This is a genomic window from Marivita sp. S0852, from assembly GCF_046591575.1.
Classification (GTDB): Bacteria; Pseudomonadota; Alphaproteobacteria; order Rhodobacterales; family Rhodobacteraceae; genus Marivita.
Map to the genome: position 1 here is coordinate 338,411 of NZ_JBIQWA010000001.1, position 113,913 is coordinate 452,323.

Genomic DNA, 113,913 nt, shown 5'->3' on the forward strand with positions numbered 1-113,913 from the left:
CCTGGCGCGGAACCGCGTTCGGCGGCGCGCGCGGGCGCACGGATGTTCCGAAAATCGTCGATTGGTACATGGATGGGAAAATCGAAATCGACCCGATGATCACCCACACCATGCCACTCGAAGACATTAATAAAGGCTTTGACCTAATGCATGCTGGGGAAAGCATTCGGTCTGTGGTACTATATTAAGGCGAACTAAGCACAGGCCGTCGGCGAGGGCGGCCTGCAAAAATTGGGTGATTGTGTGTTTGATCGTAATCGGTGTTATGGCGCTGCCCTTTGGGCGGGGCCTAGCTGTGCCTTGAAAACCAAGGACAAAAGACCGGTTTCGGGGCTGGCATTCCCATGATGTCATTCGACTTACCCCACCCGGTCCGGGCCACAGACGACGCGGGACACGGTCAGGATCACCATCCGAGAAACGGCGATCTGCTGGTGCTTGCCGAAGACGTGATCGACCGCCTGTCACATATCGCCGAGCACAGTTCGCTTGTCCCGCACGGTCTGGAGGTCGAAGGCTTCTGTATCGCCTTGCTCGAACCTTCGGCAGAAGAAGCAAAACTGATCCTTCTGCGCGCCCGTGAAAACGGGGCCACATATCACGATCTGTGCATCAACCACATCGGCACAGCCGCCCGTCTGCTTGGTGATTGGTGGGACCACGACATCGTCACCTTTCAGGAATTGACGGTTGCAGCCGGGCGCTTGCTTCATTTCCTGCGGGATCTGCGCGATATTCTTCCCGAAAGCCCTTATCGCAATGAACGTCATATCCTGATCGCAACCGCACCGAACGAGCAGCACACCATCGGGGCTACGATTGCAACGGACCTGCTTCGACAGAAGGGATGGGAGGTTGATTTACAGATCGGCCGCAGCGAAGAAGACATCTGCCGCATGGCCCATCGCGGGGCCTATCCCATTGTTGCGATATCAGCCTCGGGGCCCAGACGGCTTTCTGATCTGACGCGCACAGTGGTCGGCTTGCGGATTGCGGCACCTCGGGCGCGGATTTTCGTCAGCGGCCATATCGTTGAAACAAATCCCGATATTGCGCAAAAGGTCGGTGCCGATATCTCTGCCACGGATTACGATAGCGGATACAAGGCCTTGGAACAGTTGGCGAAAAGCCTTCAGGTCGTGGTGCCGTTTCGCGCCTGACAGGTCCGCTTAATCCGGGTACCAATAAGCGATTGTATACCGTCGCAAACAGACAGGGTTGTTTAAAATAGTCAGCCGTGCATACTCAGCCCTGCGAGGGGTTCAGACCATAGCGTCAGGAGCCCATTATGTTTCCGGTGAATATACCCAAAGCACCCCGGTCGATCGACGATGATGGCCACGGCCAGGATCGAAGCCTGACGGACGACAATTTATTGGAACTGGCTCAGGAAGTGATCCAGCGCCTGTCGGCGCTATCACGTCAGGATGCATCGTATGTTCCCGTCGACGTCGAGGGGTTCTGCATCGCTTTGATGGAGCCGATGTCGCAAGAAGCCAAGCTCATGCTTTTGCGCGCTCATGACGCCGGAATGAGCCATCAAGACCTGTGTGTCAGCTATATCGCAGCCGCCGCACGTCAGCTGGGCGAATGGTGGAACGATGATGTCGTCTCGTTTGGCGAAATGTCCATTGCCGCGGGACGCATGCTGAACTTTCTGCGCGATCTGCGCGATCTGTCACCCCCCGTCAAACAACGCGGCAGCCGCGAAGCCATGTTTACAACGGTGCCGGGCGAACAGCACATTCTGGGCGTGACCATGGCCACGGATCTGATGCGGGGCCAAGGGTGGAAAATCGATCTGAAAATCGGCGAAACCATAGAGTCTTTGTGCAAGGCGGCGCGCGACCAGAATTACATGATCATCGGTATCTCTGCCACAAACGCAGAACGCCTCCGTACGCTGACCGCAACAATCCTGGAACTGCGCCTTGCCGCCCCGCAGGCGCGCATTTTCATCGGCGGCCATGTTGTCGATGTTGAACCGGACATCGCCGCACATACAGGGGCTGATGCCGCAGCCAGCGGCATGGACCACTGTATCGAGACATTGGAACAGCTATATCTTGGCCTGCAAGCCGAACCAGACTGACCTACACAGCCCTTGTGAAAATTCAACTGTGGGAATTCAAATAGACGGCGCGACGCTCTGGTGCATCGCCACCTAACACCCATAACGTGCAAGAAACGTCTCGACCGCGCCGGTGATGACGCGCTCTTTCTCCTCGGGTGCGACAGATTGGATAATCCCGAACACCAGCTTCGGCCATAAATCCGCCTTGCACAATTCGGCGAACTGGTCTGCCGCAAGGTCAAAATCCACGATGTTCAGTTCTTTGCGATCAACCGCACCCTGCAAGTAATCAACCATCGCCGCGCGCATGATCATTGGTCCTGAATGGTAAAACTCCTGCCCCAGTTGCGGAAACCGGTCGGATTCAGCCACACAGATCCGAAAGATACGCTGCCCCATATCCGAATAGATGAACCCCAGAAATTGATGCGCCACCAGCGTCAGCACCTCGCGCGGGGGTTTGGTCGGGTCGATCTGGTCAATCGACGTTTTCGCCTGCCGTTCGCATTGCGCGGTAGCAACCTCCATGAAAAGCAGGCGTTTGTCGGGGAAATAACTATATAACGTGGCTTTGGACACGCCGGCGGCCCGGGCAATATCATCCACGCTGGCACCTTCAAACCCATCGCGCAAAAACACCTCGCGTGCGCCTTCGACCACTTGGTCAAATTTCCGGCCCCGCGTGATTTGCGCATCTGTTGTTGTCACCCAATCCTCCCCGCGACACTGATCTTAAAGCTAAACCGCTCGGTTCACTTAATCAACGCATTCCGGTCATGGCATAGGAAAAACCCGGGCGCACACGCCCGGGCCATTGATCACATCAGATCACTCAAACAGCCGTCAGCCCTTTGAGAATTCAGGGTAGGCCTCCATGCCCAACTCGGCCAGGTCCAGACCGTTGATCTCTTCTTCCTCGCTCACCCGGATGCCAAAGGTCGATTTGAGGATGGTCCACAGGATCATCGCCCCGACAAAGGTAAACGCGCCATAGGCCGCAATACCAACCAACTGGGTCGTAAGGCTGGCCTCGCCATAAAAGATCACCGCAATCGTGCCCCAGATACCCGCGAACAGGTGAACCGGGATTGCGCCGACAACATCGTCGATCCTGAGCTTATCCAGAAACGGAACCGCAAAGACCACGATCAGCCCGCCCACGGCACCAATCCAAAGCGCGCCGAACAATGTCGGGGCAAGGGGTTCGGCGGTGATGGACACCAGACCCGCCAACGCACCGTTCAGCACAAAGGTCAGATCGACTTTCTTGTAAAGCACTTGCGTCATGATCAATGCGGCACTTGCACCGGCGGCGGCCGCCATGTTGGTGTTGGCAAAGATCCGGCTCACATCAGACACATCCCCAACGGTGCCCATGGCAAGCTGCGATCCGCCGTTAAAGCCAAACCACCCCAGCCACAGGATAAATGTGCCCAAAGTCGCAAGCGCAAGGTTGGACCCCGGGATCGGAGTGACCTTGCCGTCTTTATACTTGCCAATGCGCGGCCCAAGCACGATCACCCCAGCCAAAGCCGCCCAGCCGCCAACAGAATGAACAACGGTCGATCCTGCAAAGTCGGAAAAGCCCATCTCTGACAACCATCCGCCGCCCCACTGCCAGGACCCGGAAATCGGGTACAGTACCCCCGTCAGCAGCACCACAAACGCAAGAAACGGCCACAGCTTAATGCGCTCTGCCACCGCGCCGGACACGATCGAGGCCGTAGCCGCGACAAACACCAACTGGAAAAAGAAATCAGAACCGACAGAGGCATAGCCCAGATCGGCATCGGCCGCAGCAACCCCAACCGGGTCAAGCACGGTTTGGCTGAAGAACGGACCAACCCAACCGCCAATGATCCAGCTGTCGCCGGGATACATCAGGTTAAAGCCGATCAACCAATACATAATCGCGGCAAAGGAAAACAGCGCGATGTTCTTGGTCAATTGCATGGCCACGTTTTTCGATCGCACCAGTCCCGCCTCAAGCATGGCAAAACCGGCAGCCATGAAGAAAACCAGAAATCCGGCCATCAGGAACAGCAACGTGGTCAGGATATAGGGCCCGACCTCGTCCATCGTCGGCGCGGCGGTCTCTTGCGCCATGCCCATCATCGGAAATGCGCACAACGCCGCAGCGGGCAAAAGTGTCTTGTGTAGTGTCATTGGTTTGTTTCCCCTAATCTTTGTCACCGCGCCGATGTCAAAGCGCGTCCCCATTGGTTTCGCCGGTGCGCACGCGAATGGCCTGCTGCGCCTCAAGCACGAAAATCTTGCCGTCTCCGATTTTGCCGGTCCGGGCTGTTTTGGTGATGGTCTCGACAACCTGGTCGGCCATCTCAGTGGCAACCGCGAGTTCGAGCTTTACTTTCGGAACAAAATTCACCGCGTATTCCGCGCCGCGATAGATCTCTGTATGGCCCGATTGCGCCCCGAAGCCTTTGATTTCGGTAACCATCATGCCGCGCACACCAATGTCGGTAAGCGCCTCGCGGACCTCTTCAAGCTTGAATGGCTTGATCGTTGCTATGATGAACTTCACACTGGTTCCTTTCTCATGCAGATCGATCTTCTTGCATCTGCAGAAAACGGCGCGGAACCGGGTCAATGAAAGGCAAGAGCCTGTGCGCAACGCGAGACAGCATAGAAAATTGCACAAATTTTGCACAATTCTTGATGTTTGGTTACTTTTTGCGCAGATAAAAAACGGGTATGGCGCTCAGACACTGGTGCACATCTGCGGGGAAACCCACTAAATTAACCCAAAAGAGCAGCAACACAGGCGGTCGGTATGGCTGATTCACGACGCGGCAAAGGCCGACTGGTAGCGGATCGTCGTTATCCCAAGAAACCTGCGAAAAAGCCAAAGCCCCGCAAGGCGGCTCCGGTCAAACGCAAGGCGACCCGGGCCAAAGCACCGCGGCGCGGCGTGGTGGGCTTTTTGGGGCGCATTGTCGGCTGGATCTTCCGCTTTTTCTTTCGGCTCTTTGTCAGAGCGGGCATTGTCGTTGCGCTGATCCTCGGCTTGTTTGTCGGATACACCTACACAACCCTGCCCGACGTCTCTGCCGCCTCTGACGGGCGCGCCCGCGGATCGGTGCAGCTGCGCGATCGCGATGGCGTGGCCTTTGCCTGGCGCGGTGACCAGTTTGGTGGAATTGTCAGCGCCGATACCGTGTCGCCCCACCTGAAAAACGCGGTGGTCGCGACAGAAGACAAACGCTTTTATCGGCACTTTGGCATCTCGCCGCGTGGCGTTGCCTCGGCGGTTCGCATCAACCTCTCCGAAGGCCGTGGCCCCCTGTCCGGGCACGGCGGATCAACAATCACCCAGCAAACAGCAAAGCTACTGTGTCTGGGTGTCGCGTATGATCCGAACAAATGGAAAAGCGAATCCGAATATGTGGCTGATTGCCGGCGCGGGTCGCTGTCTCGCAAAATCAAAGAGGCCGTGTACGCGCTGGCGATGGAGGTGAAATACACCAAGGATGAAATCCTCTCGATCTATCTGAACCGCGCCTATATGGGCGGCGGTGCCTATGGGGCGGCAGCGGCGTCAGAGCGGTATTTCTCAAAACCGGCTGCGGCCTTGACCCCACAGGAAGGCGCCATGATAGCCGGGTTGCTGACCGCACCGTCCAGCCTTGCGCCGACATCCAACCTTGAACGATCCCAGGCGCGCGCGGCAACCGTGCTGCGGCTGATGAACGAACAGGGCTACCTGAGCGATGAACAGACCCGCGCAGCACAGGCCAATCCCGCCACCTTGTCCCAAAAGGCACAATCCCAGACGGGCGGGTATTTCGCGGATTGGGTGATGCAATCCGGCCCCGACTTTTTCACCCGGGACACAACCGAAGATGTGATCATTTCAACAACACTCGACCAGCGCATTCAGAAATCCATCGAGGATGCGGTCAAAGCGATTTTCACAACCAAAGTGCGCGAAGGCTCCAAGGCGCAAACCGCCGTGGTTGTGATGTCCGCCGACGGCGCGGTGCGCGGCATGGTGGGCGGGCGAAAAACCAATGTCGCCGGTGTCTTCAATCGCGCGACACAGGCCAAGCGCCAAACCGGTTCGGCGTTCAAACCGTTTGTCTACGCCACGGCGCTTGAACTGGGGTATAGCCCATATGATACGGTGCTGGACGAAAAATTCTGCATGTCTATCCCCGGATCGGGGCAATGGTGCCCGGAAAACTATTCACGCAGCTTTTCCGGCTCTGTGACGCTTGTCGATGCACTGGCGCGCAGTCTGAACGTGCCTGCGGTCAAAGTGTCAGAATCCGTTGGCCGTGATCTCGTGCGGAAGGTGTCCGAGGATTTCGGCATCGACAGCAACCTGACAGACACGCCCGCGCTGGCGCTTGGTGCGTCCGAAGCGTCATTGCTGGAAATGACCGGCGCGTTTGCAGGTATTCTAAACGGCGGATCATCGGTCACCCCATACGGTCTGCGCGAATTGCGTTTGAAAGGCGACGATCAACCCACCATGGGCGCAGGCGGCGGCATTGGCGAGCGGGTGATCAACGAACAGGCCGCGCGGCAACTGATCTGGATGATGGAAAAGGTCGTCTCGCAAGGAACGGGCAGCCGCGCCCAATTGCCAGACCGCGAGGCGGCGGGCAAAACCGGCACGACACAAGCCGCGCGCGATGCATGGTTCATCGGCTTTACCGCCGATTACGTGGCCGGTGTCTGGATGGGTTACGATGACAACACACCCTTGACCGGTGTGACCGGCGGCGGGCTTCCTGCGGAAATTTGGCGCGAAACCATGGTCCGCGTGCATCAGGGCCTGCCGGTGCGCCCTTTGCCGATGATTGTACCAGAGCCACCGCGTCAGGTGGTCCAACCGCAACAACCCCGGCAACAACAGACGCCCCAGCCCGGCACCGGCAACGCGCTTGAAAATGCGCTGAACCAATTGCTGCGCGATATTCTTGGCGGGAACTAGGACAGCCCTTCCCATTTCCGTCACCGCGCAATAGCGTCCGGCCCAGAATACAGGGGAGACATCCATGACAAATGCAATCGACACCCGCCTTGCCGATCTGGGACTGAACCTGCCGGATGCGCCTGCACCGGCTGCCAATTATGTGCCTTTCGTGCGAACCGGCAACCAGATCTACATTTCCGGGCAATTGCCGACCGGGCCAGACGGTCTGATCACCGGAAAGCTGGGGCAGGATCTGGATGTAGAGGCCGGTGCAGAGGCCGCGAAATTCTGTGCGCTGGCCTTGCTCGCACAGGCCCGCAAAGCGGCTGATGGCGATCTGGGTCGGGTGCGTTTGGTGAAACTCGTGGGGTTCGTGAACTCGACCGCCGATTTTGCCGATCAGCCCAAAGTCATCAACGGCGCATCGGATCTCATGGTTGCGGTATTGGGCGATAACGGACGCCACGCGCGCTCGGCGGTGTCTGCGGCCTCGTTGCCCTTTGGTGTCGCGGTTGAAATCGAAGGCATCTTTGAAATCTCATGACCAGATTGGGCCCGGCCTTTTTTGATCGGCCAATCGCACACCGCGGCTACCATGACAAAGCCGAAGGGTGCATCGAAAACAGCCCCTCGGCGTTCGCAGCGGCAATCAAGGCCGGGTACGGGATCGAGCTTGATGTGCAACTGTCCCGCGACGGCGTGCCGATGGTGTTTCACGACACACTTTTGAACCGGCTGACAGATCAAACCGGGCCGGTGCGGGATCGCGATGCACAGACGCTGCAAGGTATCACGCTCAGGGATGCCACAGACACCATTCCGACGCTGACAGAGGTTCTGGCCCAGATTGATGGGGCGGTGCCGGTGTTGATCGAATTGAAAGACCAGCATGGCGAGATGGGGATCACCGATGGCGTTCTGGAAGCCGCCACAGCGCAGGCATTGGACGGCTATACCGGTGATGTTGCGCTGATGTCTTTCAATCCCAATATGATTGCGCCGCTGCAACAGCTTTGCCCGCAGATTCCACGCGGTTTGATCAGTTCGGCCTGGCGCAAGATAGACGAGCCGGATGTCCCGGTCGCAACACGCGCGCGGCTGGCGGCGATTCCGGATTTTGACACGGTCGGCGCGGAATTCCTCAGCCATGACGTGACCAACCTCGATGCGCCGCGTGTCGAACAGCTTAAATCGCAAGGAATACCAATCTTTTGCTGGACCGTCCGCAGCCGCCAACAGGAACATCAGGCCCGCAAGGTGGCTGACAATATCACCTTTGAAGGCTACGCTGCTTGATCCGGGCAGAACGCGACCCAAGTACCAAGGCGTAACCAAGGAACGGCCATGTCGGACCCAGCGGAAAACGCAGCAACACTCGCCATCACCATGCACAGCTCTGTCGCACAGATCGCGGCAGAAGACTGGGATGCGTGCGCCTGTCCCGAGGTCGCCGATGGCGGGCGGGCCTATGATCCGTTCACCACACATCGCTTTCTCAAAGCGTTCGAAGACAGCGGATCTGTCGGGCCGGGCACAGGGTGGGACCCGCGCTATCTGACCGCGGAACTGAACGGTCAGGTGATCGCCTGCGCCCCGCTTTACGCCAAAAGCCATAGCCAGGGTGAATATATCTTTGACCACAACTGGGCACATGCCTGGGAACGCGCGGGCGGACGGTATTACCCGAAACTTCAGATCGCGGTGCCGTTCACGCCCGCCACGGGCCGCCGTTTTTTAACCCGTCCCGGCTACGAAACCGAAGGCCTAAGTGCCTTGATTCAGGGCGCAATCCAAGTTGCGGCTGACAATGATCTGTCGTCACTACACATCACATTCTGCACCGAGGCCGAGGCGATTGCCGGACAACAGGTCGGCCTTTTGCGCCGCCGCACCCAACAATACCACTGGGAAAATCGCGACTATGATAGCTTTGACGCCTTCCTGAACGCGCTAAGTTCGCGCAAACGCAAAACCATCCGCAAGGAACGCCAGCGGGCACATGACTTTGGCGGCCACATTCATCAATTCACCGGCGATCAAATCACCGCCGCGCATTGGGATGCGTTCTGGGATTTTTATCAGGACACCGGGGCCCGAAAATGGGGAACGCCCTATCTCACACGCAAGTTTTTTGACATCGCGCACGAGCGGCTGCGCGATGACATTCTGTTGGTGATGGCCGAACGCGATGGCCGCTGGGTTGCAGGAGCGTTGAACGTGATCGGGCGCGACACGCTTTTCGGGCGCTATTGGGGATGCACCGAGGATCACCCCTGCCTGCATTTTGAACTGTGCTACTATCAGGCCATGGACTATGCCATCGCCAATGGGCAATCGCGGGTCGAGGCCGGCGCGCAGGGCGAACACAAACTGTCGCGCGGATATCTGCCGGTTGTAACTCATTCCTTGCATTGGATCGGCGATCCCGGTTTCTCTGAAGCCGTGGCGCGGTATCTGGAGGCCGAGGCAGACGCGGTTGGACAGGATATCGAAGTGCTGACCCAATACGGACCATTCCGCAAAGGCGATATCGAGGATCACGAATGACTGAATTACTTTCCGACACCGCGCGCAAAACCGTTCTGGACCCGCTGCTTGAAACCGGGTGGGTTCTTGACGAGGAGCGCGACGCGATTTCCAAAACCTTCAAGTTTAAGGACTTTACCGAAGCCTTTGGATGGATGACACGCGCCGCCATGTGGGCGGAAAAGTGGAATCACCATCCCGAATGGTTCAATGTCTACAACCGCGTCGACGTGGTTCTAACCACACATGATGTTGACGGCCTGTCTGCGCTGGATGCCAAGCTGGCGCGCAAGCTCGACAGCCTGTAGGCGCGCATCACAAGGCCGGTCTTTTTGACTTGCTTTGCCGTTCCCATCGCTGCCGGGTTCGCCTAACGTCCGCACAATGCTGCGATATGTTTTCAAACGACTGATCTCTCTTGCGCTGAGCCTTCTGGTGGCGTCGATTGTGATTTTTGTCGTGGTCGAAGTGGCACCCGGCGATCCGGCAAGCTTTATGCTGGGGATCAACGCCCAGCCTGATACCGTTGCCGCCTTGCGCACCGAGCTGGGGCTGGATCAATCCAAAATCGACCGATATCTAAGCTGGGTCGGCGGCATGCTTCGCGGTGATTTTGGTACGTCCTACACCTATCGCACGCCGATCAGCCAAATGATCGCAGACCGTCTTTGGGTGTCGCTCCCGCTTGCGCTTTATGCGCTGACATTGTCCACGCTCATTGCTTTTCCCGCCGGTATTTTCGCCGCCGCGCGCCGTGGCGGGATCGGGGATCTGAGCGTCACAGGTGCTACCCAATTGGGCGTTGCCATCCCGAATTTCTGGTTCGCGATGATGCTGGTGCTGATCTTTGCCATCAACCTGCGCTGGTTCAGTGCCGGCGGGTTTCCCGGCTGGGACACAGGCTTCTGGGCTGGGATAAAGGCGCTGACACTTCCGGCCATCGCGCTGGCCTTGCCGCAAGCCGCGATTCTGACGCGGGTGATGCGGTCCTCTTTGCTGGACATTCTGAGCGAAGACTTCATTCGCACGGCACGCGCCAAAGGTCTGTCGGCGCGTAAGGCCTTGTGGCGGCACGGCGTGCGCAATGCGCTGATCCCGGTGCTGACCATCATCGGCCTGCAATTCGCGTTCCTGCTGGCCGGAGCCATCATCATCGAACAAGTGTTTTTCCTGCCAGGTCTGGGGCGTTTGATTTTTCAGGCCATCACCCAGCGCGATCTGATCGTTGTGGAATCGGTGGTCATGCTTTTGGTCTTTGCCGTGATCATGGTGAATTTTCTGGTCGATCTGGCCTATGCTGCGGCCGATCCACGGCTGAGGTCCAGATCATGAGCCGCAATCTGATCATCGGTGGACTGCTTAGCGCATTGTTTGTCTGTGCGGCCCTTCTGTCGTTTGTCTGGACGCCGGACAGCGTAGAAACGATGGATATCACAAACCGTCTCAAACTGCCCGGTGCAGACCATCTTCTGGGCACGGATCACTTTGGCCGGGACATCCTGTCGATGCTGATGGTGGGCGCGCGCACGTCTATTGCCGTCGCTTTGGTGGCGGTCGGTATCGGAATGGGGCTTGGGGTGCCCTTGGGGCTTGCCGCAGCCGCGCGCAGTGGAGGATTGCTTGACGAAACGATCATGCGCATGAATGATCTCATCTTTGCCTTTCCATCCTTGGTGATTGCCATCCTGATCACCGCGATTTTCGGGCCCAGCGCCACCAATGCGATCATTGCCATCGGTATTTTCAACATCCCGGTCTTTGCGCGCATCACGCGAGGGGCGGCGCTCAGCCTGTGGAAACGGGAATTCATCATGGCCGCCCGCGTTGCGGGCAAAACGCGCACCCGGATCAGCGCAGAGCATATCCTGCCAAACGTGGCCAACCTGCTGATTGTGCAGGGCACGATCCAGTTCAGCCTTGGCATCCTTGCCGAAGCCGGTCTGAGCTATGTGGGCCTTGGCGCGCAGCCGCCGATCCCCAGCTGGGGCCGCATGTTGGCAGACGCGCAAACCATGGTGTCACTGGCCCCGCATGTGGCCCTGATCCCCGGCCTGACCATCATCGCGATGGTGCTTGGGCTGAACCTGCTGGGAGACGGGCTCAGAGACGTGCTGGACCCCCGGCTTAGAGTGGTGCGCGCATGAGCTTGCTGGATATTCGGAACCTGTCGCTGTCGATCCACAACAAACCCATCCTGCAAAACCTGTCATTGTCGATCAAGCCCGGCCAAATCGCCGCGCTGACCGGCGAAAGTGGGTCAGGCAAATCCATGACCGCCTTCGCAACCATCGGTTTGTTGCCCAAAGGCACAAACACGCAGGGCGCAATTGTTTTTGACGGGATCGACCTGACGCAGCAACCAGAGGCAAAGCTCTGCGATCTGCGCGGACGCGAGATTGGCATGGTGTTTCAGGAACCGATGACCGCCCTTAATCCGGTGCAGACCATTGGCGCACAGGTGATGGAAACCATCCTGATCCACCGGGCCATGCCGCGCCGGATGGCACAGGACCGCACGCGCGAGGTTCTTGCCCGTGTGGGCTTGCCGCCAGAAGATGTCCCGCTTGGCAGGTATCCCCACGAACTCAGCGGCGGGCAGCGCCAGCGTGTGGTGATCGCCATGGCCATCGCCCTGCGCCCGCGCCTGCTGATCGCGGATGAACCGACCACGGCGCTGGATGTCACCACGCAGGCGCAAATCCTTGATCTGTTGAAAGGTCTTGTTGTTGAACAAAACATGGCGATGATGATGATCACACATGATCTGGCCGTCGTCAGTGATATGGCCGACACGCTGCATGTCATGCGCTCTGGCCAGATCGTGGAAAGCGGTCCGACCGCGCGTGTCCTGCACGAGATGCGCCATCCCTATACGCGCCACCTGTTCGAAGCGTCCCGCCATCGCGCCAACCTTGGCCAGAGCACCGCGACAGGCGGTCTGTTGTCCGTCAAAAACGTGAGCCGCGACTATCCTCTTCCGCGCTCATCCCTTTTTGGCCCACGTCCGATGTTCCGCGCGGTGAATGATGTGAGCTTTGACATCCAGCGCGGGGAACGCGTTGGTCTGGTTGGCGAATCCGGATGCGGGAAGTCAACACTGACCCGCGCCATCCTGGGTCTTGAGCCGGTTCAACAGGGCAAGATTACGCTGGAGGATGATCCCGTCTGGCAGGATGGACGGCCTGACCTGACCGTGCGCCGCAAAATGCAGGTCGTCTTTCAGGACCCCTATGGCAGCTTCAATCCCCGCCATCGCGTGTCCCGATTGATCACAGAGCCGTTCCATCTTTTGGACACGCCCCCCAAAGGCGCAGACCGCGATGCCGCAATCGCAGATGCGCTGACCGCTGTCGGTTTGAACCCGGGCGATGCCGATAAACACATCCACGCCTTTTCGGGTGGTCAGCGTCAACGCATCGCCATCGCGCGCGCCTTGATCATCCGGCCCGAATTGATCGTGTTTGACGAAGCGGTCTCGGCCCTTGATGTCCGTGTGCGGGCCCAAATCCTCGATCTCATGGCCGATCTAAGCCGGGACTATGGCCTGACCTACCTGTTCATAAGCCACGATCTGAGCGTCGTGCGATCCATCACAGACCGCGTTATGGTCATGCGCGCCGGTCAAATTGTCGAAGATCGTCCAACCGAAGCCCTGTTCAATGCTCCCAACCATCCCTACACCCGCACCTTGATAGATGCCGCCCCTAAGTTACCAACAGTTTCAGAGGCCCAATATGCTGCCCACCCTGCCCTTTGACCCCAGCCATGTCCTGATAAATGGCACCTGGCGTGCCACCGCGGCCACGCTTCCGCTCATCAATCCGTCCGATGGCACAACCCTCTGCCAGATTGCCAACAGCACAGCAGACGATGTCGATGCCGCCGTGACCGCAGCGCACCGCGCGCGCGAGGGCGATTGGGGCAGGATGACCGCGCTTGATCGCGGGCGCTGTCTGACCCGTCTTGGGCAACATGTGCTTGACCACGTCGACCTGCTTGCAAAGCTAGAGGCGCTGGATGTCGGCAAACCGCTGGCGCAGGCGCGGGCGGATGCCATTGCGCTGGCCCGGTATTGCGAATTTTACGGGGGTGCGGCGGATAAGGTGCATGGCGAAACCATCCCCTATCTTGACGGCTATACCGTTTACACGCTGCGCGAACCGCACGGTGTCACCGGCCATATCGTGCCCTGGAACTACCCGATGCAAATCATTGGCCGGTCGGTGGGGGCAGCTCTTGCCATGGGCAATGCCTGCGTGCTGAAACCGGCCGAGGATGCCTGCCTCACGGCATTGATGTTTGCGCATCTGGCACAGAAAGCAGGGTTTCCCGATGGCGCTCTGAACGTGGTGCCGGGCCTGGGTGCGCAAGCCGGAGACGCGCTAGCGCGTCATCCCGGCATTCACCACCTGAGCTTTACCGGTTCGGTGCAAACCGGTCAGGCCGTACAACAGGCCGCCGGGGAAAATGTCGTGCCAGTGACGCTCGAACTGGGCGGAAAATCCCCGCAAATCGTGTTTGACGATGCCGATCTGGATCAGGCGCTGCCGTTTTTGGTGAATGCGGGCTTGCAAAATGCCGGCCAAACTTGCTCAGCCGCGTCACGTATTCTGGTCCAGAGCGCAGTCTTTGATGATGTTGCGTCGCGCATGGCAGAGGCCTATCGCGCCAAGGTCATTGGCCCGGCCACCGAAAACCCCGATATCGGCCCGCTTATTTCCCGCAAACAAAAAGACCGCGTCACGGCATTTCTGGAGGCGGCGGGCACAACACCACTTTTGGCGGAAACACCGCTTCCGGATACGCTGCCGGAACAAGGCGCATATGTGCAGCCAAAGCTGTTTGGCCCGATCGCCCCGGATCACAGCCTGGCCCAGGATGAAATATTCGGACCGGTGCAGGTGCTCATCCCTTTTGACACCGAAGCCGATGCCGTCAGGATCGCCAATGGCACCGCCTACGGGTTGGTTGCCGGTGTGTGGACACAAAACGGAGCCCGCCAGATGCGTTTGGCCAAAGCGTTGCGCTGCGGGCAGGTCTTTATCAACAATTACGGAGCTGGAGGCGGTGTCGAACTTCCGTTTGGCGGGATCGGAAAATCCGGACATGGCCGCGAAAAAGGGTTCGAGGCGCTTTATGGTTTCTCGACGCTCAAAACCGTGGCCGCACGACACGGGTAGCTCCAGGCACACACACTGCACAATTTGACTGCGAAAACAGGAGGCCGCAGATATGAGGCTCAAAGACAAAACCGCCATCGTGACCGGTGCCGCATCCGGTTTCGGCGAAGGCATCGCCCGCAAATTCGCTAACGAGGGCGCAACGGTGATGGTGGTCGATCTGAACATATCGGCGGCCGAGGCGATTGCGACCGAAATCGGCGGCCACGCCGTAATGGCGGATGTCTCGAAGGCAGATCAGGTGGCAAGCATGATCGAAACGGCGATCAAGACGCTGGGGCATGTTGATATTCTGGTCAACAACGCCGGCATCACACATTTGCCAACACCGCTTGAAGATGTCAGCGAAGACGAATTTGACCGGGTCTTTGCCGTGAATTGCAAATCCGTCTACCTGACGGCCCGTGACATTGTTCCGCATTTCAAAACGCGCGGAACAGGGGCGATCCTGAATATTGCGTCAACCGCCGGTGTCTCGCCGCGCCCGAGGCTCAATTGGTATAATGCCTCAAAGGGCTGGATGATCACTGCAACCCGCGCCATGGCGGTGGAACTTGCCCCGGAAGGCATCCGCGTCAACGCATTGAACCCGGTGGCAGGTGAAACCCCTCTGCTCAAAAGTTTCATGGGCGAAGACACACCCGAAACCCGCGCCAAGTTTCTGTCGACAATTCCGCTTGGACGCTTTTCAACACCCGAGGATCTTGGCAATGCCGCCGCCTTCCTGTGCTCGCAAGAGGCCAGTATGCTGACCGGGGTATGTATGGAAGTCGATGGAGGCCGTTGCATTTGACCCTCTCTTCTTTTGAAAAATATGCCGGGGAGTTTGAGGGGCTGGCCCCTCAATGTTTCGGCCCGACAGCCTGCGCTTGGTCATGACGCCCGGACCCCGCAACCAGATCACCGATGTTGCCGGGATCAAGGTCGGCAATGCCCAGGACGAGGCCCTGAAATCCGGAACCACGGTGATACTGGCCGAAGATGGCCCCATGACCACCAGCTATGCCGTCATGGGTGGAGCGCCCGGCACGCGGGACACCGATCTGCTGGAGCCCGACAAAACCGTTCCCGGCGTAGACGCGCTTGTCTTGTCCGGCGGGTCTGCGTTTGGCCTGGCCGCGGCCCAAGGGGTGATGGATGTCCTGGCGCAGCAGGGGCGCGGATTTCAGATTCACAGCGCGCGGGTGCCCATCGTGCCTGCCGCGATTCTGTTCGATCTGCTCAATAACGGTGACAAAACATGGCAGGCCAACCCCTATCCCGCGCTGGGGCGGCAGGCGGTTCTGAACGCGGACCGGGAGTTCAAGATCGGCACGGCGGGTGCGGGAACCGGTGCCACCGATGCGCAACATAAAGGCGGGCTGGGATCGGCCTCTTTGGTGCTGCCAGACGGCACCACCATCGCAGCTTTGGTTGCGGTAAACGCGCTTGGCAGCGCCACGACACCTTCGGGAAAACATTTCTGGGCCGCACCTTTTGAAATCGGAAACGAATTTGGCGGTTTGGGACCGGACCCGCAGCACGGGCTGCAACCGCTTTTGCCAAGCCGGAAAGCCGCCGCAATGGCGCAGCACGGCAATACCACCATCGGCTGTGTGGCAACCGATGCAAAGCTGGACAAGGCCGCGTGCAAGCGATTGGCGACCGCCGCCCATGACGGCTTTGCCCGCGCCTTGGTTCCGGCGCACAGCCCTTATGACGGGGACCTCATTTTTGCCTGCAGCACCGCGCGGCGCGATCCGCCTTCGGATGAGGTGCTGCCGATTTTGGGGCATTTCGCGGCCGTCTGCATGGCCCGCGCCATTGCCCGTGCGATTTGGGAAGCCACCCCGCAAGAGAACGATGCGCTTCCGACATTCCGATCAGTGATAGGCAGGTAGACCGGGCAACGGGGGCACCGAACCATCCGGCCCTTACCGCAAGAGCGGCGGCTTGGCCGGGTCACTTCCCGGTGCAGCCCGTTCGACAGGTGTGACCTGCGCAGGTTCGGGCAAATCAAAGCGCAACCCGACGCGCGCCAGCTGTGCGGTGACAGGATCGCTGTCGCGCAGAAAGACCACGTCCAATGCGGCGGCTTCCAGCCCGGAAAACACCAGCGCCTCCTGAATGGCCTGCGCAAGCGCCGGTTCGGCACCGGGCAGGGTTCCGGTAAAGCCGATCAAATGCCCGCGCACACCGGTGTCGTACAGAACCTCGGCCAGATATCCCCTCCGAGCCAAGCCGGTTGTGACGCGCAATTTGACGTCAATCGCCTCAAGCAGCCCATCCGGCAGCCCCTTCGGCGCATTGAATTGTTCTGGCCGCGCTTCGGCCTCGGCCGGGCTTTGCGATACGGTGTTGGCCAGCCAATCCACCGCCTCGTCGGGCAACAGGATCGACGATGGCGCGACGTCTGCGTTGAGGGCGATGCCAATCCCCTGCCCCGCAAGCATTCCCACGACAGAGCGCCCCGACAGCGCCGCATAGGGCACCGCCCGTCCGGCAAACGCGCTGAGCCGGTCCTCGGTGTCGAACACCAGAACATATCGCGCATCGCCCACATCAAACAATTCAGGCTCTGCCTGATCGCCCTCTGCCTCGCGGGCCAATAACAGGAACAGTTCGGCCTCGACCAGACGGTCGAAAAAGCGCAAGCGCCCGGCACTGTTTTCCGGATCGGCCTCCATTGCGGCATGGGCCTGATCAATCGGCGTGGGTGCGGTCATGCAAGGACCTCCTGAACGCGGTTTCGAAGAACCGGCAACAGCTCCTCCTCAAACCAGGGGTGTTTCTTGAGCCAAGCGGTATTGCGCCAGCTGGGATGCGGCAAGGGAATAAGGTCTGGCCCATAGGTCCGCCACTGGCGCACCACGTCGGTCACGCTGGTTTTGGTGCCCAGATGATACTTTTGCGCATAACCCCCGATCACCAGTTTCAACGGGGCCGGCCCGACATGGGTCAACACCTCGTCATGCCAGGTCTGCCGACAGATCGCCGGTGGGGGCAGGTCAGATCCCGCTGCGTTGTATCCGGGGAAACAAAACCCCATTGGCACAATGGCCACCTTGGTCTGATCATAGAAGGCGGAGCGATCTAGCCCGAGCCACGCGCGCAGCCGGTCGCCGGACGGATCATCAAAGGGGATGCGGCTTTGATGCGCGCGCATGCCCGGAGCCTGGCTGCAAATCAGCAGACGCGCCCGGGGGCGGAACCAGACCACCGGTTTTGGTCGATGTCGCGTTGCGGTCGCGGCAAAGCGGTCGGCGCAGAGGGTACATTCCGAAAGGCGGCTATGCAGTGTCATAGTGGGCGATGTAGGCGCAAAGGCTTCAGTGCAAAGTGGCTGGTACAATCAGCCGCGTTTCATAGCGGATCAGGCGGACGATCTGGGCGAGGTGATCCGCCCGAAAGGCGACGCAGCCTGCGGTTGGAAAGCCGGGGCGACGCCAGCGGTGCAGAAAAATCGCCGAACCACGGCCTTTCCGGGCCTGTGGCCAGTTCCAATCGGTCAGCATGACCAGATCATACAGCGGATCGGCACGGCGCAGCGTTTCGTGACTGTGGTCATAGGGCGCGCGCACCATCAGGTTGTAATCCTCGTGTGTCGGATCATCCGACCACAGATCACCGGGACGGACCGGCACCGCCCAATCGGTGGGCCGCGCCATACGGTCCGGGCGGTACAGCAGCCCCACAATCCGGTGTATGCCCGCCGGCGTCGCGCCGTCGCCCTCGCGTTTATCCCGGCGCACGCCGCCTTTGCCGATGGTACAGGGCCAGTATCGCCCCATGAAACGCACTCCGCGCCGTGTCAGGACCATATCGGCCGGCGTCACAGCAGATGCCCCGATTTGCGTGCCTTGGTCGCCAGATAGGCGGTGTTATGCGGGTTTTCACCCACTTTCAGCGGCACTCGCGCAGCCACGTCAATGCCACAGCGCTGCATCATCTCGATCTTGGCCGGATTGTTCGTCATCAACCGCACCGATGAAAAGCCAAGCTCTCGGAGCAGTTCCGAGCCGATGCGAAAATCCCGTTCGTCATCTTCAAAACCCAGCCTGTGATTGGCCTCGACCGTGTCAAAACCCTGATCCTGCAAGGCATAGGCGCGCATCTTGTTAGCCAGCCCGATCCCGCGCCCTTCTTGGTTCAGGTACAACAGCACACCTTCGCCCTCGGCCCCCATCGCGTTCAGGGCCCCGTTCAATTGCGGGCCGCAGTCGCATTTCAAGCTGCCCAGCAAATCACCGGTGAAACACGCCGAATGCAGCCGCGCCAAAACCGGTTTGCCGCGGTCAGGCCGTCCAATTTCAATCGCGTAATGTTCTTCCGAGCCGTCTTCGGGCCGAAACACATGCAGCCTTGCGGATTGGGCGGCGCGCAGCGGCACACGGGCGGACACCACTTCCTCAAACACAAGCGATGCCCCAAGGCGCGGCTCTGCCGCCTCTGGGTCCAGACAGGTCAGGTTGTGGTCTTTTGCAAAAATCTCCGCGCGGGGCAGAGGCAGGGCAATCACGGCTGGCAAAAGCCGGGCCGATTTCGCCAAAGTCACACCCAAACGGTGCAAGGATGCGGTTCCGTCGCGTCGCGTGGTCAAAGGCCCCTTCATTGGATGGGACAAATCATCCGCAGGATCAGCCACAGCCTGAACCCAACGCACAGTGGCATCCGATGGCAACGCGACGCGCGCCACGTCTCCGTCATAGGCGCGGGCCTTAAGGGTCTCGGCGCGGCGGCCTGTCAAAACCAGATCGGCGTCACCGGGCATGGCCATCACATCGGCCAAACGCTCTGCGCTTAGTGTTTCGACCGCCAGAACAAGGATGCCGGTTCCCTGCCCCAGCACAATCGGAACGCCCATGCGCAAATCCGCGCGCGCGCGCGACAGAAGGTCGGTGATGTCTGGCGTGAGTGTCATGAAACCTTGAAATCCTGCTGGGGTGTTTTGCAATAAACGACCCCGATTTATGAAACAATTGCCCGCTGCATACACGAGACCGTGAGACACTTGCAGCAAATCTTGCCGCCGCGCAACGCCCCAACCATGTCAACGCAAAGCAACGGAGACATGCGACAATGGCACAGCTCAAGAACATTCTTCTTGTCGATGATGACGATGACCTGCGCGAAGCCTTGGCAGAGCAACTGGTCATGACCGAAGACTTCGAAGTGTTTGAGGCGGATTGCGGTACCGCTGCAATGACGCGGGCAAAAGAACAGCTGTTCGATCTGATCATTCTGGATGTTGGTCTGCCCGATACAGATGGGCGGGAATTGTGCCGGCTGATGCGCAAGCAGGGCGTCAAAGCACCGGTACTTATGCTGACGGGGCATGATTCCGATGCCGACACGATCCTGGGGCTGGATGCCGGGGCCAATGATTATGTCACCAAACCTTTCAAATTTCCCGTTCTGCTTGCTCGCATTCGCGCGCAGCTGCGTCAGCACGAACAATCCGAAGATGCGGTTTTTTCGCTTGGGCCGTATACGTTCAAACCGTCAATGAAGCTTCTTGTGACCGAAGATGACAGGAAAGTGCGGCTGACCGAGAAAGAAACAAACATCCTGAAGTTTTTGTACCGTTCCACCGATGGCGTTGTGGCGCGCGACACCTTGTTGCACGAGGTCTGGGGCTATAATGCGGGTGTGACGACGCACACGCTGGAAACCCATATTTATCGTCTGAGGCAAAAAATTGAACCAGATCCGTCCAACGCGCGTTTGCTGGTTACCGAATCAGGCGGCTATCGGTTGGTTTCGTAAAACCATTTACGATTATTGATGCAGATCAAAGCAACATTGCACTGTCATCTTTACACCCTACATAAGAGTTCCCGTTGCATATGCGGGTCATCATATGCACCTCCCTGTTGGACTTGGCCCCGGACATTGATCCGGGGTCTTTTTTTTGCAGCCGGGCTGATGGGTATGTCTGTCGGTTAATACAATGCGATCCGGTCAACCGACACATCCGCGTCGTAATCTGCACCATAGGCGACAATCGCGATGCTATTCACGCGCGATGCCGTGAACGATTGTGGCATGCTGTCATGGGATGGGCTGAACTCTGCAAAGGGCAAGTGCACGGTTTGCCATTGATCTAAAGCGGTGAAAGACGCGCGATACGAATGCCAGACCCGCGACAGACCCGGCGTTTTCAGAAAGACATAATATGTCTCGCCATTGCCTTTGACACGCAGTGATAGGCCTTGCGCGGTGTCAGGCCAGGGTTGGGAAAACCTTTGACGGACCTGAATAAAGCCACCGTTGTTATCGGTGCTGACACGGCCCTGCAACCGAAGGACCGCATCGGCGCCAGCGCCTCGGATATCCGCCCCACCGGACGACACACCGCCCATTACGCCATCGGCGACATAGTCCCAACGCGCGCCCACATCGCCGGAAAAATCGTCGAACACCACGTCGGCCATTGCTTGTCCTGCCACCATCATCATCACTGCTATGCTAAGTATTTTCATACCCGGTGATTTAGCCCAAATCCAAAACGAAAAAAGGTGCCCCCAAAAGGGACACCTTTTCCAGTTCGACCCAAAGCCTTTTACTCTGCGTCTTCTTTCTTGGCCTCTGGTGCCGTTTCTTCGCCGGTCTCTTGATCGACCATCTTCATCGCAAGGCGCACCTTGCCACGGTCGTCAAAGCCCAGAAGTTTGACATACACTTCCTGACCTTCCTTGAGCACATCCGACGGATGGTTCAGGCGGCGGTTTTCAATTTGGCTGACATGCACCAGACCATCGCGCTTGCCAAAGAAGTTCACAAAGGCGCCGAAATCGACGATCTTCACAACCTTGCCTTTATAGACCTGGCCCTCTTCCGGCTCTGCCACGATCGAATGGATCATGTCATAGGCCGTTTTGATGGCCTCGCCATTGGGCGACGCGATCTTGATGATGCCTTCGTCGTTGATGTCGACCTTGGCACCGGACACTTCCACGATCTCGCGGATGACCTTGCCGCCCGAACCAATCACTTCGCGGATCTTATCGGTCGGGATTTGCATCGTCTCGATACGCGGTGCGTGAACAGAGAATTCCGCAGCGCCGGTCAGCGCTTTGTTCATCTCACCCAGAATATGCATCCGGCCTTCTTTGGCCTGTGCGAGAGCCTTTTTCATGATCTCGGGCGTGATGCCCGCGACCTTGATGTCCATCTGAAGCGACGTGATGCCGTTTTCGGTGCCTGCGACTTTGAAGTCCATGTCACCCAGGTGGTCTTCATCACCCAGAATATCGGTCAGAACCGCGTAAGAGCCGTCCTCTTCAAGAATCAGACCCATCGCAACACCGGCCACAGCCGATTTCAGCGGAACGCCCGCGTCCATCATGGACAAGGAGCCACCACAGACCGACGCCATCGAAGACGAGCCGTTGGATTCCGTGATCTCGGATACGACGCGGATGGTGTACGGGAAGTCCGTTGCGGCCGGCAGAACCGCCTGAAGCGCGCGCCACGCGAGTTTACCGTGACCAATTTCACGACGTCCGGGAGGACCCACGCGACCTGCTTCGCCAACCGTATAGGGCGGGAAGTTATAGTGCAGCAGGAAGTTCGACCGGTAGTTTCCATGCAGCGCGTCGATGATCTGTTCATCATCGCCAGTGCCAAGCGTGGTCACAACCAGACCCTGCGTTTCACCACGGGTGAACAGCGCAGACCCGTGCGTCCGGGGCAGCAGACCGGTTTCACAGACGATATCGCGCACTTCGTCCAGCGCACGGCCGTCGATCCGCTTACCGGTTTTGACAACATCACCGCGCAGGATGCTGGCTTCGAGTTTCTTGAGAGCCGAACCAAGGTTCGGATCTTCAAGTTGCTCTTCGGTCATCGCTTCCATGATCGCCGCTTTCGCGTCGGCCACGGCTGTGGTGCGTTCTTGTTTGTCGCTGATCGCATAGGCGGCGCGGATCTTGTCCTCGCCAGCCGCTTTGACCGCTTCATATAGCTCGGTATAGTCTGGCGGCTGGAAATCAAACGGCTCTTTGGCGGACTCTTCGGCCAAATCAATGATCAGATCGATCACCGGCTGGATTTGCTCGTGCGCAAAGGTCACCGCGCCCAGCATTTCTTCTTCGGTCAGCTCATACGCCTCGGACTCGACCATCATCACGGCGTCTTTGGTGCCGGCGACAACCAGATCAAGACGTTGCTCTGGGTTGTTGCGCAGCTGATCCATATCCTCGACCTCGGGGTTCAGGATATAATCGCCATCGGCATAGCCTACGCGGCAAGCTGCAATTGGACCCATGAACGGCGCGCCAGAAATCGTCAACGCGGCAGAGGTTGCGATCATGGCAACCATGTCGGGATCATTGACCAGATCGTGGCTTAGCACGGTACACATCACGAGAACTTCGTGTTTGAAGCCGGGAACAAACAGCGGGCGGATCGGACGGTCGATCAGGCGCGCGGTCAGCGTCTCTTTCTCCGTGGGGCGCGCCTCGCGCTTGAAAAAGCCACCGGGGACTTTACCGGCGGCGTAGTATTTTTCCTGATAGTGGACGGTCAGCGGAAAGAAATCTTGACCGGGTTTCGGCTTTTTGGCGAACGTCACGTTGGCCATAACCGAGGTTTCGCCAAGGGTCGCGATTACGCTGCCATCGGCCTGACGGGCAACCTTGCCCGTTTCCAGTGTGAGCGTTTCCTCGCCCCACTGCATGGTTTTCGTCACTGTATTGAACATCATCGTTTCCTGTAGGGGAGCACTCCCGGCCCTCCGGGTCTCCCGTTTGAATGGCGGCCCCATTGCCGCCGACCCCTCTATCAATCTCATGCGCCGGGGTCAGGGCGTCACGTCTCAGATGCCTCCGCGCATATCTGATCCGCACTCATTTGAAAAGGGAAGATCGCGCGTGTTTACTGCGTCTTAACCGCCCTTGGGCGAGTGTTGTTCCATGCAGATGATTGAACGTGAAGATCCGGACTATTGGATTGAACAGGTTTTTGCCGCCAAGGCGGTTGCCGAAGGCGGCATTGTTCGACGCGCGGTCCCGTGGGTCGAACGCGAAATTGGACGTGATCGATTTTTGAATGAAGTGGCGCGACGTGGTTTTCACCTGTTGGAATGCGCGGGGCAGTTCATCATTATTTGCTCTGACTCGCCGATACGGCGCTGGTTGTGACAAGCAATATGCCCCATCAAAAAACACCCCGAATTTTCGCAGAAAATTCGGGGAAACTGATGAAATTAAAATGAATGAAAGCAATCAATTCACTATAGCATCAAACATCAAAAAGGCCGCAGATAAAGCTGCGGCCTTTCGTCAATTCGATCTACGCAGATAGCGGTGCCGAAATTAGCGGCGAATGCCCAGACGCTTGATCAGGTCCTGATAGCGCGCTTCGTCTTTGGCTTTGGTATAATCCAAAAGCTTACGACGCAGAGCAACCAGTTTGAGCAAGCCACGGCGCGAATGGTTGTCTTTCTTATGCGTCTTGAAGTGTTCGGTCAGGGTGGAAATCCGGCTGGTCAGGATGGCAACTTGCACCTCGGGCGAACCTGTATCGCCTTCTTTGGTGGCAAATTCTTTGATCAGTCGGTTTTTTTCTTCAACGGTGATCGACATCGGGGTCTCCTTTCAGAAGATTTGTGTGAATGGCGCAAGCCGGGATGTCGTCCAGCAGGGCCCATGGAGAATCTCTGCCGTCATGGCAGATGCGGGCGTATAGGCGATTAAAACTCGCTTGAAAAGCCCTGAACCAGATAATGGCGCATGTCACAGAGAGGTCGTCGTTTGTGCCGCATGATGAGCCAGTTCCTTTGTCGGGATGCGCGCGACCACGTCCCCATTCAGCATGACATCCGTCCAGGACGGACCTTCGTCATCGGACAAATGAAGTGCAATTTTCGGGGTCGCTTGGCCCAAAGGATCAACCAATCCCATCAAGAGATTTTGTGCCTCTTCAAAAGACCGCACGCGTTTGGGCGCGCGTGATTTCGGCCTTTGCGGCACCCGGCGGCGGGGCATCGGGGCATTGATACGGCCCTCACGCTGAAACAGCTGCAAAGTTGATACCGGTATATCGGGCCAATCCGCTGGCGGTGAAACATAGGCGGATCGAACCGATGTCGACCTATGACGCGTTCTGGCGAGAATAAAAAGAGAGACAGCCAACAGACACAAAAGGCAGATCGAAATAAGAACCATGACATCCTTCAACGCAAGCGATTGACCGTTAGCTTAGGGCAAAGGAGTAAACATGCTGTTGCCAGAAAACCGCCAAAACGGGGCGCGAAGAGAAAAACCTGGAGTTTAAGGCGTTTCAGTATAGCGGGCGTGTCTCGGCCATGCGTTTGGAGGCGTGTCGAACGAAACATAGAGCGGGTGTCGCGGATGGCCCTGTTTGGTCAGGCCAAGATGGTACAGTTGATCCGGCAACCGCAGCGCCATGCTACGCCCGCGTCCAAGATGGTCTCCATGCGCGCCCCAGGCGGCGATGGTCATCTGTGCCGTCTGCGCGCAATGGGCCAGAATATCATCATTCAACGGCCCATTCGGATCTTTGGCTGCTTTGAGATCAGTTGGCTTCGTGGCGCGGAAGGCAAAGATGTTTGCAATCATCATCGCCCCGTAACCCATCCGCCGGGCGCGTGTTTCACAGCGCGCGACTGTCGGGTCATTGCGGAATTCGTCCGCGGTGGACGGGTTCAACATAATGAACAACACCGACGGCAGGCCGGCATCCCAGATGCGCGACAGGCCATAGCGAAACGTGTCACACGGCGAATACCAGACGCGCGACGCGCAGCCGTCAGCCTCGTGTGACCGCTCCACCAAGCTTTTGTGAAGCCTGGACGGAAGCAACATCATGTCGGCACAAACACCCGCGTCGGGTGGAGTTCGCCAAATTTGTAGCGACCCACCGCGATCGGTTCGCCCTCAAACGACACCCAACATTCCGTTCCGTAGTCTATGGCCGAGGCGACCACCATCGCCGGGTTGCCGTTGCGCAACCGGGCTGCCGCATCTGGTGCACAGGTCAGTTCTGGCAAGTCGGCAAGCCCAACCGCGACGGGCTGCAAATATGTATCCAGCTCTGATGTCCGGGCAATATTTTCGATGTGATCCAGCTGCAATCCGTCTTCTGCATCGAAGGGCCCCGACCATGTGCGCCGGAGCTGCAGAACGTGACCGTAGCACCCCAAAGCTTCGCCCAAATCCCGCGCGATGGACCGGACATAGCCGCCCTTGCCGCAGACGAGTTCCAGAATGGCGTGGTCTTTGTCCGGGCGATCCAGCAACGTCAATTCTTCGACCCACAAGGGCCGGGCCGCCAGGTCCATGTCTTGCCCGTCGCGGGCCCGCTTGTAGGCCCGTTCTCCGTCGATTTTCACGGCGGAAAACTGTGGCGGCACCTGTTGGATGTCACCGACAAACTGGTGCAGGGCTTCTTTGATTTCGTCGTCGGATGGCCGGAGATCCGAGGTCGCAATCACGTCGCCTTCGGCATCGTCGGTGCGTGTCGCTTGTCCCAATCGTACGGTGAATTCGTACGCTTTCAACGCGTCCGTGATATAGGGAACGGTTTTTGTCGCCTCGCCCAACGCCACGGCCAGAACACCGGTTGCCTCGGGGTCAAGCGTGCCAGCGTGACCGGCCTTTTTGGCATCAAACGCCCAGCGCACTTTGTTCACAACGGCGGTTGAGGTCAGGCCCGCAGGTTTGTCGACAACCAGCCAACCCGAAATATCGCGCCCCTTACGTTTGCGTCCCATGATGTCCTCTTTGGCTGTGAAGACCGGCGAGGTATCTCAGGGGGCGGAGCCTGTCAATTCGGGCAAATGCGGATCAATCCAGATCGCGGGCCTCGTCGATGAGCATCACTGGAATACCGTCCCGGATCGGATAGGCCAAATGGGCTGCATGGCTGACCAGTTCCTGCCTTGCAGCGTCATATTCAAGCCGCGCCTGGGTCTGCGGGCAGACCAGAGCTTCGAGCATTTTGCGGTCGAATCCATGGTCGGTTGTCATTGCAGGATATCCTCGGCTTGCCCGCCGCGCAGCGCGTATTCGATCAAGGTGACCAGGGTCTCGCGACGGGTCGACAATGATGGCGCTTCAAGCAGGGCTTGTTTTTCTTCTGGCTCAAAATCCAGCAGCATCGACAGCGAATTGATCAATAATTCATCGTCGGCATCTTTCAGCGTGGCCCAATCCGCCGATAAATCACGAGCGGCAAAATACCGATCAAGAAGATCGAGGAACATGTCGCGGTCAAACCCCCGGTCATGTTCTGGCCCGCCCTGGTCCCGGTCAAACCCGTCCCAGTTTACCTCGAATTTGCGATACGGCGTGAAGCCTTCAACTTCTGTCTCGACGCGAAAACGCGATATTCCGGTCAGGGTGATCATGTAGCGACCATCCTCTGTTTCCGAAAACTGGGTGATCCGCCCGGCGCATCCGATGCGGTGGACAGCAGTCTGATCCCCGTTGGGTCGCACATTGGGTTGGATCATCCCAATCAATCGGGCGGGCGTTTTCATAGCATCTTCAAGCATTTGCAGATAGCGTGGCTCGAACAGGTGCAGCGGCAACCGAGCGCGAGGCAGCAACAGCGCCCCGGGCAACGGAAAGATGGGGATGGACCCCGGCAATTCAGTGACTCGTGTCATGTGAATGAAGGTAGCCCCAAGGTCTGATCAGGCAAATATCATCGAGCTAAGCCGACGACGGCCATTGAGCGCAACCGGATCATTTGGCTTGAGAGCGTCAAATATGGTCATCAATTGGGCCTTCGCAGCGCCATCGTTCCATTCGCGATCACGGCGGAACAATTCAAGCAATTGGTCAACCGCCTCTTGCCCGTTCCCGGCTGAATAAAGCGCCTGTGCAAGATCAAAACGGGCCTGGTGATTGTTCTCATCTGCCGCGACCGCGGCTTCCAGCTCGCTCACCGGACCCGAATTGCTGGCCTGTTTCGCCAATTCCAGCTGGGCATGGGCCGCCTCAAGCTCTGGGCTGGCGGAGATTTCCGCAGGGGCCCCATTCAGGATGGCTTCGGCCTGATCCAGTTCGTCCATTGCGATATGCGCCCGGACAAGACCGCCATAGGCCGCCGCGTGGTTCGGATCTTCCGCAAGCACCGCTGAAAAGGTCTGTGCCGCGTCCACTGCCGCCCCGTCTTCCAGCATCTCTTCGGCGGCGGTGACGGCATCATCAAGACCGCCGCTGGCATCGCCGCCAGCGGCTTTGACCGCGCGTTCTATAAAGCTGGTTATTTCGGATTGCGGAACCGCCCCCTGAAACATGTCGATCGGACGGCCCTGGTAAATGGCAACCACAGTCGGGATCGATTGCAGCGGCAAACCCTGTTGCGACAGGGCGGCAACGATCTGCTGGGCTTCGTCGACATTGACTTTGGCCATTTTCACCGCACCGCGCGCGGCTTTGACCGCGTCTTCGAGCATCGGCCCAAGGGTTTTGCAGGGGCCACACCATGGTGCCCAGAAATCCACGATGACCGGCACGTCATTGCTGGCCTCGATCACATCGACCATGAAACTCTGATCCGAAACGTCTTTGATCAGATCGGTGTCTGCGGGGCCTTGTCCGAGTTCGATCATACCTGTCTCCTGTCACGGGTGCCGTTACTTCACAGCGGTAGATGGCGCACCGATCCGCATGTTGCAAGGGGCTGGAGCCTAGACCCGATCCAGATGCGCTAGGATAGCCGAAGCAACCGGCTGAGGATGAGTGATCGGTGCCATGTGACCGGCCTTGGGGATAACCACGCTTTGTGCCCGGGGACACCGCCGCGCCAGAGTGTGATGAATGGCCGGGATGACCGGGTTTGTCGCCCCGCCCGAAATCAGCAGAGTTGGGCACGCGATGCGTTCCAACCGCCCCGGACGCAGCAGCCCGGCCAGATCGTGCAACAGCGTATCCTCGGTTTCCCGGATAAGGGGCATTTGGCTGGTGAACATCATACGTTCTTTTTCGGTCAAAGAGTCCCAGCTGGGGCCGGCCCCCCAGACCCGCGTGAACTCTTTTGCCGCTGTCTCCCAATCTCCGCGTTTGAGCGCCTGCCCCAGTACCGCCTGTTCCCGCGTGTATTCCTGAAAGACGAGTGGATCGCTTTGTTTTGCGGCGGCAAACAGCACCGGTTCGATCAAGATCAAACTGTACACAGCGTCGGGGTTTTCCATCGCAACACGCAACGCAACCGTGGCCCCAAAACTGTGCCCGATCAGGTGACCGCCGTTTTCAAGGCAATCTTTGGCAATGGCCGTGACCTGATCGTGGATATCACATCTGTGATCCCAGGCCGCACTGCGTCCGTGCCCGGGCATATCGGGGGCCAGCATTGTCAGCCGTTCGGACAAAAGCGCGGCCAATCGCGCCCATGATTTGGAATGCGCCAAAGCGCAATGCAGAAGAACCGCCCGTTCGTCGCCATGGCCAAAGCTTCGCTCATAGACGGGAAACCCGCCCCTTTGGCGGTGTGGCATCAAAATGCGCCGGACAGGTACATATCCAGGTCAGCGATCCTGTCCTGCCCCCAGAACCGTTGGTCGGTGTCGGTGATATAGAACGGCGCACCAAACACCCCGCGTGCGACAGCGTCTTCAAGATTGCGGGCATAGGTTTCAGCACCAGCCAACAACCCACTGTCGGCCAATGCCGGATCGAACCCGGCATCCGCCAATGTCGCGCGCACCACGTCGTCTTGGGCAATGTCCTTGTCTTGTGCCCAGACCGCGGCCAGAAAACCATGGACAAGCTTGCCCAGATCACCACCCCCGGCGGATTGCGCCGCGATGATCGCATAAGAAGACGGGGCCGCGTTGGTCGGCCAAAAGGCGGGCTTTAGATTTAACGGAAGCCCCAGCTTTTTGGATTGGCGGTCGAGCTCCTGCGCGCGCCATTCCTGTCGGCTTGGGTGGCGGTCATTGGGGGCGGTTCCACCGGTGCGGCCAAACAACGTCAGAATGTCCAGAGGTTTGTAGGTGATACTGGCCCCATGTTTCGCGGCCACGTCCTCCATACGGGTTCCGGCAAGATAGGCATATGGCGACAGTGTTGAGAAAAAGTAATCAATGTGGGCCATTTGGCACCCTCTCCGCGTGTTTGCTTTGCGGGACGGTAGGCCCATGCTAAGGCGAGCGCAACATCGCGAATCTGCCATATCTGACCAGCACGGAGCTGCCCTTATGCCGTCCATTGATGAACCCAAACTGATCTCTGGCAACGCGAACATGCCGCTTGCCAAGGGCATTGCCCGGCGGATGACCATGTATCGCGGCACCTCTGTGGGATTGGTGGATGCGCGTGTGGAGCGTTTCAACGATCAGGAAGTCTTTGTCGAGGTGTTCGAGAACGTCCGGGGCGAGGATATGTTCATCATTCAGCCCACCTCGAACCCAGCCAATGACAATCTGATGGAACTGCTGATCATGTCAGATGCGCTGCGCCGATCGTCAGCGGCGCGTATCACGGCCGTGATCCCCTATTTCGGATATGCCCGACAGGACCGCCGCACCAAGGCGCGTACACCGATCACGGCCAAGCTTGTGGCCAACATGATTGCAGAAGCGGGCATCGAACGCGTTCTGACGATGGATCTTCACGCGACGCAGATTCAGGGGTTTTTCGACATGCCCGTCGATAACCTATATGCCTCACCGATTTTTGCGCTGGATATCCTGAACCAATTCAAAGGCGACGCATCGGATATCATGGTTGTGTCCCCGGATGTCGGCGGTGTGGGCCGGGCCCGTGAATTGGCCAAACGGATCAATGCGCCACTGGCCATTGTGGACAAGCGCCGCGAGAAAGCGGGCGAAGTGGCCGAGATGACCGTAATTGGAGAGGTCAGCGGCAAGAAATGTATCATCGTGGATGACATCTGCGACACCGCCGGCACGCTATGCAAAGCCGCCGAAGTTCTGATGGAGCATGGCGCAACCGAGGTGCATTCCTATATCACACACGGCGTCCTGAGCGGCCCTGCGGTCGAACGGGTGACGAATTCTGTCATGAAGTCTTTGGTCATCACCGACAGCATCGAGGCCACAGAAGCAGTGGCAAATGCCAGAAACATTCGCATCGTACCCACGGCACCGATGTTCGCGCAGGCCATCCTGAACACGTGGAACGGCACATCGGTGTCGTCCCTGTTCGAAAGCGACACGCTTGGTCCAATTTACGAGGGCATCCTCTAAACCGGCCTCGGACCGGTAGCGTCGCGCGGGGCCATCCGTGCGGCCTGAAATGACAGAACCCGGCTATTCGACATCCCAATCATCGTCGGTCAAGGCCGCGCCAACAGCCAGCCAAGAGATCCGAACGCGCGCGACGCGAGTGTCTTTCCACGTTTGAAAGACCGCTTCGAACCCGGTTTCGGACACTTTCTCTGCTTTCAGGTCAGCCCGCACATTGTGGGCACTGTCCATATCCCACAGGGTCAAGGTGACATGCACCGCTGGCGGCACGGAAAAAGGCTGCTCGAACGCGACCCATTGACTGCGAGAACGCAAGCCTTCGCCCGTCCACATTTCTCCACCGATTTCATAGTCGGAAAACAGGTCAACTGATCCCTGAGCGATCCCAACCCGCGCACTGTTTACTATCTGCATTCTACCGCCTCGGACCTCGTGTGTTCGATATATGAATAGATCTGCGGAAGAAAACAAAAAAGCCCCGCATCGCTGCGAGGCTATTGTCTTTGACAACCCGGTTGCTGTTACAGCGACGGCTGTTTCGTGGACAGCCCGATATGCCCGCCAACTGCCACCATATCTGACAAAAGTTTCACCGCGTCATCCACGGGGCCCGGTTCATTCTTGAACGCTTCTTTCGTCTGCTGATAGGCGGCGTGGGCCTCGTCGACCATTGCTTCGTACATGGCCTGATCAACCTCGGCTTTTGGGACCGCGCGCTCTGCCAGAACGGACAGGGTTTCGCCCAGCTCGGCAAATCCGCCGGTAACGACGAATTCTTCCGTGCCGGTTTCGGTTTCCACCGTCAGCAGACCGGGACGCAGCGTCGTGATCAGCGGCGCGTGGTTTGGCATGGCGGTCATATCGCCATCCGCACCCGGGATCTGCACCGATTTGACCTGAGTGGACATCAGGCTGCGTTCGGGGCTGACCAGATCGAATTGCATGGTGTCTGCCATGTGTATCTCCGTTCACGATGGGTGCGGGACAGGCCCACACCCTTTTGCGATTTAAGCGGCTTCTGCGGCCATCTTTTCGGCTTTGGCTTTCACATCCTCGATGCCGCCAACCATGTAGAACGCGCCTTCGGGAAGGTGGTCATACTCACCGGCCACAACCGCCTTGAACGACGCGATGGTGTCTTCGAGCGGAACCTGAATGCCGTCAGAGCCGGTAAAGACCTTTGCCACGTCAAACGGCTGCGACAGGAAGCGTTCGATCTTGCGCGCGCGCGCCACGGCCAGTTTGTCGTCTTCCGACAATTCGTCCATGCCCAGAATGGCAATGATGTCCTGCAACGACTTGTAGCGCTGAAGGATCTGCTGCACGTCGGTGGCAACTTTGTAATGCTCTTCACCAATGATCAACGGATCAAGCAGACGCGAGGTCGAACCAAGCGGGTCAACCGCCGGGTAGATGCCCTTTTCCGAAATCGCACGATCCAGAACCGTCGTCGCATCGAGGTGCGCAAAGGATGTTGCAGGTGCCGGGTCAGTCAAGTCGTCCGCAGGCACGTAGACGGCCTGAACCGAGGTGATCGAGCCATTCTTGGTCGAGGAGATGCGTTCCTGCATCGCGCCCATGTCTGTGGCCAGCGTCGGTTGGTAGCCCACAGCAGACGGGATACGGCCCAGAAGGGCGGACACTTCGGAACCGGCCTGCGTAAAGCGGAAAATGTTGTCCACGAAGAACAGAACATCAGATCCAGATTCATCACGGAACTGTTCAGCCAATGTCAGACCGGACAGGGCAACGCGCATACGCGCTCCGGGAGGCTCATTCATCTGGCCGTAGACCAGTGCAATTTTCGAGTCCTGCATGTTCTCGGGAACGATAACGCCGGATTCGATCATCTCGTGATAGAGGTCATTGCCTTCACGCGTCCGTTCACCAACACCCGCAAACACGGACAGACCAGAGTGCACTTTGGCGATGTTGTTGATCAGCTCCATGATCAGAACCGTCTTGCCCACACCAGCACCGCCGAAGAGGCCAATCTTGCCGCCCTTGGTATACGGGGCGAGCAGGTCGATCACCTTGATGCCTGTGGTCAGAATCTCGGTCTCGGTCGACTGTGCCGCGAAATCAGGCGCGTCGCCGTGGATCGCGCGGGTTTCGTCCGTTTCAACCGGGCCCTTTTCATCAACCGGATCCCCGGTGACGTTCAGGATGCGGCCGAGCGTGGCTTTACCAACCGGCACCTGAATGGGCGCGCCAGTGTCGGTCACAGGGGCACCACGCACCAGACCTTCGGTCGCGTCCATCGCAATGGTTCGTACCGAGTTTTCGCCAAGGTGCTGGGCCACTTCCAACACCAGCGTCTTGCCGTTGTTGTCTGTGGTCAGCGAGTTCAAAATAGCGGGCAGGTCGCCGTCGAACTGAACGTCCACGACGGCACCGATCACCTGAGTGATTTTGCCTGTTGCGTTTGCCATGTTTCGTCTCCGGTTCTTAGGGTGCTTCCGCAACCCTGGTATTTGGTCCACGCCCCTCAAGCACTTCCACGAAGTCTAGGGCTTTTTGAGTAAGCGAGAAAGTTCTGCCGTCATCAGTGTGCAAAAATCCATACTGCAGCAACCTGTCACGAATTACCTGAGTGTCTTGCAATTTGTCGGTACTAAACCCTTTGAAACGGTCTTTTATATCGCGAGGAACGCGCTTGTCCCAGATGCCCTCAATCGAAAATGCTTCAGCGCTCTCTCTGTGATAGGCTAAGATATAAGCACAATCACGACCAGACAATTTCACCCCGCTCTTTTTGAAAGGCTCTTTGATTTCGTTTATTTTTTCCTGGATCATCTCTCTAGTCGGGTTCATAGCGCCTCCGCGCCCGAGATAATCTCGATCAGTTCGTTGGTAATCACGGCCTGACGTGAACGGTTGTATTGGATCGTCAGCTTTTCGATCATCTCGCCCGCGTTGCGCGTTGCGTTGTCCATCGCGCTCATCCGGGCCCCCTGTTCAGAGGCACCGTTCTCAAGCAGCGCGGCAAAGATTTGCGTTGCAACTCCGCGCGGCAGAAGATCGGCAAGAATGGCTTCTTCATCCGGTTCGTAATCGTAAAGCGTTGTGGCCCCGTCGCTGTCACCCTCGGGCGCATCAAACGCCGCCGGGATGATCTGCTGTTCGGTCGGGATCTGACTGACCACATTGACAAACTTCGAATAGAAGATCGTGGCAACGTCAAATTCACCACCGTCAAAGCGGGCCAAAATGTCCTTGGCAATGCCTTGCGCGTCAGCATAGCCCACGCGTTTGACTTCGCTCAGGTCAACGTGACCGACAAAGTAATCCCCGAATTCCCGCTTGATCGCGTCACGGCCTTTTTTGCCCACTGTCAGGATCTTGAGCGTTTTGCCCTGACCCAGCAGTTCGGTCGCCTTTTGCTTGGCCATCTTGGCGATGTTGGCGTTAAAGCCACCACACAAACCGCGTTCCGAGGTCATGACGACAAGAAGATGCACGTCGTCTTTGCCTGTTCCGCTCAGCAGCTTTGGCGCGCTGTCGCTGTTGCCCACACTTGCCGCCAGGGCACCCAGAACCGCGTTAAAGCGTTCGGTGTAGGGGCGCGACTGTTCGGCAGCATCCTGCGCCCGCCGCAGTTTTGCGGCGGCCACCATTTGCATGGCCTTGGTGATCTTGCGGGTCGATTTGACCGACTCGATCCTGTTTTTCAGGTCCTTAAGACTTGGCATTGCCCAGCCCCCTTACGAGAAGTCGGCTGCGTATTCGTCGAGCGCGGCCTTGATCTTGTCCGCCAGCTCGCCCTTCACCTTACGGTCGTTGTTGGTGATGTCGTCGAGCAGGTCTTGATGCTTGCCACGCAGATGGGCAAGCAGCCCCGCTTCAAACCGGCCAACATCGGACACGTCGACCTTGTCGAGATACCCGTTGGTGCCCGCAAAGATCACGCACACGATTTCAGCGTTGGTCAGCGGCGAATACTGCGGCTGTTTCATCAGCTCGGTCAGGCGCGCACCACGGGCCAGCAACTGCTGTGTGGAGGCATCAAGGTCGGACCCGAACTGCGCAAAGGCGGCCATTTCGCGGTACTGAGCCAGCGACAGTTTCACGGGCCCCGCCACGCTCGACATCGCTTTGGTTTGCGCAGACGACCCCACACGGGATACCGACAGACCGGTGTTCACCGCCGGGCGGATACCCTGGTAGAAGAGTTCCGTTTCGAGGAAAATCTGACCATCGGTGATCGAGATCACGTTTGTCGGAATAAAGGCAGACACGTCGCCACCCTGGGTTTCGATCACCGGCAGAGCGGTCAAGGAACCGGAACCATGATCTTCGCCCAGCTTTGCGGAGCGTTCCAGCAGGCGCGAGTGCAGGTAGAAAACGTCACCCGGATACGCCTCGCGGCCCGGCGGGCGACGCAGAAGCAGGGACATCTGGCGATACGCGACGGCCTGTTTGGACAGGTCATCATAGATAATCAGCGCGTGGCGACCATTGTCGCGGAAATGCTCGGCCATTGAAGTGGCGGCATAGGGTGCGAGGAACTGCAAAGGCGCGGGATCGGATGCTGTGGCCGCAACCACGATCGAATACTCGATCGCGCCGCTTTCTTCCAGCTTTTTCACCAGCTGCGCCACAGTGGACCGCTTTTGACCAATCGCAACATAGACGCAGTAAAGCTTCTTGCTTTCGTCGTCGCCTGCCGCTTCGTTATAGGATTTCTGGTTCAGCATCGCATCAAGCGCGACGGCTGTTTTACCTGTCTGGCGGTCACCAATGATCAGCTCTCGCTGACCACGGCCGATTGGGATCATGGAATCCACGGCCTTGAGGCCGGTCGCCATCGGCTCGTGAACCGATTTACGCGGGATAATGCCCGGTGCCTTGACCTCGGCCACGGCACGTTCGGTTGTTTCAATCGGACCCTTGCCGTCGATCGGGTTGCCCAGACCGTCAACAACGCGGCCCAGCAGAGCGTCGCCCACGGGCACGTCCACAATCGCGTTGGTGCGTTTGACGGTGTCGCCTTCCTTGATGTCCCGGTCAGAGCCGAAAATCACGATACCGACGTTGTCGGACTCAAGGTTGAGCGCCATGCCGCGAATTCCGCCCGGAAATTCGACCATTTCACCGGCCTGAACGTTGTCGAGGCCATAAACGCGCGCAATACCGTCACCCACGGAAAGGACGCGGCCCACCTCGGTGACTTCGGCGTCCTGCCCGAAGTTTTTGATCTGGTCCTTAAGGATCGCAGAAATTTCGGCTGCTTGGATACCCATTTATCCGACCTCTTTCATTGCATTCTGGAGGGAGTTGAGCTTGGAACGGATCGACGTGTCGATCATTTTCGAGCCCACTTTAACAACAAGACCGCCGATGAGGCTTTCATCCACGGTCGCATTAATCTTAACGTCTTTGCCAACCTGCGCCTTCAGCGTCGCTGCCAGCTCTTTGGCTTGCGCTGCAGACAGTTTGATCGCGGACGACACATCTGCTGTGACTTCGCCTTTTTCTTCGGCGATGAGCGCGCGAAGCCGCGTGATCATCTGCGGTAGAACAAACAGACGACGCTTAGACGCCATCAGCGCCAGAACGTTCTGCATTGTTTCGGTCAGCCCCATTTTCGCAGCAACAGCGGAAATTGCATTCGATTGCTCGTCCCGGCTGTAGATTGGCGAATGAATGAGCTTGGTCAAATCATCGCTGTTTTCCAGCGCTTCCGACAGATCGTCTAAATTCGCCTCAAGCTTGTCGAGCTCTTTACCCTCAGTGGCAAGGTCAAAGACCGCCATGGCATAACGGTCTGCAATGCCAGAGGAAATGGATGCTGGTTCGGACACGTCCATCCTTCCGCTAGTTTGCCCCCGAGCCCCGTATAATCATCGGAGGTCAGAGGTGTGTTCAGTTGGGCAAATGCCGCATGGCATAGAAATCAGCGCGGATGTAGCAGAGGCTTTCGAAGCCCGCAACGGGTTATGATGAATTAGGAATTTTGCCCATTTTCCTTATTTTCAGGGGTTTAAGGGCAAGTGCGACGGATTGCGCGAAATGAAATTGCGCTATCACGGCGCGATTTGTCGTCTTTCGCGATTCCTGATTGCTGCAATCTGATTGCCGATGGTCAGGATCTGCAACCCCTTTGGTTCCCGCCGTCGCGGCATGACGCCCGCTCCGAAGTCACCCGCGACACGTCAACCGGCAAGCGGGCGCGGGCAGGTTTGGCGTTGGGGGCCGGGACAAGATGACCCAGCGGGTTCAGAACCCGACTGGTGGCGCGTGTTCCGCTTGGTTTTGGCGATATCTTGGACACCTCGACCATAAAGATGCCGCCCGCCACCAAGGCCGATACACTGCGTCCGATTTTCTCCCACATCGGTCCGGTCTTCATCCAGAACCGCCGCGTTGATGGCGGCTGGTACAGCACGGCGGCGTGGCGCAGCGGCTCAAAATGATGCGCTTTGAGTTGCGCCTCAAGCTGGCCCATGGAATAGGGACGCCCATATCCGAAAGGCGTCTCGTCCGACCGCGCCCAAAGCCCGGAGCGGTTTGGCACAATAAAAAGCGCCTTCGCCCCCGGTGCCAGAACGCGCCAACATTCGTCCAGCAAGGCTGACTGTCGCTCTGACGTTTCCAAACCGTGCATCAGCACCAGTTTGTCAAAGCGCTCATTCTCGACAGGCCAAAGCGTTTCTTCGCACAGAACCGATACGTTCGGTTTCTCGGCAGGCCATGGCATCACACCTTGCTGGCCCGGCATAAGCCCGATCACCCGGCGTGCATCGGACAGATAAGGCCGCAACAATGGCACCGCGAAGCCAAAGCCGCCAAGCGTTTGGTTTTTGGCATTGGGCCAGAATGCGGTGACCTGATCGCGCACCACGCGCTGCGCAACGCGCCCGATTGCACTGCGGTAGTAGAAGTTGTGCAAAGTCTGCACATCAAGGTGCATTGCGGCCTCCGTTCTGTTCAGCCAAGGTCACCAACACCAGCCATCTGCAACTGTAACCGCGAAAGTGAAAAACGCCATGCCCCTCGAACTTGTCACGATTCCAGCACTTTCAGACAATTACACATATCTTTTGCACGACGCCGCCAGCGGTGACACCGCCTGTATCGACGTGCCAGAGGCCGCACCGATTTTGGCCGAACTGTCCAAACGGGGCTGGCCCCTGACCGAGATCTGGCTGACCCATCACCATCACGATCACGTCGGTGGCGTCGATGATCTTTTGGCCGAATTCGACGCAAAGGTCACCGGGGCCACCGCAGACATTCACCGTCTGCCACCGCTTAACCGAGAAGTGGGCGATGGAGATGCTTTTGAATTCGGGGGCGAGGTTGTTGATGTTCTGGACGTGCCTGGCCATACCACCGGACATATTGCTTTTGTGCTGCGCAAGTCGGGATATGCGTTCACTGCAGACAGCCTGATGGCGCTGGGATGCGGGCGTCTTTTCGAAGGCACGGCAGAACAGATGTGGACCAGCCTGCAAAAACTGGCCGCTCTGGACCCAGCGACACTGATTTGTTCCGGTCACGAATACACACAAGCCAACGCGAAATTCGCGATCACGGTCGATCCGGACAACCCAGACTTGAAAGACCGGATGGAACGCATAAATATGGCGCGGGACAGAAACGAACCCACTGTCCCCAGCACGTTGGCCGATGAACTGGCGACAAATCCGTTCCTGCGCCCTGCTGATTCCGCAATCCAAGCCCAACTCGACATGATCGGCGCAGAGCCGGTTGATGTGTTTGCAGAAATTCGCGCCCGGAAGGATCGCTTCTGAGGCAATTTGAGTCCCCGAAGACACCAATCCCGTGGTTGTGACCTGTCAAGATGAAGAAAAAACTTGAAGGTTCGCCGGTAACAGCCACACTTTAATAGTATGATGACAATTGTTTCGTACCCTGCGGAACAATAAAGATGGAAGGAGCACTCCGTGCCTTCATTTTCGAATACCCTTGAGCAGGCAATCCATTCGGCATTGGCCCTCGCCAACTCGCGGTCGCATGAGTTTGCGACGCTGGAACACCTGTTGCTTGCGCTGATCGACGAACCCGATGCTGTCCGCGTGATGAAGGCATGTTCGGTCGACACCGAAGAACTGCGCACAACGCTGGTGGATTACATAGACGACGATCTGTCCAATCTGGTCACCGATATCGAAGGGTCCGAAGCGGTGCCAACGGCGGCATTCCAACGGGTCATTCAGCGGGCGGCGATCCATGTGCAAAGCTCGGGCAGGTCCGAAGTCACCGGCGCAAACGTTCTGGTCGCAATCTTCGCCGAACGGGAATCGAATGCAGCCTATTTCCTGCAGGATCAGGACATGACGCGCTATGATGCGGTGAATTTTATTGCCCATGGCGTTGCCAAAAACCCGGCCTACGGTGAAAGCCGTCCGGTCTCTGGCGCGACCGACAACGAGGAAGACACCCAATCAGCCGAACCGCAGGGAGAGCAGAAAGAATCCGCTCTGGCCAAGTATTGCGTGGATTTGAACGCCAAATCCCGCGAAGGCGATATTGACCCGCTGATTGGCCGCGATTCCGAAGTGGAACGCTGCATTCAGGTGCTGTGTCGCCGCCGCAAGAACAACCCGCTTTTGGTGGGCGATCCCGGTGTCGGCAAAACCGCGATTGCCGAAGGTCTGGCGCGCAAGATCGTGTCGGGTGAAACACCCGCCGTGCTGTCAAACACCACGATCTATTCGCTTGATATGGGCGCGCTTTTGGCGGGCACACGCTATCGCGGCGACTTTGAAGAGCGTTTGAAAGCCGTTGTGACAGAGCTGGAAGAGCATGAAGACGCTGTCCTGTTTATTGACGAGATTCACACCGTCATCGGTGCCGGGGCAACCTCTGGCGGCGCGATGGATGCCTCCAACCTTTTGAAGCCCGCGCTTCAGGGTGGCAAATTGCGCACCATGGGGTCGACCACTTACAAGGAATTCCGTCAGCACTTCGAAAAAGACCGCGCGCTGAGCCGCCGGTTCCAGAAGATCGATGTGAACGAACCAACGGTAGATGATGCCATCAAAATCCTCAAAGGCCTCAAGCCCTATTTTGAAGAGCATCACGGCGTGAAATACACGGTAGATGCGATCAAAACCGCGGTAGAACTGTCCGCACGTTATATCAATGACCGCAAGTTGCCGGACAAGGCGATCGACGTGATCGACGAAGCCGGTGCCGCACAGCATCTGGTCGCAGAATCAAAGCGCCGCAAGACATTGGGTGCGAAAGAAATCGAAGCCGTGGTCGCCAAAATCGCACGCATTCCGCCAAAGAATGTCAGCAAGGACGATGCAGAGGTGCTCAAGGATCTCGAAGCGTCGCTCAAGCGGGTGGTCTTTGGTCAAAACGCGGCGATCGACGCCTTGTCATCGGCGATCAAACTGGCGCGCGCGGGTTTGCGCGAACCGGAAAAGCCGATTGGCAACTACCTGTTCGCCGGCCCCACCGGCGTCGGCAAAACCGAAGTAGCCAAGCAACTGGCAGATACGCTGGGTGTAGAACTGCTGCGCTTTGACATGTCCGAATACATGGAGAAACACGCGGTCAGTCGCCTGATCGGTGCGCCTCCGGGCTATGTTGGGTTCGACCAAGGCGGTCAGTTGACCGATGGTGTCGATCAGCACCCGCATTGTGTGCTGTTGCTTGACGAGATCGAAAAAGCGCACCCGGATGTGTACAACATTCTTTTGCAGGTGATGGATCACGGATCTTTGACAGATCACAACGGGCGCACCGTCAGCTTCCGCAACGTGATTCTGATCATGACCTCAAATGCCGGTGCGGCGGAACAGGCGAAAGCCGCAATCGGTTTTGGCCGGGATCGTCGCGAAGGCGAGGATACGGCAGCGATCGAACGCACATTCACGCCGGAATTCCGCAATCGTCTGGATGCGGTGATTTCTTTCGCGCCGCTGCCGAAAGAGGTCATTCTGCAAGTTGTCGAAAAGTTTGTGCTCCAACTCGAAGCGCAGCTCATGGACCGCAACGTGACAATCGAGCTGACCAAACCTGCCGCCGAATGGCTGGCCGAAAAAGGCTACGACGACAAAATGGGGGCCCGCCCGCTGGGTCGGGTCATCCAGGAAGAGATCAAGAAGCCGCTGGCGGAAGAACTGCTCTTTGGCAAGCTTGCAAAAGGTGGCGTGGTCAAGGTGTCGGTCAAGGATGGAAATCTTTTGCTGGAAACCGAAGGTCCGGACAGCCCGCGCCTGTCCAGCAAAAAACCACCTTTGCTGACGGCGGATTGATCCGACATCTGATCGCAATACTCATCGCGTCCGCCTCACCCGTTTTGGCGGACGCGCCCTTTTTGGGGATGCCGCTGGAGTGCGTTCTGGGGGAAACCTGCGTGATCAATGCCTACCCCGACGTTGATGCCAGCGATGCTGTGTCGGATTACCGCTGCGGCACGAAATCGGACAATGGCACCACCGGAACAGATTTCGCACTTCTTGATTTTGAGCAAATGGAACAAGGTGTCCGGGTTGTCGCCGCAGCAGACGGCCGGGTCGAGGTCACGCGCAATACGTTGCCCGATCAGCCATATGTCCCCGGCACGGACTTGCAAGGACAAGACTGTGGAAACGCCGTTCGGATCAACCATGCCAACGGGTATCAAACCATCTATTGCCACATGAAACTGGGATCGGTACGCGTCAGCCCCGGACAACGTGTCTTGGCCGGTCAGCTTTTGGGTGAGGTTGGGCTGAGCGGGCGGACGAATTATCCCCATTTGCAGCTTAAGATCACCCAAGGCAGCGACGTGATTGACCCGTTTGCGCCCACCCAAAACAACGCATGTGGGGAACCGTTTGAAAATCTTTGGATCGACGCGCCAGTTTACACTGATGCAGGCCTTTTTGCCGCCGCCGTTTCGGACAGTGTGCCTGACCTGGAAGAGGTTCAATCCGGGGCAGCCCGCCGCGCCATACTTGCACCAAGTGATTCAATGGTACTTTATGGGCATGCGTTTCACGCAAATGCCGGAGACAAGATTGACCTGATCATGACCGGACCGGACGGGCCGGTCTTTGAACATCAGGCGCAACTGACTGCGGATCAAACCGAATTGTTCCGCGCCTTCGGACGGCGTGCGCCCAGCACAGGATGGCCAAGTGGAGTGTACCGTGGCTACGTAACCTTGACTCGCGGAGACACCATCCTGGCCGTGCGCCATACGGATGTGACCGTCGATTAAGGTTACTGCTCTGTCAGTTTCAGCTCGATCCGCCGGTTCTGCGCCCGCGCTTGGGGGGTATCGTCTGTGTTCACCGGCTGATATTGACCAAATCCGTTGGCCGCCAAGCGATTGGGCGGAATATCCAGAAAATTGATCATATACCGCACAACCGACAACGCCCGCGCCTGGCTCAATTCCCAATTGTCAGCAAACTGGCCTTGGCCGGACAAGGGCACATCATCAGTGTGACCGTCCACACGGATCACCCAGTCGATTTCCTCGGGTATGTCGGCGGACACGTCCTGCAATATGCGCGCAACATTGGCGATCTGGGTCCGCCCCGCAACCGACAGACCCGCCTGCCCCGGTGCGAACAACACTTCTGACGAAAACACAAACCGGTCACCTTCGATACGAACACCCTCGCGATTGCCCAGAACCTCGCGCAACCGGCCAAAGAACTCGGATCGGTAGCGCTCCAGATTCTGGTTCTCCCCCGCCAGACGTTGACGCTCTGCCTCAAGCCGCTGGCGTTCCTCTTCCTCCAACTGCCGTCTGCGCCGCTCTTCCGCCGCCACGCGCGCCAGCGCTGTGTTCAATGCGCTGCCCAAGCTTTCCAATTGAATTTGTGCTTCGATATCCTTGGCCACAGCGTCGTCCAGAAGCCCTTGAAGCGATGCCAATTGGCGACGCAACGCGCCCACCTGTTGATTGAGCAATTCCGTTTGACGTTGCGCCTCGGTCGCGCGCTCTGTTTCGGCAGTCAATTCCGCGCGGGCCTGCTCCAGCAGGATTTGTCGCTGTTCGCTTTCCGTCAGCCGGTTTTCCGCCTCTACGTCCGCTGCTTCTTTTGCCGCCAGGGCCGCAACCAATTGCTCTCGAACGGTGTCGAGCGTTTGTGTTCTGTCGGACAACGCTGCTTCGGCCTCATTCAGTGACGCCATCAGATCCGATCTTTGCGTTTCGGCGGTTGTCTGCTGTTGTTCAAGATCTGCTTCCAGCGCATCAATCTGGGCCGCCTGAGCCTCTAGCCGTGATTGCAGGTCTGACGTGGTTTCGCGACCTTCCAACAAAGCTGCGGCCAAACGGGCGTTCAGATCTTCTTCTGCCAAGCGCGCGGCGGCCAGCAAGGTCAGGGTTTCTTCGGCCTCGGCCCGCTGCTGTTCCAGCGCCAGGGTCATCGCGGTCAATTCCGCATCCGCGTTTTCCAACCGATCCCGCAACGCGTCGGCGGCGGCAGCCTCGGCCAGCTTGGCGGCTTCCTCATCACTTAGCGCGCGGTCAAGCGTTTCGACTTGCGTTGTCAATGCCCCGATCTGGGCCGTGGCCTCTTGATTGCGGGCTTGAAGATCGGCCACCAGCGCATCCAGCGCCTCGCGCCGCGCAGCGGCCAATCTCGCGGCTTCTGCCTGGTCGTCGATCTCACTCCGGGCCGTCGCCAATGCCAGGTTCAGCGCCTCCTGTTCGCTCAACAGTTGGTCACGGGCCGTGGTCAGCGCATCCCGTTCTGCGGACAGATCCGTGATTTGCGAACGCGCGGCATCGCGGTCGGCCAACAATCCAGCAACCTGCGCCTCGAACGACGCAATCCGTGTCTCGGCCGCATCCAGCGCCGCCGCCTGCCGATCACGGGTTTCTGAAAGGGCCGCGATGATCGTGTCCTGTTCGGTCAGCCGGGTGCGGGTGTCATCCAGGGTCGCGGTCAGCGCGCCCAGCTCTGTGGTCAACTCGGTGGTGCGCCGCCGCTCCAAGCCCAGCGCAGCAGCCAGTTCCGCGATCTCCGAGGACAATGTATTGAGTTCGTTTTCCTGACCCGAAATCGTGTCACGCAGAACCGCCTGCACCACCATAAAGATCGTCAGAACAAACATCAGAACAAGCAAAAGCCCGGTCATCGCATCCACAAAACCCGGCCAGATAGAGGCCTGGAACCGGGCTCCGGTGCGCCGGGACAGGGCCATGGCCTAGCCCTCGCCCTTGTCTGCCGGGCGTCCGGCAGAGCGGGCCAGCCGATCAAGCGCACGGCTGATGGTCGAAAGATCGGTGCGCAATTCCGCCATTGTTTCCTGACGTCCTGCCGCAATCTCTTCGAGGATACGCAACATCTGCACGTCAATCGACCGCAGCCGCATCCGGCTTTCGGCGTCAAGACCCTCGTTTTCGGACTTCTGATCCAACACTTCGATCAGGCGCTCTTGTCCTTCGGCGATACGTGCAAAAGCCGTTGCTGTGGGCGCGGTCGCCTCCATGCGTTCGGTCATCCGTTCAAGAGCATCGCCAAGCTGACCCAGGCGATTTTCAACTTCACTGCGCCCTTCTTCGGATCGGGCAAAAAGTGTTTGCATGATTTCCATTTGCTCGATCATCTGATCCAGCACAACACCGGTCGCGCCCATGTCGCCGGCACCATCGCTTTCGCCGCTTGAGAACCCAAGCTTGGTGATCGAGCTGAGCCATTCTTCCAGTTCCCGATAGAACCGGTTTTGCCCGTGACCTGCAAAGAGCTCTAGCAGACCGACAACCAAAGACCCCGCCAATCCAAGCAGCGACGACGCAAAGGCGACGCCCATTCCCGACAATTGGCTGTCCAACCCGGTCATCAGCCGTGCAAAAACCTCGGCCCCGCTTTCTCCGTCTTCCGGGGCAAGCCCGCGGATGGTGTCAACAAGGGCCGGGACGGTTGTTGCCAATCCATAAAAGGTGCCCAACAAACCAAGAAAGATCAGCAGATTGACGATATACCGCGTGATCTCGCGCGCCTCGTCTATGCGGGTGGCAACAGAATCCAGGATCGAGCGTGTGGACGCCGTATTGATCTGCATCCGCCGCCCCCGAGACCGCAACAGCGTCGCCAAAGGGGCCAGCAGCAAGGGCGCTTTGGTCTGAAAGCTGGCCTCTCGTTCGCGGGCGAATGCTTCGATCCAGCGCACAGACTGAATCAGCTGCCACACCTGCCAAAAACAGGCGACCACGCCGATGCCGAACACAAACAGGATAAACCCATTAAGATACGGGTTTGCCTCGAACACGGGGCGCACACGCGGCAGCGCCAGAAACCCGCCAACGCCGGTCAGCCCCAGAACAAGGAGCATCATCAAAACCTGACGCACAGGTTGAGAGAAATGTGGCTCGGCCTCGATGTCCGGCTGATCCATTCGGACAGTTCCTGACGCGGTTTTCTTATTCTTCCCCGCCAACACTAGGCGCTTCGCGGCCAATCGCCAACCCGTTAAGCAAGAAGCGTCCGCACACGGTTTTGTAACCACTCAAGCTCGGGATCTGGGATACCGACATCGGCCAGATGGGCGGCTGTGTTGAAAAGATACTCGCTATTGGGCCCACGCCCTCCGACCGCCCGTGAGATGATCTGTGCCTGTTCTTCCAGATCAAGAGATCCACAATATTGAACATGGTCCGGATCAATCACATAGGTCACGGCCGTGACCTCGCGACCGTCCGCAAACTTCAAAGGAAGCGTTTTTTCCAAATACGCCGACGACACCAGTTCGCGTTCGCGCAGATAGGCCATCGTGACGTCGTATTCCGCTTCGTTCATCTGCATGGCAAGCCCGTCACAGGCGCGACCGGGGTGTTCGTCCAGCGCCAGAACAAGACCGGGATCGTCTTCTGTGCCGCGATGGTGAATGGATCGCATACAAAAGCTGCGCGCATAGTTTTCAAGCCGTGCATGCGCAGTTTCCACCGGCGCAAAACCGGGGTTCCACAAAAGCGATCCGTATCCAAACACCCAAAGAGTCATGTTGCTGGTCCTGCTGACATACGCGCGATAAACACCAAACGCGCGACAGGCAAAAGGGGAAGGCCGGGTGAAACGTCTTTTAAGTGTGATTGTTGTAGCTGCGCTTGGCTATTCGGGCTGGTGGGTCTATGCGGCGCAGAGCCTTGAAACCAGCGTCGAGCGCTGGTTCACCGAACAACAACAGGCCGGTTGGCAGGCCAGTTACACCGATATCGCTGTGCGCGGGTTTCCGAACCGCACCGACCTCACGATCACAAACCCCAGCCTGACCTCTCCGGATGGGCGCTATGCGTGGAGCGCACCGTTCTTTCAAATCCTTGGATTGAGTTACAAAAAAGGCCATCAGATTGTGGCATGGCCAGACACGCAAACCCTGACAACTCCAAACGGAGACAACTTCATCAGTTCAGACGGATTGCGGGCAAGCATCGTGCATCAAGAGAGCATACTGATCCGCACCAATATCGAAGCCGCGACGCTTAATGTGGATGGCCCGGATCAGGCAGTGGCCTTTGCCGGTGTGAATGCGGCCTTGGAAAAGGTCGAACCTGCTGACGCCAGCTATCGCATCGCGATATCGGTGGACGGCATCGCCGTGTCAAATCCGCGTGTCTCGGGGGAAATGGCCCCCGATGCTTTGGCCTCTTTGCGCAGCGACATTCGCCTGGACCTGACCAAACCGCTGACATTGGACGGGCCATCTTCGGACAGTCCGCAACCCACATATTTTGCAACATCCCGCTCTGCGATCAATTATGGGGCCGTGACCTTTAAGGTCAACGCCGATGCCGACATCGACGCACGGGGCCGCGCGTCCGGGGAGGTATCGCTAGAGGCCGACAACTGGCGCGACGCCCTGAACGCAGCGCGCGATAGCGGGGATCTTCCGCCCGCATTGACAGAGGCCGTCATTGAGCTTTTGTCGATGTTGTCCGGCTTTGGCGGCGCACGCGACGCGCTGGACATCACCTTGGGCCTGACCGACGGCACGGTGTTCCTTGGGCCGCTCCCAATTGGTGAGCTTCCGGCGATCCGCATTCCCTGAGCCTTGCAAAGACACCCTGTCGCCACAACACTGCAACCAAAACGAGGTATTCCATGAGCGACAGGCTTTTCCACCGCATCGAAAACACACGCGATGATCTGATCACGCTGACCCAGGATCTGATCGCAATTCCAACGCTCAATCCGCCGGGGCAGCATTATGCAACCATCTGCGATTATCTGGATACCCGGCTAAGCCGGTCCGGCTTTGACACCACATGGGTGCGTGCCGAGGGCGCGCCGGGGGACAGCGAAACCCATCCCCGCTGGAACCTGATTGCCCGCCATGAGGGCCGGCACAGCGGTGCTTGCGTTCATTTCAATTCGCACACCGATGTTGTCGAAGTCGGCCACGGCTGGACCCATGACCCGTTCGGCGGCGCGGTCCATGATGACAAGATCTATGGGCGCGGCGCATGTGACATGAAAGGCGGCCTGGCAACATCGATTGTCGCCGCAGAAGCGTTCATCGCGGAACATCCGGAGTATTCAGGCGCGATCGAAATCAGTGGCACGGCGGATGAAGAATCCGGCGGCTATGGTGGCGTGGCCTATCTTGCCGAACAGGGCTGGTTCGACCCAAAGCGCGTGCAACACGTGATCATACCGGAACCGCTGAACAAAGATCGCATTTGTCTGGGGCATCGTGGCGGGTGGTGGGCCGAGATCGAAACCAAAGGGGAAATCGCGCATGGATCAATGCCCTTTCTGGGCGATTGCGCTGTGCGTCACATGGGGGCCGTTTTGGCCGCATTCGAAGAGCAACTGTTCCCGGCGATGGCCTCGCGCGTTACAGAAATGCCGGTTGTGCCGACCGGTGCGCGGCAATCGACGATGAACATCAACTCTGTGCATGGCGGTCAGCCGGAACAGGCAGCCGACTATACCGGCCTTCCCGCCCATTGCGTGCCGGACAGCTGCCGCATCGTGATTGATCGCCGCTTTCTGATGGAAGAACCAATCGAGGCCGTACGCCAAGAGATTATTGACCTGCTGGACGAGATCAAATCCCGACGCGCTCATTTTGAATACGAGATTCGCGAACTGAACCACGTGATCCCGTCCATGACCGACAAGGACGCACCAATTGTCAGCACCGTACATTCGGCCATCTGCGATGTGTTGGGCCGTGATCCGTCTTATGTCGCGTCACCCGGCAGCTACGATCAAAAGCACATTGATCGAATCGGCAAGCTTGGAAACTGCATTGCCTATGGCCCCGGCATTCTTGAGTTGGCGCATAAGCCGGATGAGTGGATCGGGATCAGCGACATGCTGGACAGCGCAAAGGTCATGGCACGCAGCTTGGAACGTTTGCTTTTGCCCTAGGCAAAAACCGGCTCGCGGATAGGCAGGAACGCTGAGGCATGTCGTGGCATTACGGTGCCGTTTCATGCCGATCTGGCCCTGAATCCGCGGTCGTGATCCGCCATTTCCATAGGACCACGTGCAGCATCTGCTTGATCACAGCATGATTTGACGTGACACTCCGCAAAACATCTGGGCCAAGCCCATCAACCGGAGGGACCTATGACCGCCCGTTTTATCAGCTCTGTCGCAGGTGCAGTCCTGCTGTGTAGCCCAGCGATTGCACAGCAAACTGACCTGACCATTGCCCTGCAACTCGAACCGCCACATCTTGATCCGACAAGTGCAGCGGCCGGTGCGATTGACAGTGTGCTCTACGCAAACGTCTTTGAGGGCCTGACGCGCTTTATGGCGGATGGATCGGTTGTCGAAGGTCTCGCCGAAAGCTGGGAGATCAGCAGCGACGGGATGACCTATACGTTCCGCCTGCGTGAAGGTGTGACGTTCCATGACGGGACAAGCTTTGACGCCGATGACGTCAAGTTCTCCTTGGATCGGGCGCGGGCAGAAGACAGCGCCAACGCCCAAAAAGCCCTGTTCGACGGAATAGAAGAGGTCACCGTTATCGATCCGCGCACGGTGTCGGTGAAGCTGGCCGCCCCCAATGGCAATTTCCTGTTCAACATGGCATGGGGGGATGCGGTGATCGTGGCCCCAGAAAGCGTGGCTGACATCAAACAAATGCCGATCGGCACCGGAGCATTCAAGTTCGAGCAATGGGTCCAGGGAGACCGGATCGAACTCAGCCGAAATGCCGACTACTGGGGTGAGGCACCCGCGCTTGAATCGGCCACATTCAAATTCATCTCCGATCCGACAGCGGCCTTCGCCGCGATGATGGCGCAGGATATCGATGCATTCGCCGGCTTTCCCGCCCCCGAAAATCTGCCGCAGTTCGAAGCAGACCCGCGCTTTCAGGTTTTGGTGGGCTCGACCGAAGGCGAAACCATCCTTGGCATGAACAACAAGTTACCGCCCCTCGACGACATCCGTGTGCGTCAGGCCATCACACATGCCATTGACCGCCAAAGCCTCATCGACGGCGCGATGTTCGGACTGGGCACGCCCATCGGAACGCATTTTGCGCCGCACAATCCCGACTATGTCGATTTGACAGATCAATCAAATTACGACCCCGAGAAAGCCAAAGCGTTATTGGCCGAAGCTGGATTCGCCAATGGCTTTACGACAACGCTCAAATTGCCGCCGCCGTCTTATGCACGTCGCGGTGGCGAAATCATCGCCGCACAGCTGCGCGAAGTGGGAATCCAGACGGAAATCACCAATCTGGAATGGGCACAATGGCTTGAGGAAGTGTTCCGCGGCAAGGATTTCGGCTTGACCATCGTCAGTCACACCGAACCTTTCGACATCGGGATTTATGCCCGTCCCGACTATTATTTCCAATACGACAACCCGGATTTTCAGGCCTTGATGGAAACCCTCAGCGTGACCAGCGACCCGAGCACACGATCCGAGATGCTGGCGCAGGCGCAAAAGACCATCTCGGACGATTATGTGAACGGGTTCTTGTTTCAACTGGCCTTTCCAACAGTCGCCGATGCGCGCATTTCAGGGCTTTGGAAAAATGCACCGACGCAGGCCACGGATTTGACCGGGGTGTCTTGGGAAAACTGACCTGGCGGGACCGATATAAAAAGTAACGGCAGGAGGTGTCAGAGGTCTCCTGCGGTTTTGCGGACACGGAGCTTATCTGCGATCAAACACGCGCTTTATGTCTCTGCCCCGGTCTTTTTACAGTGCGCGAACCATTTTTTAGTACCCGGGTGCAAGAAACTTCGTACGAAGTTTCTTTGGCCGACGATAGAAAAAACTGGGGCGGACTGGATAACGCGCTGGGTGTTGAGCCGTCAGACCAGATTGCATTCGCCATAAGTCCAATTTAGCGTCATCCTTATGGCCATTCCTGTCGAAACGTTTTTTTTGAAACCGGACACCAAAGGAACGTTGCAAGCGCGTATCCAGCAAATGGTGGCCGAAGGTATCCTGTCAGGACGCTTCCGGCGCAAAGAAAAACTGCCCTCAAGCCGAAAACTGGCCCAGCATCTTGGCGTCAGCCGCATCACTGTAACGCTTGCCTACACCGAACTTCTGGCGAATGATTTTCTAACATCGAAAGGTCGGTCCGGCTATTTTGTGTCCGACAACGCCCCGGAACCCCCGGATTTCCAAAATCAGATCGAAAAGCGTGACGCGGTTGACTGGGGTGCCGCCCTGGCCCGCCGGTTTACCGGCGGTGTCACGCTTGAACGGCCACGGGACTGGCAAAACTACAGATACCCCTTTCTTTACGGGCAAACAGACCCTCACCTGTTTGACCACGCGAATTGGCGGCTGTGTGCGTTACAGGCGCTTGGCGCACGTGATTTTTCCGCCATGACGCAAGATTATTACGATCAGGATGATCCCCAACTGGTCGAATTCATCCTGCGGCACATTTTGCCCCGTCGGGGTATCACCGCGACAGCAGATGAGGTTCTGATCACACTTGGTGCGCAAAATGCCCTCTGGATGACAAAGCAGGCGCTTTTGACCGCTGGAAAACTGGCTGTGATCGAAGACCCCTGCTATCCGGCGTTGCGCGAAATTCTGCTGCGCGCGAAATGTGACACCCTGGCAGTGCCTGTTGATACCGATGGCCTGCCACCACACCTGATCCCCGATGCAACCAACGTCATCTTTACCACCCCCAGTCACCAGTGCCCGACATCCCATACAATGCCTTTGGCCCGAAGGCAGGATTTGCTTGCGCGTGCGAAGGATCTGAATGCACTCATTGTCGAGGATGATTACGAGTTTGAAATGGCCTATCTGAAATCGCCGATGCCCGCATTGAAAAGCCTCGATGCAGACGGGCGCGTGATTTATGTCGGCAGTTTTTCCAAATCGCTGTTCCCCGGTCTGCGCCTTGGGTATCTGGTGGGATCTGCCCCCTTTATCGAAGAGGTCCGCGCCTTGCGCGCCTCAATGCTACGCCACCCTCCGGGCCATGCACAGCGCACCACCGCCTATTTTCTGAGCCTCGGGCATTACGACAGCCTGATCCGCCGTACCGGCAAAGCGCTCGCGGATCGGCGCGCCATTATGGAACATGCCATCACCAAACACGGCCTGACGATCGCAGGCAAAGGCACCAATGGCGGATCGTCTTTTTGGATGCGCGCGCCGGATCATATCGACAGCGAAGTGTTGGCCGAACGCCTGCGCGACGCGAGCGTTCTGATCGAACCTGGCACAGCCTTTTTCGCAAAAGAGACCGCACCACGGCATTTCTACCGGCTTGCCTACAGTTCGATCCCACAAGCGCGCATTGATCCCGGTGTTGCTGAAATCGCCCGGGCCATTCAGGCAGTATCGTCTACATAGACGCCGCCACCCGAAACCCCTCGGGGATCGTGTCGGCCCCGTCCAACACCAGATCCGCCATCACATGCGCCACTTTCGGGGCCATGCCAAAGCCGATCTTAAAGCCTCCATTGGCGATAAAATGACCCGGGCGGCCGGGCCAGGGGCCCAGCATCGGCGCGCGCGATCTAGCACGCGGCCGCACCCCTGCCCACCGATCCACAACAGGCGCGTCCTTTAGCACCGGAAGAGCAGCAATCGCCCGAGAAATCAGCGCCTCGCACTGCGCATCAATCCCGGACGGATTGTCAAAATCACGTTCGCTGGTCGATCCAACCGCAACCGTTCCATTCGCATGTGGCACGATATGTAACCCGTCCACGAAAACCTGCGGGGCCTCTGTCGCGGCGAACGCAAAGGCAGCGGACTGGCCCTTGACGCCGCCCCCAACGGATGTGCCCATTTTCTCGGAAAGCTCTTGCAAGCCGCGCCAGCCTGTTGCCCAGATCACCGGGCCAACATGGGGCGCTTGAGCGACCACCTCGACACCCTGTGCCGATAACGCGGCCACAAGCGCCGCGCAGGCGTGTCTTGGATGCATACGTGCCGTCAGCGTGTCCCGTATCAGAAAGCCAGACAGTGTTTTCGGGGCAAAGGCCCCACCCTCCGCAGCAGGAATCACGTCCCAGACGGCGCGGCCCTGCCAGAGCGCGTGCGCCCCGTCTGTCCGGTCACGCGCCAGAGCCAGACCCCGATCATCCGTGATAGGTTGCAAGCGCCCTGTGCGGGCATATCCCGCATCTTTTCCACCGGCGGCGCGAACTTCTGTCCAGAAACGCTCGGCCATCAACAGGCTGTCCAGCTGAAACGCCTTTTTCTCGTTCCAGTTTTCGGGCACATGCGGGGCAAGCGCCCCCACAAGACCGCCGCTTGAGCCTGACCCGGCCCCAAAAGGATCAATCACCTGAACCCGCGCGCCGCGTTGCGTCAGAACCCACGCGATACTGAGCCCGAAAATCCCGGCCCCGCAAACAGTGATTTGTGGCATTGCCAATTCCCGGCCTCCTCGCCAATGTCGCCCTGTCGCTAAGGTAAGTCAGCATGAAACACCAGCCAGAACCCCTCGACTGGCGAGACGGGGACGTGCCCGTCTCGCAAAGGTTTGATGATCCGTATTTCTCGCTGGATGATGGTCTGGCAGAAACGCGTTATGTGTTTCTGCAAGGCAACGATCTGCCCGCGCGCTTTTGCGACGGATTCCATGTGGCAGAGCTTGGCTTTGGCACTGGATTGAACCTGTTGGCGACGCTCAAACTCTGGCGCGACACACATCAGGGCGGGGTGTTGCGCTTTACAAGTTTTGAAGCCTTCCCAATGTCAGCACGCGACATGATCCGCGCGCAACAGGCCTTTGCAGAACTGGCCCCCCTTGCCAAAGAGCTGGAGCCGTTCTGGGAAAACCAGGCGCGCCGGATTTCGCTTCCGGATCTGGACTTCACCCTGATCGAAGGCGATGCCCGCACCACAATGACCACGCTGTCGCAGGATGTGGACGCGTGGTTTCTGGATGGCTTTGCGCCCGCCAAAAACCCCGAACTTTGGGAACCCGACTTGCTGTCCCGGATCGGCGATCGCACCGCACCAGGCGGCACCGCTGCGACCTATACTGCGGCAGGTCACGTCAGACGCGCACTGGACCAGGCAGGGTTCACCACAAGGCGCATCCCCGGTTTTGGCCGCAAACGACATATGACAGTCGCACAGAAAGCACAGAGATGAGCGACACCAACAACAGACTTGGGATCTGGCTGATGGTGGCCACGACCATGGTTTTTGCCTTGCAGGACGGATTATCCCAACACCTTGCCGGGCAATATAATGTCCTGATGGTGGTGATGATCCGGTACTGGTTCTTTGCTGCGTTTGTGATGTTTGTCGCAAGCCGCCGGGCCGGTGGCTTGCGCGCCGCAGCGCAGACCACGCAACCTTTGCTTCAGGGTTTTCGTGGCCTTTTGCTAGCCACGGAAATTTGTGTGATGGTTCTGGCATTCACCTATCTGGGACTGGTGGAAAGCCATGCGGTCTTTGCCTGTTATCCGCTTTTGATTGCAGCATTGTCCGGACCCATTCTGGGAGAGCAGGTCGGATGGCGGCGCTGGAGTGCGATCGGGGTTGGCTTCATTGGAATTCTGATCATCCTGAAACCGGGTTTCGGCGTGTTTTCCCCTTTGGCCATCATTCCCGCGCTGGCTGCACTGATGTTCGCGCTCTATGGTCTTCTGACCCGATATGCCGCGCGCAAGGACAGGGCCGCGACCAGCTTTTTCTGGACAGGCATTGTGGGGGCCGTCTTTATGACCTTGATCGGCATATGGTTCTGGGAACCGATGTCGGGCCCCGATTGGGCCCTGATGAGCCTGCTTTGCGTGACCGGTGCCACCGGGCATTACTTGCTGATCAAATGCTATGACGTCGCCGAAGCCAGCGCGGTTCAGCCCTTTGCCTACCTGCAGCTTCCCTTTGCGGCCAGTTTGGGCATTGTGGCCTTTGGAGAAACCATGGACCCCAATGTCGCCTTTGGCGCGACCCTGATCGTCAGCGCGGGACTGTTCACCTTATGGCGTCAGCGGCAAAAGGGTTGAGCCGGTCAGCTCTTGGGAAAACGGCACCGGGTGCGGGTCTTTGCCCAAACGCGCGCGATAGATCGGCAGGCTTTCGGTGACCCGCATCACATAGTTCCGGGTTTCGGTGAACGGGATGTGTTCGATCCAGTCGATCACATCCATGTCGCCCTGACGGGGATCTCCCCTGTCCCGCATCCAGCGCAGCGGGCGACTGGGTCCGGCGTTATAGGCGGCCGCGATCATCACCGCGTTGCCATTAAACTGGCCTGCCAACCGTTCCAGATAGGTGCTGCCAAGCACAGCGTTATAGGTTGGATCGGTTAGCAGTTTCGCGTCTGAATACTCGACATCCAGCCAACCGGACACTTCGCGGCCTGTTGCGGGCATCACCTGCATCAAGCCAAGCGCCCCGACCGGAGACACAACACCCGGATCAAACTCTGACTCGCGCCGCGCGATGGCCAACACCAGTTCGGTGGGAACCGGGTGCTCCGCCTGCGCCAAAGGATGCAGCGCATAATAGGGCGCGTGAACCTCATATCCGGCCTGAGCTGCGCGTTTTCCAAGCATCACCTGAACATGCGGCAAGTCCAGATCGTTCAGCATCTGCCCCATCTGACCAATTTGCTGCCGGTCCAGGCTTTCCGCCAGATGCGTCAGGAATCGTTCTGCCAAAGCGGGATGCCCGGCATCCAGCAAAAGGATGGCGGCTTTGAACACGGTGGATTGTGTAAACGCCGCATCGCGCCACTCCGGAAACGACTCGGTTCCGCCCAGCCTTGGATCAGGGGCGATGCCGCCGCGCTCTGCTGCAAGCAGACCGTAGAACGATGTCTGATACCCGGCCCCAAACGCATAGGCATCTGCCGCCTCGGCATCATTGCCCAACGCCTCATGCGCGCGACCCAGCCAATAACCGGCCCGCCCCAAAGAGATCGGCGTTTCAACAGCCTCGCGGAAGGCCTCAAAATGCCCGACAGCCGCCGCGGGTTCGTTCAGAAACCGAAGCGACAGATAGCCCGACAACCATTCCAGATCCGCAAAACGCGACCCGCCACTCAGGTGGTGGTTTGCGGCAAGCCGATAGGCCGTCACATGGTCTTCGGCGCGCATCAATTGACGCACGAGATTTCTGCGATGCCCTGACCAGGCTTCGGGCCGCCCCAGACTGTCTTTCGACGATGACCGCGTCTGAAGCAGCTCGACCGCGTCCGCAGTGCGGCCTTTTCTGACCCGCCAGGCAAACCGCTCGAAGGCCAGTCCGGGATCTGCTTTCAATGCCGCAGGAACAGCGTCTATTAATGCGTCAACACCTGCCCTGTCAGCCCGCAATCCCATCCGCGCATCAGCAAGGGCATCCCATTGGTCATCGACCAAAGGCAACATCGCACGGGCATTGATCGCCCATCCCCGCCACAACATCGTATCAAGTCGCTGCGTATGCAGAGGCGCAAGAACATCCTTATAGGACGCCAGAAATGCCGCATGTTCCTGGGGGGTCAGGCGCAGGGTCAGCCAAGCCTCGGCAATCACGTCATGTGCCCGGTCCCGATCCTCTGCCGCCAGATGCGCCCGTGCCAGCGACAGCGCGCCCGCCCCGGTTTGCGGCGTGTGATCGGCATAAAACTGTCTGATCGCGTCCGCCGATGCCGACGTCATCGCGGCCTCGCTCTTTTCTTTCAGGAACGGCAGGCCCGGCCAATCCGGGTTGCGCGCAAGAAAATCCCGAACCTCGCGCACAGAGCCCTGTCCCGCCCGCAGGTAATGCCACAGGATAACGTCCAATCCCGCCTGACCATCGCCGCGCGCTTCGATCTGGGCGGCGGCCCAATTGCCCTCGCGCATCAAATCCATCGCGCGGTCCAGGGCCCTGTCTGCATTTTGCGCAGACAGCAGCGCGGGCAGAAGCATCAGAAGCGCCGCCAGGATCGTTTTGAGCCGAAACATGACTTGCATTTTCTCCACTGAGACAGGATAGACGGCTCGCTAAGGATAACCCGGCTTGCGCAGCCTTCAACTCACTTTCGCGGGACGGGTGCAATGGCGATGCCGCCAAAACGTGAAAAAGGAGCGTGACAATGTTCAAAGGGTCAATGCCTGCACTGATCACACCGTTCAAGAACGGTTCAGTGGATTTTGACGCGCTCAAACGGTTGGTGGACTGGCATGTCGATCAGGGCAGCCATGGGCTTGTGCCCGTCGGCACCACCGGCGAAAGCCCGACATTGAGCCATGAAGAACACGAACAGGTCGTCACTTGCGTGGTAGACGCCGCTGCGGGCCGTATTCCGGTTATCGCGGGGGCGGGGTCGAACAATACCGCGGAATCGATCCGCTTTCTTCAGCATGGCGAAAAAGCCGGTGCGCAGGCGGGTCTGGTTGTAACACCCTATTACAACAAGCCAACGCAGGATGGCCTGATCAAGCATTTCACGATGCTGCATGACGCCTGCACCTTGCCGATTGTGATCTACAATATCCCCGGACGGTCTGTCGTCGACATGTTGCCCGCAACGATGGCAAAACTTGCCAAGTTGCCCCGGATCGTCGGTGTCAAAGACGCCACGGGCGATCTGGCCCGCGTTTGCGCGCAGCGGATGACATGTGGGCCTGATTTCATCCAATTGTCCGGCGAGGACGCCACCGCACATGGGTTCAACGCCCATGGGGGTGTCGGCATGATTTCCGTCACCGCCAATGTGGCCCCGGCGCTGTGCGCACAAATGCAGAACGCCACTCTCGCCGGAGATTTTGGAGAGGCTTTGGCCCTGCAGGATCGTCTGATGCCGTTGCATCAGGCCATTTTCATTGAGCCCGGTTTGTGTGGTGTCAAATATGCCATGAGCCGACTGGATCTGTGCGCAGAAGAAATGCGGCCACCGCTGTTTCCTGTCTCGCAGCCGACCCGCGATCTGATCGATCACGGTTTGCGCCACGCCGGTTTGCTGAACTGACAGACACCCGGTCGCTGCAGTCAGAAACACAAAAGGCCGCACTCAACGGTGCGGCCTTTTATGTTTATTTCAGACTCTTACTGGCTGGGAGAGTCCACGCCATCCGGCTGTCCAACAACCACAAAATGCAATGCTTCTGGCTGTAGAACACGGGCCGCGGCGCGTTCGATATCCTCAAGCGTGATGGCCGCGACCTTGTCATTGCGGGTGTTCACATAGTCGACCGGCAATTCGTCCATCTGCATCCCCACAAGAATATTCGCGATGCGACCATTGCCGTCAAACCGCAACGGATAGGCCCCGGTCAGGTAGGTCTTTGCGCTTTCCAGCTCTTCGGCGGTGACCCCGTTTTCCGCCATTTTGCGCCATTCATCGCGGATCACATCCATCGCTTCTGCGATCCGGTCATTCGCGCTCGACACCCGGCCCAGATAGAGTGCCGCGTGATCTTTGGGCACCAGATAGCTGTAGACACCATAGGTCAGACCACGCTTTTCGCGCACCTCTTCCATCAACCGGGCCTCGAACCCGCCGCCGCCCAGAATTTCATTGAGGACAAACGCAGCAAAGAAATCGGGATCGTCCCGCGCCAGACCTTCGTGTCCGAAAATTGCCACCGATTGCGGAACGTCAAAGGGAATTACGGTTACCCCTGCATCGGTCTGAACCTCGACGTTAGGCGCTTGCGGCAGCCCGGTCTCTGGCAAATCGCCCAACAGATCATCAAGCATTGCTGCCAGCTCTTCGGGTGACACGGCCCCTGCAGCCCCCACATAGACCCGATCACGCGCCAATGCGCCCTCGTAAGCTGCCATCAAATCATCGCGTGTCAGCGCGGTGACGCTGTCTTCGGTGCCTTCGATGGGTGATCCATAGGGGTGGTCGCCGAACACCATGGCATCGAAGGCCTGCCCGACCAGAAAGTCAGGGTCTTGCTGATCGGACCGCACCATCGACACAACCTGCGCTCTCACACGATCAATCGCGTCCTGATCGAAACGGGGCTGCGTCAATGCCGCCCGCAAAAGCGCCAAGGCTTCATCCTTGTTCTCGGTCAGAAACTGCGCCGAGATCGACACAGCATCATCGCCAACATCAAAGCTGAAGCTCGCGGCCAGCGACTCGGCTTTTTCGGCAAAGGCGCGGGCGTCCATATCGGCGGCCCCTTCTTCAAGCAGGCCAACCATCAGATTGGTCGCCCCCCGCTTGCCCGGTAGATCAAGAGACGCGCCCCCCTTGAAGCGCAATTCAAGCGCCACAAACGGGATCGAGTGCTCTTCTACAAGCCATGCGTTGATGCCGCCGGGGGTTTCGACTTCGGCGATCTCGATCTCGGCGTGTAGCGGTGCCGCAAGAATGACAGCCGCAACAAGCGGGGCCACAAACCGTGTCATAAACGTCATTGCGTCACCTCCTCGGCGCTGCGCAGAAAGCCGGTAACGGCATTGTCGCGGTTGAACACATCATTGGCAGCGGCCATGATGTCGTCCGGCGTGATGGATTGTAAAATATCCGGCCAGGCATGCACGTCTTCAACCGTCAGACCCGAGGTCAAGGCCGCCCCGTAGCGGCGGGCAAGCGCGTTTGAGCTGTCGAGGGCATAGACCTGCGACGCGCGCAGCTGAAACTTGATGCGCTCCAGCTGGTCGGGGTCAACGCCCTCTTCCAGAAACTCTGCGATGACACGGTCCATGTCCGCTTCGGCCTCTTCCAGCGACACCCCGTCTGCCGGGACGTTGATCACGCCAAAGGTTGTGTCGTCCAATTGCAGCCCACTGTAAAACGCGGCCGCGTAAACAGAGGTCTGGTCTTCGAATTGCAGTGTCTGCGGCAAGACAGAGGTCTGCGATCCTCCCAGCAGTTCGGCCAGCAGGGTCAGCGCGGCCGCCTTGTGCTGATCACCGGGATCACGCTCGGGCGCGAGATAGGTGCGCATCACATAGGGCTGCGCGACGCGCGGATCGCTGAACGTGATCCGCCGCTCTGCCATTTGTGGTGGCTCTGACGGGCGCACACGCTCTGGCAGGTCATCATTGCGCGGTATCGGACCGTAATGTTCCTGCGCAAGTGCAAGCACCTCGTCGGGCAGCACGTCTCCAGCAACCACCAACACGGCATTGTTCGGCGAATAGAACTGATCGTAAAAGGCCAGCGCCGCATCCAGATCGAGGGTCACCATTTCATGCCGCCAACCGATGATCGGGCGGCCATAGGCGTGGTTCAGATATTGCGCCGCCATACGCTGTTCGCGAAACAGCGCTCCGGGGTCGTTCTCAACCCGCTGATTGCGCTCCTCAATGATCACGTCTCGCTCTGTCAGGATATCTTCGCCATCAAGCTGAATGTTCTTCATCCTGTCGGCTTCCATTTCCATCATCAGGCCAAGCCGGTCGGCGGCCACGCGTTGGAAATAGGCGGTGTAATCGAAGCTGGTGAACGCGTTGTCGGTGCCACCATTGGCTTTGACAATTTCACTGAATTCGCCAGGGGCCAGCTTTTCCGTGCCTTTGAACAGCAAATGTTCCAGAAAATGCGCAACACCGGACACCCCCGGTTTTTCGTCCGCAGATCCGGCACGATACCAAAGCATATGCACAACGGCCGGCGCGCGGTGATCCTCGATCACGACAATGTCCATGCCATTTTCAAGCTGAAAGGTGGAGACCTGGTCTTCGATGGATTGGGCGCGCAAAGGTGCGGCAGCAAGAAGGCATGCCCCAGTGAGGGCGATCAGTCGACGCATCGGCAAATTCTCCTTGGTTTCGCATGTAAGGTACGATGCCAGACGCCAACTTCAAGTTCGCCAACAGTTTCGTGAGCAGGTTACCCATGGGTAACCGTTAATACGCGTTAAGAGTTACCCATGGGTAACCCTGTTCTATTCCGGCGGCGCAGTTGGCGTCAGCGCACCCGCCCGTCGTGCCGTGGCCAGCGAACTGTACGGATCAAGGGTTTGGTTGCGATAAATCCGGTTGTAGGTATCGCTGGGCACCAGACGCCAGTTGAACATCGACCGGCGTTCGCGGAACGCCTGATCCTCGGCGGCCAATTCAGCACGGATACCCGGCTGACGCCCGAACCGCGAGGCCCGTGCGACAATTGCCTGATCTCCGGCACCGATCCCGGTTTGCGGATCAAGACGCGCAGGCGATCCCCCCAGAACAGCAACCGCGTCTTTCAGCGGGGTCTGGTCGGTGCGATTTGCTCCGCCCGGTGTCGGCGGCGGAAGCTCTGCAAAGGTTTCGGGGGTTTGCAGCGGTTTGGCAGGCACAATCGAGAATTCCTCGGGCGCGCCCGACGCATTGCGCAATTCCCGCAAACCAGTGTCACGGTCTTCCGTGTCTTGGCGCGACCCACATGCGGTCAGCGCCACAAGTGCCAGTATAATCAATGTGCGCGGCATTGTTTTGCCCGCCTCCGTATTCGCCTCACCCCTGCTTTACCCCATCCAACCGCATCCGTCACGAGGCGTTTTTGCTTCCTGAAAAAAGCGCAAGGCCAATTGCCCCGATAAAGACCGAGATATCCGCCACATTAAACGCATAAGGATTGTCGAAACCGCAACAGGACATGTTCAAAAAATCTGCAACCGCCCCATACATCACACGGTCCACTACATTGCCCAGCGCGCCACCGATCAAAAGCCCGGCAAACACCAACCCCAAACGTCCGGGCGGGTCGCGGCGCATCCAGACCAGCACAAAAAGCACAATTCCCAAAGCGACCGAGATCAGAATCCAGCGCGTCGAATCTGCATCACCGGACAACAAGCCGAAATTGATGCCGGTGTTCCATGCCATCCGAAAATTGAGATATGGCGGAAAGACATCAATCGCACCGAGCCGGGCAAGCTCCATGACATGCACGACCCACCACTTGGTCAATTGGTCGATCACAAAGATCGCCGCTGCGACGCTTGCCACCAGGCGCATTCTTGACCCCTTTTCCTCAATCTTCCGGTTTGTGACCGGACGGCTTTTGGTTAATGACGGAAATGGCGCATCCCGGTCAGCACCATCGCCAGCCCCGCCTCGTCAGCGGCGGCAATGACTTCATCATCGCGCATCGACCCGCCCGGTTGAATCACAGATGTGGCCCCGGCCGCCGCCGCTTCTCTCAGGCCGTCCGCAAACGGGAAGAACGCATCCGACGCCACCGCGCTGCCTTTGGTTAATGGCTCTGGCAGGCCCAGCGTGTCTGCCATGCGCTCTGCCTTTTTGGCGGCGATCAGCGCGCTGTCAAGGCGGCTCATCTGGCCTGCACCGACACCGACGGTCGCTCCGTTTTTGACATAAACGATGGCATTCGATTTGACGTGCTTTGCGATTTTCCACGCCAGCAGAAGATCACGCATCTGGTCATCCGTCGGAGCGATTTTGGTCACCACTTTGAGATCTTCCAGATCAATGCGCCCATTGTCGCGATCCTGAACAAGAAGCCCCCCCGACACCTGCTTCCATGCCGCTCCCGCTTCGGCGGTATTGGCAAGTCCGGGTGTTTTCAAAAGACGCAGGTTCTTTTTCTCGGCAAAGATGTCTTTGGCATCCTGATGAACGCCCGGCGCAATCACAACTTCGGTGAAAATCTCGGCAATGGCTTTGGCTGTTTCGCCGTCAAGCGTGGAGTTCAGGGCAACGATCCCGCCAAAGGCCGATGTGCGGTCGCAATCGAAGGCCTTTTGATAGGCCTCTTTCAAGGTGTTTCCTGTGGCCACGCCGCACGGGTTGGCATGTTTGATGATCGCACAGGCAAACCCGTCGCGCGGCAGAAATTCCGAGACCAGTTCGAACGCCGCATCAGTGTCGTTGATGTTGTTGTAGCTGAGTTCTTTGCCCTGCAGCTGTTCGGCAACCGCCACACCGGGCCGGGCCGATCCGTCATGATAGAACGACGCGGCTTGATGCGGGTTTTCGCCATAGCGCAGGGTTTGCGCCAAGGTGCCGGCAAACACCCGGCGACGCGGGGTGGCTTCGCCGATGGCATCTGCCATCCAGGTGCTGACCGCCGCGTCATACGCGCCGGTGCGGGCATAGGCGATTTGCGCCAGCTGTTTGCGAAAGGCCAGTGTTGTTTTGCCGTCATGGGCGTCCAGTTCATTCAGCAAGGCGCTGTAGTCTTCGACATCGACAACGGTGCTGACAAACGCATGATTCTTGGCCGCCGCGCGGATCATTGCGGGACCACCGATGTCGATATTCTCGATGCAGGTGTCATAATCCGCGCCTTTGGCGACGGTTTCTTCAAACGGGTACAGATTCACGACCAGCAGGTCGATGGCTTTGATATCGTGTTCGAACATCGCTGCGACGTGATCGTCATTGTCGCGCAGTGCCAGCAAGCCACCATGCACCATCGGATGCAGCGTTTTGACCCGCCCGTCCATCATTTCGGGAAAACCGGTGATGTCCGCGACATCCCGCACCGCCACACCGGCATCGCGCAACGCCTGTGCAGAGCCGCCTGTCGACAACAGCTCTACCCCGCGCGCCTCCAGTGCTTTGGCCAGATCAACGAGTCCGGTTTTGTCAGAAACAGACAGAAGCGCACGGCGGAGGGGGGCAAGGTTGGTCATGAAGCGAGATCCCAATGTTCAGTTCAGCAGCGCCGCATCGTCCTGAACAAGATCTCGCACCGCAACTGCGGTGTCCTGAGCCTTGGCCAGAGACCAGCGAACGCGGGTCGCATACTCCATTGCACGGGCAGTTAAAACGATCTGTTTCGTCGCGCGCGGCCGCAATCGGCCTTTTTCAAGGTAAACCGACGGTTCCAGCGTTAATTCACAGGCCGCGTCAAACCGGAAAACCCAGATTTCGCCACTGCGCAGCGCCATCGAGACGGCGGCACCATTCATGTCGATTTCAGCGTCGACTTCGGGGTGCAGGTGAAACCGGATATCAAACCGGATGCCGGACAGACGGGTGTCTTCCAGTTTGTGGTTGAACACCGCGCGGTCAGCCGGGCTGAGCGCGACCAAGAGATCCTCACCGACAATGCCACGTCCATCGAACGTCATTTCCAGGATACGGGCATGTGTCAGCCCGTGGGTTTTGAGATAGCCATCATGCCCGCCTTCGAAGCGGACACCATCGGACGCACGGGACAGTTCAATCGGAACGTTTTTGGGCACATCATCCAGCAATTCACGCTCGATCGGCCCCATTCGAGATGTCTCACCAAGGCGCGAGCTGGAAAAGCCATCCAAACACAAGGTGGAATGCGACGGTGTTGCCCGCCCCGCGCGCCGCCAATCTTCGCCAAAGGTTGATCCAGAGCCGCAATTCACGATCAGCGGACGCCGCCCTGACGTGAGTTCAAACGCCAGCGTCGAGGCGTGACTGTTAAAGCTTGCCCGCCCGCTTGGCGGGGATGCGGCGTCGATGATCATGGTTGTGCGCCCCCCGGCCAGACGCGCATAGCCCATGGTCAGATCCTGAGGTGCCTGTGCTTTGACACCTGCGGCGGCAAGCGCACTGTCCAGCCGCCCCTCGGCACCGCGCCCGCCGCCATGAAAGCGCGCCAGCCCGCCATCGGCGTGGCGCAGTGCGCGCAGGGTCGGCACGATCTTGGCAATCGCGGCGATATGGGCCGGTTCCGGCGAGCGGCCATACCCCTGCAAGGCATCCCGCGCCCAGATCAGCAAGGTACACACCTCCATCAATTCCTCGGGGTTGCGGGTCGGAAGACCGCCTGCGTTGTCAATCTGACGGGCACATTCCTGGCCCAGCGCCCTGATGGCAGGGTCGGCCTGACCCTCCATGCCCTGCAAGGAAAGCCCGGCTGAAATCAAACCTGTCAACGCCTCGAACCGGGGCAATCCCGGTGTGGAACTGTGCCAGCGCCGGTTCAGGAAAATGGTCTGTTGCGCAATCGAGCGAAAGAATGCGCGGGACTCGTCATGCGATGCCCCGCTCAGCACAAACAACGCGTGGTGCAGCCAGCGGATGACCCGCCGCCCCGCCAGTTCGGGGGTCCAGCCGGGGCCGGACCCATTGCCATAGCGTTTGATCCACTCGAACAGCCAGCTTTGGGCGATCAGCCGGGTTTTGGCATCACCGACACTGGCCATATCATCAAGCCAGTGAAATCCGTGGATTTCCTCCAGAAAAGCGTCGTCGGGTGGCGTGATATCCCAGATGATCGCGCCGGGGGCTTCGACAAGATGGCCTGCAAAAAGAAGGTTCCCTGCCGCCATTTGGCGACCACGCGCGAAAGACCCCACAGTGCGCGGTTCGGGTTGCCCGACAAAGGCCGCGGCGGGTTTGGTGCGCGCGCAAAGACGTGCTTGAACACGGTTCAAAAACCGGGTTTGCCCCCGTTTGATAGCGTCCAGTCGGAACATCAGCTCTGCCTCTGGCCTGCATTTGCGCAGGCATTCTTATGGGGAAAGCATACCGGTCAGAAACAGCTGAGTCACGAATCAATCTTCATTCGGGCGTCATCCGGGCAAGGACTCGCCCTTGCGCCGCAACAGAGCCATGTAAAACCCATCCATTCCGCCGATATCCTGCCAATAATCGGGACGCAGCCGCACACCGCCTTCGGGACTGACCCAGTCGGGGTCAAGACCGGGTGCATGCGGCGTTTGCAGTTGCACGTCATCGGTCTGAGACAGCAGCCACTTGACCTGATCTTCGCCTTCCTCGCGCAGCAGGCTACAGGTGCAATACACCAGCAGACCGTTCGGTTTGAGGTGTTGAACCGACGCCAAAAGCAACGCGCGTTGCAGTTTGACCAGATCGTCTATGCCGGTCTGGGTTTTCACATATGGCAGATCCGGATGCCGCCGGATCGTACCCGTGGCAGAACAGGGTGCATCAAGCAGGATTGCGTCGAACGGCGCGTCTTTATAGGTCAGCGCATCGGCCACCACGGGTGTGGCCGACAGTTTGGTCCGATCCAGGTTTTCCCGGAGCCGTTGCATGCGGGTCTCGGAAATATCGAGCGCCGTCACTTCGGCCCCTTTTGCCGCAAGCTGCATGGTTTTGCCGCCCGGGGCTGCGCAGATGTCAAGAACGCGCTGGCCGCTGACATCCCCAAGCAATTGAGCGGGCATCGCTGCTGCCGCATCCTGCACCCACCACGCACCATCCGCATAGCCCGCAAGCGCCGAAATCTGTCCGCGCGTGGCCAATCGTACCGATCCGGTGGGCAAGAGCTGTCCACCAAGTCTGTCCGCCCAGCTCTCGGGGTCGGATTTGACCGACACATCAACCGGTGGCGGGACCGCATGCGCGCGTTCTATCGCGGCGACGCCGGATTTGCCCCATGCTTTGGCAAGTTTGGGGCGCAGCCATTTTGGCAGCATCGTATTGGGTGCCGCCTCCCAATCCGCCTGATCCAGAGCGGTGATCTTGCGCAGGACCGCATTGACCAGACCTTTCATGGGGGCGGTTTTCTTGGTGCTGCCCGCGTATTTCACCGCCTCGTTCACCACGCCATGCGCCGCGCCGCCGGTCATCAATTCCACCGTGGCCATCCGCAACAGGTTCATCACCTTGAGCGGCGGTTGGCGCTGCAGGAATGGGGCAAGCACGTGATCCGCGCGCCCCAGATATCGCAGGGTTTCGGTGATCAGACGCTGCGCTGTAGCGCGTTCCGGTGGCGACAAGGCCATCCAGACATCATCGGATATGACATCCGACATCATCCGGCCTTCGCCAATAATCTGGCTAAGCCCATCAAGGGCAACACGTCTGGGCGATATCGGCGATGCCACGGGCGCTCCTGTCGTTGCTCGGGGTTGTCCCGGTCGGAACGGCGCGTATATCAAAGGGGGACAAGAGGAAAGACTACTATGCCGTCCGACACCACAAAAGACCTGCCTCCTGCGGCGCAGCGCGCGTTGGCCGAAGCCGAAGAACGCCGGAAAAAAGCCGCCAAGGAGGCCCCTCTTCCCAAAGAGCTGGGCGGGCGTGACGGGCCAGAGCCGGTGCGTTATGGTGATTGGGAAAAGGGCGGTCTTGCGATCGACTTCTAAGCTCAACGCAGCCGGAAATCGGCGGACTCTCCTGCGCCCTGATCTGCGGTAAAGCGCATCTCGCGGCCATTGGCACGAACTTCCTGACAATTGTAGCCAAGATCATCCCCACCCCAATTCAGGTCACGGCAAAAAAATCCGTTTTCCCAGGACCACGAGCCGGTGACATCCCACGTGACGCCGCGACCTGTGATCGAACCATCCGGGCGGACCTGTAGCCTGACCATGGGTCGGGACAGAGTTTTGCCCTGCACAAGTTTGACAAAGTCGGATTTGCTGTCGATCCGTTTCAGCTCGGCGGCGGCAACCTGAGGGAAGACCGCCAAGGTGGCGGCAGCGGTTAGCAATGTCAGGCTCTTGAGCATGTCGATCCTTCCGATTGACTTGAGTACCCCCTGATACGCAAGACACCCGTGATTGGATCACTTCTGGGTCCTGGTCTGGTGAGACCAAGCCTATTCGTCAGACAGGCCCAGAACGTCCAGCATGTCGTATTCACCCGGTGCCTTATCATGCCCCCATATCGCCGCTTTCAGTGCGCCGCGCGCGAACAGGGCCCTGTCGCTGGCGACATGGCGTAGGGTGATGCGTTCGCCTTCGGTGGCAAAAAGAACATCATGCTCGCCAACGATATCGCCCCCGCGGATCGCGGTAAAACCGATGTCGCCCGGCTTGCGCGCACCGGTGATCCCGTCCCGTCCACGATCAGCGACGTCCCGAAGATCAACGCCGCGCCCTTCGGCTGCGGCATCGCCCAGCATAAGAGCGGTGCCCGACGGCGCGTCGACCTTTTTGTTGTGGTGATATTCAATGATTTCAATATCGTAATCGGTATCCAGCGCAGCCGCGACCTTGCGTGTCAACACAGTCAGTAGGTTCACCCCAAGGCTCATATTGCCTGCGCGGACGACAACCGCATGACGCGCCGCCGCTTTGATCCGGACCAGATCGTCTTCTGTCAGACCTGTTGTCCCGATCACATGCACCACACGCGCCTGCGCGGCGAGTTCGGCAAAGGCGACGGTGGCGGCTGGTGCGGTAAAATCAATCACGGCATGCGCATGGGCAAAACTTTCGAGTGGATCGTCTTCGACCACAACGCCAATTTCAGCGCCCCCCATCGCGGTGCCCACATCCTGGCCCACCCAGTCGTGACCGGTGCGTTCGATCGCCCCGGACAGCGCCAGTTTCGGATGCTTGTTGATCTCGGAAACAAGCATTTGCCCCATGCGTCCCGATACACCGGTGACAACTACTCTGATTTCTTCGCTCATAGTCTTTTACTCATGGCCAAACTCCGCCAGTGGATTTCCGCCTCCATAGCGGTTGACCTGATGCTTGGCAAAGGTCGCCAGACGTCTTATGTGGCGAACATGGCAAAAAACCAATCTTATACCTCAGATGGACCCAGTCAGCGGCAGCTGCGTGTTGGCGAATTGATCCGCCGGACGCTGGCGGATATTCTGGCGCGCGGGGATATCCATGATCCCGACCTGAACCGTTATTCGATCACCGTAGGCGAGGTCAGGACATCGCCGGACCTGAAAGTCGCAACCGCCTATGTTGTGCCCTTGGGCGGCAAGGGTCAGGACGACATTCTGGAACTGCTGGATCGCAACAAAAGCGAGTTGCGACGGGCGGTGTCAAAGAATTTGACGCTCAAGTTTTCACCCGAGTTGCGGTTTCGGCTGGACGACACGTTCGACCGTATGGATGACACACGCCGGATGTTTGCACAGGACGATGTGCGCCGTGATGTCGAAGGCTAAAGCCGCCGGTCTGATCGGTCTGTTTTGCGTGGCAACACTGGCACAGGCCGCGACGGGCTGCGAGGAACGCATTTTTGACGGGCTACGCTATACGGCTTGCACCGCCGATGCGGGCACAGATGACATCCGTTTGTTTCTGGATAGTCCTTCCGGTGACAAGTTTGGTCAGTTTTCGGCTGTCGATGCAGCATTGAAAGACAAAGGCCAGCGTTTGGCCTTTGCGATGAATGGCGGCATGTATCACGATGATCGCGCCCCGGTCGGACATTATATCGAAAACGGTCAAGAGCGCATGAGGGTCATCCCCAATGCGGGCCCCGGCAATTTCGGGTTGCTGCCCAACGGGGTGTTCTGTGTTCAAGACACGCGGGCGGATGTGATTGAAACTCTGACTTATGATGACAACCGACCGGACTGCCGGTTTGCCACACAATCGGGTCCGATGCTGGTGATAGATGGCGAATTGCATCCCCGGTTCCTTCCGGACAGCTCGTCACGTTATGTGCGCAACGGGGTTGGAACGTCAGAAGACGGAACGCGGGTTGTGTTCGTCATCACGGATCAGGCGGTCACATTTCATGAGTTTGGCCGCATATTTCGTGATGACCTTGGAGTGCCGCAAGCTTTGTTTCTGGATGGCAGCGTGTCGCGCCTGCACGCGCCACAGCTGAACCGGTCCGATTTCGGGCGTTGGCTGGGCCCGATTATCGGTGTGGTTGAACCTCTGACCCAGTAGCGGGGTTGCGGTGGGGTACGCCGCGCTCTACCTCTCAACAGCAGAAATCTGGGATCGGAGACCGCATGACCGACACGCTTGAACAGCTGACACAAAGCCTTTTGCAGCACGCTAAGGATGCAGGCGCTGACGCCGCCGACGTTTTGGCGGTGCGCGGTGACGCGATTTCGATTGATGTGCGCAACGGGGCTTTGGAGCAGGCAGAGCGGTCCGAAGCCACGGATATCGGGTTGCGCGTCTTTGTCGGGCAGCGTGTCGCGAATGTATCGTCGTCCGACACACGCCCCGAGAACCTTGCCATGATGGCAGAGCGCGTGGTTGCCATGGCCAAAGAAGCACCGGAAGATCCCTATGTCGGTCTGGCCGATCCGGACCAATTGGCAGCGGGCGTAACCGCCGATGGGCTTGAGCTGTCGGACCCTACGGACGAACCGGACCCCGCTGTTCTGGAGGCAGACGCACGCACCGCAGAGGCGGCGGCACTGGCGATTGATGGCATCACCCAGGTGTCTGGCGCATCGGCGGGTTATGGTCGACAAGAGATCCATCTGGTCGCCAGCAACGGATTTTCCGGCGGGTATAATCGGACATCGCGGCATATATCATGTGTTGCTATTGCTGGCAGCGGCACCGCTATGGAGCGCGATTACGATGGCGATCAGCGTATTTTTCAAAGCGACCTGAGATCGGCCGAGGACATAGGCAAAACCGCAGCCCAGCGCGCGCTGGAACGCATGTCGCCGCGCAAACCGAAGACCGGCGCTTATCCTGTTTTGTTTGATGAACGCATTTCATCGTCCTTGATCGGACATCTTTTGATGGCCATCAACGGCGCGTCCATTGCGCGGCGCTCGTCTTGGGCGCTGGATTTGTTGGGCAAAGAAGTGTTTCCCGTGTCGCTGTCCCTGACCGAAGATCCGTATCGCCGTCGCGTGGGTGGATCGCGGCCGTTCGATGCCGAAGGTCTGCCGACGCAAAAACGCGACATTGTCAAAGACGGCGTTCTGACAGGGTGGACGCTTGACCTTGCGACTGCGCGAAAGCTTGAGATGGCCCCCACGGCCAATGCCGCGCGCAGCACCTCGGGCGGGCCATCGCCAAGCGTGTCGAACGTGGCGCTGACGCAAAGCGATTTGTCACGCGACGATCTGATTGCACAGATGGGCACGGGTCTGGTTGTCACGTCGATGATCGGATCGACGATCAATCCGAACACCGGCGACTATTCTCGTGGGGCTGCCGGGTTCTGGGTGGAAAACGGCGAACTGTCTTACCCGGTCAGCGGAGTGACCATCGCTGGCAATCTGCGTGACATGCTGAAACAGATGACACCTGCCAATGATGCACGCCCATGGTTGAGCCGCGTTGTTCCATCGCTTTTGGTTGAAGGGCTGACACTTGCCGGAGACTGACCTTGGCCTTTTGATCGACGCGGCCAAAGCTGCGGGCGATATTGCGTTGCGGGAAAAAGCGCGTGGTCTCGATGTGGAAGAAAAGCCCGGCGGGGCCGGCCCTGTGACCCAAGCCGATCTGGCCGTCGACAATGCCCTGCGCGAAGCGTTGACCGATCAGCGCCCGGGCTACGCATGGCTGAGCGAGGAAACCGAAGATGATCTGAACCGGTTGGATGCAGAAACCGTGTTTATCGTTGATCCCATCGACGGCACCCGCAGCTTTATCAAGGGCGATGCGACATGGGCCCATTCATTGGCCATCGTGCGCAATGGCGTGGTGACGCATGGCGTGGTGTATCTGCCAGAAATGGACCTGCTTTACGCAGCCGACCTTTCCGGCGGTGCGACCTGTAACGACGTGCCGATCAATGTGTCGCCTGATGTGCAGCTTGGCGAGTCCCATATCCTGGCAACAAAGCCCAATATGGAGCCACGTCACTGGCGCGGTCATGTGCCAGACTTCAAGCGGGCGCATCGGCCGTCTTTGGCTTTTCGGTTATCGCTTGTGGCGCAAGGGCGCTATGATGCGATGCTGACCCTGCGCCCAAGCTGGGAATGGGACATCGCGGCAGGCGCGCTGATTATGTCAGAAGCCGGGGCGAAAGTGACGGATCGGCACGGTCAGGCTTTGGTGTTCAACAACCCGGTTCCGCAAACCGCAGGGGTGTTGGGCGCGGCCCCTGATTTGCACCGTCAGATTGCAGGCGCGCTGGTTTATCCGGATTAAAGCACCTCGATGACGTCCTTGTCGATGGCCAGCATATACCCGCGGCGGGCAATATTCTTGATCAGCAATTCACTGACCAACTGATTGCCCAGACCGTCGCGCAAGCGTTTGATGCGTGTGGCACCGGCGGCTTCTTCGCAATCGCTTTCCGATTTGCCGGAAATGATGGATTCGATCTGGGCCCCAGACAACAGATCGTCATCCAGACGCGCCTCGGCCAGGATCGAGATGGTTTCCATCATGGCATCTGTCAGCTTGAACCCCATGGTGTTCAGGTAAACGGTGTTTTCCTCGCGGCTGACGATCAGCGAATTTACCTGAATGCCAGAGCGTTCGATCTGAGCCATGCGACGGTTCAGGATCACGAGCATGACCAAAAACACCAAGGCCGCGACCAGCATCGCCGTGGCAAAGACCAGAAGAACGAAAATCGTCGTGCGATATCCGGCCAGCGTGTCGGAAAAGGCGGTGCCGGATTGTGCAAGGATTTCGAGCAGCTTGACCTCGGCCTGTGACGTCAGATCGTTGTTTTCGACAAAAATCCGTTCAACACGGGCATTAAAGGCGTTGGCATCCGGCAGGGTCAGCACAAGCACCACACCCGCCACTGCCAAAAGCAGCACAATCGCCGCGATGCCCATCGCAACGATCCGTGTGCCCGAACGGCGTGCCTCAGTAGCGGAGGAAGTGGGGTCCGGCACTGTCTTTCCTTTCGGCAAGTCCTGTTTCATCGAAAACCGACAGCACATTCAGCAAGGTCCAGCCTGCGCGCGCCAGACGGGTTTGGAGTTGCTGCGTTGCTGCGTCAACCGTACAGGCCCCGCTGATTTCAGCGACACCGTAGTGCAGCCGCAGGGGTGAGTCCTGTTTGGCTTTGTAATCCGCGTAACATTTGGCCTGCGCGGTTGCAGGCAGGCTGACGAAAAAGAGCAGGATCAAGGCAAATACATGTTTCATGCAATCACCGTGCGAGGTTCTGCGGCGAAACTCAATAACAGCGCCGATGATATCCAATAACCGCCGCCCGTTATTGCGTGACCTGCCATCACAGCCCGAGATGTCTTGCATCAGCAGGTGCCCATTGTCGCCCTGCCCCACGACACCGCCATTCAAGGCGTCACAAAACCGGGAGAGGACGTTATCATGTCACGCAAATTCGTCGCCGCAGTGCTGGCCGTAAGCACCGCCATTGCAGGGTTTTCCGCAGCACCTGCGCGCGCCGCGTCACAAGAGGACATTGCCCGTCTTCTGGCGGGTGCCGCGACCGTTTTCATCATCGGCAAAGCGATTGAAAACGCGCGCAACGATGATCGCAAAGACAAAAAGAAAAAGGCGATCAACAGGCATTATTCAAATCCGAAGGTGATTGAACACCGGCCCATTCCAAAGGTTATTCCGCGCAATCCACACCGGTATGACCGGTTTGCGGCATTGCCCAGAAACTGCGTGCGCCGGATTGAAGGCGGGTCGGTAAGGCGGGTTGTGATGGGGCGTTGTCTGCAACGGAATTACCACAGCGCGCGCGAGCTTCCACGGGCGTGTCTTATGAAAGTGGCCACCCGTCGCGGGACACGTCCGGCCTATTCTCTGCCCTGTTTGCGGCAGCGGGGATATACGCTCGCGCGGAACTGAACCGCACCGAGCCTACGGGGCAAAGCTGGTCCTCGATTGCCCCGCACCTTGCGCCATGGTGTCCCCACGCCATGCGCGCTTTTTCGTTTTTTCGCATCATGAACGGTATTTGTAACCACCGTCTTGCGGAACTCATTTGCGCCGCGAATCGTTCGGCTGTTAAGGTGAGTCGAGGCAGAACAAAGAGGTACGGGACGAATGACAGGGCTAAACCGCACGATCCTATGTGCATTTCTTTCAGCACTGCCATTCACAAGCGCCGCCCAAGACCTTGATCTGAATGTGTCAGGAGGCGGAGACGAGCTGCGAAGCGCGCTCAAAAACGCGATGTCCATGCTCGCTTTGCTGGACGCGGAAGACCCGACACCTCAGGCGCTGGTGGCAGCGGCGCAGGCAGATTATGCGCGGATGCTGGGTGCCTTGTATGACACTGGCCGTTTTGGGCCGGTCATTTCGATCAAGATCGACGGCAATGAGGCGGCGAATATCTCGCCGTTTGAAGCACCGGCCGCGATTGATCAGATCTTGGTCGAGGTCGTGCCCGGCCCCAAATTCAGGTTTGGCCGCGCCGAGATTGCACCGCTTGCACAGGGAACAGAGCTGCCCGAAACCTTTGCGACAGGCGCACGCGCCGGAACACAGCCGGTGCAAGCCGCCACAAGGGCCGGGATCACGGCCTGGCGGCAAGACGGCTACGCAAAAGCGCGTTTGTCGGAACAAAAGATTGTCGCGGATCATCCCGAACGAGAGCTGGACGTGCAATTGGGGTTGTCGCCGGGTCCGCGCCTGCGGTTTGGGGATGTGGTGGTCACCGGGAGTGATAGCGTCCGCCGGACGCGCATCCGCGAGATTGCCGGCATTCCGCAAGGCGAGGTGTTCGACCCTGACGAAATTGCAGGTGCCGAGCGGCGCTTGCGCCAGACGGGTGTGTTCACCTCTGTCGCGATTTCCGAAGATAAGGCACCCAATCCGGACGGGACGCTGGATTTGGCCATTCAGGTCGCCGATCAGAAACCGCGCCGGTTTGGGTTTGGTGCCGAAGTGTCCACCCAGGAAGGTGGCAAAATCAGTGCGTTCTGGCTGCACCGCAATTTTTTCGGCGGCGCGGAGCGAATCCGCGTCGAGGGCGCGATTGGTGGTATCGGTACCAACGAGAACGACATCGACTACCGGCTGGCGCTGACCTATGGCCGCCCGTCCACATTTACGCGCGATACCGAATTTTATCTGACCGCAGAAATCGAACAGTTGGAGGAACCAGCGTTCAAAAGCACTCAGGCAGGTGTGGCAACCGGTCTGCTGCACCGGTTTTCCGATACACTGAGCGGCAGTTTTGAAATTGGTTATCGCTATGTCGATACCGAAGATGCGTTTGGCGACCGCGAATTCGAGCTTTTGACCGCATCCTTGGGCGCGATTTATGATACGCGCGAAGATTTGTTGAACCCGACCTCGGGTTATTATCTTGCAGCAACGGGGACACCATTTCTGGGTCTGGACGATTCAGAAAGCGGCTTTCGCCTGACCTCGGATGCGCGCGCTTATATCGGGTTTGGCGAAGACGACCGGTTTGTTCTGGCAGGTCGGGCGCAGATCGGGTCCGTTTGGGGGCCAAGCCTATCGGAAACGGTTCCCGATTACCTGTTTTATTCCGGTGGCGGCGGCACTGTGCGGGGGCAGCCATATCAATCACTGGGTGTGACAACCGCGTCCGGCGACCTGACCGGCGGCCAAAGCTTTGCAGGGCTGTCGGCCGAGTTCCGTGCGATGGTGCGGGACAATATCGGTATCGTCGGCTTTTACGATGCCGGTTGGGTGTCCGACGAAAGCGGCTTTGCCGGGGACAGCGATTGGCATGGCGGTGCGGGTCTCGGACTCAGATATATCACCGGCATCGGGGCCATTCGTGTGGATATTGCCACACCGACCACCGGTGACGACGCCGGTCAGGATTACGAAATCTATATTGGCATTGGGCAGGCGTTCTGAAATGCGGTTTTTGATCTCTCTGCTTTTGCTGCTGTGGTTGCCTGTCATGTCGTTTGCGCAGGACGGTGACGATGATGCAGGTTACCTGACCCGGCTTTTGCAGGATGCCTTGTCTGGCGACGGGCATGATGTGCGGATTGTTGGGTTCGAAGGGGCCTTATCAAGCGAGGCCTCGATCCGGCTTTTGACGATTTCAGATGAAGAGGGCGAATGGTTTCGGGCCGAGACGATCATCCTGAACTGGAGCCGCCTGTCGCTTTTGCGCGGGCGCGTTCAGGTGGATCGGTTCAGTGCCGACAGCGTTGTGTTCGCGCGCCCCCCCTCCGTTGCAGAAGAAGCTCCCAAAGCCGAAGCGACGCCGTTCACGATACCCGACCTTCCGGTATCGGTGAATATTGGTCAGATTGCGGTGCAATCCGCATTTATCGGCGCGCCGGTGCTGGGCCAAGATGCCGAGTTTTCGGTCAGCGGTTCCGCATCTTTGGCGGATGGCGGTGCAGATATCCAGTTCAGTCTGGACCGGATCGACGGCGAGGCGGCGCAGATTGAGTTGACCGCAGGGTTCGATCCGGCGTCGCGTCAATTGACCATCGACCTAACCGCCGAAGAAGAGGCAGGTGGAGTTGTCGCACAAGTTTTGAATGTTCCCCAACAGCCTGCGCTGTCGCTGTCTGTTCAAGGCGACGGCCAGGTCGATGATTTTTCCGCCGATATATCGCTGGAAACCGATGGCGCGCCTCGGATCACCGGCACCGTGGGTATCATGGTGCCACAAGACAGCGCGGCATGGGATGTTGCGGTCGACATCAACGGCGATCCAACGCCGCTTCTGACAGAAGAGATACAACCGTTTTTCGGATCAAGCGTCGGGCTGACGGCCCAGATTGTGCGCGCCCCCTCTGGCCGGATTGAATTGCCCGAATTTGAGGTGACGGCGGCAAAGCTGTCCTTGTCCGGTACGGCGGCCTTGACCGAAACCTTCTGGCTGGACTCCCTGGATGCCGAAGGGCGGATTGCCGATCCGGGTGGTGACCGTGTGACACTGCCCGTTGGCGGTGGCGCAACTTCGGTGCAAAGCGTTACCTTCGACGCCCGCGTGTCGGACGAGATCACCATTGATGCCACAGTCGACAGCTTTCAGAATCCGGCCGCAAGCTTGGACACGTTGACCCTGACCGGCCGGGGCACCCTGGATCAGAACGGAGTGACCGAGGATGGCCAGTTTGGGCTGGATCTTGGCTGGGACGTGACCAATCTGAACCTGACTGATCCGGCCTTGGCCGAAGCCGTGGGAACCGATTTGAGCGGGGCCGCGCGGGTTGATTATCAGCGTGGTCAGCCAGTGCGGATCACCGATCTGGACGCAAGCGGAGACGATTATCAACTGACCGGATCTGCAACCTGGCAGGCCGAGGATGCCATTCCGCTGGGTCTTGATCTGCGGCTGATTGCCCAGGACATCACCCGGTTTTCATCACTGGCCGGTCAAGACCTTGACGGGCGCGTGGAAGTGCAGATTGACGGGGCCGTCGGCCCTATTTCGGGGGCGTTTGACCTTGTCGTCGATGGGACGACGCTTGATCTTTCTGTGGGGCAAAACGTGGCCGACAGGATCTTGTCGGGTGTTGGATCGGCCCGACTTGATGCGCGGCGCGATGAAACTGGTACGACGCTTCGATCACTTAGCCTGTCGACTTCGGCCGCGACGATAAATGCCACCGGGCAGATCACGTCAGGGCGAACCGCATTGCGCTTTGACGGACGGCTGGCCAACCTTGATCGCGTCTTTCCCGGAGAGGGAGCGGGGTCTGCTGTGCTGAACGGATCGGTGGCTTTTGAAGAGACGCGCCTGCAATCCGCTGACATCACGGCGAACCTTTTCAATCCGTCCGGCGCAGTGCAATTGCCGTTTGGCGGTGGGGTGACATTGGATCAGGGCAGCGCCACGTTTACCGCAAGTGGCGGCGCAAATGGCGCATGGTCATCAAATATCCGCGCGCGGGCGTTGCAATCAGACGTGTTGACGGCAGAGGTGCTGGACCTTGTCGGTCAGGGCGATCTGGTACAATCCGAGGATGGCGCAGTCACCACTGTCAACGGCACATTTGATGCCGACGGATCGGGCCTGCGGGCAGCGCGCCCTGAAATTGCCCAAGCACTTGGGGCCGCGCCGTCATTTTCCGCAACATTCGATTGGCAACAGGCCCAAGATCAACTGAGTGTCAGCGCGCTTCGCATCGAAACGGGTGCCATTGATGTGACCGGGTCTGCTTTGGTCAGTGATGCGACAACGGCACCCGATATAGACGCGTCTGCATCTTTGGTGGCCGACAGTCTGACGCCTTTGTCCGGTCTGGTTGGCCAATCCTTGCGCGGTCAGGCCCGGATTGACGTGACAGGTACCTATCAAAACTCTGGTACATTCGCTGTAACAGCCAAAGGCCAAGCGTCCCGGCTGAGCATCGGCAATGCCATTCTGGATCAGCTTTTGGTGGGCGTGACCACATTCGATTTTTCCGCAGGCGGTCAAGATGGGCAATTGCAAGCACTGAACGCCGAGATCGCAAATCCCGAAATCCAAGTGACGGCTGGTGGCCCGCTGAACAATCTTGGTATTGATGCGACCCTGCGCGATATGGGGTTGATTGCGCCGGATTTTCCCGGCCGGCTGACTGTTGACGGCACGATTGGTCAGGTTGGCAACGGCTATCGTGTCGATGTCGATGCGACAGGCCCCGGCGGTGCAGAGTTGCAGGTCAATGGGACGGTTCAGGATGCGTCACGGGCCAATCTGACGATTGATGGTGTTGCGGCATTGGGTCTGGCCAACGCTTTCATCGAACCGCGTCGCCTGAACGGGCGTGCTGTTCTGGATCTTGCGCTGAACGGTCCGCTTGGTCTGACCGGACTGTCGGGAACCATCACACCGTCGCAGGCCGAACTCAGCGCGCCGACCCTGGGGATTATCCTGCAACCCATCACTGGACAGATCGTGGTGCAGAACGGCGCGGCACGGATTGGGCTGTCCGGGGCCGGCAACAACGGCGGATCAGTTGATGTGAACGGGCGGCTGGGCCTTGCCTCTTTTGAAACTGCTTTGACAGCGTCGTTCAATCAGTTTGGAATACGCGATCCCGAGCTTTACGACACAAGTGTCGATGGGACAGTCAATATCACGGGTCTGATTGGACGCGACCTTTTGTTGTCGGGCGATTTGCGCCTGAACGAGACAGAAATTCAGGTGCCGTCTTCCAGCGTTTCCGCGTTGAGTGATATCCCGAATATCGAGCATCTTGGGGCCACCAGACCCGTGATGCGAACCCTCACGCGCGCCGATTTAGGCACCGCCTCAGACGATACGATCGAGCCTGGCTCGCGGTCGTCGACCCGGCTGGATCTGACCCTGTCTGCGCCAAGCCGCGTGTTTGTCCGGGGTCGTGGTCTGGATGCGGAATTGGGCGGTCAACTTCGATTGACGGGGCCAATATCGGATATCATTCCCCAGGGCGGGTTTGAATTGGAACGCGGGCGGTTGGACATCCTTAACCAGCGGTTCATCCTGACCGAAGGCCGTATTCAGCTAAGCGGCAGCTTCGATCCGGTTTTGCGGTTCGTGGCCACCACCGAAGCCAACGGGATCGAGGTTCAGGTCATACTGGATGGTCCGGTTTCGGCACCGGATATTACCTTTTCATCATCGCCGGAATTGCCCGAGGACGAAGTTCTTGCGCAATTGCTTTTCGGGCGAAGCTTGTCTGACTTGTCGCCTCTGCAAGCCCTAGAGCTTGCCAATGCGCTTGCAACGCTGGCAGGCGGAGGGTCTGGCGGGTTGTTGTCAAATTTGCGGGACGGGTTCGGGCTTGATGACCTGGATCTGGCGCGCACCGAGGATGGGGGCACAGCAGTGCGCGCCGGAAAGTACATTGCCGAGAACGTTTATTCCGACGTCGTCGTCGAAAGTGGGGGCCGGACTGAGTTGAGCATCAACCTTGATATCACAAACAGCTTTACGGCCCGGGGAAGCGTCGACAATGAAGGCAATTCATCGTTGGGTGTATTTTTCGAACGGGACTATTGAAGGCACTCGGAAAACCGGTTGGCCATGTCTCGAATGAGATTGGGGTAGAAATCTGCGCCAAGGGCGATGTTGACCCCAAGCGGATCGAGTTCCTGCGTCCGTGCCTGCGTTCCGTCGATTACCGTCCTGACAAGGCCAGCACTGAATTGCGGTTCGGAAAACACGCAGACGACACCCTGTTCACGGATGTCTGTCTGGATGTCGGCAACACGCGATGGGCTTGGCGGCACGGCGTCGCTGAGCGAAAGAGCCCCTGACGCCTCTAGACCGAAACGGGCTTCGAAATAATGATAGGCATCGTGGAAAACGACGAAGGGTTGATCTTGCACGGGGGCCAGCAAGGTTTGAGCCGCTTCGATCTCTTGGGCGATTGCCGCATTGGCGGCCGTTGCGTTGGCGGCATAGGTTTCGGCGTTGTCGGGATCTAGTTGCGATAGGGTGTCAGAAATCTGGCTTAACCAGACCTGCGCATTGGCAGGATCAAGCCACGCATGGGGATCGGTCGCAGTATCTCCGTGGTCGTGATCGTGTGCATGCTCATGGTCATGCGCGCCGAAGGCATCGGTGTCACGGAAGGGCATTGTTTGCGTCTCTGGAAGGCCCAGCAAAGCGATCTGGGTGGCATCTTCGGCAAGCGTATTGAGCGGGCCTTGAAGCCAGGGGGACAGCGCGTCGCCAATCCAGAACACCACATCTGCATCCTGCAAAGCAGCGGCGGCAGAGGGGCGCATGGCGTTGGTGTGCGGGCTTGCCGCGGGTTCGATCAAAAGATCCGGTTGCGCCAAATCGCCCGTGACCATGGACACAAGTCCGTGGACCGGAGCTATATCCGTGACTATTTTCGGGATATCCGCCTGAACGATTTGTGCTGTAGAGGCAAATATCGCGGCTAGAAATGTCATACGGAGCATTGCGGGTCATCCTTATCGAATCATCGTGTTTCCTGTTGTGAACTGATATGTAATATCATAACACTCCCGTCAAATGGAGAATGACGTGTCACATTTTGGGTTTTCAGATCACGACCACAGCTCTTGCATCGTGCAGACGGTGCAAGAGGTCGAGGCACGGTGCGCTGCAGAACGGCTGCAATTGACACCGGTGCGGCGGCGGGTTTTGGAAATTCTTTTACAAAAGCATCAGGCACTTGGGGCCTACGACATTCTGGATGTCTTGCGGCAAGAAGGGCTGGGATCGCAGCCGCCTGTCGCCTATCGCGCGCTGGATTTTCTGGTGACGCATGGGTTTGCGCATAAAATCGAAAAGCTGAACGCATTTGTGGCCTGTACGCATCCGGGCGAGGACCACGCGCCAGCATTCCTGATCTGTCGCGATTGCCATGCTGTGGCCGAAGCACATGGCGCGCGCGTCGTGCTGGGGAAAAACGTACAAACGTCAGGATTTGCGGTCGAGACTATGGTGATTGAATGCGAAGGGCTTTGCCCGAACTGTCAGGACGCGGCATGAGTTTGATTTCAGCCAAGAATGTGACTGTGCGGTTGGGGGGATCGGTGATCCTTGCCAATGTCACCTTGTCACTTGACGCAGGCGAGATTGTGACCATCGTCGGCCCCAACGGATCGGGGAAATCGACACTCCTGAAGACGCTTCTGGGAGCCGTAGCACCGAGCACAGGCCAGATCACATCGGAACCCGGTTTGCGTATCGGTTATGTGCCGCAAAAGCTCTATATCGATCCGACGTTGCCGCTGCCGGTTCTACGGTTTCTGAGCTTGCCCAAACCGGTTGGAAAAGAGGTCGCCATGACCGCGTTGGACCGCACGGGTGTTGCCCCGTTGGCGGACCGGCAGGTGGCGGATCTGTCTGGTGGGCAAATGCAGCGCGTGTTGCTGGCCCGAGCGATCCTGAACGCACCGCAATTGCTGGTGCTGGATGAGGCGACACAGGGATTGGACCAAAGCGGCTCGGCGGCGTTTTACCGGCTGATCGAGGAAATCCGTGCGGATCTTGGATGTGGCGTGCTGATGGTCAGTCATGAATTGCACGTTGTGATGGCCGCATCCGACCGGGTGATTTGCCTGAACGGACATGTGTGCTGCGAAGGGGCACCCGAGCATGTGGCGACCGCTCCGGAGTATCGGGCTTTGTTTGGCACAGGCACACAAGGTGCGCTGGCTTTGTACCGACATGAACATAATCACAGCCATGACCATGCACATGAGGCCGCAGAATGATCCTGGACAGTTTTCTGTGGCGTGCGGGTTTGGCGGGCATTGGCGTGGCCCTGGCCGCAGCCCCTTTGGGGTGTTTCGTTGTGTGGCGACGGATGGCCTACTTTGGCGATGCGACAGCCCATGCTGCAATTCTGGGCGTCGCGCTGGCCTTGTCGTTTAACGTTCCGGTGTTTCTGGGCGCGTTGATCATCGCGCTGGCGATGGCGTCATTGGTGGCGTCTTTATCTGGGCGGGATGTGGCGGTTGATACCTTGTTGGGGGTTTTGGCCCATTCTGCACTGGCGATTGGCATTGTGGCCGTGTCGTTGTTGGACAGCGTTCGCATTGATCTGATGGCCTTTCTATTCGGCGACATTTTGGCGGTCAGTCGGATGGACCTGGCGATTATCTGGGGCGGTGCATTGGCTGTTGTCGGGTTGCTTGGCTGGCGGTGGTCTGCATTGCTGACCGCGACACTGAATGAGGATCTGGCCCGCGCATCCGGACTTGATCCGCGCCGAGAGAAGTTGATTTTGACGCTGACATTGGCCGTTGTGGTGGCGGTGTCAATCAAGGTGGTGGGTGTCCTGCTGATCGGGGCAATGTTGATTGTGCCCCCGGCTGCCGCGCGGGTGTTTGCCCGGACCCCGGAACAGATGGTGTTGATTGCCGGTCTGATCGGTGCGGCATCTGTATTGGGTGGTTTGGCGGCATCCTGGCAGTTTGACACTCCGACAGGACCAACGATTGTTTCGGTCGCGGCATTTGTGTTTTTGCTGTGTACCGTTTTCGGACTGGCACGACGGGTTGTGGCGCGCGAGTGACGAAACCCCTTGCAGAGTCGGGGAACGCTTCGTATATGCATCACAACAGCGGCGTGTCGGCCCCGGCCAGCACCCACCGAAATCTTCAACGGGCCGCGCGCCCGTTTTTTTGTGTTTGGAGCTAACGCAACAATGTCTGACCTGATCGCCAAAGCCGCGATGGACCGACGTCTGGCCGAAATCGTGACCCCTGTCATCGAAGATATGGGGTTTGAATTGGTCCGCATCCGGTTGATGGGCGGCAAAACCGCCACATTACAAATCATGGCAGAACGCCCCGAAGGCGGGATCGAAGTGGATGAATGTGCCGCGATCAGCACCGCGGTGAGCGCGACCCTGGACGTGGAAGACCCGATTCTGGATACCTACACTTTGGAAGTGTCGTCACCGGGAATTGACCGGCCTTTGACCCGTCTCAAGGATTTCGAGACGTTCGAAGGCTATGAGGTGAAAATAGAAACCTCGGACATGATCGACGGACGCAAGCGGTTCAAGGGCGTGTTGGCCGGTGTCGAGGGCGACGAAGTGCTTGTGAATATCGAAGAAGGGACTGTCGGTTTGAAATTTGACTGGCTGGCGGATGCCAAGCTGGTTCTGACGGATGATCTTATCAAGGAAATGCTGAAGGCCCGCAAAGCCCAAGGCTTGGACGACACACAATTTGATGATGTGATTGAGGCCGAAGGGCCCGAAGAGGAGTAAAAGCGCATGGCAATCACCTCCGCCAACCAGTTGGAACTGTTGCAGACCGCCGAAGCGGTGGCGCGTGAAAAGATGATCGACCCCGGTTTGGTCGTCGAAGCGATGGAAGAAAGCCTCGCCCGCGCCGCAAAGTCGCGTTACGGGTCCGAGATGGACATCCGCGTGTCGATTGACCGCAAAACCGGACGGGCAACGTTCACGCGGGTGCGCACTGTGGTCGAAGACGAGGAGCTTGAGAATTATCAAGCTGAAATGACCGTCGAACAGGCCAAACAATATCTTGAAAACCCTGCCGTCGGCGACACGTTTGTGGAAGAAGTGCCCCCTGTGGAAATGGGCCGGATCGCGGCACAATCAGCCAAGCAGGTGATTCTGCAGAAGGTGCGCGAAGCCGAACGTGACCGTCAGTTCGAGGAATTCCAGGATCGTGCAGGCACCATCATCAACGGCGTGGTCAAGCGCGAGGAATATGGCAATGTCATCGTTGATGTGGGCCGTGGCGAAGGCATGTTGCGTCGGAACGAAAAAATCGGGCGCGAAAGCTATCGCAATGGCGACAGAATTCGGTGCTACATCAAGGACGTGCGCCGCGAAACGCGCGGGCCGCAGATTTTCCTGAGCCGCACTGCGCCGGAATTCATGGCAGAGCTGTTCAAGATGGAAGTGCCCGAGATTTACGACGGCATCATCGAGATCAAGGCGGTGGCCCGTGATCCCGGTTCGCGCGCCAAGATTGCCGTGATTTCCTATGACGGGTCGATTGACCCTGTTGGTGCCTGCGTTGGTATGCGCGGCAGCCGTGTGCAAGCGGTTGTGAACGAATTGCAGGGCGAGAAGATCGACATCATTCCATGGAATGAAGACATCCCGACCTTCCTTGTGAACGCGCTGCAGCCTGCCGAAGTGTCCAAGGTTGTTCTGGACGAAGATGCCGAGCGCATTGAGGTGGTCGTCCCGGATGAACAGTTGAGCCTTGCGATTGGTCGTCGCGGCCAGAACGTGCGTCTGGCGTCGCAGCTGACAGGGCTGGATATCGACATCATGACCGAAGAAGAAGAATCAGCACGGCGGCAGAAAGAGTTTGAAGAGCGCACACAGCTGTTCATGGACACGCTGGATCTGGATGAATTCTTTGCCCAGCTTTTGGTGGCCGAAGGATTTACCAATCTTGAAGAGGTCGCCTATGTCGAAGTCGACGAGCTTTTGGTTATCGACGGAGTGGATGAAGATACAGCCGGCGAATTGCAGACCCGCGCGCGCGAACATCTTGAAGCGCAGGCCAAAAAGGCCCTTGAGAACGCACGTGAACTGGGGGCCGAAGACAGCCTGATCGAATTTGACGGCCTGACGCCACAGATGATCGAGGTATTGGCCAAAGACGGCGTCAAAACGCTGGAGGACTTTGCCACCTGCGCGGATTGGGAACTTGCCGGTGGCTGGACCACCATCGACGGTGAGCGTCACAAGGACGACGGTCTGCTGGAGCCTTTCGACATGTCGCTGGAAGAGGCGCAGCATCTTGTCATGACAGCGCGGGTTCTTCTGGGTTGGGTTGATCCAACCGAGCTTGAGGCCGAGGCCGGCGACGACGAAGAGCTTGAATCACCACAGGAAGAGCAGGCCTGATACGGGTCTGAGAGAGCAGGACAGCCATGGCACGCGGCGGCAAAAACAAGGACCGGGAGAGCGGACCCGAACGCAAGTGTATTGCGACCGGAGAGGTGCACCCAAAGACCGAGTTGATCCGCTTTGTGGTTGGGCCTGAGGGAACGCTTGTCCCTGACCTTGCTGAAAAACTGCCGGGTCGGGGAATTTGGGTCACCGCGACGCGTGCGGCTCTTGAAATGGCGATGAAAAAGAACCATTTCCTGCGTGCAGCCAAAGCACAGGTCAGCGTTTCCGACACTCTGGTCAGCGACATAGAGCAGCAGCTTGCACGCCGTGTTATCAATCTGATAAGTCTAAGCCGGAAATCTGGGATCGCGATCTCGGGCTATGAAAAGGTCAAGGACGCGCTCTCGAAAGAGACGGCAGAGGTTCTTTTACAGGCCGAAGACGGGTCAACCCGAGGCAAATCGAAACTGAGCACGCCGCATTTTGGCCATTACATCGGCTGGCTAAAGGCTGATGAGCTGGGCATGGCGTTTGGGCGACAAACTGTGATACACGCAGCGCTTGGTGCTGGTGGACTCACGCAACGTGTTGTAGACGAGGCCCAACGGTTGAAGGGCTTTCGTGTCAGAGTGTCTGATACAAAGACGGCGGCAGGGGCCGCCGGGAAGGAAATAAGAGCTAAATGAGCGATAACGACGGCAAAAAGACATTGGGTTTGCGCGGCGGTCCCCGGTCGGGGAACGTAAAGCAGAGTTTCAGCCATGGGCGGACGAAAAACGTCGTGGTGGAGACCAAGCGCAAGCGCGTTGTGGTGCCGAAACCAAACGCCGTGAAAAGCGGCACCGAAGGGTCTGCCAAGGCCGCTGTTGCCGCCTCTGGCAGCAAGCGTCCTGCCGGGATCTCTGATGCGGAAATGGAACGCCGTCTAAAGGCGTTGCAGGCCGCAAAGGCGCGTGAAGCGGAAGAAGCCGCAGCGCGCGAGGCTGCCGAGAAAGCACGCGCCGAAGAGCGCGAGCGTATGCGGGCCGAAAAAGAAGCCAAGGAACGCGAGCAACGCGAGGCCGAAGAGCGCGCGCGCCGCAAAGCCGAGGACGAGGAACGCAAAGCCCGCGAGGCCGCCGAGGCAGCAAAAGCAGCTGCCACTCCGGCGGATGTGGCACCCCCCGTATCGCGACAGCCTGCCGGTGGCCCGAAACCATCGCAAACGCCACCCCGCAAGACCGACCGCGAAGATCGCGGACGGCGCAAGACGGATGATGGCGGACGCCGGTCTGGCAAGCTGACGCTGAACCAGGCGCTTGGTGGCGGTGGCAACCGACAGAAATCCATGGCCGCGATGAAACGCAAGCAAGAGCGTGCGCGTCAGAAAGCTATGGGCACAAGCCAACCGCGCGAAAAGATCGTTCGTGAGGTGAAGCTGCCGGAAGCGATCACTGTGGCCGAGTTGGCCAACAGGATGGCGGAACGTGTGGCGGATGTTGTCAAGGCACTGATGAACAACGGCATCATGGCGACGCAGAATCAGGCGATTGACCAGGACACGGCAGAGCTCATCATTGAAGAGTTCGGCCACAAGGTCACGCGCGTGTCCGACGCCGACGTGGAAGATGTCATCAAGGAAGTCGAGGACGATGAGGCCGATCTCAAGCCGCGTCCCCCCGTCATCACGATCATGGGCCACGTGGACCACGGCAAGACATCGCTGCTGGATGCGATCCGCGATGCGAATGTCACCTCGGGCGAAGCGGGTGGAATTACGCAGCATATCGGGGCCTATCAGGTCAAATCCAAGGATGGCACGGTTTTGTCTTTCCTGGATACGCCCGGCCACGCTGCGTTTACGTCAATGCGGTCACGCGGTGCTCAGGTGACGGATATCGTTGTGCTTGTGGTTGCTGCAGATGATGCGGTGATGCCGCAAACGGTTGAGGCGATCAATCACGCGAAAGCGGCAGAAGTGCCGATGATCGTGGCGATCAACAAAATCGACAAACCCGCAGCAAACCCAACCAAAGTGCGGACCGATCTTTTGCAGCATGAAGTGGTTGTAGAAGAAATGTCCGGCGATGTGCAGGACGTAGAAGTCTCGGCCGTCACGGGCAAAGGCCTTCCGGAATTGCTTGAAGCCATTGCGCTGCAGGCGGAAATTCTGGAACTCAAAGCGAACCCGGATCGCGCCGCACAAGGCGCTGTGATCGAGGCACAATTGGATGTGGGCCGTGGACCTGTGGCAACTGTTCTGGTTCAGACCGGTACACTGCGCCAGGGCGATATATTTGTCGTGGGTGAACAGTACGGCAAGGTTCGCGCCTTGATCAACGACAAGGGCGAACGCGTCCAGGAGGCCGGTCCTTCGGTGCCTGTCGAGGTTCTGGGCCTGAACGGCACACCCGAAGCAGGCGACGTTCTGAACGTCACCGACACCGAAGCGCAGGCGCGTGAAATTGCGGCGTATCGTGCAAACGTCGCCAAGGAAAAGCGCGCCGCAGCGGGTGCCGCGACGACGCTGGAACAGTTGATGCAAAAGGCCAAGGACGACGAAGACGTGTCTGAATTGCCTGTGCTGGTCAAAGCCGACGTGCAGGGTTCTGCCGAAGCGATTGTTCAGGCGCTTGAAAAGGTCGGCAATGAAGAGGTGCGCGTGCGCGTGCTTCACTCGGGTGTGGGCGCGATCACGGAAAGTGATGTTGGTCTGGCCGAGGCGTCGGGATGTCCGGTGATTGGCTTTAACGTGCGCGCCAATGCAACAGCGCGGAACACCGCCAACCAGAAGGGCGTGGAAATCCGCTATTACAGCGTGATCTACGATCTTATGGACGACGTCAAAGCCGCCGCATCCGGCCTGTTGAGCGCTGAAATCAAGGAAACCTTTATCGGGTATGCCGAGATCAAAGACGTGTTCAAGGTGTCGAATGTGGGCAAAGTGGCTGGGTGTCTTGTGACCGAAGGCGTCGCGCGCCGCAGCGCAGGTGTACGTTTGCTGCGGGACAACGTCGTCATTCACGAGGGCACGCTCAAGACGCTTAAGCGTTTCAAAGACGAAGTGCCCGAAGTCCAGTCCGGTCAGGAATGTGGCATGGCGTTTGAGAACTATGAAGACATCCGCCAAGGCGACGTTATCGAGATCTTCGAGCGCGAGGAAGTCGAGCGGAATCTCGACTGATCGCGGTGAAAAAGACACAAAAAAGGGCAGCTGAAAAGCTGCCCTTTTTCATTTGAAATGTTCGAATTTACGCTGCTTTGAGTACCGGGCGCCCTGTGAACATACGGTCCCCCACGCGGACAATAATCCGCCCATCTGGCAAGGCTTTTTCGAAAATGCCCTGCACAGACATGCAACTTCCAACGATGATTGTCTTTAACATGCCAAATCTCCCCCAAGGCTTGACGGATCATTGGTAAATCGGTGCGCAGGATATTGCCAGCGAAAACGGCACTTTTTCGCCATCAAGGCAAGTCACCCCGACAGGTTTACAGCCAGTCGCGCAGAATTGGGATCAGCGGGATGTCGGCGGGCGGCATTGGAAAATCCCTGAGCCGATTTGCACGCACCCATTTAAGCGCCTGGCCTTCTTTGGATACCGGCGTGCCCTTCCATTTGCGGCACACATAAAGCGGCATCATCAAATGGAAGCTGTCATAATTGTGAGACGCAAAGGTCAACGGAGCCAGACAGCTTTCCCAGGTGTCGATCCCCAGCTCTTCCTGCAGTTCGCGGATCAAGGCGTGTTCGGGTGTTTCACCCTCTTCCACCTTACCACCGGGAAATTCCCACAGACCGGCCATTGATTTGCCCTCCGGCCTTTGCGCCAGAAGAATACGCCCTTCGACATCCACCAAGGCGACTGCAGAGACCAAGACAATCTTCACGGATCAGGACCTGTAATCAGCATTGATGGTGATGTACCCATGGGTCAGATCGCAGGTCCAGACCGTGGCTGCGCCCTCTCCCATGCCCAGATCAATGGTCATCTCGATCTCTTGGGCCTTCATAATCATCGCGCCGTCCTGTTCCTGATAGGCGGGATGAACCCAACCGTGTTTGGCCACCTGAACATCCCCAAACCTTATGCTGAGTGTGTCGCGATCAGCCGGAGCCCCGGATTTGCCGATGGCCATGACCACCCTGCCCCAGTTTGGATCTTCGCCCGCAATTGCGGTTTTCACCAAAGGCGAGTTGGCAACCGACATGGCGTGTGTCTTTGCGTCTGCGTCGTTCAAAGCGCCTGTCACGTTGATGGTAACGAATTTCGTGGCCCCTTCCCCATCACGGACAACCTGATGCGCAAGGTCTTTCATAACAGTGTGAAGCCCGGCCACAAATTCGGCATTCTGCCCCGAGACAGCCACGCCCGACGCCCCGGTGGCGGCGACCAGCAATGTGTCTGATGTGGACGTATCGCTATCGACTGTGATGCAGTTGAAGGTCGTGTCATTCAGGTCTGATACCATCGCCTGCAGGTCGGTCTGTGCGATGGCGGCATCTGTAAAGATATAGACCAGCATTGTTGCCATATCCGGCGCGATCATGCCGGAACCTTTGGCAATGCCTGCAATCTGGACCACCCCATCGGACAGCGTAACCGTTGATGACGCCGCTTTTGTAAACGTGTCGGTGGTCATGATCGCCTTGGCGGCGTCGGGCAAAGCCTTGTCATCCAACGCATTGTAAAGCTCGGTCACTTTGGCTTGAATACGATCATGCGGCAGGCGTTCACCGATGACTCCGGTTGCGCTTGTAAAAACCCGAGAGGCGGGCAGGCCAGTAACCTTTGCGACCTCATCACAGATGGCGGTGACCGATTCGTCACCGGCGCGGCCTGTGAACGCGTTCGAGTTACCCGAATTCACGATAATCGCCGCACCTGAATCATCGGTCAGCCTGATCTTGGACTGGCAATCCAGCACATTGGCAGAGCGCGTCGCCGATTTCGTGAACACACCGGCAACGCAGCTTCCTGGATCAAGAAGCGCCAGCATCACATCGTCCCGCCCGGTGTATTTCACACCGGCAGCCGCCGTGGCAAACCGCGCGCCTTTGATCACGGGCAGCTTTGGAAATACCTTTGGGGCCAGTGGCGAAACAGATATGATTTTGGCCATCTTTTACTCTGTCAACAGGTTGGGATTGCTAAGAACGGATGTATCCACAGATTCTTTGGGCGTGCGTGATACATCGGCAGCGTCGGTCGCTTCCTGAATATGCTGTGTGACGGCTTGCTGGCTCAGTTGGTTTTCAATCTCTGCGCGGACTGCGTCCAATTCCGGCGCTTCCTGAATACGCTTTTCATTCAGCGTGATCACGTGCCAGCCAAACTGCGTCTGGACGGGGTCTGAAATTGCGCCAACCTCCATGCCTTCGACAGCTGTCTGAAACTCTTCCACCATCATGCCGGGGCCGAACCACCCCAGAGACCCGCCGTTCGGCCCGGACGGTCCGGTGGATTTTTCGGCAGCAACGGCGGCAAAATCTGCGCCGCCCTTCAACTCTTCGACGATGGCCGCGGCCTCTTCCTCGGTTTCGACCAAAATATGTGACGCGTTGAATTCCTCGGTTGCGTCGCCCTCAAGATAGGCGTCTTCATAAAAACTCTGCACGGCCTCTTCGGTCACGGCAGACCCGACAACCCCTTCGATCACCTGTGCAGCCCGCAAAGCGCGACGTTCGTTTTCAAGCGCGAGGGTGACGCGACGGCCGTCTTCTTCTGCCGCTTGCTGGCTAAGAACCGTTTGCTGGACGATCTGGTCAAGAATGCCATCCCACAACACGTCATCCGGCAATTGCTGGTATTGATCCGGCAATGCGGCACGGATGATCAACATATGCCCAAGGGTAATTTCGGTGCCATTGATCGTCGCAACCACTGACTCTGCATCCAGCGTGTCTTGCGCCTGAGCGGGCAAAGCCAACAAAAGCGCGAATGCGCCTGCAGACAATTTAGTGATGAGTTTTGACATCTCTTATCCTTTCGGTGCCACCCGCGCCGATGGGTGGCGTTGACACTGTATTTCACGGACCTTACATCGCCGTATGGCTCTGCGAGGCCGGTCGTTCCCCTGTGTCATATGGGCTGTGTGCGAGGCGGGCAAGCAGATGCCGCACACGAAGATGTCAAACCTGAAAGAGAGTGCATGCTGGGATTAGGTAAAGTCGCGCGCAAGGTGTTCGGAACGCCGAACGACCGCAAAGTCAAGGCGACCCGCCCTCTGGTTCAAAAGATCAACGCTCTCGAACCTGAGTTTGAAAAACTAAGCGATGCCCAGATCATCGAGAAGACAGCCGAGTTCAAAGCCCGACACGCCAATGGTGAGTCGTTGGATGACCTGCTGCCCGAAGCCTTTGCCAATTGCCGCGAAGCCGCGAAACGCGCCTTGGGGCTGCGGGCCTTTGATGTGCAGCTGATGGGGGGCATCTTTCTGCACCAGGGCAACATTTCGGAAATGAAAACCGGCGAAGGCAAGACACTTGTTGCGACCTTCCCGGCCTATCTGAATGCGCTGACCGGACGCGGCGTGCATATCGTGACGGTCAACGACTACCTTGCCCGGCGTGACAGCGAATGGATGAGCAAGGTCTACGGCGCGCTTGGATTAACCACAGGGGTTGTCTATCCGCGTCAGGCGGACGACGAAAAGCGCGACGCCTATGCATGCGATATCACGTATGCCACCAACAACGAACTGGGCTTTGATTATCTGCGCGATAACATGAAGTCCGAGCTGAACCAGATGTATCAGCGCGATCACTTCTTCGCCATTGTCGACGAGGTGGATTCGATCCTGATTGATGAAGCCCGGACACCCTTGATCATTTCGGGGCCGGCACAGGACCGGAGCGAGCTTTACGTCGCCATCGACAAGCTTATTCCGCTGCTGACCGACGAACATTTCACCATCGACGAAAAGACACGGAATGTAACCTTTACCGATGAAGGGAACGAATATCTGGAGGAGACGCTTCACAAAGAAGGTATCCTGCCGGAAGAGCAATCTCTGTATGATCCAGAAAGCACCACCATTGTTCACCACGTCAATCAGGGATTGCGCGCGCACAAGCTGTTCCAGCGCGACAAGGACTACATTGTCCGGGACAACGAGGTCGTCCTGATTGACGAATTTACCGGGCGGATGATGCCTGGGCGACGTTTGTCCGAAGGTTTGCATCAGGCCATCGAGGCCAAGGAAGACTGTGACATCAAACCCGAGAACGTGACACTGGCCAGCGTGACGTTCCAGAACTACTTCCGCCTGTACGAAAAGCTGTCGGGAATGACCGGGACTGCGGCCACCGAAGCGGACGAGTTTTCCGAAATTTATGGCCTCGGCGTGGTCGAAGTGCCAACCAACCGCGAAATCGCGCGGATTGATGAGGACGACAAGGTCTACCGGACCGCGCAGGAGAAATTCGATGCGATTGTGGCCGAAATCAAGGCCGCGCACGAGAAACAGCAGCCGGTGCTGGTGGGCACCACCTCTATCGAGAAATCAGAGATGCTCAGCCAACTGCTTGAGAAAGCCGGTCTGAAACACAGCGTCCTGAACGCGCGTCAGCACGAACAAGAGGCCCAGATCGTCGCAGATGCCGGGAAGCTTGGCGCGATTACCATCGCGACAAATATGGCGGGGCGCGGAACAGACATCAAATTGGGCGGCAATGTCGAGCTTCAGGTGCTTGATGCCATTGCGGCCGATCCGGACGCTGACCCCGAAGATGTCCGCAAGCGGATTGAAGCAACGCACGACACCGAAGAGCAGGCGGTCAAGGACGCCGGCGGTTTGTTTGTTCTGGCCACCGAACGCCACGAAAGCCGCCGCATCGACAATCAGCTGCGCGGCCGCTCTGGCCGTCAGGGGGACCCGGGGCGATCCTCGTTCTTTCTGTCTCTGGACGACGATTTGATGCGGATTTTTGGGTCCGAGCGTCTGGAAAAAGTGCTGTCGACATTGGGCATGAAAGAAGGTGAAGCGATCATTCACCCTTGGGTGAACAAGTCGCTTGAGCGGGCACAGGCCAAAGTGGAAGGTCGCAACTTTGACATCCGAAAGCAGCTTTTGAAATTCGATGATGTCATGAATGACCAGCGGAAGGTGATCTTTAGCCAACGCCGCGAGATCATGGAAGCGCAGGATCTTGCCGAGGTAACACAGGACATGCGTCATCAGGTGATTGATGATCTTGTCGATACCCATATTCCACCGAAATCATATGCAGATCAGTGGGATACCGCCGGATTGCAGGCCGCTGTGAAAGAGATGATCGGCCTTGACGCACCCGTGGTCGAATGGGGCGAAGAGGAAGGCGTCGATGCCGAAGTTATGCGCGAGCGGCTTGAAGACGCCTCTGACGCCTATATGACGGAAAAGGCCGACGCCTTTGGTCAGGACACGATGCGCCAGATCGAAAAGCAGGTTCTGCTACAAACCATCGACAGCAAATGGCGCGAGCATCTTTTGACGCTTGAGCACCTTCGCTCTGTTGTCGGCTTCCGCGGATACGCGCAACGCGATCCGCTGAACGAATACAAATCCGAAGCGTTCCAACTGTTTGAATCCATGCTCGACAGCCTGCGCGAAGATGTGTCCAAACAGCTTGGACAAGTCCGTCCGATGTCCGAAGAAGAGCAGCGCGCCATGATGGAACAACTGGCCGCGCAGCAGGCTGCAATGGCGAAAGCGGCCCAGCAGGCATCAGATCAGGCAGAAGGGGGCGCTTTGGGCAATCCTGGCGCTGCCGCAGCCGGTTTTGATGAAACCAACCCAGCAACGTGGGGCAATCCCGGACGCAACGATCCCTGCCCCTGCGGATCTGGCAAGAAGTTCAAACATTGCCATGGGCGGTTGGTCTAAGACGATATTGCCACAAAGCGGTCGCAAATTAACCCAATCTGCGCCCTAGCCAGACCCAGTTTCAACAGCAGAACATCCAATGCAGCAAACGCATTGGGGGTCTGCCATGGAACGCAAATCATCCATTCTTGTCGCCGCTGGCACGGTCAGTTCGGCGCTTTGTATTGGCTTACTGATGCAATACTGGCCAGGAGCAGGCCACTCCACCAACGTCACCGACGCACAAGCTCCGTTTATGGTCTCTGACGTGCAGGAAGTGTCTTCGACACCCAAATCCATGGTCCCGCCTGACATCCCGATTGCGCCGTTGCCGGCGTCCGTGATTGGCACGGCGGCGATTACAGAAGATATTGAGCCAATCGAGACATCCGCGACAGAAGACACGATAAACCGACAATGCGATGTGAGCTTATCCGCAAATATCGCTGCAGGTGCCATGATTTCCGTTGATCTGAACGCGCCCTGTCACGACGGCGAACGCGTCACCTTTCACCACAATGGCATGATGTTCACCGATCTGGTTGATGCCGATGGCATGCTGTCGCTTCAAATTCCGGCCTTGGTGGAAAATGCCGTTGTGATTGCATCGTTCCTGGATGGGTCAGGCGCTGTCGCGCATGCGCAAATGCCCACCGTGCCGTTTTATGACCGCGTGGTGCTACAATGGCGCGGCGATGTCGGTCTGCAGCTTCATGCACGGGAATTCGACGCGCAGTATTTCTCGGAAGGGCATGTCTGGCACGGAACCGAGTCTGATCCGACACGGGCTGCCACCGGGGATGGCGGGTTCCTGACACGTCTGGGGTCACCTGATGCGCCGGATGCACTGCTGGCCGAGGTTTATACCTTCCCCACCGGAATGACACAGGCGTCCGGCACTGTCGCCTTGACCGTCGAGGCGGAAATTCTCGCCAGCAATTGTGGAACCAGCGTCGAAGCGCAAACGCTTGAAATTCGCAACGGTGCGGACCTGATGTCGAAAGAGCTAATCATAGATGTCCCCGGTTGTGACACTGTGGGCGATTTCTTGATGTTGAAAAATATCGTCGAAGACCTGACAATCGCTTCAAAATAAGCGGGCGGTTCAAAGGCGCGATCCATGAAAAATATATGTGCGGCGCTTTGGGTCGCACTTTTCCTTATGGTGTCATCTGCAGCGGCTGTTGCAGATGATGTCACATTAAAATCGCGGGACGGCGCGATCGAGCTGTCGGGAACCTTATTGGGGTTCGATGGTCAGTTCTATCGTGTCCAGACCGAATATGGCGAACTGACGGTCGATGGGTCTGGCGTCAGGTGCGAAGGACCGGGCTGCCCGTCGCTTATTGATTTTGTCGCAGACATTTCAATCTCGGGATCCTCCACAATCGGCGATGTGCTGATGCCCGCATTGGTGGAAGGTTTCGCGCTTCAGAATAACCTGAAATCGCAACGCATTCCACACGATGACACCCGCTTCACCTATGAAGTGACGTCGCATGAAACCGGAAAATTGGTGGCACGGTTTCAGTTTCGCGTCTCAAGCACGGATGAAGGGTTTGCAGATCTGCTGGCCAATGAAGCCGATCTGGTGATGGCCCTGCGCGAAATTCGCCCCGGAGAACTCGCCCTCGCAAAAGAGGCGGGTCTGGGCACCCTTGACGATGTCAATCGCAGCCGGGTTCTGGCACTGGATGCCATGACGGTGATCGTATCACCCACCAACCCGGTTTCGGCTTTATCTGTGTCCGATCTTGCGCGGATTTTATCCGGAGATATCGACAATTGGCGCAGCTTGGGCGGGCCTGACGCGCCGATATCGGTCCACATGCGCGATGCCCAATCCGGTATTGCCCAAGCGGTTGAGGATCGCATTTTGAGACGGGCAAACGTATCCCTGATCGACACCGTCCAGCGCCACACAACAAACCTTGCTCTGGCCCAAGCAGTTACCAAAGACCGGTTGAGCCTTGGCATCGCGAGTTTTTCCGAGGTCGGGAACAGCAAGGCGCTCGCACTGACCGGCACTTGCGAATTTTCTTTGCGGGCCAACCGCTTGACGATCAAAACAGAAGATTACCCGCTGACGGCCCCGATGTTTTTGTACATCCCCGCGCGACGATTGCCAAAACTCGCCCGAGATTTCCTGGCGTATACGCGCAGCGCTCCTGCGCAGATCATAACGCGACGCGCCGGGTTTGTGGATCAGGCTCCGGAAGAGATTTCACTAAATATTCAGGGGGATCGCCTTGCCAATGCCGTGCGCGTGGCAGAGGGGGACAGCGGAATCGCAAGCTTGAAACGCATGGTTGAGACCTTGTCACCGCTCAGGCGTCTGTCAACATCCTTCCGGTTCGAGCCGGGGCAAACGCGTCTTGACGCGCAATCCCGCTCTAACGTTCAGCAATTGGCCCAAGCGATGGAAGCGGGTGTCTATGACGGGCGTCAGCTTGTGTTTGTCGGTTTTTCGGATGGGGACGGCCCTGCTTTGGCCAACCTTCGAATTGCACGCGACCGCGCGCAGGCTGTAAAACTTGCCGTCGAAGGCGCGGTCGAGGCCTCGAACCTGTCTCAGGTCACACTATCCACTGACGCATTTGGAGAAGCGATGCCGATGGCCTGTGACGACACGAGTTGGGGACGACAGGTAAACCGCCGGGTCGAGGTTTGGGTGCGTTAATCAAGATAACCCTCGGATTTGAAGCTTGTTTCCTTGGATTTCCCGATGATCAGATGGTCGTGAACGGTAATGCCCAAGGCATCGCACGCAGCCACAATATCTTGGGTCATGGTGATATCAGCCGATGACGGCGTTGGATCACCCGATGGGTGGTTGTGAACAAGAATCAGTGCAGATGCGTTCAGCGCCAAGGCGCGTTTGATGATTTCACGGGGGTAGACCGGAACATGATCGACCGTGCCTGTGGCCTGCTTTTCATCGGCGATCAGAACATTTTTGCGATCAAGGAAAAAGATGCGGAACTGTTCGGTGTCGCAATAGGCCATTGACGCGCGGCAGTAATCAAGAAGCGCGGACCAGCTGGAAATCACCTCGCGTTTAAGCACCTTGGTTTGCGTCATGCGATGTGCGGAGGCTTCAATCAGTTTCAGATCAAACGCGGTTTTTTCGCCCACGCCTTGCACGTCTTGCAAACGGTCGATTGGGGCAGCAAGTACAGAATTGAAATCGCCAAACATATCCAACAGCAGGCGCGCGGTGGGTTTGACGTCGCCGTTCTTGAGTGACCGGAAAAGCAACAATTCTAACAGCTCGTAATCCGGCAGAGGGTCTGCCCCGCCGGTCAAAAATCGCGCGCGCAGACGCGCCCGGTGATCTTTGAGATAGGACGGGATCTTGGGTTTTGGCGGTTTTGGCGGTTTTGGAATATGCGTTTGGGCAGATACTGCAGGCACCTGTGTCGGCGGAGCCGAAGGTGCTTCGAAAAGCGAGAGTTGTGCAAAAGATGTTGAGCGGGGCATCCGGGTATCCTGGCCCATCCCGCTTAACAAAGCGCTAACGGCGCAGATGACTGCGCCGTTAAACCTAGCCTTTCATGGAATCCCAAAAACCTTTCACCGATTTAAAAAAGCTCTTGGATTCCGGGTTGTTGTCTTCGCTCATTTCTTCGAATTCGCGCAGAAGTTCTTTCTGACGCGACGTCAGATTGACTGGCGTTTCCACGGCAAGTTCAATGAACATATCCCCTTGCCCGGCCCCGCGCAGCGCAGGCATCCCTTTGCTGCGAAGCCGCATCTGGCGACCCGATTGGCTTCCTGATGGGATCGAAACGCGGCTGCGGCCGCCATCGATGGTCGGGACTTCAATATTGCCGCCAAGGGCCGCAACCGTCATCGACACAGGCACCCGACAATGCAAATGCGCGCCATCGCGTTCGAACAGATCGTGCTGTGTGACCTCGATAAAAATGTAAAGATCACCGGGAGGCCCGCCGCGCAGCCCGGCTTCGCCTTCCCCAGCAAGACGGATCCGCGTTCCGGTTTCCACTCCCTTGGGAATATTGACCGACAACGCGCGCTCTTTCTGAACGCGGCCGGCACCACCGCAGCCCTTACAGGGGTTTTTGATCGTCTGGCCCAGGCCCGAACAGGTCGGACAGGTGCGTTCCACCGTAAAGAACCCCTGCGTTGCACGCACTTTGCCCATGCCCGAACATGTTGGACAGGTGGTGGGCTCTGCTCCGCCTTCGGCACCGGACCCGTTGCAGTCACCGCATTGCACAGATGTCGGAACCTCGATGGTTTTCTGCATTCCGGCATAGGCGTCTTCAAGAGTGACCCGCAGATTGTAGCGCAGATCCGCGCCCCGAGAGGCACGTTGGCGTCCGCCACCCCGTTGCCCGCCCATAAAATCGCCGAACAGGTCGTCAAACACATCTGAAAACGCGCTGGCGAAATCGCCTTGTCCGCCACCGGGGCGGGGGCCGCCGCCCATTCCGCCCTCGAAAGCCGCGTGACCATAGCGATCATAGGCCGCTTTCTTGTCTGCGTCTTTCAGAACCTCGTAAGCCTCGTTGGCTTCCTTGAACTGATCTTCGGCCTTGGGATTGTCTGCGTTGCGGTCGGGATGCAGCTCTTTGGCTTTGCCGCGATAGGCTTTCTTGATCTCGTCCGCGGACGCGCCTTTCTTCAGGCCGAGCACATCGTAATAGTCACGTTTGGACATCATGCCCTCCTTTCACGGAAACGACGAGGACCGGCCCGGTAACCGGGCCGATCCCTATCGATTCCGCCCAACAAGTGTTAGGCGCGCTTGTTGTCGTCGAGATCTTCGAAATCGGCATCAACGATGGTGTCATCGTCGCTGCCTTCGTCGGCCGCCGCTGGCTCAGCGTCCTCAGCCTCTTCGGCTTGTGCCTTATAGATCGCCTCGCCCAGCTTCATGGCAGCCTCGGTGACATTCTGGATTCCCGACTTGATCTTGTCGGCAGTGGCTTTTTCATCCTCCAGATCATCCTTGAGCGCGGCAATAGCCAATTCGATGGCTTCAATGGTGGTCGGATCAACCTTGTCGGAATGTTCTTCCACCGACTTTTCGGTCGAATGGATAAGGCTTTCCGCCTGGTTGCGGGCCTCGACCATTTCGCGGCGTTCCTTATCGGACTCGGCGTTGGCTTCGGCATCCTGGACCATCTTTTCGATGTCGTCGTCAGACAGTCCACCCGACGCCTGGATCGTGATCGTCTGCTCTTTGCCAGTGCCTTTGTCCTTGGCGGCCACCGACACGATACCGTTGGCATCAATGTCAAACGTCACTTCGATCTGAGGCATACCGCGCGGTGCAGGCGGAATGTTCTCAAGGTTGAACTGACCCAGCATCTTGTTGTCAGCCGCCATTTCACGCTCACCCTGGAACACGCGGATCGTCACAGCGTTCTGGTTGTCTTCCGCGGTCGAGAAGATCTGCGACTTCTTCGTCGGGATCGTGGTGTTGCGGTCGATCAGACGTGTGAACACACCGCCCAGGGTTTCGATACCCAGCGACAGCGGCGTCACGTCCAGAAGAACAACGTCTTTCACGTCACCCTGCAGAACACCGGCCTGAATGGCGGCACCCATGGCAACCACTTCATCCGGGTTCACACCTTTATGTGGCTCTTTGCCGAAGAATTTAGTCACTTCTTCGGTCACTTTCGGCATACGCGTCATACCGCCAACAAGAACCACCTCGTCGATGTCGCTGGTTTTCAGACCGGCATCTTTCAACGCGGCCTGGCACGGCTTGAGCGATGCCTTGATCAGGTCGCCAACAAGGCTTTCCAGCTTGGCGCGCGTCAGCTTGAGCACGAGGTGCAGGGGCTGGCCGGTCTTGCCGTCCATCGAGATAAACGGCTGGTTGATCTCGGTCTGGCTAGAGCTCGACAGCTCGATCTTGGCCTTTTCCGCCGCTTCCTTGAGACGCTGAAGCGCCATCTTGTCTTGCGTCAGGTCAACGCCGTTCTCTTTCTTGAACTCGTCAGCAAGGTAGTTGACGATGCGCATGTCAAAGTCTTCACCACCCAGGAACGTGTCCCCGTTGGTGGACTTCACTTCAAACAAACCATCGTCGATTTCGAGGATGGTCACGTCGAATGTTCCGCCGCCCAGGTCATAAACCGCGATGGTGCGCGCTTCTTTCTTGTCGAGGCCATAGGCCAGCGCCGCTGCGGTCGGTTCGTTGATGATGCGCAGCACCTCAAGACCAGCGATTTTACCGGCGTCCTTGGTTGCCTGACGCTGGGCGTCATTGAAATAGGCAGGTACGGTGATCACTGCCTGATCCACATCTTCACCAAGATAGGATTCAGCGGTTTCTTTCATCTTTTGCAGGATGAACGCAGAGAGTTGTGACGGCGAATACTTTTCGCCCTTCGCTTCAACCCATGCGTCGCCATTTCCGCCGTCGATAACAGCGAATGGCATGTTCTTGCGGTCTTTGGCCAGCGCGGGGTCGTCATTGCGACGGCCGATCAGGCGCTTGACACCAAAGACAGTGTTTTCCGGGTTGGTGACCGCCTGGCGTTTGGCCGGTTGGCCCACAAGGCGTTCGTCATCTGTAAATGCGACAATCGATGGCGTCGTGCGTGCGCCTTCGGCGTTTTCGATCACGCGTGGCTGCGATCCGTCCATGATTGCGACGCAGCTGTTGGTTGTTCCAAGGTCAATACCAATCACTTTGGCCATGTTTTCGATCCCTTCATATCTCAAGGCGATTTCACGAGACGAAGACCCATTTCGGCATCCCGCCCCGCATTACGTTCCGCTGACAGTTCGTGGTCAGCGGGTCCGATGGGTATATAAGGAGGCGACAGGACGCCTGCAAGCATCGCTGCTATCTTGAATTCCTGAAAATTCGGTATGCGTTTCCGGGCCAGCGCAATTAATATGAGGAACATGAACAAAGTTCTCATCCGTGGCTTCGAGATTTACCCCGATTACCTGCCCAAAGAGGTGCAATCTGATCTGGTCGACGCCTTGCGGTCCTGCCTGATGACGGCACCTTTGATTCGCCCCGTAACGCCAAGAGGCAAGCCGATGTCGGTGCGGATGAGCGCGGCAGGCGCGTATGGTTGGATCAGTGATCGCAAAGGATACCGGTACGAGGCGCGACACCCCTCTGGTGTGGCATGGCCGGCGATCCCGAAAATTTTGCTCGACGTTTGGACAGAGCTCGTGCCGGAGGCGCGTCGCCCCGAATGTTGCTTGATCAACTGGTATGCAGACAGTGCAAAAATGGGTATGCACCAGGACAGCGATGAAGCAGACCTGTCGCAACCGGTTCTTTCGGTTTCGCTTGGCGACGATGCCTTGTTCCGCATGGGCAATACGACGCGCGGCGGCAAGACAGAGTCAGTTTGGTTAAAGTCAGGAGATGTCGTGGTCATGCGCGGATCGGCCCGACAGGCTTTTCATGGCATCGACCGCATCAAACCCAACAACTCTGCTCTGCTGGCCGATGGTGGGCGTATCAACCTGACATTGCGCGTGGTGACGTGATCAGTTCCGAGCCGACCAAGACGCCGAAGCCCGACGACGGGTGTAAAATTCACCCATCAGCCCAACCATCAGAAAGATCAATGAAAGATAGACGACATATTCCCAGTTCGTATTCCGCGGAACATAATTGATGAACGCATATCCGCGCGCTTGGTCAATGGTATGGAAAAGCGGGTTCCAATCGAACATCGAGATCATGAAGCCGGGCAATGAATTGGCGACAAACATCTTACCAGAGGCAATCATGTTCGCCCGTTTATACAGCGTTGAGACAAAACCGACGAACCCCGGAAACCAAGGCTTCAGCGCGAATAACACAAGTCCGATGCACCCGCCCGAGAACCAGGACAGCAACAGCATTCCGATCACGGGCATCGGTTCAACGATTTCGGTCAGAACATAGGGGTTCATCGCCACGTCATAGACGAACAGAATAAAGGCCACGGCCACGACCTGAATATACAACACAGCAAGCATGGACGAGACGATCGAGATGAATGTGTTCATCGGCCCATGTTGCATCATCGGCGAAGTCGGACCTTCGCTGCCAAGAACCGCACCGACCGATTTGTTATGCGTCATGAACAGAAAGATACCGGTCAAAAGGAAGATCACGAAGTCACCCCGCAACGCGAGGCTTTTCATGCCCAAGACGGAAAACATGACATAGAAAAACAGAACAAACATCAACGATTGAAACACGCTGACCGCGATCGACAGAAAGGCGTTGCCATGCGTTTTACGAACAGACCGGACAGTATTGTGATAAATAAGCTCTGCAATATTTAGCGCAGACGACGTCCGATTTCTCGGAGCGGAACTCTGGAACATGCTTTTGCCTCTGCCTCTGTCCACATATCAATCGTCAGTTTGTCTGACTGTTCTTGCGGACTTTTGTTAACGACATGATAAGTGAGCCGGGCAATCAAATCAATTGAGGTGGGTTCCGATGGCTGTGGACTATGATGCATTGATGCAAACATTGCGCCGGTTGGCGCTTGAAGCAGGGGATCGGATCATGGAGATTTACCAGTCCGATGATTTCGATGTCCGGTCCAAATCAGACAGCAGCCCGGTGACAGAAGCTGACGAAGCGGCCGATGCTTTGATCTCGGAGGGTCTGCGCAAAACCTTCCCCGACATCGCGCTGGTCACAGAAGAGCAATCAGAGACACATCGTCTGGATGTGCGCGATTTTCTGATCGTGGACCCTTTGGATGGAACCAAGGAATTCATCCACCGTCGCGGCGATTTTACGGTGAACATCGCCTTGGTCGAAAACGGGCAACCAACACGCGGCATCGTCTATGCCCCGGCAAAAAACCGGCTTTTCTACACGCGCGGCGATGGCCAAAGCGTGGAAGAAACAGGCCCTTTTGACACCGAAACAGTTGGGCAGCTGGTGCCGATACATGTGTCTTCTCCTGACATGTCGGCCCTCATGGTTGTCGCGTCCAAATCGCACCGGGATCAGGCAACCGATGACTACATCAACCAATATGCCGTCAAAGACAGCAAAAGCGCGGGATCGTCGCTAAAATTCTGTTTGGTCGCGACCGGAGAAGCGGATTTTTATCCGCGACTTGGCCGCACAATGGAATGGGACACCGCAGCAGGCCATGCTGTTTTAGAGGGGGCCGGTGGACAGGTTCTGCGGCTTGATGATCTGGCACCCCTGTCTTACGGAAAACCAACCTTTGCCAATCCGTTTTTTGTGGCAACCGCACCGGGCGTAAAGCTGTCCAAAGTGTGAGCCCGGCTGTGACGGCTCTTTCGGTCACTGTTATTGTTGTCAGTCACAACAGATCTCGCTGGTTGCATCGATGTTTGATCGCCATTGATCAGATGGACTACCCGGTGTTCGAAACTGTGGTTGTCGCCTGCCCTGACGGGGCCAGCACTGCGCGCGCACTGGATTTGAAACGCCCGGTGCTGGTTGTTGATTTCAACGAGGCGAACATCTCGAAAGCCCGCAATCTGGGTGTTTCACATGCCTGTGGCGAAATACTTGCATTCATTGATGACGATGCCGTTCCCGAACCAACATGGCTGACTCATCTGGCCGCTGCGTTTGATGGCACGGACATTGCGCAGGCGGGGGGCATCACCCTTGGCCGCAACGGGATTTCGATACAGCATACCGCAAGTCTGGTTGACGATTTCGGACAAACACATGATGTCGCAACCGACGCAACTGGTCCAATTGAAATCACGCCCAGCGCACACGGTGTCCCGCGTTTGCATGGCACAAACATGGCCTTCCGGCGCGACACTATTTTGGATCAGAACGGGTTTGATCCACGCTTCACATTTTACCTCGACGAAACCGACCTAACCTTGCGGATTTCCAAGACCGGCGCGCGAACAGCGTTTGTTCCCAAAGCCGTGGTGCATCATGGAACCGCCCAAAGCCGGTTTCGAAACTCAAACCGCACTCCCAAAACCCTCTGGGAAATTGGCGCATCAGCTGCTGTGTTTCATCGCAAACATGCTGCCCTGCACCATCAGCAAGATGCAAAAGCCGCATTGCTCCATGACCGGCGCAGATGGCTTCTCGGGCACATGCAACGCGGATCTTTGACCCCCGATGATGTGTACCGGCTGCTTAAACAACTGGAGCATGGCTATTCAGACGGGCTAACGCGCGAGTTCAGCAAAGCCCCGCCCATATCCCAGACAACACAGCGCGAAATTCCGCGCTTCGATCCGCTTGCGAACAAGGACGTGTATCTGATCGAACACAGCTTTTCGAAAACCGAGGCAGCTCAAGCACTTGTTCAAGACGGGCACCGCGTCACCGTCTTTGAATTATCGCACAGCGCCTTATTTCATCGCGTCACGTTCACAGAAGACGGCGTCTGGCGGCATACGGGTGGCATATATGGAAAAGACCTACGCACGGAACGGCTTGTGCAGCTTAGCACCCGGTCAGCGCGAGTCGCACGGATCATGGATCGTCTGAAAGGCATCCGGTATCAGGCAGGCGCAACTTACATCGCATCGGCGTAATTATGCAAAACTTCGTATATATTCCCCACTTATGTCATACTCAGCGCCAGCAATCTGTGGCATATGACATGTGCCAGAAAAATATGTGGCGTGTTTAGGAGCAGGACATGCGAAACAAAGTTACCAAAGCCGTCTTCCCTGTCGCTGGTTTGGGCACGCGGTTTCTTCCGGCCACAAAGTCTGTGCCAAAAGAGATCATGACCTTGGTGGATCGACCGCTGGTTCAATATGCCATCGATGAAGCGCGCGCCGCCGGGATCAAGGAATTCATCTTCATCACCTCGCGCGGCAAAGGTGCGCTTGAGGATTACTTTGACCAATCCCCGATGCTCGAACAGGAATTGCGCAAGAAGGGCAAGATGGACATCCTGGAAGATCTGAAATCCACCAACATGGACAGCGGTGCAATCGCCTATATGCGTCAACACAAGGCGCTTGGCCTAGGTCATGCGGTCTGGTGCGCGCGTCGTTTGATTGGTGATGAACCCTTTGCGGTGATGCTGCCGGATGATGTGATTTCATCCGAAAAGCCATGCCTTCAACAAATGGTCGAAGCTTATGAGGAAACCGGTGGCAACATGGTTGCGGCGATGGAAGTTCCCCATACGCAAACGTCCAGCTACGGTATTCTTGATGTCAAAGACGATATGGGGGCCATGGTCTCTGTCAAAGGCATGGTCGAAAAACCCGCCGTTGATGACGCGCCCTCGAACCTAGCTGTGATCGGGCGGTACATACTTAACCCTGCCGTTCTTAAAAACCTCAACAAAAAGAAAACCGGCGCAGGTGGGGAAATCCAACTGACCGATGCCATTGCACAGGAAATCGACAAAACTGGCGTGTACGGGTATCGCTTCCGCGGCCAACGGTTCGATTGTGGCTCAAAGGCGGGGTTTTTGCAGGCCACTGTGGCATTCGGGTTGGCCCGTGACGATCTGAAAGACGATCTGCGCGGTTTCCTCGATTCTGTCATGCAGATCGAAAGCGCGGCAGAGTAATCCATGAAAGTCCTCATCACCGGCGGAGCAGGCTACATCGGGTCGCATGCCTGCAAGGCTCTTGCAAACGCGGGCTATACACCCGTCACTTTTGACAACCTTTCCACCGGTTGGCGCGATGCTGTTCAGTTCGGACCGCTCGTTGAGGGCGATCTGACTGACAAATCTTCGATTGAACGTGCGTTTCAAGACCATGCGCCACGCGCTGTTCTGCATTTTGCCGCGCTAAGCCGTGTTGATGAGGCGATGGCAAAGCCCGGTTTGTATTGGCGCAACAATGTGCTTGGTTCGCTTAACCTGTTTGAAACGGCTGTCGCGCATGGGTGTCTGGACATCGTGTTTTCCTCGACCTGCGCAACATTCGGCGATCAGGACGATGTCGTTCTTGATGAAAACACACCGCAACACCCAATAAATGCCTATGGTGCCTCGAAACAGGCGGTAGAGCGGATGCTTGAGGATTTTGAAACAACCTTTGGCCTGAGACACGTCATTTTCCGGTATTTCAACGTCGCCGGCGCCGACCCTGACGCCGAAATCGGGGAATTCCACAGACCTGAAACGCATCTGATCCCAATCGTGCTTGATACTGTCGCCGGAGAACGGGATCACGTCACGATCTATGGCACGGATTACCCAACCCATGACGGCACATGTATCCGCGATTATGTGCATGTGTCCGACCTGGTGGACGCCCATATCCTTGGCCTTCACTGGTTGCTGGACGGCAAAGGCAGTCGCGCGTTCAATCTTGGGACAGGTTCGGGGTTTTCGGTCCGCGACGTCATCGGCTCGGCCAATCGGGTCACCAACAGAACGGTTCCAACCAACATCGGCGCACGCCGGGCTGGTGACGCGATCAAGCTTGTCTCGGGATCACGGCGCGCCGAAGACGAACTGAAATGGACGCCGCGAAAATCGACCATGGCCCAGATGATCGAAGATGCGTGGCGCTGGCATCAAGTTGCCGACTATCGTCAATAGCCCGGCCTCTGCGCATTTGCTTGATCTCACCAGAACGGTGAGCCGGGCGCGAAAACGGGCCACGGGGATCGACCGGATTGAACGGGCATATCTGGAACATCTGATTGCCTGCGACACAGCTCTTTACGGTCTGGTCCGGACAAAACTCGGATATCTGCTTCTTGACCAGAATGGGTGCGCTGCACTTTTGGAACACAGCAAACAGGCGATGTGGCACCGGCGGGATTTGATGTCCCGCGTTGTGCGACGCACCGATATGGCGCGCGCAGTGGTCGAGACCGGTCTGCGCAAACTGGCCCTTGATCGCGCAACACCGTCCCGGTTGCGACAGATGCTACAACGGCATTTACCGGAGGGGTCTGTTTACATGAATGTCGGGCAAACCAATGTGACCGACCGGGTCATCCATGCGGTGCAAAGCTGCAACAGGATGCGGTGGCTGGCTTATGTGCATGATACAATCCCGCTGGATTGGCCGGACACACAGACCGGGCACGCCCGGATCAAGTTCAAACGCTTCCTGACCAAAGTTGCGCGCAATGCGGACATTGTGTTGTGCAATTCCAACGCCACCCGACGCGACATTCTTCGGCATGCACCGACGATTGCGGTCGATCATGTGCATGTTGTTCTGCCGGGCATCCCTGACATTGAGATCGGTCAACCGCCTGCCGGGCTTTGGTCGGATCAGCCCTATTTTGTGGCCATCGGAACGCTGGAACCGCGCAAAAATATCGGTTTTCTACTCGACCTTTGGGCGGACTATGACGGACCCACTGATCCGCATCTTATTCTGATTGGTCAACGCGGCTGGCTGAACACCGATCTGTTCAAGCGGCTTGATCAAAAACCAGCCAATATTCACGAATGCCCAAACCTTGCAGATTCAGAAATGTGGGCACTTTTGAAGCACAGCAATGGTCTGCTGTTCCCAAGCCTAGCAGAAGGATTTGGTTACCCCGCATTCGAGGCAGCACAGCTGAATGTTCCACTTGTCTGCAACCCGCTGTCTGTCTTCAAAGAACTGTTGAAAGAATACCCTATTTACGCAGGCGAATCAGATCGCTACTCTTGGCGCAACAAAATCGAGCAACTGATGCACAGACATCGGGGCCAAAGCGGTGAGCAGTATAGGCAAGGGGCAATCCACGTCCCCAGTTGGCAGGGACATTTCAACCAACTGTTTACACGACTTTGATATCCCCGCATGTGGTGCGTCCGCAGGCAAAGAAAGCTGACCATTGAGCGTGGTGCAAAGATATGGGCTTCGGCTTCAGCGAAAACGCTGGAGGATTCGCGCGTTTCGCAAACGCCGCGAGATGAAACCTGTTGCCAATCGCACCAGCCAAATTCGCAAAACCGACATCCTTTTGTTTTGCACACTGCGTAACGAAGGGGTGCGCCTTCCGTATTTCCTCAAATACTACCGTGACATGGGCGTGTCCCATTTCCTGTTTGTCGACAATGACAGCACCGATGGCACGTCTGAATTGCTGGCGCAGCAGCCGGATGTGTCGGTCTGGCATACACGCAAAAGCTATAAACGATCCCGGTTTGGCATGGACTGGATCAACTGGCTGTTGCGGAAATACGGCCATGATCACTGGTGTCTGACGGTCGATCCCGATGAATTTTTCGTCTACCCGTTCTGCGACTCGCGCCCGTTGCCCGCGCTGACCGACTGGCTAGAGGCGTCGTCGATCCGATCCTTCAGCGCGATGTTGCTGGATATGTATCCCAAGGGCAGAATTGATGCGGTGCCCTATCAGGCGGGTCAAAACCCGCTGGAGATCGCCTCGTGGTTTGATTCCGGGAACTACACGCTCAAACGCAATCACCTGCTTGGCAATCTGTGGATACAGGGCGGCCCGCGTGCGCGCGTGTTCTTTGCAGATCGCCCCGAAGCTGCACCGGCGTTGAACAAGATCCCACTGGTCAAGTGGCACAACCGGTATGTCTATACCAGCTCCACCCATATGCTGCTGCCGCGCGGTCTGAACTATGTCTATGACGAATGGGGCGGGGAAAAAGCATCGGGTGCGTTGCTGCACACGAAGTTCCTCAGCACCTTCAACGAAAAGGCAATGGAAGAGCTAAAGCGCCGCGAACACTATGCCGGCAGCCTTGAATACGTCGCTTATGCCAGCGCGCTGCAGGACAATCCGGAACTGTGGTGCAAATGGTCCGAAAAATACATCAACTGGCGTCAGCTTGAAATCCTCGGTCTGATGTCGATGGGGAACTGGGCATGAGCATCGGCATCATCATGCTGGCCCACACGGCGCTGCATCGCGCCGAAGAAATCGCGCGTCATTGGACCAAAGCCGGGTGTCCGGTTGTAATCCATGTCGATCAGATGGTGTCGAACAAGCGTTACAAGATCTTTACCCAGCGCCTGAGTGACGATCCCCTGATCCGCTTCTCGCGCCGCCATCGCTGTGATTGGGGATCGTGGGGATTGGTCGCCGCCAGTCAGGACGCAAGCGAACTGATGCTGTCTGAATTCGAAGAGGTCAGCCACGTTTACCTTACATCGGGCGCGTGTCTGCCCCTGCGCCCGGTTCAGGAGTTGATCGACTATCTCAAGGCGCGGCCCAAAACCGACCATATCGAAAGCGCCACAACCGCGGATGTGCCCTGGACTGTCGGCGGGCTGGATGAAGAACGGTTCACGATGCGGTTTCCGTTTTCCTGGCGGCGCAACCGCTACCTTTTTGACCGCTTTGTCGAATTGCAGCGCAAGTTTGGATACAAGCGAAAAATCCCCGACGCCCTTGTCCCACATATGGGGAGCCAGTGGTGGTGCCTCACCCGGCAGACGCTGTCTTCGATCCTGCAAGACCCCAAGCGCACAACATATGACCGGTATTTCCGGCATGTCTGGATTCCCGACGAAAGCTATTTTCAAACCCTGTCGCGGCTCTATTCAACAAATATCGTCAGCCGATCCCTGACGCTGTCGAAGTTCGATTTTCAGGGAAAACCTCATATTTTTTATGATGACCACCTTCAGCTTTTGCGCCGGTCTGATTGTTTCGTGGCGCGCAAGATCTGGCCGTATGCAGATCGGTTATACGAAACCTTCCTGACCCCGAAACCCGGAGAGCTGAGCTTGCAGGAACCCAACCCGGGCAAGATTGATCGGATTTTCGCAAAAGCCGTTGATCGCAGAACCCGTGGCCGTCCGGGGCTGTATATGCAAAGCCGATATCCCAACGAGGATTGGGAAAATGGCGTCACCGCCGCGAAATATTCGGTGTTTCAAGGCTTTACCGAGCTTTTCACCGATTTCGAACCCTGGCTGTCTCAGGTAACGGGCGCGCGCGTGCATGGGCATTTATTCGCACCGGACCGGGCGCATTTTGCTGATGGGCAAACCGTTATGAACGGGTCTTTATCTGACAACGCAACCTTGCGCGATTACGATCCTAAGATGTTTCTGACCAATTTGCTTTGGAATACGCGTGGGGAACGCCAGTGTTTTCAAACCGGTCCAAACAGCACTCGGCACGTCATGTGGGACATCGCCAAAGACCCGAATGCGCAGGTCTCTGTGATAAGCGGAGCGTGGGCAATACCACTTTTTCAGTCCAACAGAACCTTTGGCGACCTGCGCCGCGAGGCTGCACAGCTTCAGAAGATCGAAACCGAAATGCTGGATGCGTTGCGATCCCCCTATTCAAAATGCCGAAAACGCATCTGGACAATGGCTGAATTCATCGAAAGTCCGATGGAAGCCATCCAGGTGATCGTGGACGAGATCGGGTTCCAACCCAACCGACGCCTGACTGAGGCACCGATGATGGTAGACCTGACCGGGTTCGGTCAGTTTCTTCAAAATCTCAAGAACCAGGGCATGCACCCCTATCTTATGGGCGATTTTCCGGCCGATCCCATCGCGCAAACGCCAACCCGGCAGACGCAACGCCCCCGCCCCTATCTGGTAAAGCGATAAGCCGTGCCCGCCCGCTTCACGAATTTTGTCGTCTTTGCGGATATGCGCACCGGGTCGAACCTGCTGGAAGACTATCTCAATCAAATACCCGGCCTCACCTGTCATGGTGAGGCGTTTAACCCAAATTTCATCGGATACCCGAACAGCACCGACATCCTTGGCGTCACCCAGGCGCAACGCGAAGACAATCCGGACCGCTTGCTAAGAACGCTCCGCAATCAGGGTGACGAACTGAACGGGTTTCGGTTCTTTCACGATCATGATCCCCGCATCTTGCCAGCCATCCTCACCGATGAAAGCTGTGCCAAGATCATTCTGACGCGCAATCCGCTCGACAGCTACATCAGCCTGAAAATCGCGCGCGCGACAGATCAATGGAAACTCACCAACGTCAAAAACCGCAAGAAAGCACAGGCGCATTTCGATATCCACGAATTCGAACGCCATGTCGGACGCAGTCAGGCCTTCCAGCTTGATATTATGCACAGCCTGCAAGCAACCGGGCAAACCGCCTTCTATATCGGGTATGATGATCTTCATGATGCGGACGTGTTAACCGGATTGGCCCAATGGCTGGGTGTGCCCACGGTGCCTGACGCCTTTGAAAGCAAGCTCAAGCCACAAAACCCCCAGCCCCTGTCCGAAAAGGTCGCGAATTACGACCAGATGAGCGTTGCCTTGCGTGGATTGGACCATTTCGATCTGACGCGAACGCCGAATTTCGAACCCAGGCGCGGACCTGTTGTTCCCTCTTACAAGGCGTGCCGACATCACGCGCTGTTGTACTTGCCGATCCGCTCGGGCCCCGAGGATCGGGTCACGGCCTGGATGCAGGCGATTGACGGCGATGGGTCTGACCTGTTGGGCAAATTCAATCAAAAAACGCTCAGAGGCTGGATGCAGGACAACCCGGGGCATCAGCGTTTCACAGTGTTGCGGCACCCCCTTGCGCGCGCGCATGCTGCGTTTTGCGGAAAAATCCTTGGCACTGGGCCCGGAAGCTTTTCAATGATCCGCAACCATCTGATACGTGTTCACGGGCTTGATCTTCCCGAAGACCAGAGCGATGCGGGCTATGACCTTGATGCGCATAAATCCGCGTTTGAAGGCTTCTTAAAATTCCTGCGCGCCAATCTTAATGGTCAAACCAGCATCCGCGTGGATGCGCATTGGGCCAGCCAGGTGTCCTGCCTTCAAGGCATGTCGGATTTCTGCCTGCCTGACCGTCTGATCCGCGAAGCGGATCTAGAGCCTGCCCTGCACGACATTGCACAGCGCGCGGGTCTCGACAAGACACCCCCAGTGCCGGCCGAACAGGATCAGCCTCATCCGCAGCTTGATGCGATCTATGACCCGCAGCTCGAAAAGCTTGCCCGCGACGCCTATGCGCGCGATTATATGATGCTTGGCTTTTCGGATTACGATGCAAAAATCCCCGCCTAAGCGGGGATTTCGTTATGCGGCTTGAACAGATGCGGCTTCGGTGATGATCGTATGCAGCGTCGCTGCGTCCGGATTTGCCCGAAGCTTGGTGCAAAAACTCTGATCCCGCAACGTGCGCGACACCAGAGCCAGCGCCTTGAGATGTTCGACGCCCGCATTTTCCGGCGCAAACAGCGCAAAGATCACATCAACGGGCTGGCGGTCGACCGAGTCAAAATCAATCGGTTTTTCAAGCAGCATGAAGACGCCGACAACAGAGTCCACACCGTCCAGCCGCGCATGCGGAAGCGCGACGCCATGGCCCACACCGGTTGGGCCAAGGCTTTCGCGATCCATCAAAGCCTCGACAGCACGCTGTGCCGAGATACCATAAGCCGCCTCTGCAACATCAGCGATGGTGTGCATCAGACGCTTCTTGCTAGACGCGGTTGTGACGGCCTTAACGGCCTTGGGATTCAACAAATCTGCGAAGTTCATGTCCTGCTCACATTTCGGACCTACGTCGCCCGCAGTTAACGCCTACGGGTCTATCCAACCGATGTTGCCATCATCGCGGCGATATACGACGTTTACACCGTCCTTTTTGTCGTTGCGGAATACCAAAACCGGCAGTCCAGCCAACTCCATTTGCATAACCGCTTCCCCAACGGTCAAAGACGGAATTTTGGTTTCCATCTCTGCCACGATAATCGGCTGAAGCGACTCAGGTTCCTCTTGATGTGTTTCCACATCACTGGCGAGGATATATGAAGATGCGCCAATAAGTTCAACTGGTTCTGTACGGTCCTTGTGATGATCTTTCAGGCGCCGCTTATACCGCCTGAGCTGCTTGTCCATTTTTTCACAAGCTCCGTCAAAAGCGGCATAGATTTCAGTCGCATGCGCCTTTGCGCTGGCATTTAAACCCGTGGACAGGTGAACAACTGTCTCACAAACAAATTCATGGGCGCTCTTGGAAAAGACCACCGTCGCATCGGTTGGACGCCCTGAATACTTGCTCAGCATGGCCTCCAATTCGGTCTTCACATGGGTTTGAAGCGCTTCACCAATATCAATCTGTTTGCCGGTTATCTGGTAACGCATAGGGTATCCTTTTTATTGTTTAACCTTGCACATACACGCGGGTGAACAGATTTGGAGACCGTGTGCATAACAAGGAGATCAGGCGGGATCATCGGTAGGTTCCACCATCCGGCTATGGCGGCAGGAGGTTTCGGAACTGACGGTCTGATGGGTCAAACGCCATGGCTTCATTTCAATCCCCCATCGCGCGCGTGTCAATGACATACGTCAAGTTGTGCGGGAATTATCCGATGCGGAAACTGTCCCCTAGATACACGCGGCGTACGTTTTCGTTGCGCACCACCTCATCCGGTGACCCGGACATCAGAACCTTGCCATCGTGCAAGATGTAAGCGCGGTCCACAATCTCAAGCGTTTCGCGCACATTGTGGTCAGTGATCAAAACACCAATCCCGCGTTTTTTAAGGTCCGCCACAAGATGCCGAATGTCGCCCACACTGATCGGGTCAACACCGGCAAACGGCTCATCCAGCAAAAGATATTTCGGATCAGCCGCCAAACAGCGCGCGATCTCAACGCGACGTCGCTCACCGCCGGACAACGCCAGCGCCGGGGCGCGGCGCAGATGCTCGATCGAAAATTCTCCAAGCAGCTCTTCCAAACGCTCCCGTCGGCTTTGGCGATCCGGTTGACTGATATCAAGGATCGCACTGATGTTGTCCTCAACGCTCATCCCGCGAAAGATCGACATTTCCTGGGGCAGATATCCGATGCCCCTGCGCGCACGTCGGTACATCGGCAGATAGGTAACATCCTCCCCATCAATCTTCACCTGACCGCCTTCGGGGTTCACCAGCCCGGCAATCGCATAGAACGACGTGGTTTTGCCGCTGCCATTCGGCCCCAGCAAGGCCACAACTTCTCCGCGCCGCACAGACAGCGACACGTCGCGAATGACAACGCGCTTTTTGTAACTCTTGCGCAAGTGACTGACGATCAGGCCACTGTCACCATCAGTGACGGTCAGTTCCGGACCGCTCATCACTCGTCACCGGACTGGAACACGGTGCGGACGCGGCCATTCATCCGGGCCGTACCGTTTTCAAGATCCACATCCATCGTATCCGACACCAGCGTGTTGGCGCCTTGCGTCAGCAACACATTGCCCACCATGCGGATCGTGCCCCGGTTCACCTCATATTCAGCGGTGTCCGCCTCGGCTGCCTGATCGGCATTCACCAGTGTCACACCGCCTGTCGCCTCTAGCCGCTCGATGCCCGTTTGATCCTGCGTGTAGAACACAAGCACCCTCGGTGCAGACAGGCGCATGTCACCCTGGCCAATCACAACATCACCAGTGAACAGGGCCGACCCATCCGTTTGCGACACCGACAAGGTTTCCGCGCTGACCTCAACAGGCAGCGACGTGTCCTGCTGAACAGTGCCGAATGCGACTTCTGTTCCTTGCGCAGCAACCGACGTCACAAACCCAAGCACACCCACTACCGTTATCACTCGGATCATTACTCTGCCTCTGTTTGCTGAGGTGTGTATATCAGGTTTACGCCTTCCGTGAATAACAACTGTATGTCCGAGCTTGTATCAGCTTCTTCGACCCGCAGTTTTCCGGCCGACAGGCTTAGGCCCGGCCCATCCGCTTCGACCGGCGATGTGCTTTCGATCGCCACCCGGTCGATGGCCGCATTCAGCCCGTCCGCCGTAACGGTATATCCAGAGCTGCTTTCAAGAACGACCCCATCGCGCAGTCTCAATTCATCACTGCCCGCCATTTCGCCCAGCCTGGCGTCAATGGTAATGCGGCTGCCAGAGTCCGTATCAATAACAGCCCGCAGGTCATCCGCCACCATTCCAGACGCATCCGCATCTTGTGCGCGCGCGCGCCGGGCCGACAGGGTCAGGGCGTGCCCGGCTTCGGTTGTCCCGGCAAAAAAGGGTTTACCCACCTGTTCACCCTGGCTGGGGTCACTGCCATCCGTCAGAACCGGGATCACCGAAATCGGGTCTGGATTGCGGGAATACAGAAATATGGTCGACAGCAGCGCCAAAGCCGCCAGCGGCAAAAGAAGTTTGAGCCATGCAATAAGGCGGGAATACATGCCGCGGCCCATGACAGACCTATGAGTGCGCGAAGATGTCAGTGTCCGGCCACCCCATCAAATCAAGCTTCGCCCGCGTCGGCAAAAAGTCAAAACAGGTCTGTGCAATTTCGGCACGATCCTCGCGTTCGAGCATGGCCTGCAACGCATCCCGAAGCTTGTGCAGATAAAGAACGTCAGACGCGGCATAATCGACCTGAGCCTGACTTAGCGTGTCGGCCCCC

110 protein-coding genes (2 of these 110 only partly in view) are annotated in these 113,913 nt (G+C 57.8%); 54 read left to right on the plus strand and 56 right to left on the minus strand.

Annotated elements, in window-relative coordinates:
• The 3 genes from ACG74X_RS01720 to ACG74X_RS01730 all read left to right on the plus strand — a co-directional run.
• Positions 1-188: the 3' end of an S-(hydroxymethyl)glutathione dehydrogenase/class III alcohol dehydrogenase gene (locus ACG74X_RS01720; protein WP_411232284.1), read on the plus strand. The gene continues 925 nt to the left of window position 1, outside the view; only the last 188 of its 1,113 coding nucleotides appear in the window; its start codon lies beyond the left edge, outside the window; the stop codon is at positions 186-188.
• Positions 189-344: 156 nt separating this feature from the next.
• Positions 345-1,160, plus strand: coding sequence for a B12-binding domain-containing protein (locus ACG74X_RS01725; protein WP_411232285.1), 816 nt, complete (start codon positions 345-347; stop codon positions 1,158-1,160).
• Positions 1,161-1,288: 128 nt separating this feature from the next.
• A complete protein-coding gene (locus tag ACG74X_RS01730; RefSeq protein WP_411232286.1) occupies positions 1,289-2,092 on the plus strand; it encodes a B12-binding domain-containing protein in 804 nt (267 codons plus the stop codon).
• 72 nt (positions 2,093-2,164) lie between these two features.
• Here ACG74X_RS01730 and ACG74X_RS01735 read toward each other — a convergent pair whose 3' ends face one another.
• The 3 genes from ACG74X_RS01735 to ACG74X_RS01745 all read right to left on the minus strand — a co-directional run bounded on the left by ACG74X_RS01735 (position 2,165) and on the right by ACG74X_RS01745 (position 4,616).
• On the minus strand, positions 2,165-2,782 hold the full coding sequence (locus ACG74X_RS01735; protein ID WP_411232287.1) for a TetR/AcrR family transcriptional regulator: 618 nt from the start codon (positions 2,780-2,782) through the stop codon (positions 2,165-2,167).
• Positions 2,783-2,917: 135 nt separating this feature from the next.
• On the minus strand, positions 2,918-4,240 hold the full coding sequence (locus tag ACG74X_RS01740; RefSeq protein WP_411232289.1) for an ammonium transporter: 1,323 nt from the start codon (positions 4,238-4,240) through the stop codon (positions 2,918-2,920).
• A 37-nt stretch (positions 4,241-4,277) separates the two neighbouring features.
• Positions 4,278-4,616, minus strand: coding sequence for a P-II family nitrogen regulator (locus tag ACG74X_RS01745; RefSeq protein ID WP_411232291.1), 339 nt, complete (start codon positions 4,614-4,616; stop codon positions 4,278-4,280).
• A gap of 249 nt (positions 4,617-4,865) precedes the next feature.
• On the opposite strand from ACG74X_RS01745, the gene ACG74X_RS01750 reads away from it, so the two are divergent.
• The 11 genes from ACG74X_RS01750 (at position 4,866) to ACG74X_RS01800 (ending at position 16,599) form a co-directional block, all read left to right on the plus strand.
• Entirely contained in the window at positions 4,866-7,031 is a 2,166-nt protein-coding gene (locus tag ACG74X_RS01750; protein ID WP_411232292.1) for a transglycosylase domain-containing protein, read from the plus strand.
• A gap of 64 nt (positions 7,032-7,095) precedes the next feature.
• Positions 7,096-7,557: a RidA family protein gene (locus ACG74X_RS01755; protein ID WP_411232293.1), complete on the plus strand. Its 462-nt coding sequence runs from the start codon at positions 7,096-7,098 to the stop codon at positions 7,555-7,557.
• Complete coding sequence (locus ACG74X_RS01760) at positions 7,554-8,309, plus strand: glycerophosphodiester phosphodiesterase family protein (protein WP_411232295.1); 756 nt, start codon at positions 7,554-7,556, stop codon at positions 8,307-8,309. The genes ACG74X_RS01755 and ACG74X_RS01760 overlap by 4 nt, the downstream gene beginning before the upstream one ends.
• Before the next feature lie 48 nt (positions 8,310-8,357).
• Positions 8,358-9,560, plus strand: a complete 1,203-nt coding sequence (locus ACG74X_RS01765) for a GNAT family N-acetyltransferase (protein WP_411232296.1) — start codon at positions 8,358-8,360, stop codon at positions 9,558-9,560.
• Positions 9,557-9,847 (plus strand): 4a-hydroxytetrahydrobiopterin dehydratase, encoded by a 291-nt coding sequence (locus tag ACG74X_RS01770; protein ID WP_411232297.1) that lies wholly within the window; start codon positions 9,557-9,559, stop codon positions 9,845-9,847. The genes ACG74X_RS01765 and ACG74X_RS01770 overlap by 4 nt, the downstream gene beginning before the upstream one ends.
• Positions 9,848-9,923: 76 nt before the next feature.
• Positions 9,924-10,871 (plus strand): ABC transporter permease, encoded by a 948-nt coding sequence (locus ACG74X_RS01775; protein WP_411232299.1) that lies wholly within the window; start codon positions 9,924-9,926, stop codon positions 10,869-10,871.
• Positions 10,868-11,683 carry an ABC transporter permease gene (locus tag ACG74X_RS01780; RefSeq protein ID WP_411232300.1) on the plus strand — a complete coding sequence of 272 codons (816 nt, stop codon included), beginning with the start codon at positions 10,868-10,870 and terminating at the stop codon, positions 11,681-11,683. The genes ACG74X_RS01775 and ACG74X_RS01780 overlap by 4 nt, the downstream gene beginning before the upstream one ends.
• A complete protein-coding gene (locus ACG74X_RS01785) occupies positions 11,680-13,296 on the plus strand; it encodes an ABC transporter ATP-binding protein (RefSeq protein WP_411232301.1) in 1,617 nt (538 codons plus the stop codon). Before ACG74X_RS01780 ends, ACG74X_RS01785 begins: the two co-directional genes overlap by 4 nt.
• Complete coding sequence (locus ACG74X_RS01790; RefSeq protein ID WP_411232303.1) at positions 13,274-14,719, plus strand: aldehyde dehydrogenase family protein; 1,446 nt, start codon at positions 13,274-13,276, stop codon at positions 14,717-14,719. The genes ACG74X_RS01785 and ACG74X_RS01790 overlap by 23 nt, the downstream gene beginning before the upstream one ends.
• A 52-nt stretch (positions 14,720-14,771) precedes the next feature.
• Positions 14,772-15,512, plus strand: coding sequence for an SDR family oxidoreductase (locus ACG74X_RS01795; protein WP_411232304.1), 741 nt, complete (start codon positions 14,772-14,774; stop codon positions 15,510-15,512).
• Positions 15,513-15,594: 82 nt separating this feature from the next.
• Positions 15,595-16,599 (plus strand): P1 family peptidase, encoded by a 1,005-nt coding sequence (locus ACG74X_RS01800; RefSeq protein ID WP_411232305.1) that lies wholly within the window; start codon positions 15,595-15,597, stop codon positions 16,597-16,599.
• Positions 16,600-16,632: 33 nt separating this feature from the next.
• Here ACG74X_RS01800 and ACG74X_RS01805 read toward each other — a convergent pair whose 3' ends face one another.
• From ACG74X_RS01805 to ribA, 4 genes are read right to left on the minus strand one after another with little or no spacing between them, the layout of a single operon-like run.
• Positions 16,633-17,424: an SseB family protein gene (locus ACG74X_RS01805; RefSeq protein ID WP_411232307.1), complete on the minus strand. Its 792-nt coding sequence runs from the start codon at positions 17,422-17,424 to the stop codon at positions 16,633-16,635.
• On the minus strand, positions 17,421-18,002 hold the full coding sequence (locus ACG74X_RS01810) for a uracil-DNA glycosylase family protein (RefSeq protein WP_411232308.1): 582 nt from the start codon (positions 18,000-18,002) through the stop codon (positions 17,421-17,423). Before ACG74X_RS01810 ends, ACG74X_RS01805 begins: the two co-directional genes overlap by 4 nt.
• A gap of 25 nt (positions 18,003-18,027) precedes the next feature.
• Positions 18,028-18,534, minus strand: coding sequence for a L,D-transpeptidase family protein (locus ACG74X_RS01815; protein WP_411232310.1), 507 nt, complete (start codon positions 18,532-18,534; stop codon positions 18,028-18,030).
• Entirely contained in the window at positions 18,531-19,619 is a 1,089-nt protein-coding gene (gene ribA / locus ACG74X_RS01820; RefSeq protein ID WP_411232312.1) for a GTP cyclohydrolase II, read from the minus strand. The genes ACG74X_RS01815 and ribA overlap by 4 nt, the downstream gene beginning before the upstream one ends.
• A 158-nt stretch (positions 19,620-19,777) precedes the next feature.
• Between ribA and ACG74X_RS01825 the strand changes: the two genes are divergently transcribed.
• Complete coding sequence (locus tag ACG74X_RS01825) at positions 19,778-20,464, plus strand: response regulator transcription factor (protein ID WP_411232314.1); 687 nt, start codon at positions 19,778-19,780, stop codon at positions 20,462-20,464.
• Between the two features lie 176 nt (positions 20,465-20,640).
• Here ACG74X_RS01825 and ACG74X_RS01830 read toward each other — a convergent pair whose 3' ends face one another.
• On the minus strand, positions 20,641-21,180 hold the full coding sequence (locus tag ACG74X_RS01830) for a CIA30 family protein (protein WP_411232315.1): 540 nt from the start codon (positions 21,178-21,180) through the stop codon (positions 20,641-20,643).
• 80 nt (positions 21,181-21,260) lie between these two features.
• Entirely contained in the window at positions 21,261-23,402 is a 2,142-nt protein-coding gene (gene pnp / locus ACG74X_RS01835; RefSeq protein ID WP_411232317.1) for a polyribonucleotide nucleotidyltransferase, read from the minus strand.
• A gap of 217 nt (positions 23,403-23,619) precedes the next feature.
• On the opposite strand from pnp, the gene ACG74X_RS01840 reads away from it, so the two are divergent.
• On the plus strand, positions 23,620-23,841 hold the full coding sequence (locus tag ACG74X_RS01840) for an N-(5'-phosphoribosyl)anthranilate isomerase (protein ID WP_411232319.1): 222 nt from the start codon (positions 23,620-23,622) through the stop codon (positions 23,839-23,841).
• Positions 23,842-24,015: 174 nt separating this feature from the next.
• On the opposite strand, the gene rpsO is transcribed toward ACG74X_RS01840, so the two are convergent.
• The 9 genes from rpsO to ACG74X_RS01885 all read right to left on the minus strand — a co-directional run bounded on the left by rpsO (position 24,016) and on the right by ACG74X_RS01885 (position 29,767).
• Positions 24,016-24,285, minus strand: coding sequence for a 30S ribosomal protein S15 (gene rpsO, locus ACG74X_RS01845; RefSeq protein ID WP_411221934.1), 270 nt, complete (start codon positions 24,283-24,285; stop codon positions 24,016-24,018).
• Between the two features lie 150 nt (positions 24,286-24,435).
• Positions 24,436-24,603 carry a hypothetical protein gene (locus ACG74X_RS01850; RefSeq protein ID WP_411232321.1) on the minus strand — a complete coding sequence of 56 codons (168 nt, stop codon included), beginning with the start codon at positions 24,601-24,603 and terminating at the stop codon, positions 24,436-24,438.
• Positions 24,604-24,972: 369 nt separating this feature from the next.
• On the minus strand, positions 24,973-25,530 hold the full coding sequence (locus ACG74X_RS01855; protein ID WP_411232322.1) for a DUF1643 domain-containing protein: 558 nt from the start codon (positions 25,528-25,530) through the stop codon (positions 24,973-24,975).
• A complete protein-coding gene (truB, locus tag ACG74X_RS01860; RefSeq protein ID WP_411232323.1) occupies positions 25,527-26,435 on the minus strand; it encodes a tRNA pseudouridine(55) synthase TruB in 909 nt (302 codons plus the stop codon). The genes ACG74X_RS01855 and truB overlap by 4 nt, the downstream gene beginning before the upstream one ends.
• A gap of 73 nt (positions 26,436-26,508) precedes the next feature.
• Entirely contained in the window at positions 26,509-26,691 is a 183-nt protein-coding gene (locus ACG74X_RS01865) for a Trm112 family protein (RefSeq protein WP_411232324.1), read from the minus strand.
• Positions 26,688-27,332, minus strand: a complete 645-nt coding sequence (locus ACG74X_RS01870) for an LON peptidase substrate-binding domain-containing protein (RefSeq protein ID WP_411232326.1) — start codon at positions 27,330-27,332, stop codon at positions 26,688-26,690. The genes ACG74X_RS01865 and ACG74X_RS01870 overlap by 4 nt, the downstream gene beginning before the upstream one ends.
• 27 nt (positions 27,333-27,359) lie before the next feature.
• Positions 27,360-28,283 (minus strand): tetratricopeptide repeat protein, encoded by a 924-nt coding sequence (locus tag ACG74X_RS01875; protein ID WP_411232328.1) that lies wholly within the window; start codon positions 28,281-28,283, stop codon positions 27,360-27,362.
• A 78-nt stretch (positions 28,284-28,361) separates the two neighbouring features.
• On the minus strand, positions 28,362-29,168 hold the full coding sequence (locus tag ACG74X_RS01880) for an alpha/beta fold hydrolase (protein ID WP_411232330.1): 807 nt from the start codon (positions 29,166-29,168) through the stop codon (positions 28,362-28,364).
• Positions 29,168-29,767, minus strand: coding sequence for a 2-hydroxychromene-2-carboxylate isomerase (locus ACG74X_RS01885; RefSeq protein ID WP_411232331.1), 600 nt, complete (start codon positions 29,765-29,767; stop codon positions 29,168-29,170). The genes ACG74X_RS01880 and ACG74X_RS01885 overlap by 1 nt, the downstream gene beginning before the upstream one ends.
• Positions 29,768-29,870: 103 nt before the next feature.
• Here ACG74X_RS01885 and ACG74X_RS01890 point away from each other — a divergent pair, with 103 nt between their 5' ends.
• The gene (locus tag ACG74X_RS01890) at positions 29,871-30,881 is read left to right on the plus strand and encodes a ribose-phosphate pyrophosphokinase (protein WP_411232333.1); all 1,011 of its coding nucleotides are present in this window, start codon (positions 29,871-29,873) and stop codon (positions 30,879-30,881) included.
• 63 nt (positions 30,882-30,944) lie between these two features.
• Here the strand turns inward: ACG74X_RS01890 and ACG74X_RS01895 are convergent, their stop codons facing one another.
• The 8 genes from ACG74X_RS01895 to ACG74X_RS01930 all read right to left on the minus strand — a co-directional run bounded on the left by ACG74X_RS01895 (position 30,945) and on the right by ACG74X_RS01930 (position 37,794).
• A complete protein-coding gene (locus ACG74X_RS01895) occupies positions 30,945-31,295 on the minus strand; it encodes an H-type lectin domain-containing protein (RefSeq protein ID WP_411232335.1) in 351 nt (116 codons plus the stop codon).
• 107 nt (positions 31,296-31,402) lie between these two features.
• The gene (locus tag ACG74X_RS01900) at positions 31,403-31,837 is read right to left on the minus strand and encodes a F0F1 ATP synthase subunit epsilon (RefSeq protein WP_411232336.1); all 435 of its coding nucleotides are present in this window, start codon (positions 31,835-31,837) and stop codon (positions 31,403-31,405) included.
• Positions 31,838-31,888: 51 nt separating this feature from the next.
• The gene (gene atpD, locus ACG74X_RS01905) at positions 31,889-33,313 is read right to left on the minus strand and encodes a F0F1 ATP synthase subunit beta (protein ID WP_411232337.1); all 1,425 of its coding nucleotides are present in this window, start codon (positions 33,311-33,313) and stop codon (positions 31,889-31,891) included.
• A gap of 16 nt (positions 33,314-33,329) precedes the next feature.
• Positions 33,330-33,695, minus strand: a complete 366-nt coding sequence (locus tag ACG74X_RS01910; protein WP_411232338.1) for a hypothetical protein — start codon at positions 33,693-33,695, stop codon at positions 33,330-33,332.
• Positions 33,692-34,573 (minus strand): F0F1 ATP synthase subunit gamma, encoded by an 882-nt coding sequence (locus ACG74X_RS01915; RefSeq protein ID WP_411232339.1) that lies wholly within the window; start codon positions 34,571-34,573, stop codon positions 33,692-33,694. The genes ACG74X_RS01910 and ACG74X_RS01915 overlap by 4 nt, the downstream gene beginning before the upstream one ends.
• Positions 34,574-34,585: 12 nt before the next feature.
• Positions 34,586-36,124 carry a F0F1 ATP synthase subunit alpha gene (gene atpA / locus ACG74X_RS01920; protein WP_411232341.1) on the minus strand — a complete coding sequence of 513 codons (1,539 nt, stop codon included), beginning with the start codon at positions 36,122-36,124 and terminating at the stop codon, positions 34,586-34,588.
• Positions 36,125-36,691, minus strand: coding sequence for a F0F1 ATP synthase subunit delta (locus ACG74X_RS01925; protein ID WP_411232342.1), 567 nt, complete (start codon positions 36,689-36,691; stop codon positions 36,125-36,127).
• A 275-nt stretch (positions 36,692-36,966) separates the two neighbouring features.
• Entirely contained in the window at positions 36,967-37,794 is an 828-nt protein-coding gene (locus ACG74X_RS01930; protein ID WP_411232343.1) for a methyltransferase domain-containing protein, read from the minus strand.
• 76 nt (positions 37,795-37,870) lie between these two features.
• On the opposite strand from ACG74X_RS01930, the gene gloB reads away from it, so the two are divergent.
• The 3 genes from gloB (at position 37,871) to ACG74X_RS01945 (ending at position 42,066) form a co-directional block, all read left to right on the plus strand.
• A complete protein-coding gene (gene gloB / locus ACG74X_RS01935; RefSeq protein WP_411232345.1) occupies positions 37,871-38,638 on the plus strand; it encodes a hydroxyacylglutathione hydrolase in 768 nt (255 codons plus the stop codon).
• A 153-nt stretch (positions 38,639-38,791) separates the two neighbouring features.
• Positions 38,792-41,116: an ATP-dependent Clp protease ATP-binding subunit ClpA gene (gene clpA, locus ACG74X_RS01940; RefSeq protein WP_411232347.1), complete on the plus strand. Its 2,325-nt coding sequence runs from the start codon at positions 38,792-38,794 to the stop codon at positions 41,114-41,116.
• A gap of 68 nt (positions 41,117-41,184) precedes the next feature.
• Positions 41,185-42,066 carry a peptidoglycan DD-metalloendopeptidase family protein gene (locus ACG74X_RS01945; protein ID WP_411232348.1) on the plus strand — a complete coding sequence of 294 codons (882 nt, stop codon included), beginning with the start codon at positions 41,185-41,187 and terminating at the stop codon, positions 42,064-42,066.
• A gap of 2 nt (positions 42,067-42,068) precedes the next feature.
• Here ACG74X_RS01945 and ACG74X_RS01950 read toward each other — a convergent pair whose 3' ends face one another.
• The 3 genes from ACG74X_RS01950 to ACG74X_RS01960 all read right to left on the minus strand — a co-directional run bounded on the left by ACG74X_RS01950 (position 42,069) and on the right by ACG74X_RS01960 (position 45,808).
• Positions 42,069-44,009 carry a peptidoglycan -binding protein gene (locus ACG74X_RS01950; protein ID WP_411232350.1) on the minus strand — a complete coding sequence of 647 codons (1,941 nt, stop codon included), beginning with the start codon at positions 44,007-44,009 and terminating at the stop codon, positions 42,069-42,071.
• 3 nt (positions 44,010-44,012) lie between these two features.
• Positions 44,013-45,203 (minus strand): biopolymer transporter ExbB, encoded by a 1,191-nt coding sequence (locus ACG74X_RS01955; RefSeq protein WP_411232351.1) that lies wholly within the window; start codon positions 45,201-45,203, stop codon positions 44,013-44,015.
• A 74-nt stretch (positions 45,204-45,277) separates the two neighbouring features.
• Positions 45,278-45,808, minus strand: a complete 531-nt coding sequence (locus ACG74X_RS01960) for a gamma-glutamylcyclotransferase (protein WP_411232353.1) — start codon at positions 45,806-45,808, stop codon at positions 45,278-45,280.
• Positions 45,809-45,875: 67 nt separating this feature from the next.
• Between ACG74X_RS01960 and ACG74X_RS01965 the strand changes: the two genes are divergently transcribed.
• The 4 genes from ACG74X_RS01965 (at position 45,876) to ACG74X_RS01980 (ending at position 51,607) form a co-directional block, all read left to right on the plus strand.
• Complete coding sequence (locus ACG74X_RS01965) at positions 45,876-46,853, plus strand: DUF2125 domain-containing protein (RefSeq protein ID WP_411232354.1); 978 nt, start codon at positions 45,876-45,878, stop codon at positions 46,851-46,853.
• A gap of 53 nt (positions 46,854-46,906) precedes the next feature.
• The gene (locus tag ACG74X_RS01970) at positions 46,907-48,181 is read left to right on the plus strand and encodes an acetylornithine deacetylase/succinyl-diaminopimelate desuccinylase family protein (protein WP_411232356.1); all 1,275 of its coding nucleotides are present in this window, start codon (positions 46,907-46,909) and stop codon (positions 48,179-48,181) included.
• A gap of 201 nt (positions 48,182-48,382) precedes the next feature.
• Entirely contained in the window at positions 48,383-49,858 is a 1,476-nt protein-coding gene (locus tag ACG74X_RS01975; protein ID WP_411232358.1) for an ABC transporter substrate-binding protein, read from the plus strand.
• A 279-nt stretch (positions 49,859-50,137) separates the two neighbouring features.
• The gene (locus tag ACG74X_RS01980) at positions 50,138-51,607 is read left to right on the plus strand and encodes a PLP-dependent aminotransferase family protein (RefSeq protein ID WP_411232359.1); all 1,470 of its coding nucleotides are present in this window, start codon (positions 50,138-50,140) and stop codon (positions 51,605-51,607) included.
• Here ACG74X_RS01980 and ACG74X_RS01985 read toward each other — a convergent pair.
• Positions 51,600-52,640, minus strand: coding sequence for an NAD(P)/FAD-dependent oxidoreductase (locus ACG74X_RS01985; RefSeq protein WP_411232360.1), 1,041 nt, complete (start codon positions 52,638-52,640; stop codon positions 51,600-51,602). The two genes, ACG74X_RS01980 and ACG74X_RS01985, sit on opposite strands and share 8 nt — an antisense overlap.
• Positions 52,641-52,687: 47 nt before the next feature.
• Here ACG74X_RS01985 and mnmD point away from each other — a divergent pair, with 47 nt between their 5' ends.
• A complete protein-coding gene (mnmD, locus tag ACG74X_RS01990; RefSeq protein WP_411232362.1) occupies positions 52,688-53,365 on the plus strand; it encodes a tRNA (5-methylaminomethyl-2-thiouridine)(34)-methyltransferase MnmD in 678 nt (225 codons plus the stop codon).
• Positions 53,362-54,228, plus strand: a complete 867-nt coding sequence (locus tag ACG74X_RS01995; RefSeq protein ID WP_411232363.1) for a DMT family transporter — start codon at positions 53,362-53,364, stop codon at positions 54,226-54,228. The genes mnmD and ACG74X_RS01995 overlap by 4 nt, the downstream gene beginning before the upstream one ends.
• Here the strand turns inward: ACG74X_RS01995 and ACG74X_RS02000 are convergent.
• Positions 54,202-56,157, minus strand: coding sequence for a lytic transglycosylase domain-containing protein (locus ACG74X_RS02000; RefSeq protein ID WP_411232364.1), 1,956 nt, complete (start codon positions 56,155-56,157; stop codon positions 54,202-54,204). The genes ACG74X_RS01995 and ACG74X_RS02000 overlap by 27 nt on opposite strands.
• A 131-nt stretch (positions 56,158-56,288) precedes the next feature.
• On the opposite strand from ACG74X_RS02000, the gene dapA reads away from it, so the two are divergent.
• Complete coding sequence (gene dapA, locus ACG74X_RS02005) at positions 56,289-57,164, plus strand: 4-hydroxy-tetrahydrodipicolinate synthase (RefSeq protein ID WP_411232365.1); 876 nt, start codon at positions 56,289-56,291, stop codon at positions 57,162-57,164.
• Between the two features lie 77 nt (positions 57,165-57,241).
• Here dapA and ACG74X_RS02010 read toward each other — a convergent pair whose 3' ends face one another.
• The 7 genes from ACG74X_RS02010 to ACG74X_RS02040 all read right to left on the minus strand — a co-directional run bounded on the left by ACG74X_RS02010 (position 57,242) and on the right by ACG74X_RS02040 (position 65,880).
• On the minus strand, positions 57,242-58,558 hold the full coding sequence (locus ACG74X_RS02010; RefSeq protein WP_411232873.1) for a M16 family metallopeptidase: 1,317 nt from the start codon (positions 58,556-58,558) through the stop codon (positions 57,242-57,244).
• Between the two features lie 5 nt (positions 58,559-58,563).
• On the minus strand, positions 58,564-59,907 hold the full coding sequence (locus ACG74X_RS02015; protein ID WP_411232367.1) for a M16 family metallopeptidase: 1,344 nt from the start codon (positions 59,905-59,907) through the stop codon (positions 58,564-58,566).
• A 135-nt stretch (positions 59,908-60,042) separates the two neighbouring features.
• Positions 60,043-60,567: a DUF3035 domain-containing protein gene (locus tag ACG74X_RS02020; RefSeq protein WP_411232368.1), complete on the minus strand. Its 525-nt coding sequence runs from the start codon at positions 60,565-60,567 to the stop codon at positions 60,043-60,045.
• A gap of 58 nt (positions 60,568-60,625) precedes the next feature.
• Positions 60,626-61,096, minus strand: a complete 471-nt coding sequence (gene lspA, locus ACG74X_RS02025; protein WP_411232370.1) for a signal peptidase II — start codon at positions 61,094-61,096, stop codon at positions 60,626-60,628.
• A 50-nt stretch (positions 61,097-61,146) separates the two neighbouring features.
• Positions 61,147-62,736, minus strand: coding sequence for a bifunctional phosphoribosylaminoimidazolecarboxamide formyltransferase/IMP cyclohydrolase (purH, locus tag ACG74X_RS02030; RefSeq protein WP_411232371.1), 1,590 nt, complete (start codon positions 62,734-62,736; stop codon positions 61,147-61,149).
• 18 nt (positions 62,737-62,754) lie between these two features.
• Entirely contained in the window at positions 62,755-64,503 is a 1,749-nt protein-coding gene (locus tag ACG74X_RS02035; RefSeq protein WP_411232373.1) for a heparinase II/III family protein, read from the minus strand.
• Positions 64,504-64,599: 96 nt separating this feature from the next.
• The gene (locus ACG74X_RS02040) at positions 64,600-65,880 is read right to left on the minus strand and encodes an RsmB/NOP family class I SAM-dependent RNA methyltransferase (protein WP_411232374.1); all 1,281 of its coding nucleotides are present in this window, start codon (positions 65,878-65,880) and stop codon (positions 64,600-64,602) included.
• A 78-nt stretch (positions 65,881-65,958) separates the two neighbouring features.
• Here ACG74X_RS02040 and ACG74X_RS02045 point away from each other — a divergent pair, with 78 nt between their 5' ends.
• The gene (locus ACG74X_RS02045; protein ID WP_411232376.1) at positions 65,959-66,141 is read left to right on the plus strand and encodes a DUF1674 domain-containing protein; all 183 of its coding nucleotides are present in this window, start codon (positions 65,959-65,961) and stop codon (positions 66,139-66,141) included.
• 2 nt (positions 66,142-66,143) lie between these two features.
• Here ACG74X_RS02045 and ACG74X_RS02050 read toward each other — a convergent pair whose 3' ends face one another.
• Positions 66,144-66,506: a dihydrodipicolinate reductase gene (locus ACG74X_RS02050; RefSeq protein ID WP_411232377.1), complete on the minus strand. Its 363-nt coding sequence runs from the start codon at positions 66,504-66,506 to the stop codon at positions 66,144-66,146.
• Between the two features lie 90 nt (positions 66,507-66,596).
• Entirely contained in the window at positions 66,597-67,415 is an 819-nt protein-coding gene (gene dapB / locus ACG74X_RS02055; RefSeq protein ID WP_411232378.1) for a 4-hydroxy-tetrahydrodipicolinate reductase, read from the minus strand.
• A 99-nt stretch (positions 67,416-67,514) separates the two neighbouring features.
• Between dapB and rbfA the strand changes: the two genes are divergently transcribed.
• From rbfA to ACG74X_RS02075, 4 genes are all read left to right on the plus strand, one after another.
• Positions 67,515-67,910 carry a 30S ribosome-binding factor RbfA gene (gene rbfA / locus ACG74X_RS02060; RefSeq protein WP_411232380.1) on the plus strand — a complete coding sequence of 132 codons (396 nt, stop codon included), beginning with the start codon at positions 67,515-67,517 and terminating at the stop codon, positions 67,908-67,910.
• A complete protein-coding gene (locus ACG74X_RS02065) occupies positions 67,897-68,646 on the plus strand; it encodes a phosphodiester glycosidase family protein (RefSeq protein WP_411232381.1) in 750 nt (249 codons plus the stop codon). The genes rbfA and ACG74X_RS02065 overlap by 14 nt, the downstream gene beginning before the upstream one ends.
• A gap of 65 nt (positions 68,647-68,711) precedes the next feature.
• Positions 68,712-70,058, plus strand: a complete 1,347-nt coding sequence (locus tag ACG74X_RS02070; protein WP_411232382.1) for a TldD/PmbA family protein — start codon at positions 68,712-68,714, stop codon at positions 70,056-70,058.
• Positions 70,045-70,827 (plus strand): 3'(2'),5'-bisphosphate nucleotidase CysQ, encoded by a 783-nt coding sequence (locus ACG74X_RS02075; RefSeq protein WP_411232383.1) that lies wholly within the window; start codon positions 70,045-70,047, stop codon positions 70,825-70,827. The genes ACG74X_RS02070 and ACG74X_RS02075 overlap by 14 nt, the downstream gene beginning before the upstream one ends.
• On the opposite strand, the gene ACG74X_RS02080 is transcribed toward ACG74X_RS02075, so the two are convergent.
• Both ACG74X_RS02080 and ACG74X_RS02085 read right to left on the minus strand, forming a co-directional pair.
• Positions 70,824-71,528: a hypothetical protein gene (locus ACG74X_RS02080; protein ID WP_411232384.1), complete on the minus strand. Its 705-nt coding sequence runs from the start codon at positions 71,526-71,528 to the stop codon at positions 70,824-70,826. The genes ACG74X_RS02075 and ACG74X_RS02080 overlap by 4 nt on opposite strands.
• Positions 71,500-71,784 (minus strand): hypothetical protein, encoded by a 285-nt coding sequence (locus ACG74X_RS02085; protein WP_411232385.1) that lies wholly within the window; start codon positions 71,782-71,784, stop codon positions 71,500-71,502. Before ACG74X_RS02085 ends, ACG74X_RS02080 begins: the two co-directional genes overlap by 29 nt.
• A 186-nt stretch (positions 71,785-71,970) precedes the next feature.
• On the opposite strand from ACG74X_RS02085, the gene ACG74X_RS02090 reads away from it, so the two are divergent.
• The 3 genes from ACG74X_RS02090 to ACG74X_RS02100 all read left to right on the plus strand — a co-directional run bounded on the left by ACG74X_RS02090 (position 71,971) and on the right by ACG74X_RS02100 (position 78,526).
• Complete coding sequence (locus tag ACG74X_RS02090) at positions 71,971-72,459, plus strand: hypothetical protein (RefSeq protein WP_411232386.1); 489 nt, start codon at positions 71,971-71,973, stop codon at positions 72,457-72,459.
• A gap of 198 nt (positions 72,460-72,657) precedes the next feature.
• Positions 72,658-74,448, plus strand: coding sequence for an autotransporter assembly complex protein TamA (locus ACG74X_RS02095; RefSeq protein WP_411232387.1), 1,791 nt, complete (start codon positions 72,658-72,660; stop codon positions 74,446-74,448).
• Position 74,449: 1 nt separating this feature from the next.
• Positions 74,450-78,526 carry a translocation/assembly module TamB domain-containing protein gene (locus ACG74X_RS02100; RefSeq protein WP_411232388.1) on the plus strand — a complete coding sequence of 1,359 codons (4,077 nt, stop codon included), beginning with the start codon at positions 74,450-74,452 and terminating at the stop codon, positions 78,524-78,526.
• Here the strand turns inward: ACG74X_RS02100 and ACG74X_RS02105 are convergent.
• Positions 78,520-79,437 carry a zinc ABC transporter substrate-binding protein gene (locus ACG74X_RS02105; protein WP_411232389.1) on the minus strand — a complete coding sequence of 306 codons (918 nt, stop codon included), beginning with the start codon at positions 79,435-79,437 and terminating at the stop codon, positions 78,520-78,522. The genes ACG74X_RS02100 and ACG74X_RS02105 overlap by 7 nt on opposite strands.
• A gap of 85 nt (positions 79,438-79,522) precedes the next feature.
• On the opposite strand from ACG74X_RS02105, the gene ACG74X_RS02110 reads away from it, so the two are divergent.
• The 7 genes from ACG74X_RS02110 (at position 79,523) to infB (ending at position 87,003) form a co-directional block, all read left to right on the plus strand.
• Positions 79,523-79,993 (plus strand): transcriptional repressor, encoded by a 471-nt coding sequence (locus tag ACG74X_RS02110; protein WP_411232391.1) that lies wholly within the window; start codon positions 79,523-79,525, stop codon positions 79,991-79,993.
• Positions 79,990-80,721, plus strand: coding sequence for an ATP-binding cassette domain-containing protein (locus ACG74X_RS02115; protein ID WP_411232392.1), 732 nt, complete (start codon positions 79,990-79,992; stop codon positions 80,719-80,721). The genes ACG74X_RS02110 and ACG74X_RS02115 overlap by 4 nt, the downstream gene beginning before the upstream one ends.
• Positions 80,718-81,524 (plus strand): iron chelate uptake ABC transporter family permease subunit, encoded by an 807-nt coding sequence (locus ACG74X_RS02120; RefSeq protein ID WP_411232394.1) that lies wholly within the window; start codon positions 80,718-80,720, stop codon positions 81,522-81,524. Before ACG74X_RS02115 ends, ACG74X_RS02120 begins: the two co-directional genes overlap by 4 nt.
• 132 nt (positions 81,525-81,656) lie before the next feature.
• The gene (gene rimP, locus ACG74X_RS02125; protein WP_411232395.1) at positions 81,657-82,226 is read left to right on the plus strand and encodes a ribosome maturation factor RimP; all 570 of its coding nucleotides are present in this window, start codon (positions 81,657-81,659) and stop codon (positions 82,224-82,226) included.
• Between the two features lie 6 nt (positions 82,227-82,232).
• Complete coding sequence (gene nusA, locus ACG74X_RS02130; protein ID WP_411232397.1) at positions 82,233-83,852, plus strand: transcription termination factor NusA; 1,620 nt, start codon at positions 82,233-82,235, stop codon at positions 83,850-83,852.
• A gap of 26 nt (positions 83,853-83,878) precedes the next feature.
• On the plus strand, positions 83,879-84,526 hold the full coding sequence (locus ACG74X_RS02135) for an RNA-binding protein (protein WP_411232398.1): 648 nt from the start codon (positions 83,879-83,881) through the stop codon (positions 84,524-84,526).
• Entirely contained in the window at positions 84,523-87,003 is a 2,481-nt protein-coding gene (gene infB, locus ACG74X_RS02140) for a translation initiation factor IF-2 (protein WP_411232400.1), read from the plus strand. Before ACG74X_RS02135 ends, infB begins: the two co-directional genes overlap by 4 nt.
• Before the next feature lie 308 nt (positions 87,004-87,311).
• Here infB and mutT read toward each other — a convergent pair whose 3' ends face one another.
• From mutT to ACG74X_RS02155, 3 genes are read right to left on the minus strand one after another with little or no spacing between them, the layout of a single operon-like run.
• Positions 87,312-87,710, minus strand: coding sequence for an 8-oxo-dGTP diphosphatase MutT (mutT, locus tag ACG74X_RS02145; protein ID WP_411232401.1), 399 nt, complete (start codon positions 87,708-87,710; stop codon positions 87,312-87,314).
• A 3-nt stretch (positions 87,711-87,713) separates the two neighbouring features.
• Positions 87,714-88,943 (minus strand): bifunctional glutamate N-acetyltransferase/amino-acid acetyltransferase ArgJ, encoded by a 1,230-nt coding sequence (gene argJ, locus ACG74X_RS02150; protein ID WP_411232403.1) that lies wholly within the window; start codon positions 88,941-88,943, stop codon positions 87,714-87,716.
• 3 nt (positions 88,944-88,946) lie between these two features.
• The gene (locus tag ACG74X_RS02155; protein ID WP_411232404.1) at positions 88,947-89,798 is read right to left on the minus strand and encodes a peptidylprolyl isomerase; all 852 of its coding nucleotides are present in this window, start codon (positions 89,796-89,798) and stop codon (positions 88,947-88,949) included.
• Between the two features lie 174 nt (positions 89,799-89,972).
• Between ACG74X_RS02155 and secA the strand changes: the two genes are divergently transcribed.
• From secA to ACG74X_RS02170, 3 genes are all read left to right on the plus strand, one after another.
• Complete coding sequence (gene secA, locus ACG74X_RS02160; protein ID WP_411232406.1) at positions 89,973-92,687, plus strand: preprotein translocase subunit SecA; 2,715 nt, start codon at positions 89,973-89,975, stop codon at positions 92,685-92,687.
• Between the two features lie 106 nt (positions 92,688-92,793).
• Positions 92,794-93,762: a translocase gene (locus ACG74X_RS02165; protein ID WP_411232407.1), complete on the plus strand. Its 969-nt coding sequence runs from the start codon at positions 92,794-92,796 to the stop codon at positions 93,760-93,762.
• Between the two features lie 24 nt (positions 93,763-93,786).
• Positions 93,787-95,346 carry a substrate-binding domain-containing protein gene (locus ACG74X_RS02170; RefSeq protein ID WP_411232408.1) on the plus strand — a complete coding sequence of 520 codons (1,560 nt, stop codon included), beginning with the start codon at positions 93,787-93,789 and terminating at the stop codon, positions 95,344-95,346.
• Here the strand turns inward: ACG74X_RS02170 and radC are convergent.
• The 3 genes from radC to dnaK all read right to left on the minus strand — a co-directional run bounded on the left by radC (position 95,343) and on the right by dnaK (position 99,347).
• On the minus strand, positions 95,343-96,146 hold the full coding sequence (radC, locus tag ACG74X_RS02175) for a RadC family protein (protein ID WP_411232410.1): 804 nt from the start codon (positions 96,144-96,146) through the stop codon (positions 95,343-95,345). The genes ACG74X_RS02170 and radC overlap by 4 nt on opposite strands.
• 64 nt (positions 96,147-96,210) lie before the next feature.
• Positions 96,211-97,350 (minus strand): molecular chaperone DnaJ, encoded by a 1,140-nt coding sequence (dnaJ, locus tag ACG74X_RS02180; protein ID WP_411232411.1) that lies wholly within the window; start codon positions 97,348-97,350, stop codon positions 96,211-96,213.
• A 77-nt stretch (positions 97,351-97,427) separates the two neighbouring features.
• Positions 97,428-99,347, minus strand: coding sequence for a molecular chaperone DnaK (gene dnaK / locus ACG74X_RS02185; protein ID WP_411232413.1), 1,920 nt, complete (start codon positions 99,345-99,347; stop codon positions 97,428-97,430).
• Between the two features lie 210 nt (positions 99,348-99,557).
• On the opposite strand from dnaK, the gene ACG74X_RS02190 reads away from it, so the two are divergent.
• Positions 99,558-100,160: an alpha-ketoglutarate-dependent dioxygenase AlkB family protein gene (locus ACG74X_RS02190; RefSeq protein WP_411232414.1), complete on the plus strand. Its 603-nt coding sequence runs from the start codon at positions 99,558-99,560 to the stop codon at positions 100,158-100,160.
• Here the strand turns inward: ACG74X_RS02190 and ACG74X_RS02195 are convergent, their stop codons facing one another.
• Complete coding sequence (locus ACG74X_RS02195; RefSeq protein WP_411232415.1) at positions 100,161-100,991, minus strand: ABC transporter permease; 831 nt, start codon at positions 100,989-100,991, stop codon at positions 100,161-100,163. It lies immediately after the preceding gene.
• Between the two features lie 118 nt (positions 100,992-101,109).
• On the opposite strand from ACG74X_RS02195, the gene cysQ reads away from it, so the two are divergent.
• From cysQ to ACG74X_RS02235, 8 genes are all read left to right on the plus strand, one after another.
• Positions 101,110-101,913 (plus strand): 3'(2'),5'-bisphosphate nucleotidase CysQ, encoded by an 804-nt coding sequence (cysQ, locus tag ACG74X_RS02200; RefSeq protein WP_411232417.1) that lies wholly within the window; start codon positions 101,110-101,112, stop codon positions 101,911-101,913.
• An 8-nt stretch (positions 101,914-101,921) separates the two neighbouring features.
• Entirely contained in the window at positions 101,922-103,169 is a 1,248-nt protein-coding gene (locus tag ACG74X_RS02205) for a glycosyltransferase family 2 protein (RefSeq protein WP_411232874.1), read from the plus strand.
• Positions 103,170-103,276: 107 nt separating this feature from the next.
• Complete coding sequence (gene galU / locus ACG74X_RS02210; RefSeq protein ID WP_411232418.1) at positions 103,277-104,167, plus strand: UTP--glucose-1-phosphate uridylyltransferase GalU; 891 nt, start codon at positions 103,277-103,279, stop codon at positions 104,165-104,167.
• 3 nt (positions 104,168-104,170) lie between these two features.
• Entirely contained in the window at positions 104,171-105,151 is a 981-nt protein-coding gene (galE, locus tag ACG74X_RS02215) for a UDP-glucose 4-epimerase GalE (RefSeq protein ID WP_411232419.1), read from the plus strand.
• Complete coding sequence (locus ACG74X_RS02220; RefSeq protein ID WP_411232420.1) at positions 105,111-106,349, plus strand: glycosyltransferase family 4 protein; 1,239 nt, start codon at positions 105,111-105,113, stop codon at positions 106,347-106,349. The genes galE and ACG74X_RS02220 overlap by 41 nt, the downstream gene beginning before the upstream one ends.
• Positions 106,350-106,470: 121 nt before the next feature.
• A complete protein-coding gene (locus tag ACG74X_RS02225) occupies positions 106,471-107,403 on the plus strand; it encodes a glycosyltransferase family 2 protein (protein WP_411232422.1) in 933 nt (310 codons plus the stop codon).
• Complete coding sequence (locus tag ACG74X_RS02230; RefSeq protein ID WP_411232424.1) at positions 107,400-109,106, plus strand: beta-1,6-N-acetylglucosaminyltransferase; 1,707 nt, start codon at positions 107,400-107,402, stop codon at positions 109,104-109,106. Before ACG74X_RS02225 ends, ACG74X_RS02230 begins: the two co-directional genes overlap by 4 nt.
• A 3-nt stretch (positions 109,107-109,109) precedes the next feature.
• Positions 109,110-110,549 carry a sulfotransferase family 2 domain-containing protein gene (locus tag ACG74X_RS02235; protein WP_411232425.1) on the plus strand — a complete coding sequence of 480 codons (1,440 nt, stop codon included), beginning with the start codon at positions 109,110-109,112 and terminating at the stop codon, positions 110,547-110,549.
• A 12-nt stretch (positions 110,550-110,561) separates the two neighbouring features.
• Here ACG74X_RS02235 and ACG74X_RS02240 read toward each other — a convergent pair whose 3' ends face one another.
• From ACG74X_RS02240 to ACG74X_RS02265, 6 genes are all read right to left on the minus strand, one after another.
• Positions 110,562-111,026: a PTS sugar transporter subunit IIA gene (locus ACG74X_RS02240; protein WP_411232426.1), complete on the minus strand. Its 465-nt coding sequence runs from the start codon at positions 111,024-111,026 to the stop codon at positions 110,562-110,564.
• A gap of 42 nt (positions 111,027-111,068) precedes the next feature.
• Positions 111,069-111,632, minus strand: coding sequence for a ribosome hibernation-promoting factor, HPF/YfiA family (gene hpf, locus ACG74X_RS02245; protein ID WP_411232427.1), 564 nt, complete (start codon positions 111,630-111,632; stop codon positions 111,069-111,071).
• A 223-nt stretch (positions 111,633-111,855) separates the two neighbouring features.
• Positions 111,856-112,614 (minus strand): LPS export ABC transporter ATP-binding protein, encoded by a 759-nt coding sequence (lptB, locus tag ACG74X_RS02250; protein WP_411232429.1) that lies wholly within the window; start codon positions 112,612-112,614, stop codon positions 111,856-111,858.
• Complete coding sequence (locus ACG74X_RS02255; RefSeq protein WP_411232431.1) at positions 112,614-113,096, minus strand: LptA/OstA family protein; 483 nt, start codon at positions 113,094-113,096, stop codon at positions 112,614-112,616. The genes lptB and ACG74X_RS02255 overlap by 1 nt, the downstream gene beginning before the upstream one ends.
• A complete protein-coding gene (locus tag ACG74X_RS02260; RefSeq protein ID WP_411232432.1) occupies positions 113,096-113,689 on the minus strand; it encodes a hypothetical protein in 594 nt (197 codons plus the stop codon). The genes ACG74X_RS02255 and ACG74X_RS02260 overlap by 1 nt, the downstream gene beginning before the upstream one ends.
• A 19-nt stretch (positions 113,690-113,708) precedes the next feature.
• On the minus strand, positions 113,709-113,913 hold the 3' portion of the coding sequence (locus tag ACG74X_RS02265; protein WP_411232434.1) for a ribonuclease D. The gene runs 410 nt beyond the window's last position; 205 of the gene's 615 nt are visible here — the last part of the coding sequence; the start codon falls outside the window, past its right edge; it ends in the stop codon at positions 113,709-113,711.

What these genes read in the sequence shown, in the direction of transcription:
- ACG74X_RS01725 (WP_411232285.1), top strand. Translation starts at nt 345, where the DNA reads ATGATGTCATTCGACTTACCCCACCCGGTCCGGGCCACAGACGACGCG.
- ACG74X_RS01730 (WP_411232286.1), top strand. Translation starts at nt 1,289, where the DNA reads ATGTTTCCGGTGAATATACCCAAAGCACCCCGGTCGATCGACGATGAT.
- ACG74X_RS01740 (WP_411232289.1), bottom strand. Translation starts at nt 4,240, where the DNA reads ATGACACTACACAAGACACTTTTGCCCGCTGCGGCGTTGTGCGCATTT.
- ACG74X_RS01750 (WP_411232292.1), top strand. Translation starts at nt 4,866, where the DNA reads ATGGCTGATTCACGACGCGGCAAAGGCCGACTGGTAGCGGATCGTCGT.
- ACG74X_RS01755 (WP_411232293.1), top strand. Translation starts at nt 7,096, where the DNA reads ATGACAAATGCAATCGACACCCGCCTTGCCGATCTGGGACTGAACCTG.
- ACG74X_RS01760 (WP_411232295.1), top strand. Translation starts at nt 7,554, where the DNA reads ATGACCAGATTGGGCCCGGCCTTTTTTGATCGGCCAATCGCACACCGC.
- ACG74X_RS01765 (WP_411232296.1), top strand. Translation starts at nt 8,358, where the DNA reads ATGTCGGACCCAGCGGAAAACGCAGCAACACTCGCCATCACCATGCAC.
- ACG74X_RS01770 (WP_411232297.1), top strand. Translation starts at nt 9,557, where the DNA reads ATGACTGAATTACTTTCCGACACCGCGCGCAAAACCGTTCTGGACCCG.
- ACG74X_RS01775 (WP_411232299.1), top strand. Translation starts at nt 9,924, where the DNA reads ATGCTGCGATATGTTTTCAAACGACTGATCTCTCTTGCGCTGAGCCTT.
- ACG74X_RS01780 (WP_411232300.1), top strand. Translation starts at nt 10,868, where the DNA reads ATGAGCCGCAATCTGATCATCGGTGGACTGCTTAGCGCATTGTTTGTC.
- ACG74X_RS01785 (WP_411232301.1), top strand. Translation starts at nt 11,680, where the DNA reads ATGAGCTTGCTGGATATTCGGAACCTGTCGCTGTCGATCCACAACAAA.
- ACG74X_RS01790 (WP_411232303.1), top strand. Translation starts at nt 13,274, where the DNA reads ATGCTGCCCACCCTGCCCTTTGACCCCAGCCATGTCCTGATAAATGGC.
- ACG74X_RS01795 (WP_411232304.1), top strand. Translation starts at nt 14,772, where the DNA reads ATGAGGCTCAAAGACAAAACCGCCATCGTGACCGGTGCCGCATCCGGT.
- ACG74X_RS01800 (WP_411232305.1), top strand. Translation starts at nt 15,595, where the DNA reads ATGACGCCCGGACCCCGCAACCAGATCACCGATGTTGCCGGGATCAAG.
- ACG74X_RS01805 (WP_411232307.1), bottom strand. Translation starts at nt 17,424, where the DNA reads ATGACCGCACCCACGCCGATTGATCAGGCCCATGCCGCAATGGAGGCC.
- ACG74X_RS01810 (WP_411232308.1), bottom strand. Translation starts at nt 18,002, where the DNA reads ATGACACTGCATAGCCGCCTTTCGGAATGTACCCTCTGCGCCGACCGC.
- ribA (WP_411232312.1), bottom strand. Translation starts at nt 19,619, where the DNA reads ATGACACTCACGCCAGACATCACCGACCTTCTGTCGCGCGCGCGCGCG.
- ACG74X_RS01825 (WP_411232314.1), top strand. Translation starts at nt 19,778, where the DNA reads ATGGCACAGCTCAAGAACATTCTTCTTGTCGATGATGACGATGACCTG.
- ACG74X_RS01830 (WP_411232315.1), bottom strand. Translation starts at nt 21,180, where the DNA reads ATGAAAATACTTAGCATAGCAGTGATGATGATGGTGGCAGGACAAGCA.
- pnp (WP_411232317.1), bottom strand. Translation starts at nt 23,402, where the DNA reads ATGTTCAATACAGTGACGAAAACCATGCAGTGGGGCGAGGAAACGCTC.
- ACG74X_RS01840 (WP_411232319.1), top strand. Translation starts at nt 23,620, where the DNA reads ATGATTGAACGTGAAGATCCGGACTATTGGATTGAACAGGTTTTTGCC.
- rpsO (WP_411221934.1), bottom strand. Translation starts at nt 24,285, where the DNA reads ATGTCGATCACCGTTGAAGAAAAAAACCGACTGATCAAAGAATTTGCC.
- ACG74X_RS01850 (WP_411232321.1), bottom strand. Translation starts at nt 24,603, where the DNA reads ATGGGATTGGTTGATCCTTTGGGCCAAGCGACCCCGAAAATTGCACTT.
- ACG74X_RS01855 (WP_411232322.1), bottom strand. Translation starts at nt 25,530, where the DNA reads ATGATGTTGCTTCCGTCCAGGCTTCACAAAAGCTTGGTGGAGCGGTCA.
- truB (WP_411232323.1), bottom strand. Translation starts at nt 26,435, where the DNA reads ATGGGACGCAAACGTAAGGGGCGCGATATTTCGGGTTGGCTGGTTGTC.
- ACG74X_RS01865 (WP_411232324.1), bottom strand. Translation starts at nt 26,691, where the DNA reads ATGACAACCGACCATGGATTCGACCGCAAAATGCTCGAAGCTCTGGTC.
- ACG74X_RS01870 (WP_411232326.1), bottom strand. Translation starts at nt 27,332, where the DNA reads ATGACACGAGTCACTGAATTGCCGGGGTCCATCCCCATCTTTCCGTTG.
- ACG74X_RS01875 (WP_411232328.1), bottom strand. Translation starts at nt 28,283, where the DNA reads ATGATCGAACTCGGACAAGGCCCCGCAGACACCGATCTGATCAAAGAC.
- ACG74X_RS01880 (WP_411232330.1), bottom strand. Translation starts at nt 29,168, where the DNA reads ATGCCACACCGCCAAAGGGGCGGGTTTCCCGTCTATGAGCGAAGCTTT.
- ACG74X_RS01885 (WP_411232331.1), bottom strand. Translation starts at nt 29,767, where the DNA reads ATGGCCCACATTGATTACTTTTTCTCAACACTGTCGCCATATGCCTAT.
- ACG74X_RS01890 (WP_411232333.1), top strand. Translation starts at nt 29,871, where the DNA reads ATGCCGTCCATTGATGAACCCAAACTGATCTCTGGCAACGCGAACATG.
- ACG74X_RS01895 (WP_411232335.1), bottom strand. Translation starts at nt 31,295, where the DNA reads ATGCAGATAGTAAACAGTGCGCGGGTTGGGATCGCTCAGGGATCAGTT.
- ACG74X_RS01900 (WP_411232336.1), bottom strand. Translation starts at nt 31,837, where the DNA reads ATGGCAGACACCATGCAATTCGATCTGGTCAGCCCCGAACGCAGCCTG.
- atpD (WP_411232337.1), bottom strand. Translation starts at nt 33,313, where the DNA reads ATGGCAAACGCAACAGGCAAAATCACTCAGGTGATCGGTGCCGTCGTG.
- ACG74X_RS01910 (WP_411232338.1), bottom strand. Translation starts at nt 33,695, where the DNA reads ATGAACCCGACTAGAGAGATGATCCAGGAAAAAATAAACGAAATCAAA.
- ACG74X_RS01915 (WP_411232339.1), bottom strand. Translation starts at nt 34,573, where the DNA reads ATGCCAAGTCTTAAGGACCTGAAAAACAGGATCGAGTCGGTCAAATCG.
- atpA (WP_411232341.1), bottom strand. Translation starts at nt 36,124, where the DNA reads ATGGGTATCCAAGCAGCCGAAATTTCTGCGATCCTTAAGGACCAGATC.
- ACG74X_RS01925 (WP_411232342.1), bottom strand. Translation starts at nt 36,691, where the DNA reads ATGGACGTGTCCGAACCAGCATCCATTTCCTCTGGCATTGCAGACCGT.
- ACG74X_RS01930 (WP_411232343.1), bottom strand. Translation starts at nt 37,794, where the DNA reads ATGCACCTTGATGTGCAGACTTTGCACAACTTCTACTACCGCAGTGCA.
- gloB (WP_411232345.1), top strand. Translation starts at nt 37,871, where the DNA reads ATGCCCCTCGAACTTGTCACGATTCCAGCACTTTCAGACAATTACACA.
- ACG74X_RS01945 (WP_411232348.1), top strand. Translation starts at nt 41,185, where the DNA reads ATGCCGCTGGAGTGCGTTCTGGGGGAAACCTGCGTGATCAATGCCTAC.
- ACG74X_RS01950 (WP_411232350.1), bottom strand. Translation starts at nt 44,009, where the DNA reads ATGGCCCTGTCCCGGCGCACCGGAGCCCGGTTCCAGGCCTCTATCTGG.
- ACG74X_RS01955 (WP_411232351.1), bottom strand. Translation starts at nt 45,203, where the DNA reads ATGGATCAGCCGGACATCGAGGCCGAGCCACATTTCTCTCAACCTGTG.
- ACG74X_RS01960 (WP_411232353.1), bottom strand. Translation starts at nt 45,808, where the DNA reads ATGACTCTTTGGGTGTTTGGATACGGATCGCTTTTGTGGAACCCCGGT.
- ACG74X_RS01970 (WP_411232356.1), top strand. Translation starts at nt 46,907, where the DNA reads ATGAGCGACAGGCTTTTCCACCGCATCGAAAACACACGCGATGATCTG.
- ACG74X_RS01975 (WP_411232358.1), top strand. Translation starts at nt 48,383, where the DNA reads ATGACCGCCCGTTTTATCAGCTCTGTCGCAGGTGCAGTCCTGCTGTGT.
- ACG74X_RS01980 (WP_411232359.1), top strand. Translation starts at nt 50,138, where the DNA reads ATGGCCATTCCTGTCGAAACGTTTTTTTTGAAACCGGACACCAAAGGA.
- mnmD (WP_411232362.1), top strand. Translation starts at nt 52,688, where the DNA reads ATGAAACACCAGCCAGAACCCCTCGACTGGCGAGACGGGGACGTGCCC.
- ACG74X_RS01995 (WP_411232363.1), top strand. Translation starts at nt 53,362, where the DNA reads ATGAGCGACACCAACAACAGACTTGGGATCTGGCTGATGGTGGCCACG.
- ACG74X_RS02000 (WP_411232364.1), bottom strand. Translation starts at nt 56,157, where the DNA reads ATGTTTCGGCTCAAAACGATCCTGGCGGCGCTTCTGATGCTTCTGCCC.
- dapA (WP_411232365.1), top strand. Translation starts at nt 56,289, where the DNA reads ATGTTCAAAGGGTCAATGCCTGCACTGATCACACCGTTCAAGAACGGT.
- ACG74X_RS02010 (WP_411232873.1), bottom strand. Translation starts at nt 58,558, where the DNA reads ATGACACGGTTTGTGGCCCCGCTTGTTGCGGCTGTCATTCTTGCGGCA.
- ACG74X_RS02015 (WP_411232367.1), bottom strand. Translation starts at nt 59,907, where the DNA reads ATGCGTCGACTGATCGCCCTCACTGGGGCATGCCTTCTTGCTGCCGCA.
- ACG74X_RS02020 (WP_411232368.1), bottom strand. Translation starts at nt 60,567, where the DNA reads ATGCCGCGCACATTGATTATACTGGCACTTGTGGCGCTGACCGCATGT.
- lspA (WP_411232370.1), bottom strand. Translation starts at nt 61,096, where the DNA reads ATGCGCCTGGTGGCAAGCGTCGCAGCGGCGATCTTTGTGATCGACCAA.
- purH (WP_411232371.1), bottom strand. Translation starts at nt 62,736, where the DNA reads ATGACCAACCTTGCCCCCCTCCGCCGTGCGCTTCTGTCTGTTTCTGAC.
- ACG74X_RS02035 (WP_411232373.1), bottom strand. Translation starts at nt 64,503, where the DNA reads ATGTTCCGACTGGACGCTATCAAACGGGGGCAAACCCGGTTTTTGAAC.
- ACG74X_RS02045 (WP_411232376.1), top strand. Translation starts at nt 65,959, where the DNA reads ATGCCGTCCGACACCACAAAAGACCTGCCTCCTGCGGCGCAGCGCGCG.
- ACG74X_RS02050 (WP_411232377.1), bottom strand. Translation starts at nt 66,506, where the DNA reads ATGCTCAAGAGCCTGACATTGCTAACCGCTGCCGCCACCTTGGCGGTC.
- dapB (WP_411232378.1), bottom strand. Translation starts at nt 67,415, where the DNA reads ATGAGCGAAGAAATCAGAGTAGTTGTCACCGGTGTATCGGGACGCATG.
- rbfA (WP_411232380.1), top strand. Translation starts at nt 67,515, where the DNA reads ATGGCAAAAAACCAATCTTATACCTCAGATGGACCCAGTCAGCGGCAG.
- ACG74X_RS02065 (WP_411232381.1), top strand. Translation starts at nt 67,897, where the DNA reads ATGTCGAAGGCTAAAGCCGCCGGTCTGATCGGTCTGTTTTGCGTGGCA.
- ACG74X_RS02070 (WP_411232382.1), top strand. Translation starts at nt 68,712, where the DNA reads ATGACCGACACGCTTGAACAGCTGACACAAAGCCTTTTGCAGCACGCT.
- ACG74X_RS02085 (WP_411232385.1), bottom strand. Translation starts at nt 71,784, where the DNA reads ATGAAACATGTATTTGCCTTGATCCTGCTCTTTTTCGTCAGCCTGCCT.
- ACG74X_RS02090 (WP_411232386.1), top strand. Translation starts at nt 71,971, where the DNA reads ATGTCACGCAAATTCGTCGCCGCAGTGCTGGCCGTAAGCACCGCCATT.
- ACG74X_RS02095 (WP_411232387.1), top strand. Translation starts at nt 72,658, where the DNA reads ATGACAGGGCTAAACCGCACGATCCTATGTGCATTTCTTTCAGCACTG.
- ACG74X_RS02100 (WP_411232388.1), top strand. Translation starts at nt 74,450, where the DNA reads ATGCGGTTTTTGATCTCTCTGCTTTTGCTGCTGTGGTTGCCTGTCATG.
- ACG74X_RS02105 (WP_411232389.1), bottom strand. Translation starts at nt 79,437, where the DNA reads ATGCTCCGTATGACATTTCTAGCCGCGATATTTGCCTCTACAGCACAA.
- ACG74X_RS02115 (WP_411232392.1), top strand. Translation starts at nt 79,990, where the DNA reads ATGAGTTTGATTTCAGCCAAGAATGTGACTGTGCGGTTGGGGGGATCG.
- ACG74X_RS02120 (WP_411232394.1), top strand. Translation starts at nt 80,718, where the DNA reads ATGATCCTGGACAGTTTTCTGTGGCGTGCGGGTTTGGCGGGCATTGGC.
- rimP (WP_411232395.1), top strand. Translation starts at nt 81,657, where the DNA reads ATGTCTGACCTGATCGCCAAAGCCGCGATGGACCGACGTCTGGCCGAA.
- nusA (WP_411232397.1), top strand. Translation starts at nt 82,233, where the DNA reads ATGGCAATCACCTCCGCCAACCAGTTGGAACTGTTGCAGACCGCCGAA.
- ACG74X_RS02135 (WP_411232398.1), top strand. Translation starts at nt 83,879, where the DNA reads ATGGCACGCGGCGGCAAAAACAAGGACCGGGAGAGCGGACCCGAACGC.
- infB (WP_411232400.1), top strand. Translation starts at nt 84,523, where the DNA reads ATGAGCGATAACGACGGCAAAAAGACATTGGGTTTGCGCGGCGGTCCC.
- argJ (WP_411232403.1), bottom strand. Translation starts at nt 88,943, where the DNA reads ATGGCCAAAATCATATCTGTTTCGCCACTGGCCCCAAAGGTATTTCCA.
- ACG74X_RS02155 (WP_411232404.1), bottom strand. Translation starts at nt 89,798, where the DNA reads ATGTCAAAACTCATCACTAAATTGTCTGCAGGCGCATTCGCGCTTTTG.
- secA (WP_411232406.1), top strand. Translation starts at nt 89,973, where the DNA reads ATGCTGGGATTAGGTAAAGTCGCGCGCAAGGTGTTCGGAACGCCGAAC.
- ACG74X_RS02165 (WP_411232407.1), top strand. Translation starts at nt 92,794, where the DNA reads ATGGAACGCAAATCATCCATTCTTGTCGCCGCTGGCACGGTCAGTTCG.
- ACG74X_RS02170 (WP_411232408.1), top strand. Translation starts at nt 93,787, where the DNA reads ATGAAAAATATATGTGCGGCGCTTTGGGTCGCACTTTTCCTTATGGTG.
- radC (WP_411232410.1), bottom strand. Translation starts at nt 96,146, where the DNA reads ATGCCCCGCTCAACATCTTTTGCACAACTCTCGCTTTTCGAAGCACCT.
- dnaJ (WP_411232411.1), bottom strand. Translation starts at nt 97,350, where the DNA reads ATGTCCAAACGTGACTATTACGATGTGCTCGGCCTGAAGAAAGGCGCG.
- dnaK (WP_411232413.1), bottom strand. Translation starts at nt 99,347, where the DNA reads ATGGCCAAAGTGATTGGTATTGACCTTGGAACAACCAACAGCTGCGTC.
- ACG74X_RS02190 (WP_411232414.1), top strand. Translation starts at nt 99,558, where the DNA reads ATGAACAAAGTTCTCATCCGTGGCTTCGAGATTTACCCCGATTACCTG.
- ACG74X_RS02195 (WP_411232415.1), bottom strand. Translation starts at nt 100,991, where the DNA reads ATGTTCCAGAGTTCCGCTCCGAGAAATCGGACGTCGTCTGCGCTAAAT.
- cysQ (WP_411232417.1), top strand. Translation starts at nt 101,110, where the DNA reads ATGGCTGTGGACTATGATGCATTGATGCAAACATTGCGCCGGTTGGCG.
- galU (WP_411232418.1), top strand. Translation starts at nt 103,277, where the DNA reads ATGCGAAACAAAGTTACCAAAGCCGTCTTCCCTGTCGCTGGTTTGGGC.
- galE (WP_411232419.1), top strand. Translation starts at nt 104,171, where the DNA reads ATGAAAGTCCTCATCACCGGCGGAGCAGGCTACATCGGGTCGCATGCC.
- ACG74X_RS02220 (WP_411232420.1), top strand. Translation starts at nt 105,111, where the DNA reads ATGCGTGGCGCTGGCATCAAGTTGCCGACTATCGTCAATAGCCCGGCC.
- ACG74X_RS02225 (WP_411232422.1), top strand. Translation starts at nt 106,471, where the DNA reads ATGAAACCTGTTGCCAATCGCACCAGCCAAATTCGCAAAACCGACATC.
- ACG74X_RS02230 (WP_411232424.1), top strand. Translation starts at nt 107,400, where the DNA reads ATGAGCATCGGCATCATCATGCTGGCCCACACGGCGCTGCATCGCGCC.
- ACG74X_RS02240 (WP_411232426.1), bottom strand. Translation starts at nt 111,026, where the DNA reads ATGAACTTCGCAGATTTGTTGAATCCCAAGGCCGTTAAGGCCGTCACA.
- hpf (WP_411232427.1), bottom strand. Translation starts at nt 111,632, where the DNA reads ATGCGTTACCAGATAACCGGCAAACAGATTGATATTGGTGAAGCGCTT.
- lptB (WP_411232429.1), bottom strand. Translation starts at nt 112,614, where the DNA reads ATGAGCGGTCCGGAACTGACCGTCACTGATGGTGACAGTGGCCTGATC.
- ACG74X_RS02255 (WP_411232431.1), bottom strand. Translation starts at nt 113,096, where the DNA reads ATGATCCGAGTGATAACGGTAGTGGGTGTGCTTGGGTTTGTGACGTCG.
- ACG74X_RS02260 (WP_411232432.1), bottom strand. Translation starts at nt 113,689, where the DNA reads ATGTATTCCCGCCTTATTGCATGGCTCAAACTTCTTTTGCCGCTGGCG.